At 27.6% G+C, this 115,343-nt stretch carries 119 protein-coding genes, 1 riboswitch and 1 other annotated feature (1 of these 121 cut by a window edge); of the genes, 97 read left to right on the top strand and 22 right to left on the bottom strand.

Going from position 1 to position 115,343, the window contains the following annotated elements:
• Nucleotides 1-44 precede the first annotated feature (44 nt).
• The gene (locus JW646_RS19465) at nt 45-515 is read left to right on the top strand and encodes a DUF3916 domain-containing protein (protein ID WP_207706343.1); all 471 of its coding nucleotides are present in this window, start codon (nt 45-47) and stop codon (nt 513-515) included.
• Between the two features lie 50 nt (nt 516-565).
• On the opposite strand, the gene JW646_RS19460 is transcribed toward JW646_RS19465, so the two are convergent.
• Complete coding sequence (locus JW646_RS19460; protein WP_074916969.1) at nt 566-811, bottom strand: hypothetical protein; 246 nt, start codon at nt 809-811, stop codon at nt 566-568.
• A 215-nt stretch (nt 812-1,026) separates the two neighbouring features.
• Here JW646_RS19460 and JW646_RS19455 point away from each other — a divergent pair, with 215 nt between their 5' ends.
• The 6 genes from JW646_RS19455 (at nt 1,027) to JW646_RS19430 (ending at nt 8,091) form a co-directional block, all read left to right on the top strand.
• Nucleotides 1,027-2,145, top strand: a complete 1,119-nt coding sequence (locus tag JW646_RS19455) for an erythromycin esterase family protein (RefSeq protein WP_228416089.1) — start codon at nt 1,027-1,029, stop codon at nt 2,143-2,145.
• Between the two features lie 21 nt (nt 2,146-2,166).
• Nucleotides 2,167-2,628: a GNAT family N-acetyltransferase gene (locus JW646_RS19450; RefSeq protein WP_228416087.1), complete on the top strand. Its 462-nt coding sequence runs from the start codon at nt 2,167-2,169 to the stop codon at nt 2,626-2,628.
• Between the two features lie 33 nt (nt 2,629-2,661).
• Nucleotides 2,662-3,477 (top strand): nitroreductase family protein, encoded by an 816-nt coding sequence (locus JW646_RS19445; RefSeq protein WP_228416086.1) that lies wholly within the window; start codon nt 2,662-2,664, stop codon nt 3,475-3,477.
• Between the two features lie 134 nt (nt 3,478-3,611).
• A complete protein-coding gene (locus JW646_RS19440) occupies nt 3,612-4,562 on the top strand; it encodes a hypothetical protein (protein WP_228416085.1) in 951 nt (316 codons plus the stop codon).
• Nucleotides 4,563-4,909: 347 nt separating this feature from the next.
• On the top strand, nt 4,910-6,262 hold the full coding sequence (locus JW646_RS19435; RefSeq protein WP_074916958.1) for an APC family permease: 1,353 nt from the start codon (nt 4,910-4,912) through the stop codon (nt 6,260-6,262).
• A gap of 365 nt (nt 6,263-6,627) precedes the next feature.
• Nucleotides 6,628-6,721, top strand: a riboswitch (guanidine-I (ykkC/yxkD leader).
• 59 nt (nt 6,722-6,780) lie between these two features.
• On the top strand, nt 6,781-8,091 hold the full coding sequence (locus tag JW646_RS19430; protein ID WP_228416084.1) for an MATE family efflux transporter: 1,311 nt from the start codon (nt 6,781-6,783) through the stop codon (nt 8,089-8,091).
• 158 nt (nt 8,092-8,249) lie between these two features.
• Here JW646_RS19430 and JW646_RS19425 read toward each other — a convergent pair whose 3' ends face one another.
• The 3 genes from JW646_RS19425 to JW646_RS19415 form a co-directional block, all read right to left on the bottom strand.
• Nucleotides 8,250-9,515 carry a glycosyltransferase gene (locus tag JW646_RS19425; RefSeq protein ID WP_228416082.1) on the bottom strand — a complete coding sequence of 422 codons (1,266 nt, stop codon included), beginning with the start codon at nt 9,513-9,515 and terminating at the stop codon, nt 8,250-8,252.
• 10 nt (nt 9,516-9,525) lie between these two features.
• The gene (locus JW646_RS19420) at nt 9,526-10,134 is read right to left on the bottom strand and encodes a TetR/AcrR family transcriptional regulator (RefSeq protein WP_228416081.1); all 609 of its coding nucleotides are present in this window, start codon (nt 10,132-10,134) and stop codon (nt 9,526-9,528) included.
• Between the two features lie 290 nt (nt 10,135-10,424).
• Nucleotides 10,425-11,102, bottom strand: a complete 678-nt coding sequence (locus tag JW646_RS19415; RefSeq protein WP_148556876.1) for a manganese catalase family protein — start codon at nt 11,100-11,102, stop codon at nt 10,425-10,427.
• 189 nt (nt 11,103-11,291) lie between these two features.
• On the opposite strand from JW646_RS19415, the gene JW646_RS19410 reads away from it, so the two are divergent.
• The 3 genes from JW646_RS19410 to JW646_RS19400 all read left to right on the top strand — a co-directional run bounded on the left by JW646_RS19410 (nt 11,292) and on the right by JW646_RS19400 (nt 12,821).
• A complete protein-coding gene (locus JW646_RS19410) occupies nt 11,292-11,714 on the top strand; it encodes a VOC family protein (RefSeq protein ID WP_228416079.1) in 423 nt (140 codons plus the stop codon).
• 107 nt (nt 11,715-11,821) lie between these two features.
• Nucleotides 11,822-12,277: a MarR family winged helix-turn-helix transcriptional regulator gene (locus tag JW646_RS19405; RefSeq protein WP_148556874.1), complete on the top strand. Its 456-nt coding sequence runs from the start codon at nt 11,822-11,824 to the stop codon at nt 12,275-12,277.
• A 16-nt stretch (nt 12,278-12,293) separates the two neighbouring features.
• A complete protein-coding gene (locus JW646_RS19400; protein ID WP_228416077.1) occupies nt 12,294-12,821 on the top strand; it encodes a GNAT family N-acetyltransferase in 528 nt (175 codons plus the stop codon).
• 195 nt (nt 12,822-13,016) lie between these two features.
• Here JW646_RS19400 and JW646_RS19395 read toward each other — a convergent pair whose 3' ends face one another.
• Nucleotides 13,017-15,650: a calcium-translocating P-type ATPase, PMCA-type gene (locus tag JW646_RS19395; protein ID WP_228416075.1), complete on the bottom strand. Its 2,634-nt coding sequence runs from the start codon at nt 15,648-15,650 to the stop codon at nt 13,017-13,019.
• 105 nt (nt 15,651-15,755) lie between these two features.
• On the opposite strand from JW646_RS19395, the gene JW646_RS19390 reads away from it, so the two are divergent.
• The 9 genes from JW646_RS19390 (at nt 15,756) to JW646_RS19350 (ending at nt 25,253) form a co-directional block, all read left to right on the top strand.
• A complete protein-coding gene (locus tag JW646_RS19390; RefSeq protein WP_148556871.1) occupies nt 15,756-16,307 on the top strand; it encodes a DUF7010 family protein in 552 nt (183 codons plus the stop codon).
• A 113-nt stretch (nt 16,308-16,420) separates the two neighbouring features.
• Nucleotides 16,421-16,714, top strand: coding sequence for a hypothetical protein (locus JW646_RS19385; protein ID WP_228416074.1), 294 nt, complete (start codon nt 16,421-16,423; stop codon nt 16,712-16,714).
• 102 nt (nt 16,715-16,816) lie between these two features.
• Nucleotides 16,817-17,182, top strand: a complete 366-nt coding sequence (locus tag JW646_RS19380; protein WP_228416072.1) for a hypothetical protein — start codon at nt 16,817-16,819, stop codon at nt 17,180-17,182.
• A gap of 268 nt (nt 17,183-17,450) precedes the next feature.
• Nucleotides 17,451-20,471, top strand: coding sequence for an AAA family ATPase (locus tag JW646_RS19375; RefSeq protein ID WP_228416070.1), 3,021 nt, complete (start codon nt 17,451-17,453; stop codon nt 20,469-20,471).
• A gap of 195 nt (nt 20,472-20,666) precedes the next feature.
• Nucleotides 20,667-21,641, top strand: coding sequence for a glutamate formimidoyltransferase (gene ftcD / locus JW646_RS19370; protein ID WP_228416068.1), 975 nt, complete (start codon nt 20,667-20,669; stop codon nt 21,639-21,641).
• A 34-nt stretch (nt 21,642-21,675) separates the two neighbouring features.
• On the top strand, nt 21,676-22,599 hold the full coding sequence (locus JW646_RS19365) for a sulfite exporter TauE/SafE family protein (RefSeq protein ID WP_228416066.1): 924 nt from the start codon (nt 21,676-21,678) through the stop codon (nt 22,597-22,599).
• Nucleotides 22,600-22,632: 33 nt separating this feature from the next.
• Nucleotides 22,633-23,271, top strand: coding sequence for a cyclodeaminase/cyclohydrolase family protein (locus JW646_RS19360; protein ID WP_206923433.1), 639 nt, complete (start codon nt 22,633-22,635; stop codon nt 23,269-23,271).
• Nucleotides 23,272-23,420: 149 nt separating this feature from the next.
• Nucleotides 23,421-24,626, top strand: coding sequence for an MFS transporter (locus tag JW646_RS19355; protein WP_228416064.1), 1,206 nt, complete (start codon nt 23,421-23,423; stop codon nt 24,624-24,626).
• Nucleotides 24,627-24,662: 36 nt separating this feature from the next.
• A complete protein-coding gene (locus JW646_RS19350; protein WP_228416062.1) occupies nt 24,663-25,253 on the top strand; it encodes a DedA family protein in 591 nt (196 codons plus the stop codon).
• Nucleotides 25,254-25,406: 153 nt separating this feature from the next.
• Here JW646_RS19350 and JW646_RS19345 read toward each other — a convergent pair whose 3' ends face one another.
• Both JW646_RS19345 and JW646_RS19340 read right to left on the bottom strand, forming a co-directional pair.
• Complete coding sequence (locus tag JW646_RS19345; protein ID WP_228416061.1) at nt 25,407-26,411, bottom strand: permease; 1,005 nt, start codon at nt 26,409-26,411, stop codon at nt 25,407-25,409.
• A gap of 119 nt (nt 26,412-26,530) precedes the next feature.
• On the bottom strand, nt 26,531-26,803 hold the full coding sequence (locus JW646_RS19340; protein ID WP_228107620.1) for an ArsR/SmtB family transcription factor: 273 nt from the start codon (nt 26,801-26,803) through the stop codon (nt 26,531-26,533).
• A gap of 195 nt (nt 26,804-26,998) precedes the next feature.
• Here JW646_RS19340 and JW646_RS19335 point away from each other — a divergent pair, with 195 nt between their 5' ends.
• From JW646_RS19335 to JW646_RS19265, 17 genes are all read left to right on the top strand, one after another.
• A complete protein-coding gene (locus JW646_RS19335; RefSeq protein WP_228416059.1) occupies nt 26,999-27,391 on the top strand; it encodes an ArsR/SmtB family transcription factor in 393 nt (130 codons plus the stop codon).
• Entirely contained in the window at nt 27,388-28,131 is a 744-nt protein-coding gene (locus tag JW646_RS19330; RefSeq protein ID WP_074916895.1) for a metallophosphoesterase family protein, read from the top strand. The genes JW646_RS19335 and JW646_RS19330 overlap by 4 nt, the downstream gene beginning before the upstream one ends.
• 45 nt (nt 28,132-28,176) lie before the next feature.
• Nucleotides 28,177-28,935: an arsenite methyltransferase gene (arsM, locus tag JW646_RS19325; protein WP_228416058.1), complete on the top strand. Its 759-nt coding sequence runs from the start codon at nt 28,177-28,179 to the stop codon at nt 28,933-28,935.
• Nucleotides 28,936-29,048: 113 nt separating this feature from the next.
• Nucleotides 29,049-30,110 carry an ACR3 family arsenite efflux transporter gene (gene arsB / locus JW646_RS19320; RefSeq protein ID WP_228416057.1) on the top strand — a complete coding sequence of 354 codons (1,062 nt, stop codon included), beginning with the start codon at nt 29,049-29,051 and terminating at the stop codon, nt 30,108-30,110.
• Nucleotides 30,111-30,366: 256 nt separating this feature from the next.
• Nucleotides 30,367-30,534 (top strand): hypothetical protein, encoded by a 168-nt coding sequence (locus JW646_RS19315; protein WP_175487650.1) that lies wholly within the window; start codon nt 30,367-30,369, stop codon nt 30,532-30,534.
• A gap of 210 nt (nt 30,535-30,744) precedes the next feature.
• Nucleotides 30,745-31,236, top strand: coding sequence for a hypothetical protein (locus tag JW646_RS19310; RefSeq protein WP_148556858.1), 492 nt, complete (start codon nt 30,745-30,747; stop codon nt 31,234-31,236).
• 225 nt (nt 31,237-31,461) lie between these two features.
• Nucleotides 31,462-31,593, top strand: coding sequence for a hypothetical protein (locus JW646_RS20195; RefSeq protein ID WP_255701458.1), 132 nt, complete (start codon nt 31,462-31,464; stop codon nt 31,591-31,593).
• Between the two features lie 95 nt (nt 31,594-31,688).
• Nucleotides 31,689-31,991 (top strand): hypothetical protein, encoded by a 303-nt coding sequence (locus JW646_RS19305; RefSeq protein WP_228416056.1) that lies wholly within the window; start codon nt 31,689-31,691, stop codon nt 31,989-31,991.
• Between the two features lie 110 nt (nt 31,992-32,101).
• Nucleotides 32,102-32,245: a hypothetical protein gene (locus JW646_RS19300; RefSeq protein ID WP_175487645.1), complete on the top strand. Its 144-nt coding sequence runs from the start codon at nt 32,102-32,104 to the stop codon at nt 32,243-32,245.
• Between the two features lie 117 nt (nt 32,246-32,362).
• Complete coding sequence (locus JW646_RS19295; protein WP_228416055.1) at nt 32,363-32,908, top strand: hypothetical protein; 546 nt, start codon at nt 32,363-32,365, stop codon at nt 32,906-32,908.
• A gap of 195 nt (nt 32,909-33,103) precedes the next feature.
• Entirely contained in the window at nt 33,104-33,226 is a 123-nt protein-coding gene (locus tag JW646_RS20190) for a hypothetical protein (RefSeq protein ID WP_255701457.1), read from the top strand.
• A 38-nt stretch (nt 33,227-33,264) separates the two neighbouring features.
• On the top strand, nt 33,265-33,810 hold the full coding sequence (locus JW646_RS19290; protein ID WP_228107632.1) for a hypothetical protein: 546 nt from the start codon (nt 33,265-33,267) through the stop codon (nt 33,808-33,810).
• 278 nt (nt 33,811-34,088) lie between these two features.
• Nucleotides 34,089-34,367, top strand: coding sequence for a hypothetical protein (locus JW646_RS19285; RefSeq protein WP_228416054.1), 279 nt, complete (start codon nt 34,089-34,091; stop codon nt 34,365-34,367).
• A gap of 46 nt (nt 34,368-34,413) precedes the next feature.
• Complete coding sequence (locus JW646_RS19280; protein WP_228416052.1) at nt 34,414-34,932, top strand: hypothetical protein; 519 nt, start codon at nt 34,414-34,416, stop codon at nt 34,930-34,932.
• A gap of 104 nt (nt 34,933-35,036) precedes the next feature.
• Complete coding sequence (locus JW646_RS19275; protein ID WP_228416051.1) at nt 35,037-35,570, top strand: hypothetical protein; 534 nt, start codon at nt 35,037-35,039, stop codon at nt 35,568-35,570.
• 172 nt (nt 35,571-35,742) lie between these two features.
• Nucleotides 35,743-36,318, top strand: coding sequence for a hypothetical protein (locus JW646_RS19270; protein WP_228416049.1), 576 nt, complete (start codon nt 35,743-35,745; stop codon nt 36,316-36,318).
• A gap of 35 nt (nt 36,319-36,353) precedes the next feature.
• Nucleotides 36,354-36,884, top strand: a complete 531-nt coding sequence (locus JW646_RS19265; protein WP_228416047.1) for an OB-fold putative lipoprotein — start codon at nt 36,354-36,356, stop codon at nt 36,882-36,884.
• 268 nt (nt 36,885-37,152) lie between these two features.
• On the opposite strand, the gene JW646_RS20310 is transcribed toward JW646_RS19265, so the two are convergent.
• Both JW646_RS20310 and JW646_RS19255 read right to left on the bottom strand, forming a co-directional pair.
• On the bottom strand, nt 37,153-37,236 hold the full coding sequence (locus tag JW646_RS20310; protein ID WP_334302578.1) for a YvrJ family protein: 84 nt from the start codon (nt 37,234-37,236) through the stop codon (nt 37,153-37,155).
• A 492-nt stretch (nt 37,237-37,728) separates the two neighbouring features.
• Nucleotides 37,729-37,878: a hypothetical protein gene (locus JW646_RS19255; protein ID WP_228416045.1), complete on the bottom strand. Its 150-nt coding sequence runs from the start codon at nt 37,876-37,878 to the stop codon at nt 37,729-37,731.
• Between the two features lie 246 nt (nt 37,879-38,124).
• Between JW646_RS19255 and JW646_RS19250 the strand changes: the two genes are divergently transcribed.
• The 6 genes from JW646_RS19250 (at nt 38,125) to JW646_RS19225 (ending at nt 44,096) form a co-directional block, all read left to right on the top strand.
• Nucleotides 38,125-39,195, top strand: a complete 1,071-nt coding sequence (locus JW646_RS19250) for an endonuclease/exonuclease/phosphatase family protein (protein ID WP_228416044.1) — start codon at nt 38,125-38,127, stop codon at nt 39,193-39,195.
• Nucleotides 39,196-39,293: 98 nt separating this feature from the next.
• Nucleotides 39,294-39,581, top strand: coding sequence for a hypothetical protein (locus tag JW646_RS19245; RefSeq protein ID WP_074916844.1), 288 nt, complete (start codon nt 39,294-39,296; stop codon nt 39,579-39,581).
• Nucleotides 39,582-39,917: 336 nt separating this feature from the next.
• Nucleotides 39,918-40,553 carry a hypothetical protein gene (locus JW646_RS19240; RefSeq protein WP_228416043.1) on the top strand — a complete coding sequence of 212 codons (636 nt, stop codon included), beginning with the start codon at nt 39,918-39,920 and terminating at the stop codon, nt 40,551-40,553.
• A 248-nt stretch (nt 40,554-40,801) separates the two neighbouring features.
• A complete protein-coding gene (locus JW646_RS19235; RefSeq protein ID WP_228416041.1) occupies nt 40,802-41,440 on the top strand; it encodes a zinc-ribbon domain-containing protein in 639 nt (212 codons plus the stop codon).
• Between the two features lie 88 nt (nt 41,441-41,528).
• Nucleotides 41,529-42,983, top strand: coding sequence for a TcaA NTF2-like domain-containing protein (locus tag JW646_RS19230; RefSeq protein WP_228416039.1), 1,455 nt, complete (start codon nt 41,529-41,531; stop codon nt 42,981-42,983).
• 219 nt (nt 42,984-43,202) lie between these two features.
• Entirely contained in the window at nt 43,203-44,096 is an 894-nt protein-coding gene (locus JW646_RS19225; RefSeq protein WP_074916836.1) for a sulfite exporter TauE/SafE family protein, read from the top strand.
• Between the two features lie 57 nt (nt 44,097-44,153).
• On the opposite strand, the gene JW646_RS19220 is transcribed toward JW646_RS19225, so the two are convergent.
• A complete protein-coding gene (locus JW646_RS19220) occupies nt 44,154-44,558 on the bottom strand; it encodes a staygreen family protein (protein WP_255701570.1) in 405 nt (134 codons plus the stop codon).
• A gap of 11 nt (nt 44,559-44,569) precedes the next feature.
• On the opposite strand from JW646_RS19220, the gene JW646_RS19215 reads away from it, so the two are divergent.
• From JW646_RS19215 to JW646_RS19185, 7 genes are all read left to right on the top strand, one after another.
• Nucleotides 44,570-44,710: a hypothetical protein gene (locus JW646_RS19215; RefSeq protein ID WP_228417409.1), complete on the top strand. Its 141-nt coding sequence runs from the start codon at nt 44,570-44,572 to the stop codon at nt 44,708-44,710.
• 98 nt (nt 44,711-44,808) lie between these two features.
• Nucleotides 44,809-45,819, top strand: coding sequence for an asparaginase (locus JW646_RS19210; RefSeq protein WP_228416037.1), 1,011 nt, complete (start codon nt 44,809-44,811; stop codon nt 45,817-45,819).
• A 188-nt stretch (nt 45,820-46,007) separates the two neighbouring features.
• The gene (locus JW646_RS19205) at nt 46,008-46,724 is read left to right on the top strand and encodes a hypothetical protein (protein WP_228416036.1); all 717 of its coding nucleotides are present in this window, start codon (nt 46,008-46,010) and stop codon (nt 46,722-46,724) included.
• A gap of 261 nt (nt 46,725-46,985) precedes the next feature.
• Nucleotides 46,986-47,609: a hypothetical protein gene (locus tag JW646_RS19200; protein WP_206923460.1), complete on the top strand. Its 624-nt coding sequence runs from the start codon at nt 46,986-46,988 to the stop codon at nt 47,607-47,609.
• Between the two features lie 22 nt (nt 47,610-47,631).
• Nucleotides 47,632-48,207 carry a hypothetical protein gene (locus JW646_RS19195; RefSeq protein ID WP_228416035.1) on the top strand — a complete coding sequence of 192 codons (576 nt, stop codon included), beginning with the start codon at nt 47,632-47,634 and terminating at the stop codon, nt 48,205-48,207.
• A 174-nt stretch (nt 48,208-48,381) separates the two neighbouring features.
• Nucleotides 48,382-48,747, top strand: coding sequence for a BlaI/MecI/CopY family transcriptional regulator (locus tag JW646_RS19190; protein WP_228107653.1), 366 nt, complete (start codon nt 48,382-48,384; stop codon nt 48,745-48,747).
• 64 nt (nt 48,748-48,811) lie between these two features.
• Nucleotides 48,812-51,082: a M56 family metallopeptidase gene (locus tag JW646_RS19185; protein ID WP_228416034.1), complete on the top strand. Its 2,271-nt coding sequence runs from the start codon at nt 48,812-48,814 to the stop codon at nt 51,080-51,082.
• A 59-nt stretch (nt 51,083-51,141) separates the two neighbouring features.
• On the opposite strand, the gene JW646_RS19180 is transcribed toward JW646_RS19185, so the two are convergent.
• On the bottom strand, nt 51,142-51,492 hold the full coding sequence (locus tag JW646_RS19180) for a DUF1622 domain-containing protein (RefSeq protein WP_331478045.1): 351 nt from the start codon (nt 51,490-51,492) through the stop codon (nt 51,142-51,144).
• A gap of 152 nt (nt 51,493-51,644) precedes the next feature.
• A complete protein-coding gene (locus tag JW646_RS19175) occupies nt 51,645-52,550 on the bottom strand; it encodes a LysR family transcriptional regulator (RefSeq protein WP_228416032.1) in 906 nt (301 codons plus the stop codon).
• A 247-nt stretch (nt 52,551-52,797) separates the two neighbouring features.
• On the opposite strand from JW646_RS19175, the gene cooS reads away from it, so the two are divergent.
• The 3 genes from cooS to JW646_RS19165 are packed head-to-tail and all read left to right on the top strand — an operon-like array spanning nt 52,798 to nt 55,511.
• The gene (cooS, locus tag JW646_RS19170) at nt 52,798-54,711 is read left to right on the top strand and encodes an anaerobic carbon-monoxide dehydrogenase catalytic subunit (protein WP_228416031.1); all 1,914 of its coding nucleotides are present in this window, start codon (nt 52,798-52,800) and stop codon (nt 54,709-54,711) included.
• Nucleotides 54,712-54,740: 29 nt separating this feature from the next.
• Entirely contained in the window at nt 54,741-54,902 is a 162-nt protein-coding gene (locus tag JW646_RS20400) for a nucleotide-binding protein (RefSeq protein ID WP_331478044.1), read from the top strand.
• Between the two features lie 21 nt (nt 54,903-54,923).
• A complete protein-coding gene (locus JW646_RS19165; RefSeq protein WP_331478043.1) occupies nt 54,924-55,511 on the top strand; it encodes a hypothetical protein in 588 nt (195 codons plus the stop codon).
• A gap of 144 nt (nt 55,512-55,655) precedes the next feature.
• Here JW646_RS19165 and JW646_RS19160 read toward each other — a convergent pair whose 3' ends face one another.
• Entirely contained in the window at nt 55,656-57,254 is a 1,599-nt protein-coding gene (locus tag JW646_RS19160) for a peptide chain release factor 3 (RefSeq protein WP_228416030.1), read from the bottom strand.
• Nucleotides 57,255-57,339: 85 nt separating this feature from the next.
• Here JW646_RS19160 and JW646_RS20185 point away from each other — a divergent pair, with 85 nt between their 5' ends.
• The 30 genes from JW646_RS20185 (at nt 57,340) to ilvA (ending at nt 89,768) form a co-directional block, all read left to right on the top strand.
• Nucleotides 57,340-57,471 carry a hypothetical protein gene (locus JW646_RS20185; RefSeq protein WP_255701455.1) on the top strand — a complete coding sequence of 44 codons (132 nt, stop codon included), beginning with the start codon at nt 57,340-57,342 and terminating at the stop codon, nt 57,469-57,471.
• A 160-nt stretch (nt 57,472-57,631) separates the two neighbouring features.
• Entirely contained in the window at nt 57,632-58,234 is a 603-nt protein-coding gene (locus JW646_RS19155) for a hypothetical protein (RefSeq protein ID WP_074916806.1), read from the top strand.
• A 94-nt stretch (nt 58,235-58,328) separates the two neighbouring features.
• Complete coding sequence (locus tag JW646_RS19150) at nt 58,329-59,111, top strand: nucleotidyltransferase domain-containing protein (protein ID WP_228416029.1); 783 nt, start codon at nt 58,329-58,331, stop codon at nt 59,109-59,111.
• A 259-nt stretch (nt 59,112-59,370) separates the two neighbouring features.
• Nucleotides 59,371-60,285 carry an alpha/beta hydrolase fold domain-containing protein gene (locus JW646_RS19145; RefSeq protein WP_206923469.1) on the top strand — a complete coding sequence of 305 codons (915 nt, stop codon included), beginning with the start codon at nt 59,371-59,373 and terminating at the stop codon, nt 60,283-60,285.
• 170 nt (nt 60,286-60,455) lie between these two features.
• A complete protein-coding gene (locus JW646_RS19140; RefSeq protein ID WP_148556822.1) occupies nt 60,456-62,756 on the top strand; it encodes a PAS domain-containing sensor histidine kinase in 2,301 nt (766 codons plus the stop codon).
• Between the two features lie 404 nt (nt 62,757-63,160).
• Nucleotides 63,161-65,119, top strand: a complete 1,959-nt coding sequence (locus tag JW646_RS19135; protein ID WP_148556821.1) for a sensor histidine kinase — start codon at nt 63,161-63,163, stop codon at nt 65,117-65,119.
• 80 nt (nt 65,120-65,199) lie between these two features.
• Nucleotides 65,200-66,420, top strand: a complete 1,221-nt coding sequence (locus JW646_RS19130; RefSeq protein WP_148556820.1) for a phosphoenolpyruvate hydrolase family protein — start codon at nt 65,200-65,202, stop codon at nt 66,418-66,420.
• Between the two features lie 87 nt (nt 66,421-66,507).
• Nucleotides 66,508-67,032: a Tm-1-like ATP-binding domain-containing protein gene (locus tag JW646_RS19125; protein ID WP_148556819.1), complete on the top strand. Its 525-nt coding sequence runs from the start codon at nt 66,508-66,510 to the stop codon at nt 67,030-67,032.
• A 113-nt stretch (nt 67,033-67,145) separates the two neighbouring features.
• Nucleotides 67,146-67,910 carry a phosphoenolpyruvate hydrolase family protein gene (locus JW646_RS19120; RefSeq protein ID WP_334302566.1) on the top strand — a complete coding sequence of 255 codons (765 nt, stop codon included), beginning with the start codon at nt 67,146-67,148 and terminating at the stop codon, nt 67,908-67,910.
• A 178-nt stretch (nt 67,911-68,088) separates the two neighbouring features.
• A complete protein-coding gene (locus JW646_RS19115) occupies nt 68,089-68,685 on the top strand; it encodes a HutD family protein (RefSeq protein ID WP_148556818.1) in 597 nt (198 codons plus the stop codon).
• 51 nt (nt 68,686-68,736) lie between these two features.
• Nucleotides 68,737-69,252 carry a nitroreductase family protein gene (locus tag JW646_RS19110; RefSeq protein WP_228416028.1) on the top strand — a complete coding sequence of 172 codons (516 nt, stop codon included), beginning with the start codon at nt 68,737-68,739 and terminating at the stop codon, nt 69,250-69,252.
• A gap of 37 nt (nt 69,253-69,289) precedes the next feature.
• Nucleotides 69,290-70,267, top strand: coding sequence for a GIY-YIG nuclease family protein (locus tag JW646_RS19105; protein WP_148556816.1), 978 nt, complete (start codon nt 69,290-69,292; stop codon nt 70,265-70,267).
• Between the two features lie 219 nt (nt 70,268-70,486).
• Nucleotides 70,487-71,257: a class I SAM-dependent methyltransferase gene (locus tag JW646_RS19100; protein WP_148556815.1), complete on the top strand. Its 771-nt coding sequence runs from the start codon at nt 70,487-70,489 to the stop codon at nt 71,255-71,257.
• An 8-nt stretch (nt 71,258-71,265) separates the two neighbouring features.
• The gene (nikB, locus tag JW646_RS19095) at nt 71,266-72,216 is read left to right on the top strand and encodes a nickel ABC transporter permease (RefSeq protein ID WP_331478042.1); all 951 of its coding nucleotides are present in this window, start codon (nt 71,266-71,268) and stop codon (nt 72,214-72,216) included.
• Between the two features lie 4 nt (nt 72,217-72,220).
• The gene (nikC, locus tag JW646_RS19090) at nt 72,221-73,105 is read left to right on the top strand and encodes a nickel transporter permease (RefSeq protein WP_228416027.1); all 885 of its coding nucleotides are present in this window, start codon (nt 72,221-72,223) and stop codon (nt 73,103-73,105) included.
• Between the two features lie 18 nt (nt 73,106-73,123).
• Nucleotides 73,124-74,677: an ABC transporter substrate-binding protein gene (locus JW646_RS19085; protein ID WP_228416026.1), complete on the top strand. Its 1,554-nt coding sequence runs from the start codon at nt 73,124-73,126 to the stop codon at nt 74,675-74,677.
• Nucleotides 74,678-74,690: 13 nt separating this feature from the next.
• On the top strand, nt 74,691-75,659 hold the full coding sequence (locus JW646_RS19080) for an ABC transporter ATP-binding protein (protein ID WP_228416025.1): 969 nt from the start codon (nt 74,691-74,693) through the stop codon (nt 75,657-75,659).
• Entirely contained in the window at nt 75,659-76,594 is a 936-nt protein-coding gene (locus JW646_RS19075) for an ABC transporter ATP-binding protein (protein ID WP_331478041.1), read from the top strand. Before JW646_RS19080 ends, JW646_RS19075 begins: the two co-directional genes overlap by 1 nt.
• A 167-nt stretch (nt 76,595-76,761) precedes the next feature.
• On the top strand, nt 76,762-77,571 hold the full coding sequence (locus tag JW646_RS19070) for a nitroreductase family protein (RefSeq protein ID WP_228416024.1): 810 nt from the start codon (nt 76,762-76,764) through the stop codon (nt 77,569-77,571).
• Between the two features lie 336 nt (nt 77,572-77,907).
• Entirely contained in the window at nt 77,908-79,104 is a 1,197-nt protein-coding gene (gene dltD, locus JW646_RS19065) for a D-alanyl-lipoteichoic acid biosynthesis protein DltD (RefSeq protein WP_228416023.1), read from the top strand.
• A complete protein-coding gene (locus JW646_RS19060) occupies nt 79,070-79,210 on the top strand; it encodes a hypothetical protein (protein WP_175487639.1) in 141 nt (46 codons plus the stop codon). Before dltD ends, JW646_RS19060 begins: the two co-directional genes overlap by 35 nt.
• A 17-nt stretch (nt 79,211-79,227) precedes the next feature.
• The gene (gene dltA / locus JW646_RS19055) at nt 79,228-80,742 is read left to right on the top strand and encodes a D-alanine--poly(phosphoribitol) ligase subunit DltA (protein WP_228416022.1); all 1,515 of its coding nucleotides are present in this window, start codon (nt 79,228-79,230) and stop codon (nt 80,740-80,742) included.
• Complete coding sequence (dltB, locus tag JW646_RS19050; protein WP_074916780.1) at nt 80,742-81,890, top strand: D-alanyl-lipoteichoic acid biosynthesis protein DltB; 1,149 nt, start codon at nt 80,742-80,744, stop codon at nt 81,888-81,890. The genes dltA and dltB overlap by 1 nt, the downstream gene beginning before the upstream one ends.
• Before the next feature lie 18 nt (nt 81,891-81,908).
• Entirely contained in the window at nt 81,909-82,139 is a 231-nt protein-coding gene (dltC, locus tag JW646_RS19045; protein WP_074916778.1) for a D-alanine--poly(phosphoribitol) ligase subunit DltC, read from the top strand.
• A gap of 190 nt (nt 82,140-82,329) precedes the next feature.
• Nucleotides 82,330-84,429 (top strand): class 1b ribonucleoside-diphosphate reductase subunit alpha, encoded by a 2,100-nt coding sequence (gene nrdE, locus JW646_RS19040; protein WP_228416021.1) that lies wholly within the window; start codon nt 82,330-82,332, stop codon nt 84,427-84,429.
• A 12-nt stretch (nt 84,430-84,441) separates the two neighbouring features.
• Nucleotides 84,442-85,413, top strand: a complete 972-nt coding sequence (gene nrdF, locus JW646_RS19035) for a class 1b ribonucleoside-diphosphate reductase subunit beta (protein ID WP_228416020.1) — start codon at nt 84,442-84,444, stop codon at nt 85,411-85,413.
• 325 nt (nt 85,414-85,738) lie between these two features.
• Complete coding sequence (locus JW646_RS19030; protein ID WP_148556804.1) at nt 85,739-86,113, top strand: hypothetical protein; 375 nt, start codon at nt 85,739-85,741, stop codon at nt 86,111-86,113.
• A 262-nt stretch (nt 86,114-86,375) separates the two neighbouring features.
• Nucleotides 86,376-87,698 carry a putative DNA modification/repair radical SAM protein gene (locus JW646_RS19025; RefSeq protein WP_148556803.1) on the top strand — a complete coding sequence of 441 codons (1,323 nt, stop codon included), beginning with the start codon at nt 86,376-86,378 and terminating at the stop codon, nt 87,696-87,698.
• A 9-nt stretch (nt 87,699-87,707) separates the two neighbouring features.
• Nucleotides 87,708-88,454, top strand: a complete 747-nt coding sequence (locus tag JW646_RS19020) for a TIGR03915 family putative DNA repair protein (RefSeq protein ID WP_074916769.1) — start codon at nt 87,708-87,710, stop codon at nt 88,452-88,454.
• A gap of 111 nt (nt 88,455-88,565) precedes the next feature.
• Nucleotides 88,566-89,768 (top strand): threonine ammonia-lyase, encoded by a 1,203-nt coding sequence (gene ilvA, locus JW646_RS19015; RefSeq protein WP_074916767.1) that lies wholly within the window; start codon nt 88,566-88,568, stop codon nt 89,766-89,768.
• A 70-nt stretch (nt 89,769-89,838) separates the two neighbouring features.
• Here ilvA and JW646_RS19010 read toward each other — a convergent pair whose 3' ends face one another.
• Nucleotides 89,839-90,720 (bottom strand): CPBP family intramembrane glutamic endopeptidase, encoded by an 882-nt coding sequence (locus JW646_RS19010; RefSeq protein WP_148556802.1) that lies wholly within the window; start codon nt 90,718-90,720, stop codon nt 89,839-89,841.
• A 260-nt stretch (nt 90,721-90,980) separates the two neighbouring features.
• Here JW646_RS19010 and JW646_RS19005 point away from each other — a divergent pair, with 260 nt between their 5' ends.
• A complete protein-coding gene (locus JW646_RS19005) occupies nt 90,981-91,520 on the top strand; it encodes a hypothetical protein (RefSeq protein WP_074916762.1) in 540 nt (179 codons plus the stop codon).
• Between the two features lie 31 nt (nt 91,521-91,551).
• Here JW646_RS19005 and JW646_RS19000 read toward each other — a convergent pair whose 3' ends face one another.
• The 3 genes from JW646_RS19000 to JW646_RS18990 all read right to left on the bottom strand — a co-directional run bounded on the left by JW646_RS19000 (nt 91,552) and on the right by JW646_RS18990 (nt 94,289).
• Nucleotides 91,552-92,646, bottom strand: a complete 1,095-nt coding sequence (locus tag JW646_RS19000) for an acyltransferase family protein (RefSeq protein ID WP_228416019.1) — start codon at nt 92,644-92,646, stop codon at nt 91,552-91,554.
• Nucleotides 92,647-92,791: 145 nt separating this feature from the next.
• Nucleotides 92,792-93,313, bottom strand: a complete 522-nt coding sequence (locus JW646_RS18995; RefSeq protein WP_228416018.1) for a hypothetical protein — start codon at nt 93,311-93,313, stop codon at nt 92,792-92,794.
• Nucleotides 93,314-93,374: 61 nt separating this feature from the next.
• Nucleotides 93,375-94,289, bottom strand: coding sequence for a patatin-like phospholipase family protein (locus JW646_RS18990; protein WP_228416017.1), 915 nt, complete (start codon nt 94,287-94,289; stop codon nt 93,375-93,377).
• Nucleotides 94,290-94,850: 561 nt separating this feature from the next.
• Here JW646_RS18990 and JW646_RS18985 point away from each other — a divergent pair.
• Nucleotides 94,851-95,024, top strand: a complete 174-nt coding sequence (locus JW646_RS18985; protein WP_228107690.1) for a hypothetical protein — start codon at nt 94,851-94,853, stop codon at nt 95,022-95,024.
• A 138-nt stretch (nt 95,025-95,162) separates the two neighbouring features.
• Here the strand turns inward: JW646_RS18985 and JW646_RS18980 are convergent, their stop codons facing one another.
• From JW646_RS18980 to JW646_RS18970, 3 genes are all read right to left on the bottom strand, one after another.
• Complete coding sequence (locus JW646_RS18980) at nt 95,163-96,122, bottom strand: DNA-processing protein DprA (RefSeq protein WP_228416016.1); 960 nt, start codon at nt 96,120-96,122, stop codon at nt 95,163-95,165.
• A gap of 68 nt (nt 96,123-96,190) precedes the next feature.
• On the bottom strand, nt 96,191-96,793 hold the full coding sequence (locus tag JW646_RS18975) for a GNAT family N-acetyltransferase (protein WP_228416015.1): 603 nt from the start codon (nt 96,791-96,793) through the stop codon (nt 96,191-96,193).
• A gap of 130 nt (nt 96,794-96,923) precedes the next feature.
• Nucleotides 96,924-97,421 carry a spore coat protein gene (locus tag JW646_RS18970; protein WP_074916750.1) on the bottom strand — a complete coding sequence of 166 codons (498 nt, stop codon included), beginning with the start codon at nt 97,419-97,421 and terminating at the stop codon, nt 96,924-96,926.
• Nucleotides 97,422-97,999: 578 nt separating this feature from the next.
• Between JW646_RS18970 and JW646_RS18965 the strand changes: the two genes are divergently transcribed.
• The 9 genes from JW646_RS18965 (at nt 98,000) to JW646_RS18925 (ending at nt 108,309) form a co-directional block, all read left to right on the top strand.
• Nucleotides 98,000-99,013, top strand: a complete 1,014-nt coding sequence (locus JW646_RS18965; protein WP_074916748.1) for a GH25 family lysozyme — start codon at nt 98,000-98,002, stop codon at nt 99,011-99,013.
• A 305-nt stretch (nt 99,014-99,318) separates the two neighbouring features.
• Nucleotides 99,319-101,715 (top strand): sensor histidine kinase, encoded by a 2,397-nt coding sequence (locus JW646_RS18960; RefSeq protein ID WP_228416014.1) that lies wholly within the window; start codon nt 99,319-99,321, stop codon nt 101,713-101,715.
• Nucleotides 101,716-101,766: 51 nt separating this feature from the next.
• Nucleotides 101,767-102,069, top strand: coding sequence for a hypothetical protein (locus JW646_RS18955; RefSeq protein WP_074916744.1), 303 nt, complete (start codon nt 101,767-101,769; stop codon nt 102,067-102,069).
• A gap of 191 nt (nt 102,070-102,260) precedes the next feature.
• On the top strand, nt 102,261-103,616 hold the full coding sequence (locus JW646_RS18950) for an MATE family efflux transporter (RefSeq protein ID WP_074916742.1): 1,356 nt from the start codon (nt 102,261-102,263) through the stop codon (nt 103,614-103,616).
• 46 nt (nt 103,617-103,662) lie between these two features.
• On the top strand, nt 103,663-103,872 hold the full coding sequence (locus JW646_RS18945) for a zinc ribbon domain-containing protein (protein WP_018590861.1): 210 nt from the start codon (nt 103,663-103,665) through the stop codon (nt 103,870-103,872).
• Between the two features lie 26 nt (nt 103,873-103,898).
• Complete coding sequence (locus JW646_RS18940; RefSeq protein WP_148556791.1) at nt 103,899-104,105, top strand: small, acid-soluble spore protein, alpha/beta type; 207 nt, start codon at nt 103,899-103,901, stop codon at nt 104,103-104,105.
• A 114-nt stretch (nt 104,106-104,219) separates the two neighbouring features.
• On the top strand, nt 104,220-105,056 hold the full coding sequence (locus JW646_RS18935; protein WP_206923495.1) for a sulfurtransferase: 837 nt from the start codon (nt 104,220-104,222) through the stop codon (nt 105,054-105,056).
• 65 nt (nt 105,057-105,121) lie between these two features.
• Entirely contained in the window at nt 105,122-106,696 is a 1,575-nt protein-coding gene (locus tag JW646_RS18930) for a nitrite/sulfite reductase (RefSeq protein WP_228416013.1), read from the top strand.
• Between the two features lie 122 nt (nt 106,697-106,818).
• Nucleotides 106,819-108,309, top strand: coding sequence for a phytoene desaturase family protein (locus JW646_RS18925; protein ID WP_228416012.1), 1,491 nt, complete (start codon nt 106,819-106,821; stop codon nt 108,307-108,309).
• Between the two features lie 31 nt (nt 108,310-108,340).
• Here JW646_RS18925 and JW646_RS18920 read toward each other — a convergent pair whose 3' ends face one another.
• Both JW646_RS18920 and JW646_RS18915 read right to left on the bottom strand, forming a co-directional pair.
• Nucleotides 108,341-108,985 carry an undecaprenyl diphosphate synthase family protein gene (locus tag JW646_RS18920; protein ID WP_074916731.1) on the bottom strand — a complete coding sequence of 215 codons (645 nt, stop codon included), beginning with the start codon at nt 108,983-108,985 and terminating at the stop codon, nt 108,341-108,343.
• Between the two features lie 278 nt (nt 108,986-109,263).
• Nucleotides 109,264-109,698, bottom strand: a complete 435-nt coding sequence (locus tag JW646_RS18915; RefSeq protein WP_148556786.1) for a DUF2383 domain-containing protein — start codon at nt 109,696-109,698, stop codon at nt 109,264-109,266.
• Between the two features lie 169 nt (nt 109,699-109,867).
• On the opposite strand from JW646_RS18915, the gene JW646_RS18910 reads away from it, so the two are divergent.
• From JW646_RS18910 to JW646_RS18895, 4 genes are all read left to right on the top strand, one after another.
• Complete coding sequence (locus JW646_RS18910) at nt 109,868-113,032, top strand: DEAD/DEAH box helicase (RefSeq protein WP_228416011.1); 3,165 nt, start codon at nt 109,868-109,870, stop codon at nt 113,030-113,032.
• A 47-nt stretch (nt 113,033-113,079) separates the two neighbouring features.
• The gene (gene truA / locus JW646_RS18905; protein ID WP_228416010.1) at nt 113,080-113,817 is read left to right on the top strand and encodes a tRNA pseudouridine(38-40) synthase TruA; all 738 of its coding nucleotides are present in this window, start codon (nt 113,080-113,082) and stop codon (nt 113,815-113,817) included.
• Between the two features lie 18 nt (nt 113,818-113,835).
• A complete protein-coding gene (locus JW646_RS18900; RefSeq protein ID WP_148556783.1) occupies nt 113,836-114,264 on the top strand; it encodes a GNAT family N-acetyltransferase in 429 nt (142 codons plus the stop codon).
• A 51-nt stretch (nt 114,265-114,315) separates the two neighbouring features.
• Nucleotides 114,316-114,644 (top strand) — a binding site (T-box leader).
• Nucleotides 114,645-114,708: 64 nt separating this feature from the next.
• A protein-coding gene (locus tag JW646_RS18895) for an argininosuccinate synthase (RefSeq protein ID WP_228416009.1) crosses the window boundary here: on the top strand, nt 114,709-115,343 show its 5' portion. The gene runs 559 nt beyond the window's last position; only the first 635 of its 1,194 coding nucleotides appear in the window; the start codon lies at nt 114,709-114,711; the stop codon falls past the right edge of the window.

Here is a 115,343-nt window from a genome sequence, read left to right as displayed (position 1 = left end):
CATATAAAAAAAAGATAAGGGGGAAAAGTCGGAAATTTAAGGTTATGGAAAAAAAATTAAAAGAATTAACCTCAGAATTTCCAAAAATCGATTTAGATTATGGTTACTGGCATTTACATATACCAACATCCCAAAGATTTATTGATTCTTATAAAACACCTGCGTCTTTAAGAAGAAAGTTTATTCAGTTAATTATAGATCGAGTTGAATTTTTGATTAATAATAAACTACAATCAGATGTTTCTGTAAGAATTGTGGCTTGCATAAATCTTCCTAGCCTATGGGATTCGCAGATTATAGTATTCTTTGGAGATGAGTACTATAAGAATTTCTTTAATAGAAATACAGAATATCAAAAATGGATAACACTTTCAAAGGAGAGAAACATTTGTAAAGAATGGAATTTAAATTTTCCAAGTTCAATGAAAGTAAAAGGATATAAAGAAGAAATCTATGAAGAAGATTTATGCTATGAAGGAGAGTTGTGGTTTATTGGTGAAATAGATGTAAAATAAGCCTATATCTTAATGAAGATATAGGCTTATTTTTGTGATAAATCATTAATTTACTTAATCTTAATTTTCTGGTCAATAAGAAAATATATAATCATTGCTGGAAAAACAATAAATGATATGTATTTGCTAGGGATTATATTAAATAATAGTAATAATCCAAGGGTTACAATAAAAATACCACTACCTAAATCTACAAATAAATTTATTTTTTCAGTTTTTCCTTTATAGTATTCTACTGATGTAAAAATAATAATTATTATTCCTAAAACTATGGATATCATACCAGGTGATTTCATAAATATTATATTCCTCCATTCTCACTAAAATTCTTTTAATTTCATTATTCCCTATTGTAGAAATTTTTCTTACAAATTATTAGGAATTATGAGTCATAAAAAAATTATACTACTTTCTTTATTATAGAAGTGTTAAAAATTCTTAGCATAATAAAATTTTTGTTTTTTCACTGTGCTACAATTAGAATAAGTCATATAAAAGTATGGGGGAGTATATGAAGAAATTTATAAAAATACTAATGATCGTACTACTTGTGATAATAGTAATATTAACAATTGTTTTTTATAAAGATATAAGAATTAATCATTATATAAAATCAAATAACTCATTTGATTTAATAAATACAAATAATTATGAGGTATTTCTTTCTGGTGAAACTCACACCATGGCCAAAAGTGATAAATTTAAAAAAGAATTTTTTACATACTTAAATAAAAAAGCTGGAATTAATAACATAATGGAAGAGGCAGGTTTTTGTAATGTACTTTTATTAAATGAATATATACAAAGTGGCAATGAAGATTATTTAAAATCTTTTATGAATCAACTAAAAGGTACAATGGCCTATACTAAAGAAAAATATGAATTTTATAAATGGTTATATAAATACAACTTAGAATTAGATGAAGACTCTAAAATAAATATCTATGGTGTTGATGTGGAACATGACTTATTGGCTGCTGTAAAAGGTATAAAAACTTTAATAGATAAGAATAAACCTGTGCCCAAATCTCTTCAAAGGGCAATTTACCTTCTAAAAGAAGAAAATAGAAAGTCTGCTAAATATTTAAAAATTGCCTATGAAGAAGATAAAAAATCATGTGAAGAATATTTTGGGGATAAATTTATATATTTTGAAAATGGAATAAACAACTTGTATCAACTTGGTGGAGGAAAAGATATGCGTGATAAGGTAATGATGAAAAACTTTGCATTTTTATATTCACTAAAAAAAGGAGAAAAATTCTTTGGACAATTTGGAAGTGAACATATATATCAAGATTACATGAATAGTGATTTTCTTACTATGGAAGAGATAAGGTTTGGAACATTACTAAATAGTAAATCCTCTCCAGTAAAAAATAAAGTTTATTCCTTGTTATGTGTTTATAAAAATAAAGAAGGCAATTCTCCATCAAAGAATTTTTTCAATTATTCTTATTTTAATAATATTAAATCTGATAAATTTATTGAACTTTCAGGGGAAAAAAGTCCTTTTTATAATAAAGAATATTTATTTAATGGAAGTAAGGAAAATAAGGTTACTTGTGATTATATACAAGGATTGATGATACTTAGAAATTCTAAAAAAACACAAGTATATGGAAACTAAAATGTTTTTGGGGAGGAATATATGAATATTAATTTTAAAGAGATAGATAAATCAAATTACAATATTTGTATAAATCTAAAGGTAGGAGACCACCAAAAGGACTATGTTGCAAGTAATGCAATATCTTTGGTACAAGCTTTTTATGAAGAAGAGTTATATCCTATTGGTATTTATAATGATGAGGAAATGGTAGGATTTATATTATATGATTATGACAAAGAGCTGGAGGGATGGTCATTTTCTAGATTTATGATAGATATTAATCACCAAAACAAAGGTTATGGATCAAAAGCTCTTGAAAAGTTTTTAGAGTTTTTTCATAAAAAATACGAAGAGGAAAATTTATATACAAGTGTGGAAATAGACAACGAAGTAGCCATGAAGCTTTATGAGAAATACGGCTTTAATAAAAAAGATTCCTTTGAATATAAAATTGGAAATACTGTTTATAAGGAATTTAGAATGTTGAAGGAATGGTGGTAGTTTATTTTACATGATGACTAAAGGAGGATTAATTTGAATAATACTTTTAATAAATCAATTACAGAAATAATAAAAGATAGACATTCAGTAAGAACTTACAAAGATGTAGAATTATCAAAGTACATTATAGAAAAAATAGAGACTTACTTAAAAGAAATTAATAATAGTGAAGGAATATTTGGTGGGAAAATAAGAGTTAATTTAATTGAAAAAGATGACAATGATAAAGAGACGAAATTAGGAACATACGGAGTTATAAAAGGTGCAAACTATTACTTGACAGCAGCTTATGACAAAAGAGAAATGGGACTTTATGATTTGGGATACTTATTTGAACAAGTTGTATTATACTGTACTTCTCTAAATTTGGGAACTGTGTGGCTAGGAGGAACTTTTAATAAGGGCAAATTTGCAAAAGCCATAGATTTGAAAAGCAATGAAGCTCTACCAATAGTATCTCCAGTAGGTATTGAAGCTGAAAAGAAAACTTTTATTGCAAAAGTATTTGGTACTAATACGAATAAAAGAAAAGCTTTTAATGAAATATTTTTTAAAAATAATTTTGATAGGCCGCTTACTTATGAAGAAGCAGGGGATTTTGGTGAAGTTTTGGAAAATGTAAGATTAGCTCCATCTGCTGTAAACAAACAGCCTTGGAGGATAGTAAAGGAAAATGATAATTTTCATATATACAATGAAGGTAAAATAGAAATGAGCAAAATTGATATGGGTATTGCTCTATGTCATTTTCACTTAAGTGCTAAAGAAAAAGGGCTTAAAGGTGAGTTTAAAGTGCTTAATGAGAAAGAGAGTGATAAATTTAAGTACTTAATATCTTGGATAGGATAAATTTAATAAGAGTAAAAAATAATTTTGAAGTTATTAAGGGGGATTAACAGGAATGAAAAATAGTAAATTTATTTCAATCTCAAAAGTAACATATTTTCAAATGAATTTTTAAGCATGTTAGGGGGAGAGACGAAATGATAAGAAATAAAAGTAAAAATCCTATTGAAAGATATATAAAACAAAAGAAGAATTATGGATGGGAAGTAAAAAGTGAAGATAGTGAATACTTAATATTTGAAAAAAAAGAATCAAATGGAAAGTATTTTCAAACCTTTATGAAAGACGAATTATCTTTTAGCTCTATATTTGTTATAATATATGTATTTTTTATTCAAAATATCCATTATGAGTACAACGTAGACTTTTACTATACAATAACAAGTTACTGGAAAATTTTTATGTTATGTTATGCTAATTTTTTTATTATAATATTTTTAATAATATGCATTGGAGAAATAAAATATTTATTTAAACATAGAGTTAGTATGCAAGGTGGTAAAAGTGAGTATATAATACCAATAAATATAGTTAAAAGAAAAATGAAGTATGAAAAAGTAGGATCAATTACATTATCATTACTATTTATTATAGGGGTAAGTACCACAATAGGTGCCAATGTTTTATTAAAAGACAAGGAACCAAATGTTAACATAAATTTGAAATTAACAGAGTTAAATAATAAAATTAAAGGTGAAATTGATGATTCTATAGATGTAAGAAAAACAATATTTGCAGAAGATGTTTATTTTAAGCAGATTGTTTATCATCCTATTGAGAAAAAATACTATACTGATCGACTAGTAAAAGGGCGTTTTGAGATAGAGTATTTTTTCAGTGACAATAAGTGGGTTTTAAATAAAAGTTTTGAAAGTATTTATAATGACTTAAGTGATTACAGCTTATATAAAGAAGACAATAATTCAGTAGAACTTAAAAATTGGGGTGCAAAGAAATTATTTATAGGCGAAAACAAGGAACGTATTATTTTGTATGAAGATAAAGTATTAGCCATAGATGGAGATTTTGGGTATACAAAGGAAAACATAGATAAAATATTAAAAACTTGTAGTGAATTGAAAAAATAAAGATGGCTAGGTAGTATATCATTTCAACAAAATACAAGAAAATACAAGAAAATAATCTGAAATCTAAAAAAAGTATAAATTAAATAAAAGCTACTTCAAGCAGGAAAATAGTGGTAATAACTTAAACTATTAAAGTTATTACTACTATTTTTTTGATTATTATGTCTAAAATAAAAATTGACTATTATAAAAGGCATTAATATAAAATAGTTAGAAAATTCTGAGTAATATAAAAAGTATTGCGAAAACGTTTTTTTGTACTACAATTATCAAGGAATGTATTTTTTTGTTGTGGCAAATAAGGTGTGATTCTAATTATTGTTTGTATTAAAAAGGGAGGAAGAGTTATGGAACAAAATTTACAAAAAAATCTAGGACTATCAGCAGCACTATCAACAGTTATTGGAATGGTTATAGGTGGAGGGGTATTTTTTAAACCTCAAGCAGTATATACTTTGACAGGAGGAGAACCAGGACTGGGAATTTTAGCATGGATATTAGCCGGTGTACTTACAATAGCTGGTGGATTAACTGCAGCTGAAATATCAGCAGCTATACCTAAAACAGGTGGAATGATGATATACATAGAAGAAATTTATGGTGAAAAATTAGGATTTTTAACTGGGTGGATGCAAAGTTTACTGTTTTTCCCAGCAATGATAGCAGCTATATCTGTAATGTTTGGTCAGCAAGTTGCTTATCTATTTGCTAACCCTTCACTTAGTTTACCTTTCTCAATAGGTGTAATAATATTTTTAGCATTTATGAATAATTTAGGTTCAAAAACTAGTGGTATAATACAAACAGTATCTACAGTTTGTAAACTAATACCTTTAGTTATATTAATAGTATTAGGTTTTGTCAAAGGAAATCCATCTACAGCATCAATAATGAGTCCAATGGTAGGAGAGGGATTATCTCCAATGAGTATATTGGGTCAACTTATGATAGCTGTATTATTTGCTTATGATGGATGGATAAACGTAGGGGCTATAGCAGGCGAAATGAAAAACCCAGGCAAAGATTTACCAAGAGCTATTGTTGGTGGTTTATCAGTTGTTATGTCAGTATACGTTATAATAAATATATCATATCTATGTGTATTACCAGCAAGTACATTAGCATCATATGACGCTCCAGCATCTGCAGTAGCAGAGATTATTCTAGGGGCAACAGGTGGAAAATTAATCACATGTGGTATATTAATATCATTATTTGGATGCGTTAATGGATATATTTTAACTGGTTCAAGACCTTTATATACTTTAGGTATGAAAGAATTAGTACCAGGTAGCAAATTTATAAAGAAACTTAATAAACAAGATACTCCAGCATATTCAATAGCTGTTATCTCAGTAATTTCAATTGTATACTCAATATCAGGTCAATTTAATTTACTTACAGATTTAGCTATGTTTTCTGTGTGGGCGTTCTATATATTAACTTTTTATGGAGTGATAAAACTTAGAAAAGACAACCCTAGTTTACATAGACCTTACAAAGTACCAATGTACCCTTTAATACCACTTGTTGCAATGTGTGGAGGATTGTTTGTAATTATAAATCAATTATTCTTTGCAGGTTCATTTAGTAGAGCACTGGCAATTGGTAGTATTGTAGTAACTTTACTAGGTTTACCTATATATAATTATTTTGATAAATTAAGAGTAAAAGATTTCGGAACTGAAAAAATAGGATAGATATTATAGATGTAAATGAATAATAGGATAGACCCATAAATGTAAACGGTTACAAATAAAAGGATAGTTATGATAACTTAAATTTAAAAGGTTATTATACTATCCTTTTTATTATTAGACAGAAGTTATTTAAACAGATTATCTTAAGTTATCTTAAGATGTATTAATAAAGTAGTAATGAGAATATATTTTATAGTAAAATTATGGAATGAGAGAAACTTGAAGAAATTATATTAAATGAAAAGGCATAGAGGTGAAGTAACGAAAGAAATAAAAATTTGGAAGATGATTTTGGTTAACATATAAAAAATATAATTGATTTAATATTAATATTGTGATAGAATTCCACTATAATTGAATTATATATTTTAGTTTTCTAGGGTTCCGCAGTTTATGCTGGCTGGTCCGAGAGAAAACCCACAGTTACTGTGTACACGGAAGGATAAAAGCCTGGGAGATATTTTTAATAATATCCCTATGGCTTTTTTTTATTGCTATTTTTAAGGAGGTATAATTTAATGGAAAAATTAAAAGTTAAATTTATGAAGTATGTTAGTTTAAATGTTATGGGAATGATAGGTATTTCATGTTATATCCTTGCAGACACATTGTTTGTTTCAAAGGCTCTTGGGACTGTAGGGCTAGCGTCATTGAATTTTTCAATACCTGTTTTTAGTATTATTCAGGGTATTGGACTAATGATAGGTATTGGTGGTGCAACGGATTATTCAATTAATGAACAACAAAAGATCAGCAATAATACATCATTTACACAGTCGTTATATTTGGGTGGTATAATGTCTATTGTATTTGTATTGTTAGGGGGTTTCTTTGCAAAAGATTTAAGTACATTGTTAGGTGCAGATGAAGCAACACTTTCACTTACAAAGACTTATTTGACTACTATAATGTTATTTGCACCATTTTTTATTTGTAACAATATTTTGCTGGCTTTTATTCGTAATGACAATAATCCTAAGTTATCAATGATAGCCATGCTTACTAGTAGTTTGGCAAATATAATTTTAGATTATGTTTTTATGTTTCCTTTTTCAATGGGGATTTTTGGAGCAGCACTTGCAACATCACTTTCACCAATAATAAGTTTATGTATATTATCCATACACTTTACTCAGAAAAATCAAAACATCCATTTTGTAAAAAGTAAAATATTATTTTCAAAGATCTATCATATTATGACATTAGGACTTTCATCACTTATTGGAGAGCTGACGTCAGCAATATCTTTAATAACATTTAATCTAATTATACTAAGAATTGATGGAAACACAGGTGTAGCAGCATATGGTATAGTAGCAAATGTGGCACTTATTGCTACATCCATATTCACAGGAATATCTCAGGGGATTCAGCCTCTGTCTAGCGAGTATTATGGTAGAGGAGATATGACATTGGTAAATCGTATTTTGCGATATTCTATGACAACTACTATAATATTTGCAGTTTTAATTTATACAATTGTTTGTATTTTTACAAATGAAATAGTTGCTATTTTTAATAGTGAACAAAATATGAAACTTATGATGATAGCTTCACAAGGAATGAAAATATACTTTTTAGGTTATTTATTTGCTGGAATTAATATAGTGTCTTCTGCATTTTTTAGTTCCATATCAAAGGCAAAACAAGGTATGATTATATCTATTTTAAGAAGTGCTTTAATCCTTATACCTGCTGTTTTACTTTTAAGTATTTTCTTTAAAATGGATGGTATTTGGTATTCGTTTGTAATAACTGAATTAGCGGTATTTATTTTAAACAACATATTCTTACAGGATTTTAAATTAAGAACATCAAAGTCTATGTAACTGGTAATAAAAGAGTTAAAAAAGATACAATAAAAAATTAAGTAATTCTTATATTAGGAATAATATGTTAAATTAAGTAGATAACTGTATCTTATATCAAAATATCTAGATATATAAGATACAGTTATTTATATTATAGATTTAATCATATTAGTTATTTACTCTTTATAATTTAAGTACACATTTTCTATATACATAATTAAGTTTTTATTTCCATTTTCACTATTTAGCTTTTTCATTATCTCAGTAGCATTATTTATATTTTTTTCTTTATCCATTTCCTTAAAAGAAGTTATTAAATCCTCTACAGTAAGACTCTTTTCATATAAAGGTTTTAGAGCATATCCTAATTTGTACAATCTATTTGCCCAAAATGGTTGGTCTACAGAAAAAGGCATTATTAACTGGGGTTTTCCTGATTTTAATGCACTAGCCATCGTTCCAACTCCACCATGATGCATTATTCCTTTTGATAGTGGAAATAGTAGATTATGTGGCGCAGATGGTACTGCCAATATATGTTCTTCATTTTCAAAATTCATTCCGCTAACTCCAGTTAAAACTATAGCTCTATTATTACTTTCCCTTAAAGCTTTAATTAAGGTTTCTTTAAATTTACCAGGATTTTTTAGAGGCATACTACTAAATGATACTACTATTGGCTTACTACCTTTTGATATAAATTCATATATTTCTTTATTAAGTTTTTCTTCTTTATTTTCTAAAAAAACAAATCCAGGCAAATGTACTCTATTATCCCAGGTTTTTACATCTGCAAATAAATATTTACTTATAGGATAAACAATTGGTATTGGCCTATTATTAATACTATAAGCATATATTCCACTTTTACGAGGAGGCATATTTAGTATATTTTCTCTAAAGTCATTTATTTCTTTTAGATTTGAAGCATCTGCATATTTTATTGGAATGTAGGTTAATTTATTTATAAATTTACCTAAACTACCTTGTGAGTACACTGCCAAATTAGGAAATTCTTCTATAGGATAGATAAAAGGCACGGGAGAAATACATATACAAGGTATATCTAACTTTAGTGCTATGTCTTGTGCACCAAAAGACTTAGGGTGATAGATTATTATATCTGCATTTTTAGCACAGTTATAAAACTGTTCCATGGTTTTTCTATATGCTGGGTTTACTTTTTCTTTTGCATATTTCATAGCGTGTATTATATGTTTGGTACCATTGTTGAATACCTCTTGACCTTCCTTTGTTTGTAATAGTGCCATTAAATCTAAGTCTGCTTTGGCAAACTCTATATTATTATCTTCTATAAATGACTTAAAATTCTCTCCTGTACATATCACTACTTGGTGGTTATATTTTAAAGCTTCCACCCCAAGGGCTACATAAGGCTGAACATCACCACGACTACCTAGGGTAAATATTGCAATTCTCATATTCTTCTCCTTACTTATATACAGCTTCTTTAAGTAAAGAAGTCCATACTTTGTATTTCTTCATTATTTCATTAATATCTATATCTTCATTCATTTTTAATTTATTTTGAATATATCCATCTAACATTAGAGATAACATTTCTATAACCTTGTGTATATCTTCTTCATTTTTAAATTTACTTTTATCTATATTATCTAGATACTCATAAATATTAAAATTATCATAAGAAATAACTTTATTACTTACTATATCAATTATTCTATTATCATTTGACCAATAAGCAACTACAATAAAATTAAATATATGAGGATACTTTGTTAAAAGTTTATATTTTTGATCAATTACACATTCTAAAACTTCAAAAAAGTCTCTAGTTTTTCTACATAGATCCATATCAATACTTGATGATATTATTTTTTGAGAATACTCAAATAAAAACTCAAAATAACTTAACTTATTTTTAAAATAGTAAAAAAGCAATCCCTTTGATATTCCTGCTTTCCTTGCTATTAAATCTGTTGATGATTTTTGAAATCCATAAATACTAAAAATTTCAAGACCAGAGTTTATAATAGCAAGTCGTTTTTCTTCATCTAATTTATTAAATATTTCAGTCATATTTATCCTTTCTATTATTGACCAATTTGGTTAATAATTTAGATTATAATCTATTGACTATTTTTTTCAAGACTATCTACGTAATGAATAGAAATCTTTTACATTAGTTAGCAATACTAATACAATGGGAGCAAAAAGTAGGAGTTATATCAACACTATATTAAAACATAGCCCCAAATTAAAATAGCAACTATTTTGGGCGATGCCAAAGTAGTTGCTATCATTAATTTTTATATGGAATATGTAGAAGTTCTACTTGATTATATAAAATATATTCTTCTACTGATTTTTTATTTTTTTATTGGATCTTCAAATGATGGTGGAGTAATATTCATTTTGCTATCGTGGCTAGGTCCTGGTGTAGATAAATCAAAGTAAATTTTTGAATCTTCAGTTACACCAAAACTCTTATTAGAACCAGTATCTTTAACTTTGTTAAGAGCATCTCTAAATAATGCATTGTGGGCTTCTTCTCTATTTAGTAAGAAATCTATTGTTTCTCTTACATATTTATCTTCTATTTGTCTATAAAGATACTCATAAACAACTTTAGCTCTTTGTTCTGATGCTATATTTGATAGTAAATCAGCAACTAAGTCACCTGTTACAGTTACGTAATCAGCTGTCCATGGTGCTCCTGATGAATTTATTAATACTGGAGATAATCCTGTTAATACATGAGTTTCAACCTCACCTGATTCAACTGCTTTATAGTCAACATCATGACCGTTTAGTAAGTTTATAGTTTGTGCCACCATTTCCATATGGCTAAGTTCTTCTGATGCGATATCTAAAAACAAATCTTTGATTTCTGGATCTTTTATTCTAAAACTTTGAGCCATATACTGCATGGCAGCTTTTAATTCACCATTACCTCCACCTAATTGTTCTTGCATTAGAACTGCATATTGAGGATTGGGTTTTTCCACTTTTACTTCTTGTAATAATGCTTTATCGTGTTTAAACAAAATAATTTACCTCCTTTTTTATGTCTATGTTTATATTTTCCTATATCATATTTTGTATTCTTTTAATTAATGAAAAGATTCAATTAATGTTAAAATAGTAATTTAATGTTAAAAATAATTACTGTGATATAATATATAATTAGATAATAATTTATTAATTGTATATAGCCTAAGAAGGGAGATTAGAAAATGATCCAATCAATAGTACATATTGCTTTAGTTGTAAAGGATTATGATGAAGCAATAGAATTTTACACTAAAAAGCTGCATTTTACGTTAATAGAAGATACATACCAACCAGACCAAGATAAAAGATGGGTAGTAGTATCTCCACCTGGTTCAAATGGAACAACAATTTTACTTGCAAGAGCATCAAAAGAAGAACAAGAGCCTTTTATAGGAAATCAAGCAGGTGGGAGAGTTTTTCTTTTCTTAGGAACTGATGATTTTTGGCGCGATTATAATGAAATGATAAAGTTACGAATAGAGTTTGTTAGAGAGCCTAAAGAACAGGATTATGGAACTGTTGCAGTATTTAAAGATTTGTATGGTAACTTATGGGATTTAGTTCAGTTTAAAGAAAATCATCCAATGTTTAAAAGAGTAAAATAATGAATTTTAAAATACATGTGTTAATAAATTTACGAAGGATATAGTTGAAAGTTCAACTATATCCTTGTATAATATAACTAGTTGAACTTTCAACTAGTTTAAGGAGGATGAGCAAAATAGAAAAATTAACTAATGACATACTAAGAAAAATAGGTAGCTTATCTAGAGCAATACACTCTATAAGTGATATAAAATACAAAGAGCTAAAATTACAAAAAGGGCAGTTTACATTCTTGACTAGGATATGTGAGAATCCTGGTATTAACTTTGTAGATCTATCAAATATGTTAAAGGTAGACAAAACTACTACAACAAAAGCAGTTCAAAAATTAATTGAAGCTGGGTATGTAGACAAGAGACAGGACGAAACAGATAAAAGAGGATATAAACTATTTCCTACTGAAAAGTCACTTAAAGTATATAATCTGATAATTGAAGAAGAAAACAAAAATATAGAAGTATGTTTAGAGGGATTTACAAAAGAAGAGAAAATAGTAATAAATAAATTAGTAACAAGAATGAGCAAAAATATAGAAGAAGATTGGAAAAATAAAAAAAGATAAGAGGGAGAATTTAAAAATGATAAGAAAAGCTAGTTTAAATGATATAAATAATATAATGGATATAATAAAATCAACGGTAGAAGAAATGAAAACTTACAATAATACTCAGTGGGATGAAAATTATCCTCAAGCTATAGATTTTACAGAAGATGTAGAAAGTGGAGATTTATATGTGCAAGATGAAGATAATCAAATAAAAGGATTCATCTGTCTTAACTATATAGAACCAATAGAATATGAAGATTTAAGTTGGCAATCCAAAGATAAAGCCATGGTAATACACAGAATGGCAGTTAATGCTAATTACAGACAGCAGGGGGTAGCTACCAAGTTAATGAATTTTGCAGAGGAATTAGCCCTAGAAAATAATGTTGTATATCTAAAAACAGATACTTATTCAATAAATACAAAAATGAATTCTTTGTTTAAAAAATGCGGATTTAATCTTGTAGGTGAAATGAGTTTTTTAGGCAAAGAAAAATCATTTTATTGCTATGATAAATTATTAATAGATAGAACTGGAAAGTTTAAATCGGAATTTTAGGAGGAGAGAATGAATTTAGATGAATTAAGTTACTTATTCCAATGTGGATATATTCTACCATACCAGATAAAATGTTAATGGTGATAGCAACTATTTTGGAAGATGCCAAAATAGTTGCTATTATTAATTTTTATATATAAAATGTAGAAGTTTTATTTAATTAAAAATATATTCTTCTACTAATTTTCTGTTTTTTTAGCTTCTTTTTCTGTGAAGTAGTTTTACCATGTCCATAATTACTGTGGAGATTATAGCCAAAATAAAACATATACTCAGTTCCCTTATACCAAATGCTATAGGCATATCAAAAATATCTCTTAAGAAAGGTAATAAAGTTAAACTATACAATAGAGTACACACTATTATGGCATAAATTACGTACATATTAGAGAAAAACCCAATTTGTAATGTGGAATATTCATCAGATCTAGCTGGTAGAGTTTGGAATATTCTACAAAGTGTTATAGTTGTAAATGCCATTGCTGTACCTAGAGAAGGTGATGACATTCTTCCAATAAGTTGTGCTATTATAACTAGTATTCCAATTAAAATACCTCTAAATGTAATGATTTGTATTGTGCCACCTGCCAATATACTTTCATTAGGATCTCTTGGAGCTTTGGACATAACATTTTTTTCTGGTTTTTCAAAGCCTAAAGCTATAGCTGGAAGAGAATCTGTTATTAGATTTATAAATAATAGTTGTAAAGTAGTAAATGGATTTGGCCAATTGGCAAATACAGCAAATAGTATGGATATTATACCTGCAAGATTTCCTGCCAACAAATAGGTTATAGATTTTTTTATATTTGTGTAAACAGTTCTTCCAACTTCAATAGCATTTACTATAGTTGCAAAGTTGTCGTCAACTAAGATCATGGCAGAAGCATCTTTTGCTACATCTGTACCACTTCCCATACCTATACCTATATTAGCTTGTTTTAGTGCTGGTGCATCATTAACACCATCACCTGTCATTGCTGTTATTTTTCCTTTATTTTGCCATGCTTTTATAATTCTTATTTTATTTTCTGGAGATACCCTTGCATACACTGGTATGTGTTCTAGTTTTTCAGACAGCTCTTCATCACTTAAATTGTCTAATTCCTTGCCTGTGAGAGCCAGATCATCATCATCCATTATACCAATGTTTTTTGCAATAGCTCTTGCAGTTGTTTTGTGGTCTCCAGTTATCATTATAGTTTTTATTCCAGCAGATTTTGCATCTTTAACTGCATCAAAGACTTCTTCTCTAGGAGGGTCAATCATTGCTATTAGCCCAACTAAAGTCATGTCAACCTCATCTTCCAATGCAGGTACAAAGTTTTCGTCTGGGACATCCTTGAAAGCAAAGGCTAAAACCCTAAGTGCATCATTAGAAAATTCTTCGTTTACTTTTTTGTATTGTTCCAAAATATCATCACTTATAGGTTCTTTTTCACCATCTACTAAAGCATATTTACATCTACTAAATACAACATCTGGGGCACCTTTTGTAAACATATAAGCATTATGATGAATACTATTTACTGTTGACATTAGTTTTCTATCACTATCAAAAGGTATTTCATTAAGTCTGTCATATTTTTCTCTTAGTTCTTTATAATCTAATTTTTGTTTATTTGCAAATTTAATTAGTGCAACTTCTGTTGGGTCTCCTATTTCTTTTCCTTCTTCGTTTATATTTGAGTCGTTACATATGGCAGATGCAACGGTCAAAGCTTTAGAATGATAAGAGTAATTTATATTTTTAGGGTCCATATCATCTTCAGAAGTTTCATGCATATAAAAATCAACTACAGTCATTTTGTTTTGTGTAAGAGTACCTGTCTTGTCTGTACAAATTATACTTGTTGAACCTAAAGTTTCTACTGCAGGTAATTTTCTAATAATAGCTTGTTTCTTAGCCATATTATTGGTACCAAGGGAAAGTACTATGGTAACTATGGAAGACAATGCTTCTGGTATGGCAGCAACAGCTACTGCAATAGCAAACATAAAAGAATCTATAATTATTTTGCTAGGCAAGGTATTTGTAGAAATGTAGTTTCTTATAATTTGTATAGCAAATATGCCTATTGCTATTATAACTATAGCTACTCCAAGTTTTTTGCCAAATTCATCGAGTTTTTGTTGAAGTGGTGTTTGCTTACTTTCTGCACTTTCTAGTAGACCAGCTACTTTACCCATTTCAGTGTTCATTCCAGTTTTAGTTACTACAAAACTACCCCTACCATAAACAACTAAAGAACCACTAAAAACCATATTTCTCTGGTCGCCTATTCCAACTTCTTCTTCTATATTTTCATTATGTTTTAATACAGGTTCACTTTCTCCTGTTAACATTCCTTCTACTATCTTTAAAGTTTGAGCTTCAATAAGTCTACCATCTGCTGGAATATAATCCCCAGCTTCTAATATAACTATATCTCCTGGAACTAACTCTCTAGACTCAATACTTTGTTTTTGGCCATTTCTCAAAACCTTAGCCTTTGGCGCAGATAGTTTTTTTAGACTTTCTAAGGAACCCTCAGCTTTTTTTGTTTGAGTCACTCCTAGAATTGAATTTAATATAACAACTATAAAAATTATTATGGATTCAACAGCTTCACCTAGGACTATCTGTACTACTGCGGCAAGTAAAAGTATTAATACTAATGGATCTTTGAAACTTTCTAAAAATAACATCCATGTGGGAGTTTTATTAGCCTCTTTCAGTTCATTGTACCCATATGTTTCTAATCTTTTTTGTACAACATCATTTTTTAATCCTTTTATGTCAGATTGAAGGTTACTAATGGATTCAATATATGATTGTCTATAATACATTTTTGTCTCCTTTTAATAATTTTTTCTAAACTTATTATTTACAATTGAGTATTTAATATTATTAAAATAAATGATATAATTAAACCAAAATTTTAGGAGGGGAAAATGAATTTAGAGGAATTAAGATTAGACTGTGCAATAAAGCAAAAGAGAGGGCTTCATATTATTATGTCCACAGTTATTATATGGGGAGCAATTTTACTTGTACATATGTCATCAATGAATATATTTACTAAAAATTTATTTACATTTATTTGTACTGCACCATTATTACCAATTTCATATGCTATTTCAAAAGTAATTAAAGTGGATTTTCAAAATAAAGATAATCCTTTAACTAGTTTAGGTGTATTATTTTCAGTAAATCAAATAGTATACTTACTTATTCCTATGTGGATTTATCCTACCATACCAGACAAAATGTTAATGGTTATAGCAATAATTGCTGGAGCCCATCTTATGCCTTTTGGTTGGTTGTACAAATCAAAAACATACCTTGTGTTATCTGTTATCATACCAATAGCAGCATTGATTGTAGGTCTTAACTTTACACCAGTTATACTTGCTACTATGATGATATTGTTTGAAATAATTTTTTGCATATGTTTAAATTTTGAAAATAAAAATCTGAAGATAAAGGATAATTTAGTTGTTTAATAGGTAACTAGAATAGCGTAAAATATGGCGAAATGAACAATAGTTATATAATGGTATTATTAATATAATATTATTAGATAAATTTATGTGAAAATTAGAAGGATGTGAATTAAATGAAATCTTGTCCTAAATGTAATAATAAAATAAGCTTATCATCTATAGTTAAATCTACAACAACAAGAAGTGGTTTTATAAGATGCAATGAATGTAAATCTAAATTTAGAATGAAATATCATTGGTTTATTTCCATAACTGTTTTAGTTATTATGATACTCATTCTAACTAACTTAAATATGCATTATGTAATGTCTCGTCCTTATGTTTTTTTCAGAGGACTATTAGTGGCTATAGTCACTATTGTAGTTTATATAGCATTAATACTCTTTACACCTTGGCAAGAAAAATAAGTGACAAAAGTTATAAGTTCACAAATTTTATATGATGGGAAACAAACTTTGTGATGATATTATAAGTAAGAATAATTACGTAAAAATTTGAGGTGAAATAATATGCAAAAATATACGAAGGAAGAATTAAAAGAAGCAATAAATGTTGTAACTTCATCTATAAAAAACTGTGAGAAGATGCATCCAAAATTTGAAGAAGGCACATCACAACATACACTTCTTAAAAATAGGATAAAAGCATTATATATATCAAAATCATTAATAGAAGAAGAAAATATTAAAGAGAAATATACAAAGGAAGAGCTGGAAAAAGCCATAGCTCCAGTTTCGTCAATTATAAGCAAGTGTGAAAAAGCAAAGACAAAAGCAGTGGAAGGTACAGGAAATCATACTAGACTGACAAAAATTATAAAAGCTATGTATATTTCAAAATATTTAATTACAAATGAGATAAGTAAAAGAGATTAATATTTATATAAAGTAGTTCATATGAGCTACTTTTTTTGTGCAGTAATATAATGTTTAATAATAACAAACTTAAAAAATTTGATATTGATTATAATAAAAGATTAAAATAAAATGAAAAAGTTGAAAACAAGCAAAATTTGAGGAAGTAGGAGGTTATTTATATGTTTTTGTTGAAGATATAGTTATAATTTTATATTATAATTTAATTAAGAAGAATTATACTAATCAAAATTAGCAGGCATTTCTTGAAATAAGAAGAGGTGATTAGATGAACTGTATTTATGTCAAGTTATTTGACAATAGTAGTACAACTTTTAATGAAGAGATAATATCTTTTCCATATAACAAAGTCCAAGCTTTATTTTATTACTTAGTAGTAAATAAGACAACAACTAGAGATGAATTATGCTCACTTTTGTGGTCAGATATGGAAGAAAATAGTGCAAAGAAAAATTTAAGAAATGCTTTATATAAATTAAAAGAATGTTTTATGAAAGAAGATATTCTTTATCTTGCCAATAATTCAACAATTTCATTAAACTCTAATATAAAGATTGAAACTGATGTTGATAAATTTATCGACAATAAATTTGAAATAGATGCTTATACAGGAGAATTTTTAAAAGGGTATAGTGTAAAAAATGCAGATAATTTTGAAAGATGGATATATAATACACGTGAATACCTGAAAGGAATTTATCTAAAAAGACTTAATGAAAGAATTAAATTGGAAATAAGCAAAAAAAACTATGGGCAAATTGAGAAATACTGTAAGCTAATAATAAAAAATGATGAATTTAACGAAGAAGCCTACAAAAACTTAATGATTTGCTATAAGGATCAAGGAAAGTATGTTAGTGCTATAAAAGTTTATGATGATATTTCAGATATATTAAATAAAGAATTGTCAATCACTCCAGACATTGAAATAGAAAAGGTTTTCAGGGAAGTACTAAATGATATAAATAAAAGACATAATACAGACAAAACCAATTCATTTTTTTATGGAAGAGGGAAAGAAATTAAACTTATAGAAAGTACTTACAAAGACTTTGTTGAAAATAAAGAGTCAAAATCTATATTGATTCAAGGTGAAATGGGTATAGGAAAAACTAGATTAAAAGATAAGTTTATTCAATCAATATCAAAGGAAGATATTTATATCTCAGAAGTAAACTGTTACCAATTTGAAGACGAGTACTCACTAAAACCTTGGAAAAAATGTATAATAGATTTAGTAAATATAGCAAAAGAAGATAATGCTGAATTCCCCATACTTTTACAGAGTATCTTAAGCAAATTTATACCAGAAATAGACGAAGAATCATTTGAAAATTTCAAACTGGAAACGGCCATAAACTTGTTAAAACAAGATGTGTTCACAGACTCAATAGGAGACATACTTAAAAGAATAGGAAACAATAAAAAAATACTCATTGTCTTTGAAGATATACAATGGATGGATTCAGTTAGTATAACATTGTTATCAAGTTTAATTTGCAATTTAAATAAAGATAATATAATATTTTTACTTACTTGTAGAAATGAATTTAATTCTAATATTGATAAATTACTTATCTCCACAAGTAAATATAATAAAATTGAGAAAATAGAACTTAATAGATTTAGCAACCAAGACGTAAAAAGCTTTATTAACAAAGCTATTCCAAATAATAATATTTCAACTGAAATGATAAATAAAATATATTTAGAAACAGAAGGGAATACATTTTTTCTTACAGAGTATTTAAGTATTATCAATTCACCAAAAGGAATAAATATAATGACCTCAAAAATGCAAGATGTTTTGAAAAGTAGATTTGTGGATATGTCCAATAATGAAAAGAAGATAGTCGAGATTGTTTCATTATTTGACGATGTTGCACCGATATCTATAATAAGCCAATTAACACAAATTGATGAATTTGAAATTATAGATATAATAGAAGATCTGGAGAAAAAGTGTATTTTAGAAGAAACATCCAAAGGAAGTAAGGTTTATCTTAAATTTACACACAGAAAATTAAGAGAATTTATACATAGGGGTTTATCTCAAATCAGAAAGAATATACTACACAACAAGGTGGGTAAAATTATTGAAAAAAGTATAAATAATGATTCGGAAAACATTAACTTATACTTTAAACTAATTTATCATTATAAAAATGCTAATAACAATATAGATTGTTTAAAATATAAGGTAAAAAGTTTAAATGTTACTTTAAACTTTATTCATGAGCGTTTTCCAAGAATTTATCATAATGATGAATTTTATAATAAATTATATTATGATGAAAATATAACAACAAAAAAACTAGATGAAATAGAGCAAGAGTTAATTGAATTAAAAGCAGTAGAAGGAGATAGTTATAATACTCAAGAGTTAGAAATATATATACTTCACATAAAAGGGAGATACCTAATAAGAAAAGGTCAATACTTTGAAGGTTTAAAATGCATAGAAGATATGATAGACATGTCCATGGAAATTAATCTTAATGATTATATTATTGAAGGATATAAGCAGATGATATGTTATTGTATTCAAACAAACAATACTAAAGAAATGATTAAGTATGTAAATTACGGTTTTAAATTTATTGAAGATTACAAAATTAATAGTGAAAAAGTGGCATTTTTAAGATTTAAGGCATTATATAAGATAATGGTTGGAGAATATGAAACTGGAGAAAATTTAATGATGGAATGTATAGAATCATTAAGAAAGAATAAAAAAATACTTAATCAATATATTTTATACATAGCGGCTTGTTACAATGATATAGGCAATATAAAAATGAATTTACAAAACTTTGAAGAAGCATTAGAGTATTATAAAAAGTCTATTGAAATTTGTGAAGAAAAAAATATATGGATTAGTATATCCTTATTTCAAACAAATGCAGGTGTTGCGGCTTACTATTTAGGCGATCACAATATGGCTAGATACTATCTAAAAAAAGCATTAAATATTTATAAGAAAATTGCTTATAATTCTGGAGAATCTATTGCGCAATCTTATATGTCACTAATTTCATTTAAAGAAGAAAAATTTAAAGAATCCTTAAAATACTTAAAAAGCGCAGATACAAAATCAAATGTATTAAAAAATCCTAAAGAAATAGGAACAGTTTTACTTGTAAAGAGTAAAATTAAAGATAACATGGAAAGTAATAATAAAATAGCTGACGTATTTAAAGATTATCTTAATGAAGATTTAGAGCAATATGTTAATAAAGGATTAAAATACTTGAAAGAATCAAAAGAAGAGTATAAGTTTAGTAGTTAATAATTTATAGTGAAAAAGGAGTATATGAAAATGATAAAAAATCATTTTCATATACTCCTTTTTATCGTCTATAAAACCTTATTATGTAACAAATAAATTTGTACATGACTTTTTATTATTGACGCTTTAATGACGGCAGGTAAATACAATTGTGGTATAAAGAAAAATAAAAATTTTTAAGGGGGATTTACAACAATGAGTAAAAAATATGTTTTAGCTGTTCCAAATTTTAGTGAAGGTAAAAATAAAGAGTTAATAGACAAGGTAGTAAATGCTGTAGATAGCGTAGATACAGTTAAAATTGTAGGTGTAGAACCAGAAGAAAATTTTAATAGAACAGTACTTACATTTATATGTGAACCACAGTTTTGTAAAAAGGCAATGATTGAAATGGCAGGAGCCGTATATGAAGATGTAAACATGGAAGTGCATAAAGGAGATCATCCACGTATAGGAGCATTAGATACTGCGCCAGTATTTCCACTTCAAAATATGACTATGGAAGAAACAAAGGTTTTAGCAGAAGAAATAGGAAAAGGGCTGTTTGAAACTTACAATGTACCAGTTTATTTCTCAGGAGCTAATGCTAGAACTGAATACAAAAAATCTAATACAAACATAAGAAAAGGTCAATATGAAGGATTAAAAGCTATATTAGAAGATGAAAATCATCCTGATTATGAAATAAGAAAGCCAGATCTTTCAATAGATGGAAAGCTTGATTCAAAGATGGGTGCAGTTACTGTAACTGCTGATGAGGAAGGCTTGGTTGCTTATAATGTATATGTGGAGTCAGAAGATGAAGCAATAGCAAAAGAAATAGCTAAACTAGTAAAAAGTCCTGATCATGGATTTACTTCTATAAAAAGTGTAGGATTCAAAGACGAGGGACATGCAGGTACAGCAGTTTCAATGAACGTGTTTGATTGTACAAATACACCACTAGCAATGCTTAGGGACTATGTAGACAAAGAAGCTCAAAAAAGAGGAACTAAAGTAATTGGAACAGGGCTTGTTGGACCAGTTAAACTTCAATATTTAGTAGACTCTGCTAGTAAATATGGTTATAAATTTGATGGAAACTATGGTGGACTTATAGATTGTCTTGAAGCAAACATGGGCTTAGAAGGATTTAAAGTAAGTTCAATTATAGAATCTCATTTAGGATAATATGCATGATGTATATGTGTAAAAGGAGAAAAATATGAATGCTATACAAATTATTTTATGTGCATTAGTAATTTTAACATTATACTTTCTCTATATATTTGGAAAGGATTATTTAAAAGCTAAAAGAGAAGATAGGCTTGAAAAAGAAGGGAAATTTGGGGCATTTGCATTAGTTGGCTTGGTAGTAAACTTTTTCGATAGTTTGGGAGTGGGAAGCTTTGCATTATCAACATCTACCTTTAAAATTGGGAAAATGATGAATGATAAGCTTATTCCAGGAACACTAAATGTAGCTACAACTACATCAGTGGTAACTGAAGCATTAATTTTTATGACAATAGTAAAAGTAGATATATTAACATTAGTTTTAATGATAGCATCCTCTATGTTAGGAGCATATTTTGGTGCTGGTATTGTTTCTAAATTGCCAGAAAAGAAAATTCAGCTTGCAATGGGAACTGCTTTAGTAGCTGTGGCACTTTTAATGCTATGTGGATTCTTAGAAGTATTTCCAATGGAGGGAAAACTTATAGGTCTTACTGGTATTAAATTAGCAATTGGATGTGGTGTATGTTTTGTACTGGGTATCACTAACTGTGTAGGTATAGGAATGTATGCTCCAATAATGGCATTATCCTTTGCTTTAGGATTATCTCCACTAGTTGCTTTTCCACTAATGATGGGTTCAACTGCATTTTTACAACCTATCTGTTCAGTTAAATTCATAAAAGAGGGAGTATACCATAGAAAAGCTTCTTTAGCATTTAGTATATTTGGAGTTATAGGAGTTTTAATAGCTGCTTATATTGTAAAATCATTACCTATTGATATTCTTAAGAGAGTGGTTTTCGTAGTAGTTCTATATACATCAGCTACTATGTTCAGATCAGCATTAAAGAAGAATAAATCTACTCAAGAAAATAAGGTACAAAGTAATAAAATAATTGAAAGCAATTAGATTTAAAATTTATATTATTTAGGAGAATATATAATGTTACAAGATTTAACTGTAAAAGATTTTATAGATGAATTGGGGTCCAACTCTCCTGCACCAGGTGGTGGGAGTGTGTCTGCACTTTCTGCATCTATAGCTAGTACATTAGTAACCATGGTACTCAACCTTACAATAGGAAAGAAAGAATACATGGAATACGAAGACTTTATAAAAGATGAAATTGTAAAATCATTAAACCATGGAGAAAATTACAAAAAGGAATTTTTAGATCTTATGGAAAAAGATACTTCTGCTTTTTTATCATTGATGGATGCATTCAAAATGCCTAAAAATACAGAAGAAGAAATTCAAATAAGAAAAGAAAAAATACAAAGAGGAAATAATGAAGCATTAGAAATTCCCTTTGAAGTTTCTCAGAAAGCTTATAAATTATATAATTATATAGATATAGCAGCAGAATATGGAAATAAAAATGCATTGTCAGATACAGGAGTGGCAGCACTACTTGTAGAAGCTGCTGTAGAAGGAGCATTACTAAATGTAAAAATTAATATTTTAGGATTAAAGGATGAAGATAGGAAAAAAGAGTTAACTGAAAAATGTGAAATAATATTAGAAAAGAGTAAAAAAAGGAAAGAGCGTATTATTAATAGTATTGAATCCCAATTAAAATAAAAAACAATATTAACCTACCTCAATTTTGTGAGGTAGGTTAATATTGTTTTTTATCGTAAATAAGAAATAAAGTAGTATAAAAAATAATTGTGTTGAAGCAACGTATAAACTAAACTTAATAGTGAGATTAAAATTAAGTGGGTGATAAGATGAATAACCTATTAAGTACCTACAAAGGCTTACCAAGAGAAATCTACATATTATTTTTAGGGAAAATAGTTAATGCAATGGGGGCATTTGTTCAACCTTTAATGTCTTTAATACTAACGCAAAAACTGGGAATGAGTGCAGGAGAAGCTGGTGAACTTGTTACTTTTATGGCAGTATGTCAAGTGCCATGTATTATAATGGGAGGAAAATTAACAGATACCATAGGAAGAAAAAAAGTAATAACCATATTTCAGACAATGGGCATTATAATGCTAATAATTTGTGGAATAATTCCACTATCAATCACAACAGCTAAATTTATGATACTGTCTTCTTGTTTTTATTCTATCTCAATGCCTGCCTATGATGCCCTAAATGCAGATTTAACAAATGAAAGTAATAGAAAGAGTTCTTATTCATTACTATATATGGGTGTGAACATAGGATTTTCCATAGGATCCATGATTGGAGGTTTTTTGTACAACAATTATTTGCCTTTGATTTTTATAGGTGATGCTGCCACAACTGTTATTGCACTTTTATTAATTATATTTTATATAAAAGAACCAAATAAACAAAAGGAAGTTGTGTTAGACTTTGAAGAAGAAGATTTACAAAGATCAACATTAAGTGTTATTCTAAAAAGACCCATACTTTTTTTATTTCCATTAATGATGTTGTTATTTCAATTTGCGTATAGTCAATGGGTATTTACACTACCTATTCAGCTAGGGGAATTGTTTAATGAAGGTGGAGCTAGACTTTATGGTTTTTTAGGTGGATTCAATGGTATTATAGTAATTACTTTTACACCTATATTAACTTATTTTACTAAAAAATACAGAACTTTGAATATTATGAGTGCAGGTGGAATGTTATATGGATTGAGTTTTATTATATATGCCTTTGCATATTATAAAATATCTTTTTTTGTTGCCACATTAGCATTAACTATTGGTGAAGTTCTTATAGTAACAAATGCCCAAGCCTTTATTGCAAATAATACGCCGTCATCTCATAGAGGAAGGATAAGTTCGATTTTCCCCATGATATCAGGTGCAGGGTATGCTATTGGTCCTATGATAATGGGGGATGTAATAGATGCCTGTGGTATATTTGTGGCTTGGATGATAATTACGGCTATTTGTGCAAGTGGTGCAGTGGGAATGATTTTGCTAAAGAATCTTAAGAATGTAAATGATTAGATAAATTTGATGATATGAATTATAGGAGGATGAGGTTTGGATTTTAGTATAGTAGCAGAAAATTTAATAGAAGATTATGGAATGATAAGTATATTTTTAGTAGTTTTACTTGAATATGCAAATTTTCCACTGCCTAGTGAGGTGGTGTTACCATTTATAGGCATAATGGCATCTAGCGGAAATATGAATTTTGCCCTAGCTCTTGTGATTTCAGTTTTTGGGGGAATAGTTGGTAGTATTACAAACTATTTGTTAGGATTGTATTTTGGTAAACCTATACTTAAATATATGTCAAAGAAATATCCTAGAACACAACCTTCAATTAAGGCGTCCATGTGGTGGATGAACAAATATGGAAAAATGTCTGTTATGCTGGCAAGAATGGTACCTGTAGCAAGGACCATAATATCCATTCCTGCAGGTATAAATAAGATGAACATAAATATTTTTATACTGTATTCTACTATAGGTATAAGTTTGTGGAACACCATACTAATATCTTTAGGTTATGTACTTGGAGATAATCTTACTTTAATAACTAAGATAGTTAAAGATTACTCACTGGTAGTTGGACTATTGGTAGTTATTGTTATGATAATATTTTATATTAAAAAAGAAAAAATGTAAATCAGTAGTGCAATACCTTTGATTTAGTTATACATATAAAGAAAAAGAAAGACCTCTTAATATTTTATGAATATTGAGAGGTCTTTTATTTATTGATACAAATTTTAAATTGTTAAATGAATTTAAATTCATTGAGAAATTACTTATACATTACTACATTAATAAAAAGCTAAAACTGTTAAATATGTAGCCAGTTATAACTATGCCAACAGTAACTATTCCAACAAAAATAACTAATAATTTTGGCTTTACCACTTTACTTAACATTATTATTGATGGAAGAGATAAAGCGGTAACGCTCATCATAAATGCTAAAATAGTACCAATAGGAACACCAGCCATAAACAATGCCTCAGCAATAGGAATAGTACCAAAAATATCTGCATACATGGGAATACCAACTACTGCAGCAATAAGTACAGAAAAAGGATTCTCGTGACCTAATATGGAAAGAATTACATCTTGTGGTATCCAGTTATGAATTAAAGCACCTATTCCAACACCTATAAATACATACCTATAAACATTTTTTACTATAATTTTAGTATCATCTAAAGCATAGTTTAATCTTTGCTTTTGGTTAAAGTCCTCTGATTCGTCATACAAATCTCTTGTTTTTTCATTGTAAGTTCTTATTTCACTTTCCATATTAAGTTTACTTATTATAGTACCACCGACTATAGCTATTAGAAGGCCTAAAACTACATAAACAATAGATATTTTCATACCAAAGAATGATGCAAGTAATAGTAGAGAAGCTATGTCTACCATAGGTGATGATATTAAGAATGAGAATGTAACGCCTAAAGGTAATCCTGCATTACTAAAACCAATAAAAATAGGAATACTTGAACAAGAACAAAATGGAGTTACAGTACCTAAAAGGGCTGAAATTGTTGCACCAGAAATGCCCTTAAATTTTGTCAATATTCTTTTTGTTTTTTCTGGTGGAAAGTAACTTTGTATGTATGATATAAAAAATATAAGTACAGTTAAAAGTATAAATATTTTTATAGTATCATAAATAAAAAATTGAATACTGCCACCTATTCTAGATGAAACATCTAGTTTTAAAATGTTTTCCACAAATATGGTGATTAAATTAGATAACCACTTCATACCTAGGATTTGTTCTGTAAAAAAATTAAAAGCGTTCATAAAACCTCCTGTTGATACATCAAAAAAAATTGATGTTAAAATGATAAATAAAAGTATATCCAATTGTTATTGAATATACTTATATTTATTATATCAAAAAAAATTGATTTGAGAACCCTTTATAAAAATAATTTTTGAATTACTTCATAAGTTAAAACTCTTGATATACTATCTTTATTAACAGAATAATAATTCCATTTTCCCATGGAAGTTTTACTTATAAGATTTACGGAAAGTAGCATTTTTAAGTGATATGAAAGTTTTGACTGGGATATATCAAACATATCTACTAGCTTGCAAACACACACACTTTCCTCAGAGTATAGTTTTTTTAATATTTGTAATCTGATAGGATCAGATAATGCTTTAAAGATTAATTCTAAATTTTCCATAATAATACCTCCATTATTAATTATTATATCAAATTATTTGAAACTAATAAAAATATTTATTATTAATATGGACAAAATATAGTTATTAAATCAAAAAAAATTGATTTATTTTAGGAAAATCAGTTTACAAATCTTTACTTATAACATATCATATGAGTATAAATGAATATGATTATATATAAATGAGGTGACAAAGTGGAATTAATACAAATGTTAAAAGCTCTGGGTGATGATACCAGGCTGAGAATAATTAATATTCTAAGTCATGGTGACTTATGTGTTTGTGAAATAGAAGTAGTTTTAGGAATTTCCCAATCAAATGCGTCTAGGCATTTGAACAAATTGATGAATGCCAAGTTAGTTACTTATTATAAAGAAGCAAAATATGTTTATTACAAAATAAATGAAGAAACAATTAATAAGCACAACTTCCTAAAAGAGATTATTGAAAAAGAATTATGCAATATAGACAATTTAAATAATGACTATGAAAATCTTAAAAAATTTAAAAATGATGGAATGTGCTGTGAATCCATAGAGAAATATAAAAATAATAAGACAACACAAGATAAGGAGAATAGTCAATGAAAATAGGAGTTATATCAGATATACACAGTAATATTTACGCCCTGGATGCAGTATTAGAAGACATAGAAAAAAGAAATGTTGATTTGATTGTGTGTACAGGAGATTTAGTAGGTTATGCCACTAGACCAAACGAAGTTATAAATACCATAAGAAAAAATAAAGTTTTAACAATAATGGGTAACTATGATGACGCCATAGGAAATTATAGACTTGTTTGTGGATGTGATTACCCAGATCCTAAAGACGCACAAAAGGCCAGTGCATCTATGAGTTTTACTTTACAAGAAACTAGTGATGAAAACAAAGCTTATTTGAGAAACTTACCAAAGGAATTAGTGCTTACTTTTAACAACAAGACTATAAGATTTGTTCATGGCAGCACTAGGCTAATTAATGAATATTTAAAAGAAAACTCCAAAGAAGCAGAGGAAGTAATGGGTGAAGTAAAAGAAGATATTTTAGTTTGTGGTCACACTCATATTCCTTATTTTAAGCAATATGGATCAAAACTACTAATAAACGCAGGAAGTGTGGGAAAGCCTAAAACTAATAAACCTGATGCCAATTATGTAATAATAGATATTCAAAATGATGATGAAATAAATAAAACACCTTCTACAATTAATGTTGAAATAGTAGAAGTAAGTTATGATTATGAAACAATAGCTAAAGAAATTGAAGAAAATGAAATATTACCAAATAGCTTTGCAGATCTTTTAAGAAAAGGCAGTGGAAAATAAAGTTCTTATTTAATTATGAAATTTAATACAGGAGGTATATATAAAATGAATGATTTTAATAAAGGTGATATTAGAAATACTGTAAGAGACAGCTATAAAAAAATAGTAACTAAAGAGTCAAAACTTGGATGTTGCGGAGAAGACATTTCAAAGAGTATTGGATATTCAGAGGAAGAGTTAGATGTTGTTCCAGAAAATTCTAATCTAGGCCTTGGTTGTGGAAATCCTCACCTTATAGCAAATATAAAAGAAGGGGAAACTGTACTAGACTTAGGTAGTGGAGCAGGATTTGATTGTTTTCTTTCATCAAAAAAGGTAGGGAAAAATGGATATGTTATTGGTGTTGACATGACACCAGAAATGTTAACACAAGCAAGAAAAAATGCAATAGATAATAATTATGCTAATGTGGATTTTAGACTGGGTGAAATAGAAAATTTACCTGTTGCTGACAACACTGTAGATATAATTATATCAAACTGTGTAATAAATTTATCTCCAAATAAACAAAGAGTATACGATGAAGCTTATCGTGTATTAAAATCTGGTGGAAGGGTGTCTATATCAGATATAGTGCTTATGAAAGAGCTAACTTGTGAAATGAAACAAGATGAAAAGCTGTATTGTGGCTGAGTTACAGGTGCTTCTTCAGTTGAAGAATTGGAAAATTATTTAGAAAAATCAGGATTTAAAAATATAAACATAGATGTAAAACCTGTGTCTAAAGAATATGAAGCTAAGTGGGGACATAACTTAAAGGTAGGGGAGTATATTATGTCAGCCTCTGTTAGAGCTACCAAGTAAATTATAATATTATATATTAACTAAGGATAAAGGAACTTACTTTGTTCTTAGTATAATTTTAAAATAACATATTCATATATTTGAATATGATTATGCAAATAAGGAGGAAAATTATGAGTAATAAAAATGTTAATGAAAACTATAAAGAAGGAGGACTTGGCTTATTTGAAAAATACCTAACAATTTGGGTAGCACTATGTATAGTAGTAGGAGTTCTAATTGGTGTATATTTACCACAAATTCCACAAACTTTAGATAAGTTTACTTATGCCCAAGTATCCATACCTGTAGCAATATTAATTTGGTTGATGATTTATCCTATGATGTTAAAAATAGATTTTTCGGCCATAAAAGATGCAGCAAAACAAAAGAAAGGCTTAATTGTAACTTGTGGAACTAACTGGTTAATAAAACCTTTTACCATGTATGCAATAGCTTATTTCTTTTTAATAATAGTTTTTAAAAATATAATTCCAGCTGATTTGGCTAAGGAATATTTGGCAGGAGCAGTACTACTTGGTGCAGCCCCTTGCACAGCAATGGTATTTGTGTGGAGCCATTTAACAAAAGGAAATCCTGCATATACGTTAGTTCAAGTAGCCGCTAATGATCTTATTTTATTAATAGCTTTTGCTCCAATTGTGGCATTTTTACTAGGTGTAACTAATGTAGCTGTTCCAATGGATACATTATTACTATCAGTTGTATTATTTGTAATAATACCATTTGTAGCAGGATATTTTTCTAGAACTATGATAATAAAGAAAAAAGGACTAGATTATTTTGAAAATGTATTTTTAGCCAAGTTTAATGGGATAACAGTAGTGGGATTATTGCTAACATTAGTGATATTATTTGCTTTCCAAGGACAAAAAATAATAGATAACCCAGTTCACATAGGATTAATTGCCATACCACTTACTATACAAACATTCTTTATATTCTTCTTAGCATATGGATGGTGTAAGGTATGGAAGTTACCGCATAATGTGGCAGCTCCAGCTGGTATGATTGGTGCTAGTAATTTCTTTGAATTGGCAGTTGCAGTGGCTATTAGTTTATTTGGACTTAACTCAGGAGCAGCACTGGCTACAGTTGTAGGTGTGTTAGTGGAAGTTCCTGTAATGCTTTGTCTTGTATGGATAGCTAATAAAACTAGAAAGCATTTTTCTTAATAAAAATTCATGGAAATTATGAAAAGGTGAGTATCTAATTAAGGATACCCACCTTTCTTTATGTATTACTCATATGATGATTAAAACAAACCTTGGAGAAATAGTTAATTTATACTAAAAAAATATTATAAATCCTGTTTTAATTACAATAAGAAATCTTAAGATAAGTTTATTTATATTTAATGTATAATAAAAGTGAGAAAATAATCTAAAATTTGGTAGTTTAAAAGCTGGGATATATATCTGGAGGTATTCTATGAAAAAATTTTTTTTCAATAGCTATAACTTTTTACTTTTAATTACAGGAGTTGTTTTTATTACAACTGTATTTCTTAATAATCCCCAAATTCAAGGAATTATAAATGTAAGTGCTTTAATAATTTTGCTTATTTATGCACTAGTATTAATGAAAGTTTATAAATAACTTATACTATATCTGGCCTTTAAATTACTAAAGAGGAGAAGTTTATGATAGAAAATAAGATTATCAAAATGGTATAAAATTTTCATAATATATATAGAATAATAATTTGAATATTTAGATTAACTATCATGTTGAAATTGCAAGATTAAAGGTTTATTATATAAGTAAAGGTTTATTATATAAGTAAAGGTTTGGTAAAGGAGTAAAAATATGGTAATTGGCTTAATGGGTTTATTTTTATTTGTAGTTTTTATAGCAACATTAGTTCAGACAAAAGGCTTAAATAGAAAGGATAACGTTAAAGAAAGATTAGCTTATGAAAATTCAATAAAAGATGAATTGGGGAAAATAGGGGAAGTAAAATTTGTGGATTTTATAGATAATGGATATTTAGCAATAATAGATGATTATATGAAATACAGTTTTTGTGATTACGAAAATAAAATTTATATAAAAGATATATTAAAAACAGAGATTGATTATGATTTACAAGGAATAGAAGAGATGAAAGCAAAAGATGAAAAAAGGTTTTCTTCATTTGGGCATACTCGCAATACTCCAGTTAAGTTAAGAGAAATAAAATTTGTCTTATATTTGAAAAAAATGGACAAAATAGTATTAACACTAAATCCACAGTATGTAAATCCTTACAAGATTAAAAAAGTGCAGTCAATGTTAGATAACATGAATGCAGCAAGTTAGAGTTTAATTGGCACACTCCCATTGCTATATATGGGGGTGTGCCAATTTTGTGTTTTAATTTTATTATTTCAAATAGATAACTATTATAAATAGAGGGAAAATTATGGATAAAATAATTAGGTGTAGCAAAAAAGAAATAGGAATGTCTCTAGATGAATATAAAAGGATAGTAAATAAATTAGAAGGTATGGTGCTATAAGGTGTTGAGTAAATCTTATAAATCATATGACTAAGAAATTGGATTGGGTAAATAAAAAGATAGAAGATTTTGTTTATTCATCTTGTAGAAATGTTGGAATGAATAGACATTGGTCTTATTGGACAACTAAGTTTGTAACTTTTTTCATAGCTATATAAATCAAAAAATTTAAGGTACAGCAATCTCCTATGTACATTGATTATTGTTAATAAACATAGGGGATTATTATATAAGAACATATAGGAGGAGATTGATGTCATTAATTATATTTTCAATATTTGGTATATTTCTGTTTGGTTCAAGTATTGAGAAATCAAAAAATAAAATGGAGTATTATCATAATATACTTTGGACAATTGGGTTTGTATTTTTGACTTTTTGCAATATAACTGATTATAGAGGTATTATTGGAAAGATTATTTTAATAGTTTTACTTATTCTTTTAATAATTACTAATATTTGTTCTAATTTAATAAAAAAGAAAATAAGTTGGGGGGATTTAATATTAAACTTATTCTTAATTATGTTATTGGTTTTCTTGATAATTGATAAATAGAAGTAAACTCATCATCTACTGACTCACATGGTAAAGTAAAAACTATAAAAGAATATGGAAAACAAACATCAAATAAGGTTTACTCTTATGACAAAAACGGGAATCAAACTATGGAAAAAGATAGTGTGACAAAGGTAACTGTAGAAAATACTTATGATGTAGACAACAGACTTTCTACTTCCATAACAAATAAAGAAAAAGAAGTCTTCAGTTTACCTTGTAGTCAGTTGTTGGAAGTTTATAAAAAGAACTGACTAGTTTTGAAAAGAATGATAAGTTTAAATTTTGTAGTTACCAAGGAAAATGTTATGGGTACTACAAGATACAGTACGGATGAATATAATTATTCTATTTATATTATGGAGGAGTATATGAAAAAAAGAAAGATTATTAGAGGAGCAGCTCTTGCTACACTTTCTATATTAATGTTTTTTGCATATAAATATTTTACGGAGTATAGCAAATATAAAGAAATAAATATTAAAAATATAGGAATTATAAAAGTTCCTAAAGATTGGTACTGCGACACAACAAAAGGTGGATTACTATATTTTACTGATAAAGCCATTGAAGAAGATGATTGCAAGATTTACCTAATTCAATATGAAGTTGCTTCAGATGATATAAATACTAAAGAAGATGTTGATAATGGATACTATTTAGAAAATCATGATTTAGGAAATTGGTTAAGGGTAAAAGATATCTTTATACCTCCTTATCCTGATAATGAATCATATATTTTTTCCAATAGTAGTTATTATGAACATTGTACATTAAAATTTAATGGTAAAAGTATTAATTCTTACCTTATAAATTTTGATAGTGGATCTTATAATACTACATTTTTAGTTTTAGACAAATCAATTAATAAAGAAGTTGTAGAGAAAATAGCTAAGTCATATGATATGACAAATTAACTGTATATTTTATTAGAGAAAGAGAGCTTATAATAGTTAAAATTATTATTTAAATAGTACTGGTCTTAAGTGATTTTGAGCGTGTTTTAAGAAATTATATCTATAAAAAGACTTAGACAAAATAGAACTTCACCAGTGGCTTATGATTATGTCCACTTTGGGTGATAAGAAGTATAGGGGATAGTAATTTCTTTAGTGGGAATTTCAGGTTCTTTTAAAATAGCAATACTTATGATTGTTAGTAGACCACAAATAACATTTACAGGATGTGATAGAGTACGTGCTGTAGCTTTGAATAAAAAATGCGGCTGCCCTTAAGAAACTAATAAGAATTGCTCAAAGGAGATAGATTTTTAATGAGGAAAATATACTACATAGATTACGCTCTATTGTTACTAATATTAATATTATCCATATTCATATTTAGAAAGCTATATATAAATTTTTCTTTTTATAAGATATTAATTTATATTATAGAATTACTAATGTTAATTTATATTAATAGAAAATTTAAGATTGTAACTGAATATAAACCTAGTCAAAAAGGTCCTTTAAAAGAAACTTTAGCAGGTTTGTATTTAATTATAGTTAAAATAATACTAATATTCATTTTAGTAGGGACGAGTATTACTAATATAGTAGAATTTACTTTAATCGAAATCTTTTTATTTCCTGGATATGGAGTGTATGTTTTATTTTACTCCTATTTATATGGGAATAAAATAGTTACAGTATCGGATGGAATAATTAATTTGGATGATGTTGAAAAAATTCATTTTAATAGTGGCTTACTTATTCAAACGTTAGATTTGGAATTAAAAGATAGTAGCAAAAAACAAATAGGAATGTCTCTAGATGAATATAAAAGGATAGTAAATAAATTAGAAGATATGGTGCTATAAGGTGTTGAGTAAATCTTATAAATCATACGACTAATAAATTGGATTGGTTAAATAAAAAGGTAGAAGATTTTGTTTATTCATCTTGTAGAAATATTGAAATGAATAGATATTGGTCTTATTGGACGACTAAGTTTGTAACATCTTTCATAGCAATATAAATAAAAGGTTTAAAGGTAAGCGTCAAAGATTTTTAAATTTAGAAAAGTTGTTAATGTTCGTTAGATTATTAGAAAGTTTTCGATCAAATATTACAACTAGATTATACAAGGGGGATATTTATGGAGTGGGTTTTATCAATGAGTATAACGCAAATAATTGTAGGAGCAGTACTGATTTTCATATATAAAATATCAAAAAACAACAATTCAATAAACATGATAAAAATTATAGGGTATATAAACATATTTTTAGGTGGAATAACTTTAATAATTCAAAAACTTAATGATAAGTTAAGTATTGTAACAATGCTAATATTTTCTATTAGTATAATAATTACATTTATTTGTATAAGCGTAATATTGCTAAAAACGATAAATGATTGGTATAAAAAAAAATAAAAAAATATTATTTGTAGTTATCATATCTATTTTTATATTAATTCCTATGTCTAAGAAAATAATAACTCAAATCAATTTGGAATATAAAAAAACTCACAATAATATTAAAGTAGGACAGGAATTTTTAATATATAAAAAAGATAACTCTCAAGGGAATAAGAGAGTATACATGACAATTAGCAAAATTGTAAAAGATGAGCCTGATATTGTCATATATTTTGATTTAAGATATGAAGGAGACAAAGAAATACCTTTAGTAGGAGATAAGTTAAGTTTGAGTGATTTATGTGCTTTTAATACTACTTTATCTTCTAATATTACGAAAGATAGAGAAGATGATGAATTTAATATTGAAGAAGATATTGACTCAGACATGGTTTATACTGAGTATACAAAAAAGTTAGATAAAGTTATAAAACCAGGTACTAAAATTAAGAACCTAACACAATTCATATTAGGAATATATAAAGATGACGATGATATTCCAATTAAAGATACTGATATTGTAATAGAAAGTGGCATAAAGACAAACCAGAAAATTCAAAGGTATGTATTATTAGAATAAACAAATTTATTTTATCTTAAATAGTTATTAAATTCAAAATTTTTTTAGACAAGATGTTTACCAAAGTTGAATTATATAAGATAAAAGGGAGGTTATATTCTAAAATGAAGAAACTATTATATATTGATAAAATACTATCATATATATTATGTATCATAGTCATTGTGTATATAAAAAATTTATATATAAATACTTCTATAATGGCATGCATTAAATACTTAATATATATCTTAATAATATTAGTGATTAGTAAAAGAATTAAAATAATGCTAAAATATAAGCCTTTAAAATTACCTAAAAGAGTATGGGTAGGTGTAATATACTTAATTATTTTAAAAAATATATTAATCTTAATAATGATATTTAACAGTTTTAATAAATTTATATATGACATTATTGATATCTATTTATTATTATCAATAATAATTTTATTGTTAAGTATACTAACCTATTCTTATATAAGTGAAAATTTAATTATAAGTATGTGGAATGGAAAGTTTAAGATAAGTAGCATAGAATCCTATTATGTGGATAAAGGTTATTTTGGACAAAAATTATGTATTAAACTTTATGATAGAAGTCAGAAAAATATTAGTATTTCTACAGAGGAATATAATAGATTTAAAAATGAGTTTTAAAACGATATTCAATAATGATACTGATATTATAAACCTAAAAATACTTGGGAATTTTTTAATAGAGGTGGAAATAAGGCAAGGCAAAACTTTGTAGTTACCAAAGAAAAAGTTATGGATACTACAACATATAACAAAGATGGATTTAAGCATTATACTTTAAAGGGGAGATATTATGAAGAAAAAAAGAATTATTATTTCTATAGTAATAATAATTGTATCTGCAATTTCAATTCTTTTATATCAATATATTAATAAATACAAAGACTATAAAGAAATAAAGTTAAAAAATGTGGGGGCTATAAAAGTTCCAAAAGAGTGGAAATGTTTTAAAACAGAAAAAGGATTATTATATTTTGCTGATAAGCCTATAAAAGAAAAAGGAAGTAATGTTTATTTGATTCAGTATGAATTAATTTCAAATGATGCTTTATATGAAAATGAGGAAGATTTTGATGAAAATGAAGGGGATGATAAGGGGTATTATTTTGAAAATTATGACTTAGGAAATGATATAAGTGTAAAAAACGTATTTATACCTCCTTTCAAATATCCTGAAACAGAATCCTGTACATTTTCTAATAGCGCAACTTATAGTACTTGCACCTTTGAATTAAATGGTAAGATTATTAATAATTACCTTATTTGTTTTGAGGGAGACGATTATAATTCTACATTCTTAGTTGCAAATAAATCAGTAGACAAAGAAACTATGGAAAAAATATCTAAATCATTTGATATGACAAAATGATCAGTAGATACTTGCTTAGGCAATGGGGGATGAGAATGAAAAAATTAATTAGATGTTCAAAACTTTATTACACCAATGACTCGAAAGTAGAGTCTATAGCATTTTGGGTTTTATGGTCAGTAGGTATAATTTCCACATTTAAAAGTGGATACTATATGGATATTTTAAGATATAGTACTTGCACATTTGTAATAGCATTAGCATTATGGGCTTATCTTATTAAAGGTAAAAAAGCAAAAATTGAAATAGAAGAGAGCAAATTGTTAAATGACTATAATGAAAATGAAGAGAGAGCTGATAAAAAATATTGTGATAAATACATAAAGTTAATAGGCACAGTATCACATATTGAATTTGATGAGTATAAAGACATATTTATAGAAATGGCAAGTGATGACAAATATTGTGTAGGAGCATCAGCAATACTTGCTAATAAAAAATGTATTAAATATGTAGAAAGCATACATGTAGGGGATAAAATGATTTTTTATGGGAATTTTCTAAGAGATGATAGTAGATTATGTTTAGATGTGAAATATTTAAAATTAGAGAATGGGGGAGCTTAAAAATGTGGCTTTTTATAGCCTGTATATTATGTTCTATAATTATTACTTATTTGGGAAATTATTTAGCATCCTTTATATTATCAAAGCTGAACAATACAAGTAAATTTAAAAGCGTGTTAGTAAATATCATTGTTTCAGGAACATTGCTATATATTGCATTTAGAATAATATTGTTTTATACAGAATAAAAAGGTGCGTATCTAATTAAAAAGATACACACCTTTTCTTTACTTATTGGTCATATTAGTAATATAGTGAGATAGATCGCTTAATCTGTCAGAGTTTGAAGTTTACCTTCAATTCTAACTAACAAATAGAGAAAAATTGCTATGGGAAAACCAAGGTTAGCCATGAGAGATTGTTAATCAGCATTTAAATCACCTGACTAGACTCTAGAAAAGCTATTACCTAAAGTATTTTTAAAAGTCATTAAAAGTTTCTTTTCATTTATTCTGAGAAAATCCCTACCCAATTAAGGGCAAACACCAAGTGATGAAATTTTCTAATAATAACTCCTCTTTGTTAATCTGTGGAAGAGAAGGTGTGGGAAAAACTCATTTGGGTATAACAGCCATGTTAAAGCTTATAAGAATATTACGTCAGATATGTGGAGGTGTAAGTATATATACCATTGCACAAAACTTTGCGTATACGTGAAAGAAACAGAAATATAGCCAAGGAGTTTAATGGAGTAAATTGAGAAAGTCATAAGAAATGTTATATTTTCTTATGACTTTCTTATGCTCAGTTGAGAAATTTAGTTCAAAATAAATAAATAAAGTGGTGTGCAGTAGATTTTGATACATAACTTTATTTAACAAGATATTTAAATTGTTATGATTATCTAGAATGGTATTTCATCGTCATCATCTGCGTCTTTACATGCATCACTATAAAAATCACCATAAACTTTATCTTCAGACATACCAAAATTATCACTATTTACTCTATAAGTTTGGTCTCCATTTTTTAATTCAGGCTTTTCTTTTGACATTTTATCCCTCTCCTTTTTAATTATTTATTAATTATAATAAATATATACAACAGTATATTAGGAACAACCTCTTTTATAACTAATAAAATTAACTAATAAAGGAAATTATACACTCCAAGTAAAAGGGATTTTATATATTCTAATGGAATTTGCTGATATAATATTAATATTAGTGCTTATAAAATATGACAAAACAATAAAGAGGGGGCGAAGAACATAAAAACCTTAAATAAAGTACTTATTGGTGTGGGTGGTGTATTAGTAGCACTTGCAGTTTTTGTAGTAGGTTATATAGTTTATATGCAAATTAACTACTATAGAATAGAAGACGATCAGTCACTGGAAATCACCAACAATAAAAAAGAAACCTTAAAAAAAGGTGAAGATTACTCAGCGGTTACATACAACATTGGCTTTGGAGCTTATGACCAGGATTATTCCTTCTTTATGGATACTGGAGAAATGGAAGATGGGACTGCCCTTGTGGGAGAACATTCAAGAGCAGTAAGCAAAGAAAATGCTCTAAAAAATACTAATGGATCCATAGAAACAGTAAAAAAACTTTCACCTGATTTTGCATTGCTACAAGAAGTAGATGTGAATGCGACTCGTAGTTATAATATAAATCAAAAGGAAAGTTTCAAGGAAAAACTTCCAAATTACTCAAGCATATTTGCACTGAATTTTCATGCACCATATATGTTATATCCTTTAAATGAACCCCATGGAAGTGTGGAGGCAGGAGTGCTTACCATGTCAAAATACAAGGCCACATCAGCAACAAGAAAAAGCTATCCAGTAGATGAAAGCTTTTTTACTAAATTCTTCGACTTGGATCGTTGTTTTACAATATCACGTTATCCAGTGGAAAATAATAAGGAACTAGTTCTTATAAATAATCACATGTCTGCTTATGATAAAGGTGGTACTATAAGAGTACGCCAGTTAAAATTGCTTAACAAAATCATGGAAGAAGAATATAAAAAAGGAAATTATGTAATTGTTGGTGGAGATTTTAATCACGCTTTAGGAGGAACTGTAGATGCATTTGAAAGTAAGCAGAAAATTCCTGAGTGGGTATTTGAGCTAAATGACAAGGATATTGTGAAAGGAATGAGTGTTGTAAAAGCTTTAAACAATACAGAAGTTCCAACTTGTAGAAGCTGTGATATCCCCTATAAAAAAGGTGTTAACTATACTTCAGTTTTAGATGGGTTTATTGTATCGGACAATGTTGAAGCTAGAGCAGAAAATATAGATGAAGACTTTATATATAGTGATCACAATCCTGTTAAATTAACATTTAAACTAAAATAGAAATAATACTTGCAATACAAGGATTGCTGATATATTATATAATTCAGCTATAGTTGGCAATGACTACATAATACAAACAGCGAGGACGTGAACATTTTATGGATAAGAAACTATTAAGTAAAGTCATAGAAAGAAAAAGAAAATCACTATCAACATTTATAATAGAACAAATGGGCATAGCAGGATTTATTGGAGGGTTTGTAGGTCTTCTGGTAGGTGAGCTATATACAATTGTATCAGATAATTTAGTTTGGCAAATAGCAAATGTATTTTTATATGCATTTATAGGGATGGTTATTGGTTATTTTACTAGCAAAAGAAAAAAAGAAGATTTGCAAGTTGAATTAATGATACTTGAAAATTTTTATAAAAATCAAAGTAATTAATAAATAATTTTAGTATATTACAAATAATTTATAGTACGTTATAAAAACAACCACACCTTAGAATACCATGTATTGAAAACTCTAAGGTGTGGTTGTTTTTATGCAATATTTATAACAAAAACGCTAACATAGCCTGGACTAAACAAAATAGAAATACAGATGACTTCCTGGGAAAAAACAGTCAATATGCATCAAATGAAAATTGAAAAAGCAAACTTTATTAGAATACAAAGTAGAAAGTAGTAATACTTATAAATACTACCAAAACAATTTAAACAAAATGATATAATGATTGTTGGATAACAAAATTTGGCAAAATGGTAAATAGGGGGTATTATGAAATCAATTCTAAAAAAAAGTATCTTATGTATTTTAATGTTAGGTTTAGTAGGATGTAACTCAAATAGTTCAAGTGTTAATTTATCAGACTTAAAAACACCAGAAGAAGTGAACAAAGCATACGAAGAAAATAAAAATAAATTAGAAAATGAAGAAAAACTTCAGAATTTAAATATAAAATCTTTTGATAAAGTGGCCAAATATGCTAACAAATCAAAGGAAATAACTTCTCATCTAGAACAAACAGAAGATAAGTTGAAAACTATTGATAAACTAGTAGCCTTAGATGATTTAAATGCAAATACGTCAAAGGATATTAAGCAAGAAGCAATGAACTATTTAATTGATCAGTACAAAAACGAAAAGTTGACAGATGACTTGGAAGATAATTACTACTTGGCATCATACATAGCTTGCAAATTAGATTCTGACAATGGTGACATATATGATGTGGCTAAGGTTATGAAAGAGTACATAAAAGATACAACAATGTTATTAAATAATGAGTATGACCAAAACAACAAAGGAAGTTTGCTAAAGTCATTAAATGACAATAAGAAAAAATTAGATGAGAATATGAATGTAACAACAAAAATTTATATGGACAGTAAGGAAAAAAAGAAAAGTAATTAATGTATAAGTAAAATATCCAGCTTAAATTATTAGGCTGGATATTTGTTTGCTAAAATAAAACTATTTACGATAAAAAATATTATTTTTATTAAAAAAATACATTCAAAATACAAATTCCGACAAATTTAGAAAATAATATATGATATTATACTCTTCGGGTTAATAAAGTTGTACGGTTTTACATAGATAATTAATATAAAAATTTACAGCTTTATTTTTAAGTAATTTATTAAGAAAGGATGATGCATATGGAATCAACAGATTCAACCATGGTTTTTTGTACTCAGTGCGGTAAAGAAAATCAAGCAACAAGTTCGTTTTGTAACAATTGTGGAAAGCCTCTAAAAAGGGTAGAACTTAGCAAAAATAATTCAGAGGGAGGAAACTCTGGAGGCAGTTATAATAGGACTGATTATAGCGAAGAAGAAATGAACATATTTATTTCAAAAAATCAAATGTTCTATTTAGGAAAATTTGAGCAAATTAAAATGACTGGAGACAAAAAAACTTGGAACTGGTCAGCATTTTTGGCAGGTACTTATTGGCTGTTATATAGAAAAATGTACGTGCAAGGTTTATTATATTTTTTAGCAAGTTTACTATTATCATTTATTCCTATTATAGGATGGATATTAGATATATGCATTTGGATAGGTTTAGGTACTTTTGCCAATTCACTATACTTAGATCATGTAAATAAAAAATTCCAAGAAATTAATTGTGCAGATAGTAGTTATAGACAATCATTAATAAGCAAAAATGGTGGTACAAATATGGTGCTTCCACTAGTATTATTCTTAATACCAGCAATTTTAGCAGTTATATTAATATTCTTATCTGTAGTTATGTTTGGCTCAATGTTTGGGGCAATGTCTTATTACTATTAAAATTATATTATAAGGACATTGGATTTAAGGTTCAATGTCTTTTTTAGTTTATGTTTAAAAAATTAAAATATTTGAGAGGGCGGAAATTATGAGGTGCAATAAATGCAACACAGAAGTAAGTAACAATGAAAAATACTGCTATAAATGTGGTAATAAAATAGAAAATACAAATAGTATAAATTTACAAAAGGAAAATGGCAATCATAGTAACACAAATTCTAACAATACATACAAAAATGTTGAAGATACAACATTTGGCCATATAGGCACAGAAGTAACAAAAAACTCTAAAAAAGCAAAATCATTTCTTAAAAAAAATGGGGAAAAAGTTGTAAACAAAGTTATAAATCTAAACAAACTACAAAAAATTCTAATACTTTCAATTTCAGTACTATTTATTGCAGGGGTAACAGTTGTTTCAATACCACAAACTCAAGAAAAAGTAATTAATCAATTTGAGGAAGCAATAATAAATGACAATCCATCTAAACTAAAAAAAATAATGATTTCCAGTGACAAAAGATTAAATATATCACAAGACAGCTTAGGACTAATAATACAATACTACAAAGAAAATCCATCAAATTTAAATAATGATATTCAATACTTAAGAGAAATGTATCCAGTGGAAGGCAGTACAGATAACAATAGTCCATTTAATATAGTAAGTAAGAAGGTATTGTTTAAAGAAAAGTACTATATAGGTGTAAATCCTAGATATATACAATTAGAATCCACATATAAAGACGCAAAAATTGATTTATATAGTGGGAAAGATTTAATAGAGGAAGATCTAAAAGGTGGAGAAATAGGGCCATTTTTACCAGGAAAATATAAATTAGTTATATCATGTGACAATGAATTTGCAAAGACAAAAGCATCTAAAGAAATAGATCTTTTCTATGGAGAACTAACAAACTACATAGACATGGAAGGAACTATTAACAACAATAAAATAAATAGTGATGAAGCAGAGGCTATCATCTACGTAAACGACAAAAGTACAGGTAAAACAGCAAGAGAAATTAAAACAATATCAGGATTAAATGATGGTGATACTGTATATGGTATTTTAAAATATAAAGGAAAGAGCATAAAAAGTAATATGGTAGAAATTATTGGAAGTTCAGATATATACTTAACCTATGAATATACTAAGCCACCATCATCAGACGAAGTGAAAGACTCTGTATCCACATTGATTTATGATTATTTATACTACTTTGCAGATGCAGTAAATTACAATGATTTTTCATATATAGAAGACTATCTTAGTGTAGGTAGTGATTTATATAATGAGCAAAAAGGTAATGTACCTAAGTTCTATGAAAAAGGTGTAAGTGAAAGATATGTTAATCATGAGATAATTAATTTTGATTATAATGAGGATGAAGGAAAAGGTAGTATAACTGTAAAAGAAGTATATGAAATAACAAAAGATGATGAGCAAAAGGAAAAAGTATTTAAAAATAAATACGAATTTATATTTAATGACATAGATAAAACTTATAAGTTAACTAAATTAGAAACGATTGAAAAATAAGATATATTTAGTTAATTATTCCACAAAGTTTTGAGTTGGTAGTTTACCTAAAATTGTATATTTTTCTAAATTGTGTTAAAAATTAGAATTTTATGATGATTAAAATAAATATAAAATTAATGAAAAATATATATAAAAAAATATTAATACTATTGGAAAACATTTTCGAAGGTGATATAATTTGTTCGCGACAATAAAAGAAAGAAGGGCAAAACAATTATGTTAAAAGCAATTTTAGGGGCAATAGCAGTAATTTCAGCAGGGTTTTCAACAGTCTATGTAAATGACTTTAGAAAAAACAGAGATTCAGCTAATAATGGTATTTTTAAGAAAAGTTTAATCATAGGATTCGTAACAGATTTCCTAGATGCAATTGGGGTAGGATCATTTGCAACAACAACAGCAATTTTAAAATTTGACAAGAAGGTTAACGTACCTGATAAATTATTACCAGGAACATTAAACGTAGCTCATGCACTACCAATGGTAGCACAAGCACTTATGTCATTAACAGTAATAGAAATTGATATATTTACATTAGTATGTATGATAGTTGCAGCAGTAACAGGTTCTTGGATAGGAGCAGGTATAATTTCTAAGTTACCAGAAAAGAAAGTTCAGTTAACTATGGGAATAGCTTTACTTGGTACAGCAGGATTACTAATAGCAAAACAGTTAGGAGTAATGCCAGCAGGTGGAGATGCTATGGGACTTGAAGGAACTAAGTTAATAATAGGTGTTGTAGGTAACTTTGTACTTGGAGCATTAATGACTGCAGGTATAGGATTATATGCACCATGTATGGCAATGGTTGCACTTCTTGGAATGAATCCAAAGGCAGCATTTCCAATAATGATGGGATCATGTGCATTTGTTGGACCAATAGCTTGTACTAAGTTTGTTAAAGAAGGAGCTTACGTAAGAGAAGTATCTATGGGTATAACTATAGGTGGTATAGTAGGTTCAATACTTGCATTAAAATTTGTTACTAATCTTCCAGTATACTGGTTAAACTGGTTAGTAGTTGCAGTTGTACTTTACACAGCAGTTACTATGTTTAAATCAGCAGTTAAAAAAGATGATGAAAATAAACTTGAAAATCAAGCAAGTTAAATAGATGAAAATCCACTAACTAAAATTTAATTTTAGTTAGTGGATTTTTTATTTTAACTATAAGATGTAGTCTCTTATATAACCATAGTTTTCATAGTTATCAAAAATGGCAATTTCAGAATCAAATTTCACGTAAATAGGTGTATCAAGTAAAAAATCATTCTCATTTAACAATTCTTTATCTCCATAAAAAATAGCTTGAAGAGCAAAAGGTAGATGATATTTAAAAGCGCCGTATTTCATTGATGCAGCAAAATAATCAGAATCACCAACATAAGCATAAAAAATCAATATATAAGAGTTATAACCGTATCTTTTATATTTTCCCAGAAGTTCATCTCTCATTTCTTCATTTATGGCAGAATAATTGTACTCAGGGCCAATATCTAAAAAAAGCATTCCTGTAGTATCTGAATGAGTAAGGGTGTATTTTCTCCCTTCAATTGGGCCCAAGGGTGTCATAGGTGGTATGAATGTGGTTTCCAGTTTATTTGGGTCAAATTCCATATAATCACCAACTTTCAAAAATTAATATTACTTTATCATATAAGGAAAATAAGACAAAGGTTACAGGTATTATATTTCTTCTTCAAGTATACAATCCAAAAGCTTAACCTTAAAATAAGAAAAAATATATAATATAAGTATAAATATTAAATATTTTTAGATAAATACACAGTTGCTTGGTTAAATAAAAAAGGGGGAGTATAAAATGTCAGAAGTTCTTTTGGAAGTAAGTAGAGGACCATTGGTGGAAAACATCCATAGAGGTGACTTGGCAGTAGTAGGAAAAGATGGGAAACTTAAGTACTACAAAGGGGATCCTTGCAAAGTTGCATATTTACGTTCATCGCTAAAACCAGTTCAAGCTATAAATGTGTTTTTAAGTGGTGCCAATGAAAAATACAATTTTGAAGATGAAGAAATAGCACTTATGTGTGCATCCCACTATGGACAAGACATACACAAAAAAGTGATAGACAAAATACTTGAGAAAATAGGACTAACACAAGAAAACCTTCTTTGTAGAGGAGGATATTCTTTGAATGAAGATTACAAAACATTTCAAATAGCTAATCATATTCACTTAATTCCAGCCAACTCTGATTGTTCAGGAAAGCACAGTGGAATGCTTGCATCTTGCTTAGCAAAAGGATACGACATAGAAAATTATAATTCAATAAATCACCCCATACAAAAAGATATAAAAAAACTTGTAGCTGATTTTTGTGAAATAGATGAAGATAAAATTTTAATAGGAGTAGATGGATGCGGCGTTCCTGTTCACGCCATGCCTCTTTACAATGCTGCCCTAGCTTTTGCCAAATTTACTAATACTGATGATTTTCAAATAGATGTGAAAAATGCTTGTGATAGAATTTTTAGGTCCATGAACAATGCACCAGAGATGATTGCTGGTACAGATGGATTTTGCACAGAATTAATAAAAAACACCAATGGAAAGCTTATAGGAAAGCTGGGCGCTGATGGTGTTTACTGTGTGGCGGTAAAGGGTGCAGATATGGGTATTGCCATAAAAATAGAAGATGGAAATTACACAAGGGCCGTGGCTCCTGTTGTTATGAGATGTTTGGAAGATCTTGGTGTGCTAACTTTGGAAGAAATTAAGGCTTTGGAAAGATTTAGAGGAGAAGATTTGAAAAATAGTCTGGGAAATACTATAGGTCAGGTGAAACCAGTTTTTCATTTGGATAAAGTGTAAAATTGCATGGGTATAGTCTGTGAAAGTAAATAAGTAAGATTTGTTTTGAAAACCAAGGGTGTATCAAAAAAGATACACCCTTGGTTTTTCCATAAAATAGGATTTCCATAAAGTTGGAATTATATAAATCTTTAGTATATAATTGGTATATATTTCTAAATTAAATAATCATATTGGGGGAAAAGAAAGTGAAAAAATTTAATAACAAAAAACTAATCATTTCTTATATAGGACTAATATTAATGTTTATCCTAATGGGAAATAGCAATAATAACCCTTCACCATATATGGAAAGGATATTTAAGCCAATAACTTTTGGCAACAGCACATTTTATTACTATGTAATTATAGTTATGGTTGTAATTTACTATTGTTTGAAAAGTATAAATAGTGAAAAAGAAAATTATTTTATAAATTCACCACTTTTTAGATTTATTGTAACAATAATACTAATGAATGTTTTTATTGGCTTAGGAGGGTACGGCGCTAAAATTTATAAAAGCTTTTCTCATAATTTAAACTCAATTTATATGAATAGGGATGAAACTTATGTTGAATTTGAATATGAAAAAAATAAACTAAGTCTTAATGGGAAAATATCAATACTTAATTGTAGTAATGAAGTTCAAGAATTTGGTATAAAAATTAAATCACCATCCTTAGTAAAAAAATTCATAAATAAAGATTATATTGTTTTGAAAAATAAGGTAAAAATCTATCCTAAGGAAAAAAGAAACCTACATATAAATGAAGACTTTGATTATAAACTTAAAAAAGGAGAAGATCTAGGCTATAGCAGTGAGGCCTTTGAATATATTATTTTTAATAATGACAATGAGGTTGTTTTTAAAGGTAGTATAAGTGACTATAGTATGGACGACTATAGTGTGGATGATATGGATTAATAATTTATCCAGTATTATTGATTGTTAATATAAAAATGAAGAAGTTATTAAAAAGACTATTTTGATATATGTTCTTTGCACATATACCAGAATAGTTTTTTCTTTTTGAAAAATTTTATTTAGCCAATGTTTAAAGTATATAGAAAAATGAACAACTAACGTATATATAGTAATAGGTAGTGAATAGTTTTATTCAAAACATCAAGCTAAAAAATTCAAATATTAAATTTAAAACTATTTTAGAAAGGTACTATTATAAAAATGAAAAAAATACTTAAGAATGTGTTGTTATGTATCTTATGTGTAAGTATAGGAATATTTATAGGAACTTACAGCAAAAGGTTAATTAAAAATAAGTTTAGTAAAGCAAACTCATCATCACAAAGTGTAGTAGCCCATTTTGTGCAAGCAACTTATAACAAGGACAAAAGCACAATGATAAAATGCCTAAGTCCAGATCTGAATAACGTGGACAAGTTGAAGAAATTTAAAGAAAAGGGAAGCAAAACAGCATCAGATATACTGGCTATATATGAACATCATCTTTACTACAAAAAAAATCCACCAAAAGAGCTTTCAGAAGATGATATGGATGCCCATAATTCATCTATGAAAAAAATAGAGAAAGGCGACCTTGTTGAAGCTTACGTAGATTTTACTCTAAACAATATGGACACTAAAGGAAAAGACATAAAAGAAGAATCCATAAGTGTAAAACCCTTAGTTGATGAGAAATATTATGAAGGAAAAAATCCAGACAAAGACTATTTAGATATGAAATTTTCCATAACTCTTAACAATAATGGTGACATATCAAAAGAAGACAAAAAAATAGTAATTCAAAGCAAAGAAGAAAAGTATTATATAGTTGATATGGACATTTAGTAATTTAAAGTGGGGGTAAGATGTGAAAGATAGAAGAAGATTAGAACAAAACAATAAATCAAATAAGGCGGGTCAAAGAAGAAGACGAAGACCTAAAAACATGAAAAGCAAGAAAAAAGTAAAAGAGAAGAAAAACATTATAGAAGCTCTAGGCAACAAAATAAAAAACAAAAACATACCATGGATCTTAGTAATAATAAGTCTGTCTATAGGCCTGGAAATAGGGATTTTTACTGATTTTAGCATAAAAAATTTAATTGAAGATATAAGTAAGTATAAAATATCCATCGTAAAAGAAGATGATCAGTCACAAGTACAAGAAACTATTAAAGAAACAAAGTCAGACAAAATTAATAAAGCAAAGAAATCAATCGTAAATTCCTGTGGAAAGGAGTTTAAAGACGTGATGTACAAGGGAGATGGTGATCACCCAACTAAAATAAAGGGAAAGTACTATATTTTTAAGATGGTTAAAATAAGCAATATGATGTTTTACGTTGATAAAAATACATATGAAGTTTTTGAGTACTCTGTTGATGGGTACTTTGGGAAGTATAGAAAAGAAAGGCATACTCCTTTTGAGAATGAAAATAAATAGACTATGTTATTATTTCAAAAGAATCAGATTTATCTGGTTCTTTTTTTATGCAAAGTTTATGAAGAATTAATAATTAAGAAAAATTACTGAGTAAAGAATCATTGACTTTATTGGATTACAGTTGTAAGATTTAATTAAAGATTACGAATGTAAGTTTTAAAAGGAGGTTAATCAATGAAACAAAATATTTCTGAATCAGAATTAGAAGTAATGAAAATATTATGGCAAAAACAAGAAGCAACCAGTGGTGAAATAATAGAAGAACTAAAAGACAAAAGTGATTGGAAACCAAAAACAATTCAAACACTTATTACAAGATTAGTATCAAAGGAAGTTGTACAAGTAGACAAAAGCAATAAAAAATCATATATCTATAGCACAACAGTTAGTGAAGATGAGTACAAAGATGATGCAAGTAAGTCATTTTTAGAAAAACTTTATAGTGGATCAATAAATAAAATGGTACTTAGCTTTGTAAAAAGTAAGAAATTATCAAAATCAGAAATAGAAGAGTTAAAAGACATGTTAAAAGACGAGTAAAAATTAAATGGTACTGATAAGTAAATTAAAATATTAAGAGGGGAAATAAAAGAGGAAGTGAATTATGGAAAATATTTGGGGATATATAGTTGGGGCTACTATATTTGGAAGTGCCACAGGTCTTATAATACTACTAATAAAAACCTTACTAAAAAATAAAATTAACAAAAGATATGCATACCTACTTTGGATTATATTAGTAATAAAACTAATAATTCCATTTGGACCAGAAAGCAATATAAGTTTGTTTAATAGCATACCAATAAATTCTAATATGGAAAACATACTGAGCAGTAATAGAGGTCAACTAGAAAATAATGATACTAAATTAGATGATGTAAATAGTAATTCAAATGCGTCGCAAACTAATGACTACATAGAGGCAGACAATAAGACTAATGAAGTAAATAGTACAAACTCAACTTCTCAAGATAATTACAGTAGTAATGAGGATTATGAAAATGTTGGACAAAATAGTCAAGTAATTAATAATACTGCCTCAAGACCAATAGTAGGTACAAATAAAGATAAACTTTCAACAATATTGTCATATGTGTGGTTATTTGGATTAATATTTGCAATAGTTGGTCACATGGCAATTTATATTTATTTTATAAAAGACTTAAAAAAATCTTCTATATTAAAATATGAAAGACTTGAAAAAATTTTAAAAAACTGTAAATCACAATTAAATATAAATAAAAATATTCAAGTAATAGTACATGATAAAATAAACTCACCATCCCTTGTGGGAATGTTTAAAGTCAACATTATTTTACCAAGACACTTAATAAATTTAAGTGAAGAAGAGTTAACTCACATATTTTTACATGAATTATGCCATTACAAAAATAAAGATAATTACATAGATAATTTACTTGGAGTGTTACAATGTGTACATTGGTTCAATCCACTTATTCACTACTATTTCAAAAAAATGAGAAATGACATGGAAATAGCCTGTGACGAAAGGGTACTAAGTGTTTTGAATGAAGATGAACATAATAAATACGGTATTACAATGCTTAACGTTTTAGAAAAAATTAATTTTAATTCTAAAGTGAGAGTAGGATTAAATATGGCTAATGATAAGAAAACTATGAGAGAAAGAGTAGAACTAATAAAAAATAGTAAGAATTTCTCTAATAAAAAAAAGATATTTACAGTAACAGGTATAATTTGTTTACTTGTAATGGGTGGCGTATTACTTACAAATGCAAAAATTATAAAAGTGGATGATGACTTAGATAAGGCCATATCAAATGTAATTTTAGAAAAATATGGATCAGAATATGAAAAAAAACATTCAGGAATATATTCAGGGGATGGAGAATTATCTGTAGAAGCTCATAAAATTTTAGGTAAATCTACTAAAAACAATAAAATAGAAATTTACTTAATAGCAACTTATGGAGATTATGAATTCCAAAATAATATATTTAATTTGGTAAAAGCTAGCTTAGAAATACCTTTAAAGATAACATTTACAACTGACTCTACAGAAGGAAGCAAATTAAAAGATAATAATAAATATTACTATGTAGATATGAAAATGGCAAGTGATGGAAGTTATTTGGAAAAATCCATAAAAGATATGTTTCCAAGAAAAGAAGCAAATAAAGCTTTGGATATTTTAAATGATACAAAGGAATCAGAAAAGTTATTAGAAGAAATAAACCAAGATGCAACCAAGTATGTTGAAGGTTTAGGCAGAAAATCGAAGGTAACTTATCATTATGTTCAAAAAGAAAATATAGATGAATCTGCATTGGATATAAAAGAAGTAGGCACATATCCTGATTATATTGGAACTAGAGAAGTTATAGAAAATAAAAAAAGATATATTTATAAAACCGATTATAGTAAAACAACTAAAATGTTAAATTTCACTAAAAAAAATGAAAATGGTCAGATACTAGAAGAAATTTCATACGAAATAAACAATAACAAAATGGAAAAAATAGACAGTGATAAATATATTTCTTACAGAGAATTCTCAGGAAACACTTTTATATATATAGATGAAGCTAAGACTACATTTACAGCAGAGGAAATAAAAATAGTAAACAATGAAGCTAAAATTTATGGAAGTGTAAAGAACGAAAGTGATAAAGATTTACACCTATCTATGAAAAATATAACCATAGGAGAAAATACAAAAAATGTAGATTTTGAAGTTACTATAGGTAGAGGAGAGAGTCAAAATAATATTTTGACTATTAAAGGAATATCAAAAATTAGTGATTTATATAATAAGCACACAGGAACCATATTAATAAAAAATATGAATAATACAGATGATGTAAAAAAAATAGATTTTTTAAATAAGTTTTAAATGAATTTTAAAATATAAACACAAGTCGCAAAAACTTCAATAATAAGTAATCCATCAACTTAATTGTTAGGTGGATTACTATTTTTATTTTCAGATTTAATTTCTTTATTTAAAAAATAAGATATTATAGTCCTGATTATAACTAAAGCAGCCAGAGTTAGTATATGATCAATAGTTGGATCCAGTATTGACTCAATAATATCTGCACCAATTAATATCTCAAGAGCAAATAATATATATGTGCCTAAAAAATTTTTCAGCATAGTAACTTTTTCAACAGCTACTTTTCTATCTTTAGTAGTTATTTCAGACATTACAAAGCTAATAAACTGTATAATAACGCCATAAATTATTACTATTACAGATAACCAATATAGAATAGTAACAAGTAAGTGCAATATATTTTTCAATTCCAAATTAATCAGTCCTTATAAATTGTTAGTTATTTATAGTATGAACTTATAAAATAACAATATTCAAGCCACTAAAACTAATGCTAATATAATAATTTTAAACAGAGACTAACTATAGGTACAACGTGCTCTATAAGTCAGAAACCTTTTTATAATATATGTAATATTTTGGAGTTATTAGATGGCACTTGTTCTAGTATAAATTTTTTAAATAATTGTATATTTTTATTATACTTAGGATTTTTCTTAGTAATCATATAAATATCCCAAGTAAATGATTTATCTTTGAAAGGAATATAATTAATCTTACATGATTTAGTATGAGCAAAATTAATACTTATACCAATGCCTTCATTCCTTTTAGCCAAATCATGAATTAGTATCATTTCATCTGTTTGAGTATATATAATTGGATCAAATTTGTTTTCTAAACATTTTATTATGTAGTTATGATGAATTTTAGATTTGTTACTATTTAGAATGGTTTTTTCATTTTTTAAATCTTTAAAGTCAATTTCTTTTTTATTGCATAGATGATGTTTTTTGTTAACAAGAGCATAAAGTTTTTCTGATTTTACGAAATTATAATCAAATTTATTATTATTAAAATAATGAATAGCAAAACCTAAATCAATTTCACCATTTAAGACTGCTTCTTCACAATCAAAGTCAGTATATTCTTTTAGGCTAAGCATTATATTAGGATAAAGATTGTTAAACTCCTCCATAATATTGCTTGGTAAAGCATTGAGAACTCCATAAGAAAGTCCAATTTTCAAGTAATCATTATCTTCTATTGCCATTTGTTTTATACCTTCAGTTAAAATATCGAACTGATAAACTATAGTTGTTGCTTTATTTTTTAAGTAATATCCATACTTTGTAAGCTCATTACCTGTAGTATTTCTATAAAAAAGTTCAACATTAATTTCTTTTTCTAAATTACTTATAGCTTTGCTTAATCCTTGCTGAGATATGTAGAGATTTTTAGCTGCTTTAGAAAAACTGCCATCCTTACAGATTTGTAAAAAGTATTTTAATGTTTTTATATCCATTTGGTTCAACCCCTTAATTTAATCAATTAAAATATTATTTGAAATGATTTCAATAAAAGTATAACATTGTTAAAAGCTTGGAACAATTTAAAAAAAGTCAAGGAACTAAAAGTTGTATAATATACAACTAAGCTGTGTTATTCAACAGACTGCTATTTTGCTACAATTCTAAGTGTAAGTTAAGGAAGTTAAACATCATAAATTAATATTATCATAAGTTAATAGAATTGTATAAAGGAGTGGGGAAATGGATAAAAAATTAATGACTATTGACTTAAGTAGCCGTGTATTACTAGATAAAGCTGAAAAAGATGGGGTAGAAACAATATATGACAGAAAATTATCAATGAAAGCACAATGTGGATTTGGTCTTCAAGGAGTTTGCTGTAGAAACTGTGCAATGGGTCCATGTCGAATAAGTGCAAAAACACCAAGGGGATTATGTGGAGCAGATGAACATACAATAGTAGGTAGAAACTTCGCAAGAATGTGTGCAGGAGGAACTGCAGCTCACTCTGACCATGCTAGGGATATAGCTCATACAATGGCACTAACTAGCAAAGATGGAAATTATAGAATAAGAGAAGAAGAAAAACTAATAGCACTAGCTAATGAATGGGGAGTAGAAACAGAAAATAGAGATATATATGATATAGCTCATGAAGTTGCAAATGTAGCATTGATGGAGTTTGGAAAACCATTTGGAGTATCAATATTTTTAAAAAATGCACCAGAGAAAAGACAAAAAATATGGAGAGATTTAGGTATAGAACCAAGAGCCATAGATAGAGAGATAGCTACTGTAATGCATTCAACTCATGTGGGATGTGCAGCAGATATAGATAGTTTAATAAATTTATCATTAAGAACATCAATGGCGGATGGATGGCAAGGTTCAATGATAGGAACCAGATTTAGTGATATATTATTTGGAACTCCAATGCCAGTTGAGACAGAAGCAAATTTAGGCGTACTTGAAGAAAACCAAGTAAATATAATACTTCATGGTCATGAACCTTCACTATCAGAAATGATAGTTTTAGCATCACAAGATTCAGAGTTATTAGCATTAGCAAAAGAAATGGGAGCAGAAGGCATAAACGTATCAGGTATGTGCTGCACAGGTAATGAAATAACAATGAGACATGGTATAAAAGTTGCAGGAGACTTCCATCAACAAGAACTTGCAGTAATAACTGGGGCAGTAGAAGCTATGATAGTTGATGTTCAATGTATATTCCCAGCTCTTGCAAAGGTTGCTGATTGCTATCATACAAAATTCATAACAACATCTCAAAAAGCAAAAATAACAGGTTCAACATTTATGGAATTTAAAGAAGAAAATGCATATGAAGATGCATTAAAAATAGTAAAAGAAGCAGTACTTAACTACAAAAATAGAAATAGAGAAAATGTACTTATACCAGACTTTAAATCAAAAGCGACAGTTGGTTATAGTGTAGATGCAATAATAAATCAATTAGATAAAGTAGTCAATACTCAAATAGATGAAACAGGAACAGTAAAACCATTAGTGGATTGCTTAAAATCAGGAGTTATAAGAGGTATAGTTGGAGTTGTAGGATGTAGTAATGCCAGAGTACCTTCAAATAATTCTCATATAACTGTAATGAAAGAATTAATCAAAAATGATATCTTAGTAGCTTCCACAGGATGTGCAGCTCAAGCAGCAGCTAAAAATGGACTTATGGATAAAGAAGAAGGAAAGAAAATGGCAGGTAAAGGACTTGCAACAGTATGCAAATTAGTTGATATACCACCAGTACTTCATATGGGTTCATGTGTTGACTGTTGTCGTATATTAGATGTAGCTTCAGCATTAGCTAATTATACAGGCTTAGATATATGTGATTTGCCAATAGCAGGATCAGCACCAGAATGGATGTCAGAAAAAGCTGTTGCCATAGGTACTTATATTGTATCAAGTGGTATAGATACATATTTAGGAATAATGCCACCTGTAGGCGGTTCATCAAAAGCTGTTGAAATACTTTGTGGTGGATTAAAAGAACAAGTAGGAGCATCATTTACAGTTAATGAAAATCCAAAAGAATTAGTTAAAATAATTATCAATGATATAGAAGAGAAACGTAAACATTTTGAAGAAGTATATGAAGCAAAATTAAATCAAAATGTGTAAATATAATTACAAAGGATGAATAATATTAAATGAAAATAGCAATAACAGGCAAAGGTGGCGTAGGAAAAACTACATTCTCTTCCATATTATCTAGAATGTTTGCAGAAGATGGGTATAGAGTAGTAGCTGTAGATGCAGATCCTGATGCTAATTTAGCATCAGCTTTAGGATTTACAAAAGAGGTTTATTAATCAATAGTACCTATAGCAGATATGAAAGATGTTATATCAGATAGGACATCATCTCAAAGTGGTACATTTAATAAAATGTTTAAATTAAACCCTAAAGTAGATGATATTCCACAAAAATATTGCAAAGAACATAATGGTGTAAGATTGCTTACTTTAGGTAGTGTGGATTATGGTGGTTCAGGGTGCGTATGTCCAGAGCATGTACTACTTAAAAGGTTATGTTCTCACTTGATACTTCAAAACAAAGATGTAGTTATAATGGATATGGAAGCAGGAATAGAACATTTAGGAAGGGGTACAGCTCAAGGAGTTGATGCTTTCGTAGTTGTAGTAGAACCAGGGGAGAGAAGTATTCAGACATATCGAAAAGTTAAGCAACTTGGAGGAGACATAGGAGTAAGAAAAGTATTTGTTGTTGGAAATAAGATAAGAAATAATGAAGATGAAGAGTTTATAAAATCCAACTTAGAAGATGGAGATTTATTAGGATTTATTAACTATAATCAAGAGGTAATAAACTCTGATAGGAATAATAAATCGCCATATGATGAGAGTGTATATACTAGGAAACAAGTTAACTTAATAAAAAAGAAGTTATTAAGTTTATAAAAATTAGCCATATTCTTTTTAAGTATATATTAAAAAGGCCATAAGAGTTTACTGAACAGATGTATCTGTTTACAAACTTTTATGGCTATTTTTACAATGGACCCTCTTATGAAAGTCCTTGTCTATATAAGCAAAGCAAATTTTCTATAAAGAAGTTTCTCTTAAAACTAAACCTTCATTTCTATCCATAAGAGTTCTAACAGACCATTCATTTGCGAACAACACTACTGGATTTCTATTTTTATCTTCCACTAATAGTGTATCCATTGGCATTGTAAGTTTACCAAATTTAGAAAGGTCATTTTCAATCCAACGTACATGACTGTAAGGTAGTCCGTACATTAATATATCAACACCATATTCTTGTTTTAGACGATATTCTAAAACTTCAAACTGAAGCACACCAACAACTCCTACAATAAGTTCTTCCATACCACCGTTAGGCTGTTTATAAACTTGTATAGCACCTTCTTCAGCTAATTGCGTAAGACCTTTTACGAATTGCTTTCTTTTAAGAGCATTTTTTGTAGATATTTTCATAAAGTGCTCAGGAGCAAACTGTGGTATACCAGAGTACTCTAAATTTGATTGTTTTTCACTTAGTGTATCACCAATATTAAATATTCCTGGGTCATGTATACCTATAATGTCACCTGGATAAGCAGAGTCTATTATAACACGGTCTTGTGCCACAAACTGTTGAGGCTGAGAAAGCTTAACTTTTTTACCTCTTTGTACATGATTTACTGTCATACCTTTTTCAAATTTACCAGAGCAAATTCTAAGGAAGGCAATTCTGTCTCTATGATTTTTATCCATATTGGCTTGAATTTTAAATATAAATCCTGAGAAATTCTCAGAGTTAGGATCAATTTCACCTAAATTACTGCTACGAGGACTTGGTGGAGCTGTTATATCTAGGAAAGATTCTAAGAAAGGCTCCACACCAAAGTTAGTAAGGGCACTTCCGAAGAATACTGGCGTTAATTCACCTTTTAATATTCCATCTAAATCAAAATTATCTCCAGCAATATCTAAAAGTTCAATATCCTCTAATAGTTTTTCGTGAAGATCACTACCAAGTAAAGTATTAAACTTTTCATCAGATGGATCTCCAGTTATACAATTAGCAATAGATTGTCCATGGTTACCATCATTAAATACTTCAACTTGGTTTTTGTGACGGTTAAACACACCTTTAAATTCTTTACCAGAACCAATTGGCCAGTTTACTGGACAAGAGCGAATTCCTAGAACATTTTCAATATCTTCAAGTAGTTCAAATGGGTCTTTTCCTTGACGGTCCATTTTATTTATAAAAGTGAAAATTGGAATTCCTCTCATTTTACAAACTTGGAATAATTTCTTTGTTTGATCCTCAACACCTTTAGCCGAGTCAATAACCATTACTGCAGAGTCTGCAGCCATAAGAGTTCTATAAGTGTCTTCACTGAAATCTTGATGTCCTGGAGTATCAAGAATATTTATACAAAAGTTATCATATTCAAATTGAAGAACACTTGATGCAACAGATATACCTCTTTGTTTTTCTATTTCCATCCAGTCAGACACTGCATGTTTTTGAGATCTTCTTGATTTAACCGATCCTGCTTCACGAATGGCTCCACCATATAATAGAAACTTTTCAGTTAATGTAGTTTTTCCTGCATCGGGATGGGAAATGATTGCAAAGGTTCTTCTTCTTTTAACCTCATTAATCAAGCTTATATTTTGTTGTGTCATATTTTATCATCCTTTATTTTAATTTTATGATTATACAAATATAAAAATATATTTAGTTGTAGTTTTAAGATGAACATAACTATATATGTACAAAAAAACTACAATACTAATTGATATTATAACTTTAATTAAAAACTGTCAATATATAATAGATAACAAAATAAAAGGAGATAGTTTATCATCCATGGAAGGGGAAGAATTTGAACATGTCGCATGAAAAAAGTAGAAGGTGTAAAAATGTCAAATATTTATTAAACTAGTATTATTTTAATTGTAAGGATTTCATATCCAAATTTTGTATTTTATAAAAAATCTGCTATTATATAATTACATAAATTTGTAAAAAGTGTACTTTAAATTATGAGGGAGTGTATGACATGAAAAAGTTAATGTTAGCGTTAATAGTAGTATTAAGTATAAGCACAGGTTGCTCACAAAGTAATGTAAAAACGCAGGAAACGCCAAAAGAAGAAAAAACAGTCTACTGCAGTGAATGTGCAGCTGAGTCAAAGGAAGAAAGTAAATACTGTAAGGATTGTGGAAAAGAAACAAAATGGCTAAGCCAAAAACCAGAAATCAAAACAGAAGAAAAAGACACTGAAAGTGACAATAAAAAAACAGAGACAACAGATACATCAAATAAAAAAGAAGAAAGTGAATATGACAAAGGCTACAAACAGGGATATAAAGATGGTTATTATAAAGCTCAAATAAACGACAATGAATGGAACGGATCTATAAAAAACGATTATGACAGAGGATATGCTAAAGGTTTTGACAACGGTTGGACACAATGTGTAGCAGATGGAAAAGCATATGAAAGCAAAGATAATCAAGAAGAAAATAAACCTCTTCCAAAACCAGACATTTATTATATAGAAAAAGGCATATGTCCATCTTGTGGAAAAAGTAACTTAAATATAAAAAATGACAACGAAGGATATTGTAAAGATTGTGGATTTGACTGGAACTACAATTAAAGTAAAAAAATATGCAAAAAACAAACAAGAAGAAGGATGTATCAAAAAAGATACATCCTTGTTTTTTAATAATTGAATAAAGGGGATGTAAATATTGAACAAAGTAAAGGTAGAAGATTTATTTAAAGATATTTCTAAGTGGAACCAAGTGGAAGCTATTGCTCTTGGAGGTTCTAGGGCAGGTGGAAAATATGATGATAATTCAGACTATGATGTTTATGTATATGTAAAGGAAAATATTCCTAAAGACATTAGAATGAATGTATTATCCAAATACTGTTGTAAAATAGAAATAGAAAATCATTACTGGGAAGTTGAAGATAACTGTACTTTAAATTCAAATACTGATATAGATATTATTTATCGTAATATAGAATATTTTGATGTGACTATAAGTAATGTAGTGGGGAAAAATATAGCTAATAATGGGTATACCACTTGTTTATGGCATAACCTAATTAGTTGTAAAGTTTTATACGACAAAAATGGCAAATTAAACGAATTAAAAAGAAAATATAATATAACCTATCCTGATAAATTAAGAGATAATATAATAAGCAAAAATAGAAAACTTCTAAATGGAGTAATTCCATCCTATGATATGCAAATTAAAAAAGCTATAAAACGTAATGATAAAGTTAGCATAAATCATAGAATTACTGAGTTTTTAGTAAGTTACTTTGATATAATATTTGCTATAAATAAGTTAAGCCACCCTGGGGAAAAAAGACTAATACAACAATGTATAGATTTATGTGAAATACTACCAATTGATTTTGAAGAAAATATAAATGAACTTTTTGAAAATATGTTTAATGAAGATTGTAATCTTATAGTAGAAAGAATAATTAAAAATCTAGATAAAATAATAGAATAATAAATAGAGGGTTTTGCAAATGAAAATCGAAATTAATAGTAAGAGAGATAATTGATTGATAACTATAAACATACATAGAAAACAGGCCATGAAGGTATAGAAATAGCCCCACGCTATAATAACTTTTATGGCTTTTTTACTTGAGGAGAAATACACACTTAAGGTTTATTTAAGATAAATATAGTTTAATGTACTTAAGTAATATTTAAAGGCCACAATTAACTTTTAGTAAAAAAGATAGAAGTAGAGGAGGAGTAAAATGAATCAAGAACTAATCCCAGTATATGAAGAAATGGAAGAACAGATAAAGAAAATATCTAACAATAAAGAAAAGAAGTCTGAACCAATATGTATAAGTGGAAGGCCCATATATCTACCTCTCAATGGACATAAAATAGAAGTTACATATTACAAAGCAAAGAAAAAAAACGCACCTATTATATTTGGAGTTTATGGTGGTGAATTTACTAGGGACAACTATTACTATGACGATTTGTTTTGGCATATGATCCACAATGAGTTTGAGTGTAATGTAGTTTCTATATCATATAAGAATTTTAGAAAAAGCAAGTTCCCATGTGCCATAAATGATGTTTATGATGTGATTTGCTATTTTATGAAAAATGCATCACAAATTGATTTTGACACAAATAAGGTAATAATATTTGGAAGTAGCATTGGTGCCAATTTTGCCACATCAGCAGCTCTTCTTGATAGAGCTAACAATACTAATTATATAAAAACACAAATATTAAATTACCCTTGTTTAGATTTAACTACAACTACAAATAAAGGTATATATGGTAATTTTATAACTCCTGATAAATATGTAAATGACGTGGCTGAGCTAAAAAATCCTTTTGTATCGCCTATTTATGCCTCTAAAGAAGAATTAAAAGGTATGCCAAAGACAATAATGATCTGTGGAGAAGAAGATAATTTTAGCTGTGAAGGTGAAAAATATGCAAGAATGCTACAAAGCAGTGGAACGGAAGTATACTACCAAAATTACAGTGAAATGGAACCTGGCTTTGTGGAACTTTATTTCTTGCTAAAATATATGCCACTTAAATCCCAGTCTTTATCTAGTAAGATGAAGGAAAACTTTATAAGTGGAAAGTTATATAAATCTGTTATGTCAGCAATTCAATTTATAAAAGAACATGTTATTTAGTTATGTAAACAAAAAGCTCTCATTTGGGGGCTTTTTTTGTATTTATAGACTTAAAAAATTAATATAATTCTAACAAATTTATATTTTTTGAAGGAAAATGCATATAAAAAGCAAATTAATTGTATAAAAGAGAAAATACATAGGACGAAGAAATTATTTGGAGGTAATATATGATTTTAAATGCAAAAAAAAATGAAAAATTCATTATAAATTTTATAAAACATGCAGTAATTTTAATAATACTTTTAATGATTTTAGGAATACATGACTCAACATTTAATATTGATATGCATAATAAAAATATACATGATTTAGTATCAATATTATCTTTGTTAATATATTTAGGAGCAATTGTATCCTCCCTATATTATTATATGTTAAAGAAAAATAATGATATAATTTTCTATATAACTTACTTTATTATTGCATTTTTTTTACATCTTTCAAATCAAACAATGTGGGTAAATATTCAAGATGAACATTTATTGATAAATTTATTTATCATAAATAAAATACTTATAATAATGACTATTATACCAAACACAAAATTTAAAAATAAAATTTTAAATAAAAAGGGTATTTTCACTTTTTGTATGGTATTGTTATGCTTAATATTATCCTACATAGAATTATCACTATTTAGTAGCAAAACTTTAATTACAAATCATTATATACAAATTCTATTTTTTTGTGGAGATATAATTTATATTTATGCTTCATTTAAATACTTTGAAAAATTTAAAAAAACAAATGACTGTATATATATTTTATGGACAGTATTTTTGTTAAGCAGATGTTTGAAAAATTTTTATACACTAACATTTTACAATGATAATATGGAAAATTACAAATATGCAGTTTTATCCTTATTAATTATGTATATTGGGTTGACTGTATATAGTATAGGAATACTAATTATAAGTAATATGGAAACAAATAGTAAATTAAAAGATATGCAAGATTTAGACGTTTTTTATAATATATTAGACAATGAATTTATGAATATAGAAATGTATTTTTTTAATAAAAGTTGGAAAATAATTTATGCAAATAAAGTAGCAAGAAAGAAATATAATTTTAATGAAAATAATATGGAATCATTAAAATATCTAGAAGAAAAGTTAAAAAAAGGATTTGAAAAGCTTGATAAAAAATACAAATCTATTATAACAGAAGGACTAATAAATAATAAAAGTTGGAAAGGTGTAATACCTAAAGATAATAAGGATGAGGTTTTGTTAGATATAAGAACACAAGTAAGTAAAGACCATGGAATAATCTACGTTGTTCAAATTAACTATAATAAAGAAATAATAAAATTAAAAAAAGAAGTAGAAGAAAAAAATAGAATTTTTGATGTAATAACTGAAAAAAGTGGAGATATAATAATAATCGTAGATAAAGATGAAAGAATCAGGTACGCAAATAAAGAAGTTTATAAATTATTAGGATATGAAGAAAATGAAATAATTAATTTTGACATAAAAGATATAATAATTGATTATTATAACTATAACTATAATCGTGAAGAGAACAAAATATTTGGAGAATTACACTTAATATGCAAGGATAAAACTATTATAGATGTGGAGACATTAGGAACACGAATCAATGATGAAGGTTGGATATTTGTATCTAGAAATACTACATATAGAAAAGAGTTAGAACTACTAAAAAATGAAAATGAAAAGATTAAAGTTCATCAGCAATTAAAAAATGATTTCTTCGCTAACTTATCTCATGAGTTAAAAACGCCTTTAAATATTTTCTATTCTATTATACAACTATTAGACTTGAACTTAGACAAAAAAGAAAATGAGTTTAAATTAGTATATGAAAAATATAACACAGGGTTGAAAATTAATTTTTATAGAATGCTTAGAATGATTACAAACTTAATTGATTTAACTAAGTTTGATTCAGATTTTAAAGAAATAAATTTCAATAATTATGACATAGTAAAATTATGTGAAGATGTTACCATGTCTGTTATAACATATGCTCAACAAAAAAATATTCAAATTATATTTGATACAGATGAAGAAGAACATATAATTAGATGTGACGCAGAACATATGGAAAGAATAATGTTAAACCTTCTTTCTAATGCTATTAAATATACTCCAAGTGGCGGAGAAATATTTGTGAATTTAAGTTTTGATGATAACTATGTAAATATATCAGTAAAAGATAATGGAATTGGTATTCCTAAAGAAAAGCTAGAAAGTATTTTTGAAAAATTTGTTAGAGTAGATAAAACAATAAAAAGAGAAAATGAAGGAAGTGGTATAGGTCTTAGCATAGTAAAATCACTAGTTGATTTACTAGGAGGAAAAATAAGTATAGAAAGTAGTGAGGATATAGGTAGTGAGTTTACAATAGAGATACCTAATATGAAACTAGAAGAAGGCCTAACAGATTATGATGTAGACAAAGAGAGAATAACTTTAGAGTTATCAGATATTTGTTAGATCAAAAGAACTTATATATAAGAAAACTTAAAAAACGTATAAAAAAGCCTAAGCAAAAGCTTAGGCTTTTTAAGTTTATTGTAAGTAAATTTAGGATTTGTCTTTTTTTATTTGAAATTTGAGTGAAAATTCTTTATTATAGATATTAGGAAAGTCAAAACTTGACAATCTGTGTCGTGTTTAAGGTAAAAATAACATAAAATATTTATATATAATAATAATTGTCGAAGAGGTAAATTGAATTTTTTGTCAAATTATTATTATAAATATATTTAATGTGTAGGGAAACAATAAATAATAAATTAAGGGGAAATTTTATTATCATTTGTTCTATTTATATAAATCTACATATTAAACAATTTGCATATGCATGATAATTTAACTAATAGGAGCATAAAATTAAGATGAAAAAAATAAATAGGCTGCTAATAATATCATTAATAATATTGCTAAGTTCAGTTACCAATATTTATGGAGAAATAAAAGATAATAAGGGCGTACACAATATTCTTTTAATAAATTCCTATGATATAGATAATAAATGGGAAAATAGCATAAAAGATGGGTTCAAAGAATCCACAAAAGATAACCCTAACATTAATATAAAAACTGAGTATTTAGATATTAGGAATAATAATAATGAGAAATATTTAAGGGATTTTGAGAAATTATTAAATACAAAATATAAAGATAGTAATTTTGATATGGTGGTTACAGTAGACGACGAAGCATTCAATCTGGCTAGGAAAGGTTTGCTTCATAAAGATAGTATCTTTTACAAAAAAATAATTGTTACTACTGGTGTTAGTGAAATAATAAATCTTTCACCTGAAGAGAAAAAATATATAACAGGTTTTATGGACGGTAGATCAAAAATAGAACTAATTAAAATAATTACACGTCTTCAGCCAAAAATAAAAAAAATAAATGTTTTAATTGATGATACCAGCTATTGTAAAGATATAAAAGATAAATTATTGAGAAATAGATATTTATTAGATAATCATATAAATTTAAATTTTATTGAAGTTAAATATAAAGACGAAATACTTGGTAAAATTAAAAATATGGATGAAAATAATGAAGCATTATTAATATGTGGAGTATTTAAAGATAAAAGTACTTACTATTATGCTAATTCTGAGGAATTAATTAGAAAAATAAAAGAAATAAAACATATGCCAATATATACAAGTAGAGAAGACTATATAGGTAAAGGTGTTATAGGTGGTTATATTGATATAGGAAGTGAATATGGCCAATCTCTTGGGAAAATGGTTTTGAAAATATATAAAGAAGAAGGCATATCTTCAGTACCATTTATAAATAGGGTAGGGGCAAATTATATGGTTGATTATGAACAAATATATAAATACAATATAAACCCATCTGACCTTCCTGAAGAGACTGTTGTAGTTAATAGAAAGCCCCATGAATTGTTAATTACAAAAAATGAAAGAATGCAAATGCTTTTAATTATACTATTTTTACTTATTACCATGGCATATATAATTACCATGATGTTTAAACATAGAAAAAATAATATTAAAAATAAAAAATTATATGATATTGCTAAGGAAAGAGAGCAATTAAAAACTGATTTTATAGTAAATATGAGTCATGAACTAAGAACGCCTTTAAATATAATAAGTAGCGCATCCACTTTACTAGAAATGAAAGTAAATAGAAATGAAGAAGTAAAAAAAGAATATATACTAGATAAAGTTGAGAGAATCAACCAAAACAGTAACAGACTAAGAAGACTTATAAACAATTTAATAGATATTACAAAATTTGACTCAGGTTTTTATGAATGTAGATGTAAAAACGAAAATATAGTTTATGTGGTGGAAGATATAGTATTTGCTACAGTTGATTATGCAAATGAGAAAGATATAGAAATATTATTTGATACAGATGCAGAAGAAATAATAACTTCTATAGACAAAGAAAAAATAGAAAGGGTTATATTGAACCTGCTTTCCAATGCCATAAAATACACTAATAAAAATGGTAGAATAGAAGTTCATATAAAACATGACAATAAATTCGTCTATATTAGTATAAAAGATAATGGTATAGGAATACCAAAAGAAAAAGTAGATCAAATATTCCATAGATTTTATCAAGTAGATTCTATTTTATCTAGAAAAAGCGAAGGTAGTGGAATTGGACTTTGCATAGTAGATGAAATAATTAAATTACACAATGGTAAAGTTGAAATTGATAGTGAAGAAAACAAAGGAACTACTTTTGAAATAACCTTAAATCTTTCTAATGATGATCGTATAGACGGCGATATAGATAATAAAACTGACAGAAATATTAACGATGTAGTAAAAATTGAAATGGCAAATATATAATTATAAAGCTACTAAATTTGTATATGATATACTTATTTAGTAGCTTTATTTAATGTAAAAGGGGTATAAGGGGAAAACATATGAAGAGAAAAGAAATACTGGAAAAACTTATGTTACAAATAAATAAAGGAAACCATATTGTTGGTGTGACAACAGGATCTGGTATGACTGCGAAGTACTCAGAAAATGCTGGTGCAGACTTCCTTTTGGCTCTTAGTTCAGCCAAATTTCGGCAAATGGGAAGAGGAGTATTAGCAAGTTTTTTACCCTATTGTAATAGTAATGATTTGGTCATGGAATTTGGATCAAAAGAAATAATACCCCTAGTAAAAAATATACCTGTTATATTTGGAGTAAATGCTACTGACCCTACTAAAAATATGGATGCTTACTTAAATAAAATAATTGAAATTGGTTTTTCTGGTGTGAACAATTATCCCTCAATTGGACTTGTTGATGGTAAATTTAGAGAAGCTCTTGAAGAGTCAGGATGCAGTTATTTATTGGAAGTGGATTTAATTAAAAAAGCACACCATAAAGGTTTGTTTACTATAGCATTTGTATTTGATGAAACACAAGCTAAACAAATGATTGAAGCAGGAGCTGATGCTATATGTGTACATCTTGGATTTACAGAAGAAGGTTTATTAGGAGATGAAAAAAAATTTTCACTGGAATATGTAAAGACAAAAATGGGAAAAATATTTAATAAGTGTAATGAGATAAATCCTTATATAATTAAGTTAATTTATGGTGGTCCTATTAAAACTCCATTAGATATTAAATACATGTACAGTAATGAAAATTTAATGGGATATATTGGTGGTTCACCTTTTGACAGAATACCATTAGAAAAAGCGATTACAAAAACAGTAAAAAGTTTTAAAGTATCTTCTAATGTGGATGAAGATGACCTAATAAGTAAAAAACTAGATAAAATCAAAGGGAATTGTAATTATGTTGAATATATAAAAGAATATGTTGATAAAAATTATATGAATGACATATCTTTTTCAGATTTAGCTAAATCAGTGCACGTATCTAGAAGTTATTTGAGTAGTTTATTTAAAAGAGAAGTAGGTTGTAGTTTTACAGAATATTTAGTAAACTTTAGGATAAACAAAGCAGCTGACATACTAAATAAAAAAGATATACCCTTATCAACAGTAGCTGCGTTGGTAGGTTACAATGATTATTCTCAGTTTAGTAAAATGTTTAAAAAGTATAAAGGATACTCCCCAATAAAACATAAACACAAAAAGTTAGAACATAAAGACATTTACTTAGAAAATGAAAAATAATAGTATAGATATAAGGTTAATTTTGGTAGTAAAAATAACAAAATTTATACTAATTTGACAAAATGAATCAAAAGGGGAGAATTATGGATGAAAACCGTTGCAATAGCAGGTCCCTTTGATACAAAGGGTACGGAATATCTATATGCCAAAGAGCTAATTGAAAGTTTAGAACTAAATGCTTATACAATACATACAGGCGTATCTAAATCAACTTTCAAACCTGATATTTCCAACGAAGAAGTAGTAAAAGCAGCAGGAAGAAGCATGAAAGTTCTTGCTCAAGAAAAAAACTTAGAATTGACAACAGAAGTTTTATCAAAGGGAATGGAAAATTTAATACCGAAACTTTACGAGGAAGGGAAATTTAATGGAATTATTTTTTTTGCAGGTTCTAGAGAAACTTCATTAATAACACCTGCGATGAAGGCATTACCTATTGATGTGCCAAAGCTTGTGATATCAAAAGATTCATCTGAAGACATACCACAATACGTGGGCAAAAGTGACATTGCCATGATGCCAACCATTGTGGATGTAGATCAATCCAATTATACTTCTACAAAAATAGCAGTTTTTACAATTGCTGGAATGCTTAAATTTGAGAATAATTAATAATTTAATATATAGAAATTAGAAAACTAACTGGAGGAAAATTCAATGAATAAGATGACAAGAAAAGAAGTTATTAACAAATTTAATGAAGATGTAATCAAGGGAAAATACTAGTGGGAGTTGGAGCTGGAACAGGCACTACAGCTAAAAGTATTGAAGCCGGGGGCGCAGACATGCTTATCATCTATAACTCAAGTAGATATAGAATGGCAGGGCGTGGACAACTGGCAGGATTAATATCCTATGGAGATGCAAACCAAATCGTTTTAGATATGGGAGCAGAAATACTACCAGTTGTACAAAACACGCCTGTTCTAGCTGGTGTATGTGGCACAGATCCATTTAGACTAATGGACATGTTTTTAAATCAATTAAAAGAGCAAGGATTTAGTGGAGTTCATAACTTCCCAACAGTAGGATTAATAGATGGTGTTTTTAGACAAAGCTTAGAAGAAACAGGAATGGGCTACGACTTAGAAGTTGACATGATAAATAAAGCCCATAATCTAGACATGCTTACAACTCCTTTTGTATTTGATCCGCAGCAAGCAAAAAAAATGGCAGAGGCAGGAGCAGACATATTGATTGCACATATGGGATTAAATACAAAAGGAACAATAGGGGTAAAAACAACTCTTACTTTACAAGAGTGCGTTGAAAAAATAGAAACTATAATTAAAGCAGGAAAAGAAGTTAATCCAGATATAATGTTTCTTTGTTGTGGGGGACCTATATTAGAACTAGAAGACGTTAGTTACATAATAGAAAAAGTAAAAAGCATAGATGGTTTCTTACTAACTTCTCATCTAGATAAAGTTCAAACAACAAAAGCCATTAAGGATGAAGTAGCATCATTTAAAGCTATAAGAAAAAAATAAAATTTTAGAACCTTACTCATTTATACTGAAATATAAAATTATATTTCAGTATTTTATTTTATCAAAATGTCATTATCATAATGTTAGTACAAAGTTTATGTAATTATATTTTAGAGAAAACTTATGTATAATTAGGTTATGGGGCATTAATTCAATATTTATATGAAGGGAGAATATTATGAGTCATATTAAAGTTGTAAAAAAAGAGGAACTTTCAACAAGCAAGTGGTCAGGGGGAAGAACCACTGAACTTTATATTTATCCAGAAAATGAACTTTATGAAAATAGAAATTTTAAATTTAGAATCAGCTCAGCAAAAGTTGATTTAGAAGAGTCTACTTTTACCAAACTACCAAATATAAAAAGAAAAATTATGATATTAGATGGAAAACTTAAATTAGTACATGAAAATCACCATGAAATTACTCTTGAAAAGTTTGACCAAGACACTTTTTATGCACATTGGAATACTAAAAGCTATGGAAAAGTAACAGATTTTAACTTAATGTTAAATGAAAATACTGATGGTATAATAGAGCATATAAACTTGAAAGATCATATAAATTTTCAACAGAATAATAAAGATAAATATGAAAATTTTACAGAAGTTTTCTATATTGTAAAAGGTAAAATATATATAAGTGTAGATGATGAAAGTAAATTATTAAAAAGTGGTGATGTAGCTATAATAAAAAATAGTGACAAACTAAATATTAAGCTAGAAAATAATGACACATTTAATTCACATATAATAAGAACAAAAGTATACTATTAAAACTTACTACATAGTAAAAGTAAAAACTTATTTAGTTGAGGAGGTAAATTTATGTTGGAAATATTAAAAAATAGAAGAAGTATAAGAAAGTTCACCCAAGAAAAAATTTCAAAAGAAGATTTAAGTAAAATACTAAAGGCTGGCCTATTTGCACCTTCATCTAAGGGGAAAAATCCAGTAGAGATGATAGTTATGGAAGATAAAAAAACAATATTACAGCTGGAAACTTGCAAAGAACATGGTACTTTACCACTAAAAACCGCACCACTTGTTATTGCAATTATAGCTGATAGTGAGTTAAGCGATGTTTGGGTAGAAGACGCTTCCATAGTTTCCATTCTAATTCAATTAGAAGTGGAAAAATTAGGATTAGGATCTACTTGGATTCAAATGAGAAAAAGAGAATCCATAGAAAAGGACTCTGAAGAAGCTGTAAGAGAAGTTCTTAATATTCCACAGAAATACGGAGTTTTATCCCTTGTAGCTATTGGACATAAAGACGAAGAAAAAAATCCTTATGATGATAGTCACTTGAATTTTGATAAAGTTCACTATGATAAATTTTAACTAAAAATATAAACTAAATATCAAAAGGAAAAGACTTATGAATTTAAAAGACAAAATAAATAAAATACCTGAAAGTCCTGGCATTTACATAATGAAAGATGATTATAACAACGTAATATATGTGGGAAAGTCAATAAATTTAAAAAGTCGTGTAAAAAGCTATTTTAGAGAGAATCTTAATAGATCTAGAAAAATCGAGAGAATGGTAAAATCTATAAAGGATATAGACTATATTACTACAGATACAGAACTAGATGCGCTTTTGCTAGAATGTGACTATATCCATAATATAAGACCTATGTACAACACTTTAATGAACAATTATGAACAATATAAATATATAAAGTTAAATGTTAATAGTCTTAATTTAATCAATATTGTAGATGAGCAAGATGACCATAGCACTTATTTTGGACCATTTTCCATGAATAAAAGACTTTTTACACTAAGGGATTTTTTACTAGATTACTTTAAACTTCCAACTTGCAATACAAAAACAAAATGCATTAGATATAATATTGAAAAATGTATGGGACCTTGTAGAGTAAACACTAAAGAAAAATATGAAGAGATTTACAGAGTTTTAAAAAATACTTTTGAAGGAAAAGATGATCTTATAAAAGAATTAGAAAATGAAATGGTAAACCAATCATCTTTACTAAACTTTGAAAAAGCCATGGAAATAAAAAGTAACATGGAATTACTTAAAAGTATAAGTAAAAAGCAAAACACCTTTAATTTGTTTAAAAATAACTGTAAATTTGTACTTTGGATGAAAATGAATGAAAATAATTATAAATTATACTTTATTAATAATGTAAAAGTGGTGTATTCACAAATTATTAATGTAGAAGACTTTGACGAGAAAATGAAAATGGAAGTAAAAAATAAAATAGAAGAGTTTAAACTAAATAAAAACAATAAGGTTTTATATGACAAATCTTATATCGATTATATTAATATAATTTATTCTTATATTTATAAAAATGAAAAAATTGATTATATACAACTATAAAAAAAATAATTGTTATTGACATATAATGTAAAAAAAACTACTATTATGTTAGATATAAAATTAAATAACATTTGTCATGAAAAATTCTATTGAAATAGAATAAAACCCAAACTCCATTGCCATGAAGGTATATATTTGTATACCTATGTGGCAATGGAGTTTTTGTTTTGAAAAATTAGGGGAAAAACAGTAGGAACTAAAGAATAGGAGGTAAATAATATGTTAAATGAAAAATCTAATGTGGATGAAATTATAAGTGGTTTGCAAAAGTATTGGAATTATAGGGCACCATCATATTCCAAAAGCAACATAGAAGAGTTAAACAACTTTAAAAGAGATGCTTGGTTAAAGATATTATTAAATAATGCACCTAAAAAAGAAAAGTTAAAAGTTCTTGATGTGGGTGCAGGACCTGGTTTTTTCTCTATTTTAATGTCCTTAGCTGGTCATGAAGTTACTGCAGTGGATGTTAGTCATAAAATGATAGAAAATGCAAAACAAAATGCTAAACAATATGATGTTAATATAAATTTTGTACAAGTTGACGGTATACACTTACCCTTTGAAGAAAAAACTTTTGATTTCATAATATCTAGGAATGTTCTTTGGAACTTAGAATATCCTAAAGAGGCTCTAAAAGAGTGGAAAAGATTATTAAGTGATGATGGCCATGTTGTATATTTTGATGCTAACCAATATTTACATTTATTTGATGAGAAGCAAAAAAAATTGGTAGAAGAAGATATAAGAAAAATGGAAATTTTATTTAATGATAAATACGAAGTTACACCTGAAATTGAGCATTTAGAGAATATAGCCCAAAAACTAGTTTTATCAAATAAAAAAAGACCGGCTTGGGATGTAAAAGCACTTAAAGAATGCGGATACAACCTTATTAGAGTAGAAGAAGACATGGGAAGATACGTGTGGGATGAAAAACAAAAAGTTGAACAAAAATCAAGACCACTATTTATGGTGGTAGCAAAATAAATTTGGGGGTGGTATATATTAGAAAATATATTGTCAGAAGACTTCTTCAACTTATACCCATATTAATAGGAATTACCTTATTATCCTTTGCTTTAATGCAAACTTCAAAAACTGATGCTGTAGATTTATTATATCAAGATGCAGGTAATGTTGCCTCAGAAGAAGTTAAGAAAGAAATTAGAAAAGATCTTGGCTTAGATAAGCCATTTCTAGTTCAATATATAACTTGGTTAGGTAATGTACTTAAAGGTGATATGGGAGTATCTTATGTAATAAAGAAACCTGTATTTACAGAATTTATGAAAAGGTTGCCAAATACAATAGCACTTACAATAAGCTCTATTTTAGTAACACTTATTATATCAGTTCCTTTAGGAATATTATCAGCAGTAAAACAAAATAAATTAACAGATTATATAATAAGGTTTTTAAGCTTTATTGGAAACTCACTTCCAGGCTTTTTTCTTTCATTAATATTAATTTATATCTTTTCCTTAAAATTAAATTTACTTCCAGTAATGGGAAACAATGGCTTGCAAAGTTTAATATTACCAACACTAACACTATCAATAGCCATGTCATCAAAATATACAAGGCAAATTAGAGCGACAGTATTAGAAGAATTAAACAAGGACTATGTACTAGGTTTAAGGTCTAGGGGAATAAAAGAAAATCGTATACTATATGTTAATATTTTAAAAGTTGCATTATTAACCGTAGTAACTTTACTTGGATTATCCATAGGTTCACTTTTAGGAGGAACTGCCATAGTTGAGTCCATCTTTATGTGGGATGGTGTTGGAAAACTAGCAGTAGATGCAATTAAAATGATGGATTATCCAATTATACAAGCATATGTCATATGGATGGCAGTAATTTTTGTAGTAATAAATCTTATAACAGATATACTATACAATTACTTAGATCCAAGAATTAGAATAGGTAAGGATGTATGGTGATTCCATGGAAAAATCAATAGGTAAGCAAAATATAAAAAGTAGTAATTTAATTAATAATATTTTAGACAATCTAAAGAAAAATAAAAGAAAGATAAAACTATATGTTTTAGTGGTAATAGTAGCTGTATTATTTTTAATTGCATTATTTGGACAATATATTGTCCCACATGATCCTTATGGTCAAGATTTATCAAATGCCTTAAGTCCTCCAAGTAAGGAGTTTATATTTGGTACAGATAGATATGGTAGATGCTTATTTTCTAGAGTTGTGGTTGGAGCAAAAACAACTATGTTTTCAGCAATAGGACTGGTAGCAATTATAGCTACCTTTGGAACAATAGTTGGATCTATTTGTGGTTATGTTGGTGGAAAAATTGATGAAGTTATTATGAGAATTTCAGACATTTTCTTAGCCTTTCCAGGAATGGTATTTGCCATAGCAGTGGCAGGTGTCCTTGGAGGAGGAATTGTTAATGCAGTTATTTCACTTGCACTTATATCTTGGCCAAAGTTTTCACGTCTTGCTAGAGGTCATGTTTTAACCATAAAAAACAGCACATATATTCAAGCAGCAAAATTAAGTGGATGTTCCCATATGAAAATAATATTTAAACATATTTTACCAAATATATTGGGACCAATAATAGTAACTGCCACTTTGGATATTGGTGTTATGATGATGGAACTTGCTGGACTGTCATTTTTAGGTCTTGGTGCCATGCCACCTACTGCTGAATGGGGATCTATGATGAGTAATGGTAGAAGTATGATCCAATCATCTCCTTGGGTAATATTTGCTCCAGGATTTGCAATATTTATTACAGTAATTATTTTTAATTTACTAGGTGATACAGTAAGAGATTATTTAGATGTAAGCAATAATAAATAATATACAGGGGGAAGAAAGATGAAGATTAACAAAAAAATTATTAGCCTAGTTTTGGCAGGAGTACTAAGTGCAGGATTTTTAGTTGGCTGTAGCTCCAAATCTAATGAAGGTGGGGGGAGTAAGTCAAGTAAGACATTTACATATGGAACAACTGCTTACAATTCATCAGAAGCAGGAATAAATCCTCATAAAGGATATTCTGGATGGCCAGCAATAAGATATGGTGTGACAGAAACATTATTCAAATTTAACGAAAATATGGAACTTGAACCATGGCTTGCAACTGATTATAAAATAGTAGATGATTACACTGTGAAAATAAACTTAAGAGATGATGTTAAATTTTCAAATGGAAATAAAATGACAGGAGATTCTGTAAAAGCATGCTTTGAAAGTTTAATAAAAATTAATGATAGAGCACCAGGAGATTTGGCAATAAAGTCTATAAAAGCAGATGGCCAAAGTATAATAATTAAATCAAAAAACAAAGTAACTACTTTGCTAAATTACTTATCAGACCCATATGGAGGAATAATTGATGTGTCTGACTGGGATGAAAAGGGAGATACATGTATAGGAACAGGTCCATTTATAGCTAAATCTGTATCAGGAGAAGAAATAGACTTGGATAAAAATGAAAACTACTGGGGTGGTAAGCCTAAAGTTGATAAAGTAGTTGTTAAAAGTTTTACTGACGGTGATACAATGACAATGGCTCTACAAAATGGAGAAATAGATGCAACTCAAGGACTACCTTATGCAAGTTTAGATTTATTCAAAAAAAATGATGATTACAAAATAAGCTCTGAAAACACTTCAAGAGTTTATCAAATAGCATATAACTATGAAAATAAAGATTTACAAAATAAAAAAGTAAGACAAGCTATTGCAAAATCTATAAATAAAGAAGATTTTACTAAAACATTATTAAGTGGTAATGGTACACCAGCAGTAGGTGCATTTCCTTCAAACTTTTCATTTGGTAATGAAGCAGTAAAAGGAGATGACTTTGATCTAGAAGGAGCGAAAAAATTATTAAAAGAAGCTGGTTACAAAGATAGTGACAATGATGGATATGTAGACAAAGATGGTAAAAACTTAACTATTCGTTGGCTAACTTATCCTTCTCGTATGGAATTACCACTACTTGCAGAATCTGCTCAGTCTACTTTAAAAGAAATAGGTATAAAAGTTGATGTTAACTCTACTGAAAACCATAAGGATTACATTGAAAAAGGTGAGTACGACGTTTATGCAAGTGCTTTTGTTACAGCGCCAACGGGTGATCCTCAATATTATATAACTACTCACCTACTAGATGATTCTGCTTATAATAGTGGACATTACCATAGTGACAAAGTGGAAAAATTGACAAAAGAGCTTAGAAATGAATTTGACACTAAAAAAAGACGTGATTTGGCAATAAAAATACAACAAGAAGTTTTAAATGATTGTGCATATACTTATGCCTCTCACTTAAAAATGTCTTTAGTAATGAAAAAAAATATAAAAGGATTTGAGGCTCATCCATCAGATTACTATGAAATAACTTCTAATTTGGATATTGAGTAAAAGAGGGATGTTTATGAAAACAATTCTTGAAACTAAGAATTTATGTGTAAGCTATGGAAATACAAAAATACTAGATCATATAAATATAAGTATTAATAAAGGAGAAATTCTTGGGATTGTAGGAGAATCTGGAAGTGGAAAAAGTACTTTATTAAAATCTTTAGTAAATTTATTGCCACCAAATGGAAAAATTGAAAAAGGAAGTATTTATTATAAAAATATGGACTTAGTAAATTTATCAAAAGAAGAATTACGTCAAATAAGAGGAAAAGAAATATCCATGGTATTTCAAAATAGTGGGGCATCTTTATGTCCAATTAGAACCATTGAAAAGCAGTTTATAGAAACTGCAAAGGCCCATGACAATATAAGCAAAGAAGAGATAAGAAAAAACATCCATGAAATATTTGCTAAGATTCATTTGAAAGATGTAAACAGAATATTAAAAAGCTATCCCTTTGAGTTATCAGGAGGTATGAATCAAAGGGTAGGCATTGCTCTTGCTATGTTAAGTAAACCATCCATAATTTTAGCAGATGAGCCTACAAGTGCTCTTGATGTAACTGCTCAGGCACAAGTTGTGAAGGCTTTAATGACACTTAGAGATGAATTTAATACAAGTATAATTATAATTACTCATAATATGGGGGTAGTGTCTCATATGGTAGATAAAGTTGCCGTAATGTATGGTGGAAGTATTATAGAATATGGAAGTAAAAAAGATGTCATACATAGACCGCTTCACCCTTATACACAAATGCTAATTAAATCCACACCAAATATGAAAAAAGGTGAATTATGTGGTATACCTGGCAAATCACCTATCTTTGGAGAAAATAAAAAAGCATGTGCTTTTGCTAATAGATGTAATAAAAGTATAAGTAAATGTTTAAAAGAAGCACCTTCATCAGTTAATTATGAGAATTCTATAGTAAGTTGCCATTTATATAAAGAAGTAGCTCAGAAGGAGATTATAATATAGTGAATGTATTAAAGGTTGAAAAATTAAAAAAAATATTTATAAAAGACAAAAACCAATTTGTAGCTGTGAATAATATTGACTTAGAAATTAAAAAAGGACAATGTGTAGGTTTAGTTGGAGAGTCGGGATGTGGGAAAAGTACTGTAGCAAAAATTATAACTAATCTTGAAAAAAGTACTGAAGGAAATATATTTATAAATAATTTAAATCTTAAAGAATTTAATTCAAGAAATAAAAAAGAATTGTATAAAGAAATTCAAATGATTTTCCAAGATCCTATGGATTCTTTTAATCCTAGAATAAAACTTGGAAACTCCATTGGTGAGATAAAGATAAATCTTGGATATGACAAAAGGGAAGTTAAAAAAGAAGTAATTGATCTACTTGAACAAGTGGGCTTAAGGGAAGACTATTACCACAGATATCCAAAAGAAGTAAGTGGAGGAGAATGTCAAAGAGCAGCCATTGCTAGGGCGTTATTAATAAAACCAAAACTTTTAGTCTGTGATGAGGCAACAAGCGCTTTAGACGTATCTATTCAAGGTCAGATTATAAATCTTTTAACATATTTACAGAAAAAAACAAATATAAGTTTTTTATTTATATCACACGATTTAGCTTTAGTACAAAACTTCTGTGACAAAATATATGTAATGTATGAAGGAGAAATAGTAGAAAAAGGAAGTAGAGACCAAATTATTAATAATCCTAAGCACCCTTATACGAAGCTATTATTATCTTCTAATTTTACTATTTTAGAAGATAATAAATATAATATGGAAGAATTTTATGAAATGAATATGGAAACTGAAAAAACCTCCAATGGGTGCAAGTTTTATGAAAGATGTCCATTTAGATTAGAATTGTGCAAAGAAAGCACTCCAAGACTAAAAAATTTGCAAGAAGAACATTTTGCAACATGTCATATAGTGTAATACAACATTAATATTAATTTATTTCTACAATATAAGGGTGTATCAAAAAAGATACATCCTTATATTCTTATTTATACAATCTCAAATTATTATATAAAAAATAATTTGAGGTGGTATATGCTGGGTATATATGTAACAAATAATAATTTAAGATGGGGGAATATATTATGGATTACAAAAAGCTTATATTAAATAGAAAATCAGTAAGAGACTTTAAAGACACTAGTATAGATGCAAAATATTTTGAGGAGATAAAAGATTATATAGATAGTTCTAAAAAATTACTTCCTGAAGTACAAGTTGAAATGAAAATGTATGACTTTAAAGATTGTTATGAAAAGATAAATGAGTTGGCAGGATATAACGGATTTTTAATCCAAGCACCAAACTATATTTTAATACTTTCAGATGTAAAAGAAGGTTATATAGAAAATAGTGGATATATTGGAGAAAGAGTAGTATTAAAAGCTAGAGATCTGGGAATAGATTCTTGTTGGATTACTTTTAAAGATAGTAAATCAATAAAAGAAAGATTAAATATTTTAAGTGATAAAGAAGTTACAGCTATAATTGCTTTAGGATATGAAGATAATAGCAACAATAAAAACAAAAGGACTTCAGACAGATTAGGTGTGGAAGAAATCGTATTTATGGATGAATGGGGAAATAATGCAAGTGTTACTGAATTAGAAGAAAGATACTTACTTGATGCATTCTCCTGGGCTAGAATGGCACCATCAAGTCTTAATAGACAACCATGGAGATTTATTATTGACGGTGGTAAAGTTATATTAGCAGTTAAGACAGAGGATTTTAGTAACGATTATGAAGGCAGTATAGATACAGGAATAGCAATGCTTTATTTTAGCTTAATTATAGATACAACAATGTTTGATTTAAAGTGGCAGGTTGGAAGTTTAGATAAGGATTATAAAATTCCAGCTGATTATAAAATTGTAGGATATTGTTCTATATAGTTTATAAAAACATTAAATAAAAATAGTGAAAAAAAGAGTGGATATATATGAAAATATTCGCTCTTTTTTTTTAGCAAATTATGTTACAAAAGTAAATAATTCGACCTTGTTGTAAACAAAATTGTGACTTGTGGAAAATAAGGTGAATTAAGGTTATTGCAGTGATTAGAAAAAAGTTTTGTTTATATTATTACGAAAATGTAATATGTCAATAAGCCTCATTTTATTGACAATATATTTACTCATAGTTTATATTAAGATTTGGAATAAGGTATAAAAATGGGGATGAAGTGCAATTGTTTTAGCAATTTTTTAGAGGAGATTAAAGATTAAATTATGAAGAAATTAGGTTATTTTATTATACCATTAGTGATTGGTGGTATATTTTTATGTGGATTAAATAAATTCCTGGACAAGGAAATAGATTCAATGCTTAAAGAAAAAGATTTAATGCCTATAGTAAATGACGCATTAAGTGACGTAAAAGATAAAGGAACTATTGCTAACAATCATTTTATAGAAAAAAAGAATATTATGATGTTAGGTTCATCAGAATTAAGCCATTCAACAAAGCAACATCCAACTTACTATTTTAACACCAACAGAAGTAAAAATGGTGTGGTGCCAATAGGAAGAGCCTATACTCAAAGTTTACAGGATGCTGCATCATTAGGAAGTTTCAACCCAGAAGCAAAAGACAAGAAAGTTGTTTTGTTAATTTCTATGCAGTGGTTTATGGACAAAAAAGGAGTTACACCTCATCATTACCAAACTAGATTTTCACCGACTCAATTTTATGAGTTTTTAAGTAATGCAAAAGTTTCACAAAAAAACAAAGACATATTTGCTAATAGATCAAGTAAATTACTAGCAGATGCAGATGAATACAAATCTGAAGCTGTTTATGCTAAATTATATACTTCTGATTCCTTTGTATCAAATATAGAAAAAGTACTTTTAAAACCTTATTTTGAAATTAGAAAGTTTGCAGTAAAACTTAAAGAAAAAGGTACTTTATACAAACAATTAGTAGTTTTATCATCACAAAAGGATAAAAAGCCAGAACCTAAACAACCTATAGATTGGAAAATGGAAAAAGAAAAAGCCATTGAAGATGCTAAAAAAAGAGTTGGAGACAACGATCTATGTATAGATAAAATCTACTATAAAAAGAACTTTGGTGAAAACTTAAATAAAGTAAAAAACAAATATAAGGATGTAAATCTTCTTGAATCAAAAGAATTCTATGATTATCAGCTTACTTTAGATGTTTGTAGAGATTTAGGAATAAAACCTGTAGTTATAATGCTACCAGCTATGGACAAGTTTTATAATGTTACTGGTATTTCTAAGACGGAAAGACATGCGTTTTATGACAAAGTTGAAAATATTACAAAATCAAAAGGCTTTAAAGTTATGGACCTTAGAGATAAAGAAAATGAAAAGTATTACTTACGAGATGTAATGCATCTTGGAACGAAAGGTTGGGTGGATGTTTGTGAAAAATTATATAAAGAATTTGACCAAGAATAAGTACCTAATGATGAGTGCTACATTTACAGTGATAATAGTTGCAGCAATATTAGTATTCACATTTACTTCATTTAAAGACTTACCATTTATATATAATGAGTTCTAATAAAAGGGAGATTTCACATGAAAATTATAGAAGGAATAAAAAAATATTCAACTACAGATAGAATTGCATTAATATGCAATGATGAAAAACTTACGTACAATGATTTAGAAAAGTATTCAGAAGCCATTGCTTTATACTTAAAAGATATATACAAGGAAGAAGATACACCTATAGTTATATATGGAAACAAAGAAAATATGATAATGCCATGTATGATAGGTGCTTTAAAATCTGGTAGAGCTTATGTACCACTAGATATAAGCTTACCAATGGACAGGGTATTTGACATTACAAAAGAAGTTTCGCCTAAGGTATTATTTAACTTTAGTGATGAAACTGACTTTGGGGATTTAAATGTAATAAACGAAGATAAACTAAATGAAATAATAAAAAAATATGAAAACAAAACTTTAGGAAAAGAAAACTGGGTAAAAGGCAACGAAAATGCCTATATCTTATTTACTTCAGGAAGTACAGGAAAGCCTAAGGGTGTGCAAATAAGTTCAAACAACTTAGATAGTTTTGTAAACTGGATAAGCCCATATTTAAAAATTGATGGAAGCGAAAAAGTAATAATGAATCAAGCAGCATATTCTTTTGATTTATCAGTAACTTCCATATATCCAGCATTAGTACATGGAGCAACTTTATTTTCTTTATCAAAGAAAGTATTAGCTGATTATAAAGAATTATTCAGCCAATTAAAAAGATCAAATATGGCTGTATGGGTTTCTACACCATCTTTTGCAGGTGTTTGTACAACAGAAAAAGATTTTGATAGTAACATGTTAGAAAAGCTTGAATCAATGATATTTATAGGAGAAACTCTTCCGAAAAGCTTAGCTAAGGAGTTACTAGATAGATTCCCAAATACAAGAGTTATAAATGGATATGGACCAACAGAAGCTACAGTTGGTGTTAGTGTAAATGATATGTCTTATGAGTTAATAAATGATGAGAAAAGTCTTCCTGTTGGATATCCTATGTCAAACTGTAAAATAAAAATAGTAGATGACAATGGAAATGAAGTTAAAGAAGGAGAAAAAGGCGAAATTATCATAATAGGACCTTCTGTTTCAAAAGGATATTTTAACAACGAAGAAAAAACAAATGAATCATTTTTCTACGATGAAATAGATAATGTTAAACATAGAGCCTATAAAACAGGTGACAAAGGATATATGTTAAATGGAAATATATACTACTGTGGTAGAGTAGATTTTCAAATAAAATTAAATGGATTTAGAATAGAAATTGAAGATATTGAAAGTAATTTAAGAAAAGTTGAAAATGTAAATAATGCAATAGTTATACCTGTGTACAAAGAAGAAAAAATTGCTTATTTAAAAGGAATTGTTCAGTTAAAAATAGATAATGAACTAAGTAATATGAAAAAAGGTATAGCAATAAAGAAAGAGCTAAATAAATATATTCCTTCATATATGGTACCAAGAACTATAAAAATTATAGAAGACTTTCCAACAAATACAAATGGAAAAATAGATAGAAAGAAACTTATGGAGGAAAATTAATGACTTTTTCACAATATGGAGATTATTTTTATCTTTATATACTACTATTAACTGTAATACCTGCAATAGTTTTAGGACTTAGAGAAAAAAATATAAAATATTATGGTATGATAGCAACAGTTTTCATGATAATATTAATTGTAGGTGTAAATGTTAGACTTTCATATTTAATAGGATTTATAATATGGGAAGTAATAGTAGTTAAAGGATATGAATATGTAAGAAAGAAAACAGATAGCAAACTTATATATAGATTATTTTTATTTTCTTCAATGCTTCCAATAATAGTAAATAAAATTTCACCATTAACATCTTTAGGAGTTATAGGATTTATAGGAATATCTTATTTGAACTTTAGAACGATACAAATGGTCATAGAAATTTACGATGGAGCAATAAAGGAAGTTAATATTTGTACCATGCTTTATTTTGTATTATTTTTCCCTACACTAAGTTCTGGTCCTATAGATAGATCTAGAAGATTTGAACAAGAGTTAGAGAAAAAAATACCAAGAGAAGAATATATAAACGAATATTTAATCCCAGGAATTAAAAAAATATTTATGGGAATTGGATATAAATTTGTAATAGCATTTTTAATAAACATACTTTGGATGGGTAACATATCATCGGAGTTAACTTTTGCAAATGCTATAAACTACATGTATGCATACAGCTTATACTTATTCTTTGACTTTGGAGGATATAGTTTATTTGCAGTAGGGACTAGTTATATTTTTGGAATACACGCACCAGACAACTTCAATAAACCATTTATCAGTAAAGACATGAAAGAATTTTGGACAAGATGGCATATAAGTTTATCAAGATGGTTTGGTGATTATATATTTTCTAGATTTACTATTGGGTTTATTAGAAGTAAAAAATTCAAAAAAAGAGCTACAGCTTCTCATGTATCTCAGATGATTACAATGGGTGTTATGGGGGTTTGGCATGGACTTACATGGTATTATATCCTATACGGTTTATACCAAGGTCTAGTGCTTGTAGGTACTGATATATATCAGAAAAAATCAAAGTTTTATAAAAAACACAAGAAAGAAAAATGGTTTGAGATTGTACAAATAGTTATAACATTCCATATAGCATGTTTTGGATTGTTAATATTCTCAGGACATTTCGCTTAAATATTAGGAGGATAGATTATGCAAGAAACAGTTATAAGTATATTTGAAGACGTATTAGAATGTGATGAAATAAGAGATGATTTAGATATGAATTTATTTGAAGCAGAACTTTTAGATTCATTAGCTATAATAGAAGTTTTAGTTGAGATAGAAGATAGACTTGGTATAGCGCTTCAACCAACAGACTTAGAAAGAAGTGACATGGCAACAGTAAACAATTTAGTTAAATTCTTAGAAAACAGAAAATAGCATTACTTAAAGGTGTATCAATAAATTTGATACACCTTTTTTTTATACCATTTATTTTTAATAAAAAAGTTTAAAGTAATAATAAATTGTGTATATACTATATGTGGTATCGAAAATGATATTAATAACTATATATAGTGTGTTTTACTAGAAAAATACATATAATTAAGCTTATAAAAGGAAGGTAGAGATGAACTGGATAGAACTTAATAACCAAGTCATAATAAAAGACGAAGAAGGAAAATACCAATTAGGCAAAGACAAAGAAGCTTTAGAAAGTTATTTAAATGAATATGTAAATAAAAGATTAAAAAAATTCAAAAGCATAGAGGAAAGATTAAATTATTTAATAGAAAATGATTATTACAGCAAAGAAGTAATAAATAAGTACAGTATGGACTTTATAGAAAAAATTTACACTCATATAAAAAATAGTGATTTCAAATTTCAATCTTATATGAGTGCCAATAAATTTTATCAAAACTACGCTCTAAAAAGTGACGATAACAAAACAATATTAGAAACATACAATGACAAGGTTTTAATAGTATCACTAGCTCTAGGTGATGGAGATGAAGAATTAACTTTAAATTTAGCAGATAAATTAATAAAACAAGAGTTTCAACCAGCTACTCCAACATTTTTAAATGCAGGAAGAGCAAGAGCAGGGGAGATGGTATCTTGTTTTTTACTTTCAGTGGAAGATAGCACAGAGGGAATTTCTTATGCCATATCTTCTGCCAACCATTTATCTAAAATAGGTGGAGGAGTAGCTCTAAATTTAAGTAGACTAAGAGCAAGTGGAGATCCTATAAAAGGAATTGAGGGAGCAGCAGGAGGCCCTGTGGGAGTGGCAAAAATGCTTGAACAATCATTTAGTTACTTTAATCAAATGGGAGCTAGACAAGGAGCAGGAGCAGTTTATTTAAGTGTATTCCATCCAGACTTTGAATTATTAATGGACACGAAAAAAATAAATGCAGACGAAAAAATAAGATTAACAACATTATCATTAGGTGCCATAATTCACAATAAATTTATGGAATTAGCACAAAAAAATGAGAAAGCTTACGCCTTTTATCCATACAGTGTATACAAAAAGTATAAAATTCACTTAGATGAGATGAAAATGGATGAATGGTATGACAAGCTAGCAAATGATAAGGATATAAGAAAAAAGGAAATTAATCCTAGACAGATGCTTACTAAAATAGCCCAGATGCAACAAGAAAGTGGATATCCTTATGTTGTTTTTATAGACACAGCAAATAAAGAACATACTCTAAAAGATTTAGGACTTATAAAAATGTCAAACTTATGTTGTGAAATATTCCAATATCAAACACCGTCAAACATAAAAGGTTATGCAGAAGATAATATATGGGGACAAGATATAAGTTGTAACTTAGGCTCATTAAATATAGCAAATGTTATGGACAATAAAGAGATAGAAAAAACAGTAGAAACAGCCATAAAAGTCCTAACTTTTGTTTCAGATAAAACTAATATAAAAGAAGTTCCAACAGTGAAAAATGGGAATGATAAGTCACACTCCATAGGTCTTGGAGCAATGAACTTACATGGATATTTGGTTAGAGAAAATATACTTTATACCTCGAAAGAAGCTGTGGACTTTTGTAATGTATTTTTTGCCATGATAAGATTTTATGCCATAAAAGCATCTATGAATATAGCAATAAAAAGAAAAGAAACTTTTGTTGGATTTGAAAAATCAGAATATGCAAAGGGTAAAGATAGTGAAGTTTTATCAAAATACTACAATGAAAGTTATTTACCAAAGACTGATAAAATAAAAGAATTGTTTGAAGGTATTTATGTTCCAACTAGAAAAGACTGGTCAAAATTATTAGATGAAGTAAAAGAAAATGGTATATATAATGCTTATTTAACAGCCATAGCACCAACACAAAGCATTAGCTACGTTCAAAATGCCACTAGCAGTATAATGCCAATAACAGATCCAGTGGAAGTTAGAACTTATGGAGATTCAACAACAATTTATCCTATGCCATTTTTAACTAATGAAAATATGCTTTACTATCAATCAGCTTATAGAATGGACATGAGGAAGGTTATAGACATAGTAGCAGCAGCCCAAAGTCATGTGGACCAAGGAATATCTACCACATTATTTGTAACAGATGATAAAACAACTAGAGATATAGCAAGGTATTATATTTATGCTTACAAAAAAGGTTTAAAAAGTTTATATTACACAAGAACAAAAATGACAAGAGACGATAATGAATGTCTAATGTGTTCTGTATAGGGAGAGATAATTATGACATTTACTTTAAATAAAATACACAAAGCAGTAAACTGGAACAAAGAAGATGACAATTTTACACAAGCCTTTTGGGAACAAAACGTAAAACAGTTTTGGCTTCCAGAAGAAATTTCTGTATCAAAAGATTTAAAAGTTTGGAATGAACTAAGTGAAGAAGAAAGAGACTTATATAAAAAGGTTTTAGCAGGTTTAACACTACTTGATACAAAGCAGGGAAACAACGGAATACCTTCCATGATGAGTTTAACAGATAATCTTCAAAGAAAGGCTGTACTTTCATTTATGGGAACTATGGAAGAAATCCATGCAAAGAGTTATTCATCAATATTTACAACACTACTATCAAATAGAGAAATAGATGAATTGTTTGAGTGGATAGAAGAAGAAAAAACTCTACAAAGAAAAGCAGAGTTAATTTTAGAGCAATATGAAAATACAAATGATGAAAAAAGTTTATATTTATCCATGGTAACAAGTGTATTTTTAGAAAGTTTTCTATTTTATTCAGGATTTTTCTATCCATTATTTTTAGCAGGACAAGGAAAAATGGTATCAAGTGGAGAGATAATATCACTTATTTTAAGGGATGAATCACTACATGGAAAATATATAGGACTTCTTGCAAAAGAAAAATTTGAAAGCTTTAATGAAGAAGAACAAATAGAATTAAAAAATAAAATGTATGAAATTTTCAACAGCCTTATGGAGAATGAAATAAAATATACGAAGCTTATTTACAAAGACAGTAACTTGGAGGAAGAGGTTATAAACTTCTTACAATATAACGCGAACAGAGCACTTGAAAATTTAGGATTTGAAGACTACTACCAAATAAAACCTGTAAATCCAATAGTTTTAAATGGCCTTAGTACAGAAACTAAAACACATGATTTCTTCTCTACAAAAGGAAATGGATATCAAAAGGGCATATACGAAGAACTAAAAGACGAAGATTTTATAATATAATAATAAAAAAGTTCCTTATAGAATTTATTTTACAAGGGACCTTTTTATTAGCTATTAATTAAAAATTATATATTTTTAATTCTTATTAAAAATATATGGTAAATTATGTTATAATTCTATAGTAACAACTTGATAAATATTGAATTTATATGTATAAAAATAGAAATATGAATAAAGGGGAAAATTATCTATGAAATAAAATAAAACAATATTAAAACAGGCCAAAGAATGATAATAAATATACTTATCTTTCTATTGAAAATAAATTAATCAGATTATTAACCTAAAATGGGAACTTATTGAAGTTAAAGGGGGTAATATTTGAATGAAGATGCAAAATAAATATAAAATCATGTTAATAGTATTAATTTTCATTACTATTAACTTGTATTTAATATTCAAACCAGCATTCATTTTTTCTGACGAAAATATTTCAAACAAAATAAGTAGTAATTATTTAGAAAAACAAGGCTCCTTAAGTGATTATCAGATAAATTCATCAAAAATATTTAATACTAACAAAGGAACTTTTGTAGAAACACGTTATAATGTTAAGCCCAAAGCACTGGTATACAATGAGTGGAACGCAGGTAACGGGGTAGAAGGTTATAATGGGTGGTTAATTAATAAGTCCACATGTATTCGTTACCAAAAAATAGGATTTATGTATATAACTATTGAAAGCTTTACAGAGTTGTAAATCTTATTAATTTATTTCAATTTCAATAAACAAATTAATAAGATTTATAATTTACATATATTAAGAATAAAAAAGCAATTACTTTAGAAAATTATATTTAAAGTAATTGCTTTTTTATGTAATTATCACATATTACTATTGAAAAAATAATAAAAGAATTCTATAATAATAGATAATGAACGTATGTTCTTAGAGCGTGGAATATATATTTGATAAAAGTTATTTATTAATCTAGAGTTTATATTTTTAAGGAGGTGAGGTTTTGGATTTACAAAGAAAGCTTGAAATATTGTCGTCAGCAGCAAAATACGATGTGTCTTGTTCATCAAGTGGGAGTAACAGAAAAAATAAAAAGGGTGGTATAGGAAATGCTTCTGTAAGTGGTATTTGTCATTCATTTACACCAGATGGAAGATGCGTATCTCTACTTAAAATTTTAATGAGCAATGTGTGTATTTACGACTGCAGTTACTGTATAAGTAGAACTTCCAACGATTTTCCAAGAGCCACATTTACACCAGACGAAATATGTGATATAACTATAAATTTTTATAAAAGAAATTATATTGAAGGCTTATTTCTAAGCTCAGCCATAGTAAAAAGTGCCGACTTCACCATGGAGAAATTGTACGAAACAGTTTATAAACTTAGAAATGAACATAATTTCAATGGATACATACACTTAAAGGCCATACCTGGAGCAGACCAAAATCTAATAGATAAAGCAGGACTTCTAGTTGATAGAATGAGTGTAAATATAGAACTTCCATCATCAGAAAGTCTAAAAATATTAGCACCAGATAAAGATAAAAATAAAATCTTATTACCAATGAAAAATATTAGCAATAAAATTATTCAAAATAAAAATGAAATAAAAAGATTTAAAAATGCCCCAAGTTTTGTGCCTGGAGGTCAAAGTACACAACTAATAGTGGGGGCATCACCAGAAAGTGATTTGAAAATACTAACTTTAAGTGAAAGTTTATACGAAAAAATGAACTTAAAAAGAGTTTATTATTCCGCATTTGTACCAGTAACAAATGACAAAAGATTACCAGAAATTAAAAATCCACCAACACTAAGAGAGCATAGACTTTATCAAGCTGACTGGCTTCTTAGATTTTATGGATTTAACGCCAAGGAATTGTTAAGTGAAGAAAATCCAAATTTTGATATAAACTTTGATCCTAAAACTAATTGGGCTTTGAAAAATATTCATATATTTCCTCTAGAAATAAATAAAGCACCTAGAGAAATGCTCCTTAGAATTCCAGGTATAGGTGAAAAATCTGTTCAAAGAATAATAGCTATACGCAAAGTTTCAAATATTACCTTTGAAGATTTAAAAAAAATAGGTGTAGTTCTAAAAAGAGCACAGTATTTCTTAACTTGTAATGGAAAATATTATGGAGATGTATCCTTTGATGAACCACTTATAAGAGATAAATTAGCTCCTAAAGAAGACTTAAATATATTAGAAAGCAAAGGAGAACAACTAAACTTCTTTAATATGCCTGGATTTTCTTATTCGCCGGCAATATTAAAAGTAGACGATATTTTTTCTTCGGTAATAGGAGAATTATAGGAGGAATCTATGAGAGTATTTTTACATGAATCAACTTTTGAAGGCTTGCTATCTGCCGTTTATGATGCTTATTATTCAAGCATGAAGCCAGAGGCTATTTACAGTAAAATAATATATGAAGAAAATTTAATCGACGAAGTTATTACAATAAAAAGTGATTCTATTAAATTTGAAAAAGTTTATAATGCTATAATAAATAAAATATCAAAAGATGCATTAAATAAAATATATTATGTGTTTTTATCTGAAACAAAGGAAAGTTCTAATTTGATTTATAATTACTTGAAAATGGGATTTAAATTAGGAAAAGATGTGGAATTACATGTAAACAATGATATAGTTTTAAATATGGACAAAATAAGTAATAAGGTATCATATGAACGTCACAGACTGACAGGTTTTGTTAGATTTAAAGAAATAAATAATATATTATATGCTTGTATAAACCCTGACTACAACATACTTCCCATACTTGGGGATCACTTTAAAAAAAGACTTTCAAATGAAAATTTTATAATTCATGACGTAAAAAGAGATACTGCTCTTATTTATGATAAAGAAGATTATTACTTAACTAATTTATCAAAAGACCAAAAAAATATTTTAATAAATAGTGATGATAAAGGTGAGTATGAAAACTTGTGGAAGCAATATTTTAAATCTGTAAATATAGAAGAACGTAAAAATCCTAGACTTCAAAAGAGAATGATGCCAACTAGATATTGGAATAATATTGTTGAAGTTAATAATAAGTAATTAATAGATTTTCTGACAAGTATATAAAATTAAAAATAGTGCAAAAATAAACATGTATGATTAGAATTATCATATTTTACTAATTACTTATACAGCTGGGAGTGAATCATAATGACAAAGGTAACCTTACAAGATATACAAAAAGCACAAGAAACAATAAAAGATATAGTAAAAAAGACAGATATACTTGAAAGTACTAAGCTTAGTACAATGACTGGAGCAAATGTTTATTACAAATGCGAAAATCTTCAAAAGACGGGCTCTTTTAAAGTGAGAGGAGCCTCTAATAAAATAGCAAATCTTACAGAAGAGGAAAAATCTAAAGGTGTTATAGCATCAAGTGCAGGAAATCATGCCCAAGGTGTTGCGCTAAGTGCAAAAATGAACGACATAGAAGCAACTATAGTAATGCCTTCAACAGCACCCCTTGCTAAGGTAACAGCAACAAAATCTTATGGTGCAAATGTGGTACTAGAAGGAATTGTTTATGATGATGCCTATGCAAAAGCAGTAGAACTACAAAAAGAAAGTGGTGCAACATTCCTTCATCCATTTAATGACGAATATGTTATAGCAGGACAAGGAACAATAGCCTTAGAAATTTTTGAACAAATGAACAATAAAGTGGACACTATACTTTGCCCAGTAGGCGGAGGAGGGATAATTTCTGGGGTGGCAGTGGCAGCAAAAGCCATAAACCCTAATGTTAAAATAATTGGTGTACAAACAGCAAATATTCCATCTATGTACGAATCAATAAAAGAAGGTAAGGTAACAACCGCATTTAAAGCAACTTCTGTGGCAGATGGTATATCAGTTAAGACTGTAGGAGATAAAACCTTTGATATAGCAAAAGAATTAGTAGATGAAGTGGTTCTTGTGGATGAAGGGGAAATAGCAGAAGGCCTTTTATTCTTAATGGAAAACCAAAAAGTTGTGGCAGAAGGATCAGGGGCAGTTACAACAGCAGCAATACTAAGTGGAAAATACAAACCAAAAGCAGATGAGAATGTTGTTTGTATAATTTCAGGTGGTAATATAGACGTTAATACTTTAAATAGAATAATTGCAATAGGTCTAAATAAAAGTGGTAGACGTTTTTCATTTAACACAGATATACAAGACAAACCAGGAGGACTTTCTGAGCTTACTAGAATATTAAGTGGATTAGATGCAAACATTATAGCAGCAAATCTATCTTCAATAAATGAAATTGGTAGGTTAAATGCTCATATGATTTTAGAAACTTTTGACCATGAGCATATAGAAAAAATCAAAAAAGCCATAAGTGAAGGTGGTTTTGAAATTAAATAATAAATAAATTACAATAAAATATAAAGAAATTAAAAGCGACTAAATAATAGTATTTAGTCGCTTTATAGATTTAATCTTCAAACCAAGATTTCTGAGAAAGTAGTATAATAATTATTGTAACCAAGATAAACGTTGCTACAATTCCTGCTTCAGGACCAAAGTTTCCACCTGTTATAGTTTTATTCCCAACAGAATGGAGTTGGAAGATACTAGGTAGCTTCAAATCATTACCACTCACTTGAAAACCGTAAATACTTCCTTGAGCCCAGTTCCAAGCACTATGCCAACCAATAGCTCCCCATAAATCGTTTGACTTTATTACGTAAATTGCTAGTAATATACCAGCTAAAGCAATATTTATAGCTGCAATTATTGTAACTTCTCCAGAAGTGAAGTGTAGTACTGAAAAAAACAAAGATGTAACAATAATTGCTAGAACTTTGTTATACTTAGCGCCTATACTAGTTAGCATCCATCCTCTTGAAAATATTTCTTCAGTTCCACTTTGAACAATCCAAGCAAAGATTACAAGAATAACTGGTCCTATAGCTGGGACACCTCGCAAAAGAGATGTATCAGGATTTTCAGCAATATTTCCTGTAACTAAAAGAACGACAGTTACAATTGTAAATGATAAAAATCCAAGTAAAAAACCCAAAATAAACTTAATAAAAAATTTGTTTTTTCTAAAACCAATACTAGTTAATGATCTTCCTTCAATTGCCTTAATTACCCCAAAAACTAAAATAGCAATAGGGAAAAAACCAAGGGTGTGTGTAAAGATCATATTCCAAAAGCTGTCACTAGTTAATGATGGGGGCATTAAAGAAATTAATACAAAACCAATAGCAGAGCCTACAAAAATTATTAATAGGCCTAAAACCAGAACTATAAAAATATTTAGTAATCTTTTTCCTTGTGTTGCTTCTTCTATAATACTGAGTTTTTTCATAAGAAAATTTCCTTTCAATAAATTTATATTTACTGATTTATTATAGAGTAGTTATTTAAGTATTACAATATAATCAAATCTTACAATATATTAATAATGTATTTTAATAGTTTTCACAAAAAATAAATATTATAATAGGTGCCTATAGCTTTTATAAAAAGATAAGATGATATATAGTCAAATACCGTTGTTTATGGTATATTATAATTCGTTGTTTAAATTGAGTTGAAATATATGTAATTGTTAAGGAAAGGAATACCATGGAAATACTTAGATTTAAAAAAGACGAATTTAATATGAAAAATTTCATACGTTACTATAATGAAAATATAGAGGAATTACTTTTTAATTATCCTCATTATATATCAAGGGTTTGTTTAGTAGATAGAGATTATATGGACGTAATTATATTTGATGAGGATTACGAAAATATAAATGAGGAAAAAGATTATGAAGAGTTATTATATAATGGAGAGTATGCACTTCATTTTGTTGTTGGAAAAACTTATGAAGGAGCAGAAAAAATAGAACTTATTAATGGTGAAAAATACGTATTAAATCACTATATGGATGATATTTATGAAGATGAGAACACTGTAAAGGATATAGGCGATTTAAGTTTGAATGTGGATAATTTAGTTGGGTTATTATTTGATTTAGAGGAAAAAGAAGTAGTGGTTCATCCAGTAGATTTTGAACATGGAGGAGAAATTTCTCAACCTAGAATAAGAAACGTTGATTATTGTGGAGACTTGGAAGAAAAATTAGTAAAAATTTTAGATGAATTCTTAAACCAATAATTTAAAGGACAGCTATATAGCTGTCCTTTGTTTATTTCATGCCTAAAACAAAGTTAAAAATCTTAACTCTGTATAAAATTTCATAAACAATAAATGTTAAAACTGCTGAAAGAATTATTATTAGTCCTATGGATAAAGCAGTTGATTTAACTGTAGGGACAATTAAAATTGCAAGAACTAATAAAATAGGTTGATGAATAATATAAATTGGAAAAGTACGCTTATTCAAAAACCTTAAAAGTTTATTATTTTTATTTAAATGAACACTACTAAAACCTGTAACTGTACAAATTGCAGATATTAAAACAGCGTTTTTTAAAATACTATCAATAATCCACACTGTTATATTACTATCTTCTGGTCTAAGAAATAATGTATAAGCTACACCACAAATTCCAAAAAAAGCAAGAGCAGTTAAATACTGAAAGCGATGACTTATTAATTTTTCCAAAATTGTATCATCTTCATAAACAATATAGCCTAGCAAGAAAACTAATAAATATCCTACTATGCTTTTTCCCATTATACTTGGAAACAAGTCGCTACACATTCCAAGGATCAATAAAAATAGAAAACTAAATTTATTTACAAAAGCCTTTTTTAAGAAATGAACTATCTTTATTCCTTTTTCCTTTTTAAAAACTAATGATAAAATAATTCCACCCAATATGGAAACAACAAATAAATATAGTATAAACCATAAGTGAGCAGGGGTAAAACCTCCATCATAGCCTGTAAAATCAGTTACGTGTGAAAAAAAGAAACCTAAGTGACCAAAATAATTCAAGTTTACTTCACCACGCCAAATTCTTGCCAAATAAGTTTGTGGAGGTACTAAAAATATAAGCCCAAATATAAGTGGTACAAGAAGCTTTTTAATTCTTTCTACTATATATTCCTTCATACTTCTACGTTCAAAGGAAAAATATGTGGAAGCTCCTGCAAGGAAAAATAGCATAGGCATATACCATGTAAATAGTAATAAAATTATTATGTTTGCAAAAAAGTTTTTTTCTTGCGAAATAATATAAAAATCCCCAAATTTACAAAATATAACGCAAGTATGATAAACAAAAAGCATTAGTATGCTTATGTTTCTAATCCAGTCTATTTCATATCTTCTCATCCAGTCCTCCAAATTTATAATAAGTTACAATACATTCTTCATATTTATTTTACTTTACCATAAATTTAGTCACATGTATTTATAAATTAATAAAAATAAATTAGAAAATATTAAAGCTGAAAGATAATTCTTCCAGCCATTTTATTTATCCAATTTTAACAATATTTAAACTTGCAGGGCATTCTTCATTGGAAAAACTAGCAATAGTTTTGCTATTAGAAAAGCTATTATTTTTTAATTGAAGAATAGTATTTTCACAAATATAAACTATATCATCACCAATAATAAACATACAATTTTTATTATTAGGATCTACAACCCCAAAGATTCTTTGGATGTTCTTTTGTAAAATATTATTTACATATAGACTTATACTTTGTTCAATAGGATCTCTCTTACCTTCTATATTAACTGGAATCTTATATATTATATGATATACACCAGATTTATTAACTTTTATAGTTGTAGGACTAACAAGAAGAATATCTTCATTGAATATTTCAGTCATATTAAATGGAAAATACTCATCTACACCTACATTTACTAATTCTGTTTGTAGAAAAGTAGCATAAGAGCTTTCCTTATTACTACGCTCTTTTAATATATTGCAGAGGTTTTTTAATAAGTGATTATAGTTTTTATTATAGTCATTAAATTCTTCTTTCATTGACGTTACACCCCCTCGTATATTTTATGATGAGCTTTCAAAAAGAGTTACAAAATAAGATTTATAAACGATAATATTTAAGATAAGTATTAAAATCCCAATTTTTCAAGAAGGATTTAGCTGAAGAGTATCCAGATTTATATAAAGCTTTGATTTGTTCATTAGATATATCAAAATTTGTAGTATCAATACCTAATGTTGGAATATTCACAATTCTAATTGCATCACAATCTTTAAAATATATTTCCTCACTTGTTGCAAGACTTGTTTCTATTACATCTATTGAATAGGGAATAAATCCATTTTGATTATTACTAGGTTTTTCAACATCATTATACAAATTCAAACCAAATGTAGGCCATCTTGGCTTGCGTTTTACATCGAAAATCCAAATAGGGAAGTTACTCAAAAGTCCGCCATCAACAATATAACAAGGAGTTTTTCCACTATATAAAATTACTGGCTCAAAGAAAAATGGTATACTAAGGCTCATTCTAACAGCTTTTGCTATTTCAAAATCAAGTGGATTTATATTGTATTCAACTAAGTCATCAGGCAAGGTAATTAATTTATGGCGTGTAACATCTGTTGCAATAACTTTTAATTTGCTTTCACCATTTACATAAATATCTCTAAAATATTTTTTACCTTTCTTTTCGAATTTTTCTGTTAAAAAATTTTCTACATAATTTCCTGCATGTAGGCCCTTGGAAACAAATAGAGAAGCGATAGGTCCAAATAAGGGAATAGATTGTAAATTATTTTTATCTGCAAACTTATTATAATCTAAGTAAAACATAATAGTTCTTATTTCACTGGCACTATAACCAACAGCTACCAAGGAAGCAACAATTGCTCCAACAGATGTACCAGCAGTTCTTTTCCATACATAACCTTCTTCTTCAAAAAAACAAAGAGCACCCACAAGGGCTATTCCTTTAACACCTCCACCTTTACACACTAAATCTGCATACATTTTTATTCACCACCAATATTAAATTAGTACCTATAGAATTTGGTACAATACATAATATGTAGATTAGTATAAAGATGATAAATATTATAATGAAAGTATTAAAAATTCTTGGAGAAGCTTTGTATTAATTTTTATGAATAGTATATAATAATTCCTAGTAGGATATAGTATTACTTACATTTAAAATAAAATAATCTGTAATACATATTTATTACTGTTAAATTTAACAACTTTCTGTATACTTTAGTTAATTGGTTAACAAAATAAAAAAGGAATTATTTATCAGAAACAGAATATTATATATAAACCTAGTTATTTTAACTATTGAACAGATATTAAAATGTGTGAAATCCCCCACATTCTAATACAATTATAATCATTTAGCACCTTATGCACCTATGCATTTGGTGCTTTTTTCTATATTTTTTTAACAAGGAAATTTATTAAAAAAGGACATGTATAGGTGTTTTTTAAGTTATTTTTTATGAAAATTTGAATAAATAGTAATATATAATTATTTTTCCTTGTTATTATATAAACTTTAGAAAAGAAGGTGAAAATTTGAGCAAAAATCAAAGCATAAAAGTAACAATAAGTTTTAAAGAAAATTATAGAGATTTAACTTTATACAATTATCTTTTGGAAGATATAAAGAATCAATATGGAATAAGCTCCTATGTGAAAAATCTAATAGAAAGGGATATGGAAATAAGAAAAACAAAAACAGGCTCATAATTTATGAGCCTGTTTTAGAAATATAATAATACAAGGAGAAATAATTTAAAAATAGTAAATATTGTATGAAGTACCATTAATAAATTACTTACTAGTAATTGTAGTCTAATTTTTAACAATTCACAATAAGATTAATTGTTAAAAATTTAAAAAAATCTGTTCTTTTAATGTTTTAGTACCCTGAATCCTAGTATCTAACTGATTTAGTTCATATATAAATATATTTTCTATTTTGTTTATATTATAACTATTATCAATTATTATTGTATTTTTATCTTCTAGCAATTTCATATTCCCACTTCTACATCTACAATTCATACTATTATGCTTATAGCAACAAATTATTTTACTTTGATTTTTTGCAAAATTTACAGTATGCATAGTTCCACTATTGGTGTCACATTCTACAACTATTACACCTAAAGAGAGAGCACTTTGTAAACGATCTCTTTCCACAAAATAGTTTTTGTAAGGTTTTTCCAGAGGAAAATACTCACTCATAATACACCCATCATTATCAAGTATCTCTTCACATAAACGCTTATGATCAGATGGATAAATATTTGATATTCCACTAGGTAGAACTGCTATTGTTTTATTGTTGTTTTTTACCGTAGAAATATGTGCATTATAGTCTATGCCATGAGCCAAACCACTGACAATTATATAATTTTTATTTGAAAATACTTTAGCAATATCTCTAGTGATTTTTTCGCTTTCTAATGTGGGACGTCGAGTTCCTATTATTGCTACAGATTTATTTTCAATAATACAAGACTTATTTCCTTTATAAAATATAATTACAGGATTATTTTCGATAACTTTAAGTTTTATAGGAAAATCTTTGTCCAAAATGGTCATTATTTTTATATTATTTTTTTCACAATAATTAATAATATTTAAACTTTTATTTTTTGCCCATATTACATCTTGTATGTTTAAATTTAATTTATAATTTGGAAGGTTTTCAACAATAAAATTGAAAATTTCAAAAGAATCAACAGATGATGGCAAAGGGTTAAGTATTAATTTATTAATTGTCTTTTTACCAATTTTATTTATATTAAGTAAAGTTAAAATTAATTCTGTTTTTGACATAATAACACTCCTATTAAATTAGTTTTTCAAATTAACATAATTTTTAATAGGAAATAATTTCATTTATATTAAGTTCTATTATTAACTATTGTTGATATTGCACTTAATATCCCTGCTAAAATATCATTAGATACATCATTTATCTTTATAAATGGTTTAGGAGGTTCTTTATGTCTACCTAAACTTTTTCCCATAATTATAATATCATGCCATTTACCAAGTTTGTAACCACAATTTGGATATAATCCTAGTTTTTTAAAACCAAAGAATTCATGAAATTTAATACTACTATCATTTGGACTAGTTATTATACAATAAACATTTTTTATATTTTGGTGAGCTAAAATTTGCAAAATACAAGTATATAATCCTCTCCCAACACCTATATGAGTATATCTCTTGTCAACATAAATAGAAATATTCACATTCCAATCATAAGCATCTTCCACTGTATCTCTATGAGCATAAGCATACCCTATAACTTGATTATTTATTTCACAAACTATATAAGGATAGTTTTGTCTCGTTTTTTCAATTCTACTGCGGATTTCATCAATGGTAGGTACTGCATACTCAAATGTTATTGATGTGCTAATTACATAAGGTGCGTAAATTTTTAAAATTGCTTTTGCATCATTTTTCTCGGCAAATCTTATAACAAATTCATTCATATATACACCTTCTTATATATTATTTAATAAAAGTGTAGTGAATTATAATAGAATAAGCAATAAGAATAGAAGAAAATAAAAAAATCTCGTAATAAAAATAGTTTTATTACGAGATTTTATAGATATTTGTCTAATTATACATATTATGTTGATTCATATAATTATAAATTTGTTCTCCGTGTTCTTGTTCTTCTTTTTGAATATGATTTAAAACTTGTCTAATATTTTTATCTTTAAATTCAAAGATAGCAGTATTATATGTAGCAGAAACATATTTTTCAGTAGACAAAGTGTCTTGACATAACATTTTGTCATTTTCATCATATGAACTGCTAGATACATTATTTCCTATATTAGGCATTGAAAGTGTACTATTTTGCTGCATTTGTTGATTTTGTTGATTTTGATTGCTTTGACCACCAGAATTAACATTTGGTACTGTACCACTTAATATTTGATTAATAGAATCTAAGTGTTGTTGCTCTTTTTTAGCCAAAGAAGAAAATAATTGTTTTAGTTCTTGGCACTTAGCTCTGTTTGAATAATCATTATACTTTGAAACACATAAAGTTTCATGACTTTTCTCATCTTCTAGTAAAAGTCTTTCTTTTGTAGTTAAATTTACCATAATACCACCTCCACTTTTAGTTTGTATAATTAAGAAAAATTTATTCTACTTATATCATAATAATTACTTTCATAATAAAATTTATTATTTTATAGTATAAAATAATTACATAAGGATATAATTAAAGATGTAAAACCTTTATTTTTTATTCTTGATTTTATTTATATTCTCGGTTTCTAATTAAGATATTGCATAAAAAGACTAAGTAATAATATTACTTAGTCTTTTTTCGTTGTAGCAAATGCTAAATATTCTTGTAGTAATAATATCTATCTAAAATAATATAAAAAATATGTCGTTTATAGTAACAAAAACTTATTATTCTTAATAATATAGACTATAAGTGATTACAAAAATCAAAACTAAATTATAAAACTCTTCTTATTCTATAAAATAATAAGAGTACAAAATATAATTAATTGGATAATAAGATAATCACTTATTAAAGCTAGTACTTTCAAAATTACAATTCTATACAACCTAAGATAATAATTCATATAATAAACAGGCCATTAAACAAGAAAAGAATCTACTAAAAAGTAGATTCTTTTCCATATATATAATAAGGAAGTGATTAAATGGCAACTATTAAAGGTATTGATGTATCAAAACATAATGGAAATATTAATTGGAAGAAAGTAAAAGACGATGGTATAAAATTTGTTATTATTAGAGCAGGATATGGATCATCTACTGTAGACGAAAAATTTGAAGAATATATTAAAGGCGCTATTAAAGAAAATATTGATGTAGGAATATATTGGTTTAGCTACGCCATAAGTGAGGAGAAAGCTAAACTTGAGGCTGTTAAGTGTATGGAAGTAATTAACCCTTATAAGGATAAAATAACTTACCCTGTTTTTTATGATTTTGAGTATGATAGTGTAAATTATGCAAAAAAACAAGGAGTAAAAATAAATAAAACTAAGGCTACAGAATTCGCTTATGCCTTTTTGAAGGAAATTGAAAAAGGAGGATACATTCCTGGCCTTTATACAAACATAGATTTTTCCAACAATTATTTCTTTAAAAGCCTACAAAGAGATTATGATTTATGGATAGCTCAATATGCTTCAAGATGTTCCTATAGTGAGCCCCATGTAATGTGGCAATATAGTGAAAGTGGAAGAGTATCTGGAATCGATGGAGATGTGGATCTAGACTATTGCTATAAAAAATATTCAAGCAAAAGTGATAAAAATAATAATTCAAACAAAGATAAAAACAACCATATAAACATAAATAAAGATAAGGATAAAGAGGATAGTATATCTAAAATTTTAATTAAGTCATTACAAAATGCTTTAAATGAATCCTATAATTGTAATTTAGCTGAAGATGGAATATTTGGGCCTAAGACAAAAGCAGCTGTAGAAAAACATCCATTAAGCATAAAAAATAAAAGCAAAAAATTAGAACATACAAAATGGTTACAAAAAGCATTAAAAGAATTCGGTTATGATATTGCAATAGATGGATACTTTGGAAAGGACACACAGAAAGCCGTAGAAAAATATCAAAAAAAGAAAAATCTTACTGTTGATGGAATAGCAGGAATTAAAACACATGAATCTATAATATCCTACATTTAGTTTAAAGTACCAGGGTGTCTGGTACTTTTTTAACGTGCTATTTTAAAAAATAAAGTTCCTACACCTTAATATAAAAGTGTTTGATTATAACTAGTTCATTTTTATAAAATTCGTGATAATACACATTATAATGTCATTTTACATTTTATAACAATAAAATATAAAATGGTATTATATATCTAAAAATAGTATTATTTAACTTACAAAATACTTTGAATTCAAACAGATTCTGTTATAAAATATTTATATACAAATGAAAAAAGAAAAAAATTGTTCTTTTTATGGGTGAAGAAAAGGGGAAAGATATGATTAAAATTTTAAATTCTTTATGTTATGCAATTATAGCAATGAACGAAGACAAGCAGATTCTATTTGTAAATAAGTTTCTTTTAGACTTACTCGGTGTTAATGAAGGGGATGTAATTGGTAAAAATGTTTTTGAAATAATTTCTATTAGCAGTCAACCTATTGATGATCTTATTGATACTGTTTCACAAAATAATAGGTTTCATTTTTGCGTAAAAACAAGAAAGAATCATCTTCAATCATTGTGGGGTAAAATTGTTGAAGATGATTTTAATGGAGAAAATGCTTATTTTATAATAGGTAAAAATCAATCTGAAAAACAATATAATAAAAAAGATCTAGAAGACTTATTAGATGTTATACAAACAGAATGTTGTATTAAAAACATCAAAGGAGAGTATATATATGTGAATCAACAATTTGCTAATAATTTAGGTTGTAAAAAAAGTGAAGTTATAGGAAAAACAAATCGAGATTTTTTCTGCAAAGAAGATTGGGCTTATATGGAAAAAAAAGAAAAAATGGTAATAGATAAGAAAAAAGTAATTAATAATGAAAATGTATATCTTAATACAAATGAAAAAAAATGGTATAGCAATACCTTAGGCCCTATATTTGATGAAGATAATAATGTAAAATATATTGCAAGTTGCAAACTAGATATAACTCTTACAAAATTTCTAAATGATACACTACAAATTGCTCTTAATCAAATAACTCAAATTAGTAGTGACATAAGTATATTTGATATGGATAAAGAATATAGGTCATTAATTCAATATACTATAGAAAAATTAATGAATTTCTCAAAATCTGATGGTATTTCAGTAATATATTTTGATAAAAAAACTTCTAAGTTAAAAGTAATAGCTCAAAGCGGAGAAGTAATTGAATCATTTAAAGACGAAGATTGTGGAAGAGAGTTATATGAGCTTATATATAAATATGGTGAAGGAATGATACACTTAGATAAACTAAGAGATAATAATGATTTAGACTTGATAAATGAAAATTATATACCAGGTAAATTCTCAGCAATAGGTATTTATAATATGACTCTTGATAAAGATTATTCTGGTTTCATTATGTTAACATACAAAAAGGGACATGAAGATAGATGTATTCCCATAAATTATTTTAAAACCATATGCTCCTATATCTCAACAAACATAAATAACTGGAAAAAATGCAAAGATATTAAGGATGAGAGATCAAAAGTTGAAAAAATAAATAATTCTTTAATGCAATTTATAGACGTATCAGAAGATATGATTGCAACATGGAATTTAGATGGTAGTCCTATTTATAACAATTATCAAATTCTCAATATTTTAGGCTACGATACTATAAAAAATATGGATTTTTTTGACTTATTGCATCCTGATGATAGAGAACAAGTATATAATTTAATGTTTAATGAAGATCATGACTTTGGTTCTGTAACAAGTAGATTTAGATGTGGCAACAATACATATAAATGGATTGATTGGAGTTTTAAAATTTTAAAAGAAGAAAATATGTTTTTTTCAACAGGTAGAGATGTGAGTGAAAGAATCGCCAACGAAAAAAGAAAGTTATTACTTCAAAAGGCTAAGTGTATAGAGGAGATAAAGGATGAATTTTTATCAAATATAACTCACGAGTTTAGAACACCAATAAATATTATTATGTCAACTATTCAACTAATTAGTACAAGCTTAGAAAATAACACTTATAAACTAGGTAATTTGCATGAACATATAAAATACCTAAAAAGAAATTCAAATAGGCTACTTAGATTAGTTAATAATTTAATAGATATTACATATATAAAAAATGGGTATCACGAATTAAATCTACAAAACTACAATATAGTTGAATTAGTGGAAAATGTTTGTAATGCAGTGGTTGCAAATGAAGAAAATGATGATATCAATATTATTTTTGATACAGACTGTGAAGAAATAAATATGGCCTGTGATGCAGATGAAATTGAAAGAATTCTTTTAAACCTTTTATCTAATGCAATAAAATATAGTTTTACTAATGATCCAATTATAGTTAGTATAAAGTCAAATATGAGTAATGTTAAAATATCTGTAAAGGATCATGGTATTGGCATTCCAAAAGATTATTTAGACAGAGTCTTTGATAAGCTAACTAGAGTAGACAATAATTTGACAAGACATAATGAAGGAAGTGGAATAGGCCTTGCCATAGTTAAATCCTTAGTCAATTTACATGAGGGAGAGATAGAAGTTGAAAGTGAGCTAGGAAAAGGATCTAATTTTATAATTACGTTGCCAATTAGTTTAGTCACTGAAGAAAGTATAAACGTGAGAAAAATATCCGATTGCAAAAATAAAATTGAAAAGTGTGCTATGGAATTTTCAGATATTTATGAGTATAATTGCTGATAATTATAATTATATGTTAAAATAAAGAAAATGCTTTTAAGGAGAGACAACATGGAAGAAATGAATATACTTATAACAAATGAAGCAAAAAGAGAACTGGATAAACTTTTAGCTAATAGTAATAAAACTTGCATAAGAATTCTTACTAAATGTATAACAATGACAAGTGATGCAAAAGTTGATTTAGAACTTGATAACCCAAGTGATGATGATAACTTATATGAAGTGGATGGATATAAAATAATTATAAATAAAGTACTTGATTCCCAAATGAATTATATTACAATTTCATTTGGTGGTCTTTTAAGTCGTGGACGTTTCTGTGTTGATGCAGATTTCAATTTTTATTATTAATTTGAAAAGTATAAAAGTTTAAGGTTAACATCTTAGATTTTTATACTTTTTTATTTACAAAATTTTAATCCTATCTAATTAATAATGTCTTCAGATTATAAATTCACAAAGTCTTTACTTAGTAAGCTATAATATTAATATAGTTTTAAATAAGACAAAATTAAAAACAAATTACTAACAGGAGAGTGTTTATGGATTCCAAAGATATACAATTTGAAAAAATGACTAAAACACCCATACCAAAATTAGTTTCTTCTTTAGCAGTACCTACTATTATTAGTATGCTAATAACATCCCTCTATAATATGGCGGATACATATTTTGTTTCTCAGCTGGGAACAAGTGCTTCGGCAGCTACAGGTATTGTATTTTCTTTAATGGCAATTATACAAGCGGTTGCTTTTGCCATAGGCATAGGCTCTGGAAGTACAATTTCTAGAAAACTTGGTCAACAAAACAATGAATATGCTGATGTTTTAGGTTCTTCTGGTTTTATTACTTCCTTAATATTTGGATTTGCTTTATTAATATTTGGGAATATATTTATAGAACCACTGATGATTTTATTAGGGTCAACAGAAACAATTCTTCCATATGCTGTAAGTTATGCAAAATACATACTATTTGCAGCTCCTTTTATGACAGCCTCTTTTGCTTTGAACAATATGTTAAGAGCTGAAGGAAAAGCTAATTTTGCAATGGTAGGTATAGGAATTGGAGGTATTATAAATATAGTTTTAGATCCAATATTTATATTTTACTTTAATTTGGGTATTAGTGGTGCTGCCATAGCTACAGCAACAAGTCAATTTCTAGGTTTTATTATATTATTTTCATATTACTTAAAAGGAAAAACAATAGTTAAGTTTTCCATAAAGAAAGTATCAAAAGAAATAAATACATACTTAGTTATATTTAAAAATGGAATGCCTAGTTTTTTTAGGCAAGGCTTAGCAAGTATTGCCACTGTTGCTCTAAATTTTAATGCAGCTAATTATGGTGATTCAGCTGTTGCTGCCATGTCAATTGTTGGAAGAGTATTTATGCTAATATTTTGTGTTGTAGTAGGTTATGGTCAAGGTTACCAACCTGTGGTGGGATATAATTATGGTTCTAAAAATTTTACTAGAGTTAAAGAATCTTTTTTATTTACTTTAAAGATAGGAACAACAATAATGACAGTATTAGCTTTTATTGGATATATATTATCTCCACAAATAATGTCATGGTTTATTTCAGATTCGTCTGTTATTGAAATAGGAACAAGAGCTTTAAGATATCAATGCTTAGTAATGCCTCTTATGACCTTAGGAGTTATTTCAAATATGACATTTCAAGCAGTGGGTAAATCTTTACATGCTACTTTTTTAACCTCTTGTCGTCAAGGAATATTCTTTCTTCCACTGATTATAATTTTACCTAAAATATTCTATTTAAAAGGAGTAGAAATTACTCAACCAATTTCAGATATACTTACTTTTATTATAAGTATTCCTTTTATATATAAATTTTTTAAAAACTTAAATATAAATACTGATGTACAATAATATGGTATAATATTTTTACTTATATGTATAATATTGGAGGTAAATTATGGACAAAAAACAATATGTGTGCCCAAAATGTGGAAATCAAACTTTTGAATCTGATCAGTTTCAGGCTACAGGAGGAAATTTTGCAAAAATATTTGATGTACAAAACAAAAAGTTTGTAACTATAAGTTGTAAAAAGTGTGGATTTACAGAACTTTACAAAGGAACATCTTCTGATGGTTGGAATATATTAGACTTTTTAATGGGATAATATAATAAAAACTCTAGGAGGTTTTTATGTCAAAACCAGTTGATCCAAATGCTAAATTAGCACTTAATCAAATGAAAATGGAGATTTCTAAAGAATTATTAAATGATTCTAATATAAAAAATGATTCTAACCCAATTGATAGCATAGGCTTAAGTGGTCGAGTAGGAGGCCAAATGAGTAAGAAGCTAGTTGAAATGGGCGAAAGAGAATTATTAAAAAGATATAATAAATAAAAAAAGACTGCTTTGAAGCAGTCTTTTTCCTTATATTGTAATAAAATATTATATTGTAGTATAATAATTAATAGTTAAAAATTATAAATGAAATATATTATAGGAGAGAGTAAAATGTCAAATGTGATAAGTGCAAAATGGTTAAAGGAAAATTTAGAAAATGACAAATTAGTTATAGTAGATTGTAGATTTTCACTAATGGACAAAGAATATGGGAAAAGAAGTTATGACCAGTCTCATATTAAAAATGCTGTGAGAGTAGATATTGAAACTGAATTATCTGCACCTGTAAAAGAACACGGTGGAAGACACCCACTTCCAAGTGTAGAAGAGCTAAAAGCAACTTTTGAAGACAAAGGAATAAATAATGATTCAATAGTAGTAGCTTATGATGAAGGTGACTTAGCGGGACCTGCAAGACTTTGGTGGATACTAAAATACTTAGGACATGATGAAGTCTATGTATTAAATGGTGGAATAAAAGCATTTGAAGAAATTGGTGGGGAAGTAACTAGTGAATATACTTCAGTAAAAAAAGGGAAATTTGATATAAATGTAAATGAAAACATGAGAGTTAATATGGAGTATGTAAAAGAAAGACTACATAAAGACAATATTGTTATAGTAGATTGTAGAGAAAATGGAAGATACAATGGTGAATTTGAGCCAGTAGATAAAAAAGCTGGTCATATTCCAAGTGCTCATAATTATTTTTGGATGAATATTTTAAACAATCAAGATGATGAGTTAACTATGAAAAGTAGGGAAGAATTAAAAGAACTTTTCAGTAAACTAAACAATTACGATGAGGTAATAATTTACTGCGGATCTGGTATAACTGCAAGCCCTGTTAGTTTAGCTCTTAGTGAAGCTGATATTGATCATAAATTATATTCAGGAAGTTTTAGCGACTGGGTAAGCTACGAAGAAAATAAAGTAGATACCATATAAAATAAATAGATTTATCACTTTTGTAAACAATATAATAGAAATATATTTTTACAGAGGTGATAACTATGCATAATCTAGAAAAAACTAAAGAGATATTTCTCAGTGAGATACCTAATTTTAAAAAGCAATGTTTAAAACTTTTAAGTGGCGATCTTACTAAGATGGATTATAAAGGAATTTCAGGTGGATATGGTGTTTATGCTCAAAGAGATCAAAAATCCTTTATGATAAGACTTAGATTTTCAAGTGGAATTGTAACTATATCTCAACTACATAAGGTATATGAATTTGCAAAACAATATAATCTTGATGGTATACACTTTACAACTAGACAAGCAGTTCAACTACATGACTTAGATGTAGATGGAATTTGCAACATCATGGAAGAAGCCATAAAAAACAATATATTTACTCGCGGTGGTGGAGGAAACTTTCCAAGAAACGTTGGATTATCACCACTTTCAGGAGTGGACCCAGAGGAAGCTTTTGATGTTGCGCCTTATGCAGTAGCAACAGACAATCACTTTATGAGTAAAATCACTACTTATCATTTACCAAGAAAACTTAAAGTTTCTTATTCATCTTGCCCAATGGACGCTGCACATACTACAGTACAAGATTTAGGATTTTTAGCTGTAATAAAAGATAATAAACCATACTTCAAAGTTTTTGTTGGTGGAGGTCTTGGTAAAAATCCAAATGTTGGTCTAGAATTAGATGAACTAATTGAACCAAAAGATGTATTGTATTATGTTGAAGGTTTAACTAAACTATTTATGGATGAAGGAGATTATTCCAACAAGCATAAAGCAAGAGTTAGATATATGGTTTATAAACTTGGAGAAGAAGAATTTATAAAAAAATTCAAAGATTATGTATCTAAAGAAAAAGAAAACAACAACCTTAAGATTCAATTAGAAGATATAGAATATCCTACTGATGGTGGAGTAGAAACAAATGTTAAAGACTGTAGATTATTCCCACAAAAACAAAAGGGATACTATAGTGTCTATATTCATCCAATTGGAGGGCAATTAAAACTTGATGATTTAAATAAATTATTAAATATTTTAGATATTTGTAAATATGCATCAATTAGGCTTGCTATGACAGAAGGTATATTTATTATAAATCTTGACGCAAAAGAAGCAGAGAATTTACTACAAATTAGTAAAGCATTTAGTGGATGCACTAGTATAGAAAAAAGCATTTCATGTATTGGTGTTCCAAGATGTCAAATGGGTATTCAAAACAGCCAAAAGATGTTACATGAAATTATTGACTACTTTAAAGAAAATTCTAAGGGAGATAACACTATACTTAATGCTATGCCAAGAATATATATATCAGGTTGTATGAACTCTTGTGGTGTACATCAAATAGGTGCAATAGGACTTACTGGTAAAAAGAAAAAAGTTGATGGTCAAATGTGTGATGCCTTTGAATTATTTGTAGATGGTGATTTTGAATATAAAAAGACAAGGCTAGGTAAATCATTAGGGGATTTTAAAGCAAATGAAATTCCAAAAATGTTATTTGAAATTGGAGAAAAAGTAGCAAATAGTGAAATGGACTTTTACACATACTACGCAGCAAATGAAAAGGAAATAGAAAAAATAACTTCTAAATACAATATTTAATCTGAAAAACTGGTACATAACTTGTATCAGTTTTTTTTTCGATTTTCTAAATTTAATTAAGTATAAAGTGCATAATATAAATATAATTTTAAAATATAATATTATGATGTGAGAGGATGAAAATGAATAAACATACAATAATTATAGGAGGGGGAATAGGAGGATTATGCAGTGGAATAAGACTTTTACATAAAGGTCATAAGGTAACTTTGTTGGAAAAAAATAAAAAAATTGGTGGTAAAGTAAATATACTGGAAAGTAATAATTTTAAATTTGATATGACTGCATCTATTATAATGACGCCTAAAATTTATACAGATTTATTTAAAGATGTAGGAAAAAATTATGAAGACTACTTTAAAATATATAAATTAGATCCTATTTATAAAGTATATTATGATGATAAAACAAGTTGTAATTTTTATAGTGATACTAATAAAATGATTGATCAATTAGAAAGTTTACAAAAGGGATTATCCACTAATTTTTACAATTTTTTAGCAAAATCTTATGAAAAATACTTTATTAGCAAAGACAAGATACTTAATCAGCCCATGATAAATCTAAAAGAAATTATTAATTTTTCATTTATAAAAAATATGTGCAAAATTAACCCTATGTTATCAACCAATAATTATCTTAATAAGTTAATATATAACGAAAAGTTGAAAAACTATTTAATATTTACATCCATGTACATAGGTGTAAATCCTTATACAAATTCAAATATTTATACCTTAATACCGACCATATCTCACTTATATGGTATTTGGTATATAGAAGGAGGATTATATTCATACATAAAGGCTTTAGAAAAGCTGTTTATAGAACTTGGAGGACAAATAAAAACAAACTGCGAAGTTAAAAGCATAGTAATAGAAAAGAATGAAGTTAAAGGCGTAAAAATAAAAGATAAAATATTAAGTTGTGATTTAATAGTTTGTAATGCAGATTATCCCTATACAATTAAAAATTTAATAAATGATGAGTTTTTAGATAACAAATACTCGAAAAAAAATTTAAATAGTATTGATTACTCTTGTTCTGTTTTTGTATTATATTTAGGATTAGATAAAATTTATCATAATTTAAATGTTCATAATATTTATATAAGTAAGGATTTTAAAAACAGTATAGAAGGGCCTTTTAAGGGATATATCCCTAGTGACCCTTCATTATATATCTATTATCCTGGTGCAGTTGATGAGTCTTTTAAAGTTAATAATCACTCTTCTATGAATATTATGATTCGTGTGCCTAATTTATCATTTAGTAATATTAATTACCATAATAATCAAATTGAAACATTAAAGAAATATATTATTAATAATCTAAAAAACATTAAAGGATTAGAAAATATAGAAAATCATATTATTTATGAAAACTATTTAACTCCTCTAGATCTTCATGGTAAATACAATTTATATTATGGTAATGCATTTGGCATAAGCCACAAAATAAGTCAAAGTGCATATTTTAGACCTCACCTTAAATCAAAAAAAGTAAGAGGCTTATACTTTATAGGTTCTTCAACACATCCTGGTAACGGTACATCGGTAGTTATAGATGGCAGTAAAGTATTATGTAAAATTATTGAAAACAATAAAAAATAAGTGTTTTGCTTTTTTGCAAAACACTTATTTTTTATCCGCCAAGAGTAATATCTTGTTTATCATACCATTTTAAAGCATCATAAAAATCCTGTTCTTTAAAATCTGGCCACATATTGTCTACAACGTAAAAATCTGCATATACACATTGTATTGGTAAAAATCCACTAAGTCTTCGTCTTCCACCCCATCGAATAATCAAATCAATACGAGAAATTTCTCTAGATTTAAGATTATTCTCTACGTGTTTTCCAATAGGACAGAAATCTTTCTTATAGTTTAAATCCCAACTCCAACCATAGTGAATTAAGAAGTTTACTTTTATTCCGCCTTTTCCAAATTTTTTTCTTTCTTTTGTAAATGGTAAAAGCTGTGAAGGAAAAGTATCGCTAAAAGTATCTCCTACAACTAAAATTTCGCAGTCTTCTTTTGTTAAAAGCATAACCGATTCAACACAAGCTTTTATAAAAGCTTCTTTTTGAATAGTAGGTCGCTTTGTATTGTCCACTGTATAGCCATAGAAAGTAACTTCTTTAATATTTTCTCTTTGGCATAATTTAAAAAGTTGTAAACCTGGATTAACTCCATGATCATATCCTTTTTCTTTTGATAAATTATTACTAACAGCCCAGCGTCTATTACCATCTGGGATAATTCCTATATGTGTTGGTACTCTCATAAGGCCTCCATATGTATTTAAGTTATTTATTTATTCTTCCCCAAATAATAATAACTTAAACTTCAGACAGAAAAATCCCCATAAAGATGGGGATTTTTATCTGTATATATGTTTTAATGATTCTCCATGAGTCACCACACCGTTTATTATATAAAACGGAGAAAATATGTTCAAATATTAACTTATCTTTCCGATCAATTAAATAAATTAATATTTAGTGTTCCTATACTTATATATTATTGTAGATTGATAAAAATTACCACATATTTCATAAATATTTATAAAAACTTACGAAGGTCTTTTGAAAAGTTTTCTTCTATTTCAACTAAGTCATAGCACAAGCCTTTAATACCTTCCATTGCGCTACTATATTCGTTTAAATACCTACAAATAGACTTTATACCCATATTACATCCTTCAGTCATTAAATCTGCAATTACCTTGTCATGTTCTCCTTTAATAAGCTTCACATTAATTTTTACCCATGACATGGCTTTCGCCAAAGGACTGGGGTCTTTTTCTTCATCCTTAAATTTTTTCAATTCTTCTTGTATTTTTTCTTCTAATTTTTCATGGTCTTTTAGATATTTTTCCAATAGGGATTTTAGTTTTTTATTTTCAGTTTTATTTATCACTCTATTTATTCCATCAATACCCATCTTAGCTCCTGCATCACATTCTTTTAATAGATTTATAGTATCTTCATTTGGCATAAAATCACTCCTTATAAAATTATATTTTTATTATGCCTATAAAATTTTTTTATAATCATAAACTATTGATATTTCAATGATTTATCTAGATTCTTTTTACTTGTGTCATTGAAGTAGATCTATAACCGTAATATAATAAAGTTTATAATACTTAGAAACAGGTGAAAAAATGGACTTTAAAATAGTAAATGATATATTGATTGATAATACTGACAAACTAAGGTTGAGTAGAGGACAAGAGTATTATAAAGATGGATATGTACAAGAAATTAAATATAATAATCAAAATAAAATCTTAAATATTGATGGAAAAGTAGCTTCCGCTAACTATAACATCTTATATTATCCAGAAATTACTATAGACTTAAAAAATAAAGAAATAGTAAATACAATTTGTACTTGCGAAGACTATAGAAAAAGAAGTTCAAGTAACAATAATGTTATATGCAAACATATTGTAGCTTCATCTTTATATGTAATTAATTTATTAAAATCAGATGTAATTAGCAATTTAAAACAAACAACTATTGTATTAAAAAATGATAATAAAATAAAAAGAAATAAAAATTTTATTAATAAGGAATTATTAGATTACTTTAAAAGTAATGAAAGAGAAAAAGTTAAATTGGATGTTAGAGTAGAGTATGTTGGGGACAATAGTGTATCTTGTGACTTTAAGATAGGTATAGATAAGATGTACGTTATGAAGGATTTAAAGGAATTTGCTTACTCTAGACTTGAATCAAAGGATTTAATATTTGGCATAGATTTCCTATACAATCCAGTAAATAATTATTTTGAATATGAAGATGAAAAGATAGTTCAAATTATTGAAGAGTATGGAATGGATTTGTCATATAACTCACCACAGAAAAATTTCAAATATTTAACGGTTAAGGGTTCCAATATTAGAAGACTATTCGAAGCTCTTTCTTATAGAACATTTGATTTTAAATTTAGAAATATGTATTACAGCCCAAGTGTTATTAAAAGTAATATTCCAGTAGATATAAGTTTTGAATTAAATAACAATGAAGCCATACTAAAATGTGAAGATAAGCTTCCTTTTCCCCTATCATTAAAAGGTGATGTGGTATTTTACAAAGGAAATATATACTTGTTAAATAGTGAAAATGGTATATATTATAAAAAACTTTACTCTGTATTAAATGAGTTTAAAGAAGTAAGCTTCCCACTTGAAAATGTAAGTCAAGTATTAAGTGACATGATACCTAAAATAGAAAAAATCTGTGATAAAGTAATTGTAGATGAAAAAATAAAAGACAATATTTCTAAAGACTTAAAAATAAAATACTTCTTTGATTTGGAAAATAGCAATGTAACTTGCAAAATAGTTTTCTCCTATGATGAAGACAATAATAAATTTATTATAAGGGACTTTGAAAAAGAGAATGAAGGAGTTTATAGATTATATTCAAACTTTTTTGAAAAAGAGAATGATAAATATATATTTAAAGGAAACGATAATCAACTATATGACTTTTTAAACAGAGATATTAATAGTCTTAAAAATATTGGTGAGGTATATTATTCTGATAAACTTAAAGAAAGAAAAATTCACAATTCTTCAGCTTTTAGAGTTGGTCTTGGTGAAGAAATTAATCATTACCTAGATTTTAATTTTGAAATTGAGGGAGTAGATCCAAAAGAATATAAAAATATTATAAAAGCATTTAAAAATCAAAAAAAATTTTACAAATTAGGTGATGGAGACTTTATAAACTTAGAAGATAGTGAAACTAAAGAAATGTTTAAATTGATGGAGAGTTTAGGTTTTACTGATAATATAAAAAACATGAAAATACACTCAAGTAAAGCAATGTTTATTAATCATCTCCTTACGGAGAAAAAGCTACCATATATTTCTGGAATGGAAAATACAAATAATATTATTGAGAAATTTAGAAGTATTCAAAAACAAGAAATCAATATTCCAAAAGACCTTCATGCAACCCTACGGGATTACCAGGTTGATTCTCTTAACTGGTTTGAAACTTTAGATTATCTAGGTTTTGGTGGAATTTTAGCTGATGAAATGGGGCTAGGTAAAACAATACAAACAATTGCATTTTTACTAAATAAAAAAGATAAAAAAACTTTAATAGTTACTCCTACATCATTAATACACAACTGGAAAAGTGAATTTAAAAAATTTGCACCTTCTTTATCAGTGGGAATTAGTCATGGTTTGAAAAAAGACAGATTAGGCATAATTAAAAACATAAATGATTTTAATGTTATATTAACAACTTACGGTTCCCTTAGAAATGATATAGAAGAGTACGAAAAGCTTGAATTTGATTATTGTATTATAGACGAAGCTCAAAATATAAAAAATCCTTTAGCTTCTTCTACTGATGCTGTAAAAGCCATAAAAGCAAGTAATAAATTTGCTTTAACTGGTACACCTATAGAAAATAACTTGATGGAACTTTGGTCTATATTTGATTTTATTATGCCTGGGTATTTATATAGTTTAACTAAATTTAATGCCATATTTATAAAAGATGTGAGTCAAGTAGAAAATCTAAAAAGAATGATAAAACCATTTATACTTCGTAGAACAAAAGAACAAGTTATTAAAGAGCTTCCGCCTAAAATAGAAAAAGAGTTTTATGTGGAAATGGGCAAAACACAAAGAAATACCTACGGTATTTATGTGGAAGAAATAAAAAGAAAATTAGAAGAAAAAAAAGATGTAAAAAATAAAATCACCATATTTTCTTACCTTACAAAACTTAGACAACTATGCTTAGATCCAAGCATAATTGTGGAAGGATACAAGGGTAAAAGTGCAAAAACTGATACTTGTTTAGAAATAATAAAAGATTATATTGAAAAAGACAACAAAATTTTAGTTTTCTCTCAATTTACATCTGTTTTAAAAAACATAGGCAAAAAACTAAATAAAAATAAAATCAACTTTTATTATTTGGATGGAAGTACTCCTGCTAAGAATAGAATAACTTTAGTAGATAGCTTTAATAATAATGAAGAAATAAAAGTATTTTTAATATCACTTAAAGCTGGAGGAACCGGTTTAAATTTAACCTCTGCCAATACTGTAATTCACTTTGATCCATGGTGGAATCCATCTGTGCAAAATCAAGCAAGTGATAGGGCTCATAGAATCGGTCAAAAACAAGTAGTAGAAGTTATAAAATTAATTTCCAAAGGAACAATAGAAGAAAAAATAATGGAATTACAACAAAAAAAATCAGAATTAATTCATGATATGCTTGATGGAAACCTAAACAATACTAATATACTAAGTAGTTTGTCAGAAGAAGAATTAATTGATTTAATAAAATAAATTAAGTATAATGAAATAACAAATCTTATTCAAAAGGAAAAATAATAATGAGAAATATAAAAATGATAGTACAATACGATGGAAGTAACTTTAAAGGATTCCAAAGATTAAAAGACAATGACAATACTGTACAAGGGAAAATAGAAGATGTTCTTTGTAAACTTACAAATGAAAATGTTGAAATAACAGGTTCTGGAAGAACAGATATGGGTGTTCATGCCATGGGTCAAGTTGTAAACTTTAAAACTGACTGCAATGATTCAGTTGAAAAAATACAAAAATATTTATATAAGTATTTACCTGAATCTATAGTTATAAAAAGTATTGAAGAGGTTGAAGATAGATTTCACTCTAGATACAATGCCAAATCTAAAGTTTATTTATACAAAATAGATAACAATAAGTTCCACAATCCATTTTTCAGAAAATACTCAGCTCATATAAATAAAAATTTAAATCTAGATCTTATGAAAGAAGCTAGCAATTATTTAATTGGAGAACATGATTTTTCCAGCTTCGCTTCTTCAAAATCAAAAAAGAAAAGTCATGTTAGAATAATTGAATCTATTGACATAGTAGAAAAAGATAACATGATTGAAATATATGTTAAAGGTGATGGATTCTTATATAACATGGTAAGAATAATTGTTGGAACTTTAATAGATGCAGGACTTGGCAAACTAAATCCTATGGATATAAAAGAAATTTTAGAAGCTAAAGATAGAAAAGTAGCTCCAGAAACAGCACCAGCAAAAGGTCTATATTTATTTAAAGTTCAATATTAATTCTATGGGGGAATGTATTTGAATAATTTAATTATAAAAAATGGAAGTGAAAAAGATTCTGATTATATAATTGAAAAACTAGTAGAATATAATTTATCAAAAGTGCCACAAACACAAGAAATAGCTTATGTATGGCTAAATAAAATAATAGAAAATGATAATAAAGAAATAGTTGGGGGAATTCTTGCCAAAATGTATTGCTGGAATGTAATTTACATTGATGCACTTTGGATTGATGAAAACTACAGAGGTTGTGATCTTGGAGAAAAATTACTATTTGCAATAGAAAAAATAGCTAAAGAAGAAAAATGTAATTTAATTCATTTAGATACTTTTGACTTTCAAGCTAAGGATTTTTATATAAAAAATGGCTATGAAATATTTGGTGTTTTAGATGAATGTCCTAAAAACCACAAAAGATACTTTTTAAAAAAATCTTTAGAATAGTTGACAATGATTAGAAATTCAACTATCATTTAAACATATTAATTGAATATACAAAATTCAGTGAAAAAGAGAAGTAACTTAAAGACCATGTTTACAGAGAATTGGGAATGGTGGAAGCCTAATAATATACTTTAAGTGAATAGAGCTTTGGAGAAGATTATCTGAAATAACAGTAGGATAATAGGTAGCCTTGCCTTAAAAGGAAGAGTGAATAAAATTCTAATTGTCTCATTTGAACGTAGCGCCCACACAGTGGCTTAAGCCTAGCGAGTTTTTGAGCAACGGATTTATCTGAAGTGATAACGAAGATAGATCGTTGTCGATATGAACACAGTGAATTTTATTAATTAGAGTGGTAACGCGGTAAATTCGTCTCTTGGTTAAATCCAAGGGACTTTTTTTATTGTAAAAATCAATAATTGGAAGAATAAGGGGGAAATAACTATGAAAGAAAAAGTAGTGCTAGCATATTCAGGTGGATTAGATACATCTATAATAATACCATGGCTTAAAGAAAACTATGATATTGATGTAATTGCTGTTTGTGCCAACGTAGGCCAAGATGATAACATGGATGAAATACACAATAAGGCTATTTTAAGCGGTGCCATAAAAGCTTATTGTGAAGATTTAAAAGAAGAGTTTATAACTACAACAATTTATGCTGCCATAAAAGCGGAGACAAAGTATGAAGGAAGATATTTACTTGGCACAGCTTTGGCAAGACCAATAATAGCTAAAAAATTAGTAGAGATAGCTCATAAAGAAGGTGCTAAGTATATTTGTCATGGATGTACAGGAAAAGGTAATGACCAAGTTCGTTTTGAAGGTACCATAGCAGCCCTAGACCCATCAATAAAAGTTATAGCACCTTGGAGAATATGGGATATAAAATCTAGAGAAGATGCCATAGATTATGCACAGTCACACAATATACAAGTAGTAGCTACAAAAGAAAAAATTTATTCTGTTGATGATAACTTATTTCATGTATCAACTGAAGGCGGAGATATAGAATGCTTACAAAATGAACATAAAGAAGATATTTATAAGAAAACTCAATCACCAGAAACTGCTTG

Origin of the sequence: Terrisporobacter hibernicus (genome assembly GCF_020809405.1) — a bacterium.
Lineage (GTDB): Bacteria > Bacillota > Clostridia > Peptostreptococcales > Peptostreptococcaceae > Terrisporobacter > Terrisporobacter petrolearius.
This window is presented reverse-complemented; position numbering and strand designations above follow the sequence as displayed.

What these genes read in the sequence shown, in the direction of transcription:
- dltC (WP_074916778.1), top strand. Translation starts at nt 81,909, where the DNA reads ATGCAAGAAACAGTTATAAGTATATTTGAAGACGTATTAGAATGTGAT.
- JW646_RS19225 (WP_074916836.1), top strand. Translation starts at nt 43,203, where the DNA reads ATGTTAAAAGCAATTTTAGGGGCAATAGCAGTAATTTCAGCAGGGTTT.
- JW646_RS19360 (WP_206923433.1), top strand. Translation starts at nt 22,633, where the DNA reads ATGTTACAAGATTTAACTGTAAAAGATTTTATAGATGAATTGGGGTCC.
- JW646_RS19395 (WP_228416075.1), bottom strand. Translation starts at nt 15,650, where the DNA reads ATGTATTATAGACAATCATATATTGAATCCATTAGTAACCTTCAATCT.
- JW646_RS19185 (WP_228416034.1), top strand. Translation starts at nt 48,812, where the DNA reads ATGGAAAATATTTGGGGATATATAGTTGGGGCTACTATATTTGGAAGT.
- JW646_RS18975 (WP_228416015.1), bottom strand. Translation starts at nt 96,793, where the DNA reads ATGAATGAATTTGTTATAAGATTTGCCGAGAAAAATGATGCAAAAGCA.
- JW646_RS20195 (WP_255701458.1), top strand. Translation starts at nt 31,462, where the DNA reads ATGACTAAGAAATTGGATTGGGTAAATAAAAAGATAGAAGATTTTGTT.
- JW646_RS18950 (WP_074916742.1), top strand. Translation starts at nt 102,261, where the DNA reads ATGGATTCCAAAGATATACAATTTGAAAAAATGACTAAAACACCCATA.
- JW646_RS19435 (WP_074916958.1), top strand. Translation starts at nt 4,910, where the DNA reads ATGGAACAAAATTTACAAAAAAATCTAGGACTATCAGCAGCACTATCA.
- JW646_RS19175 (WP_228416032.1), bottom strand. Translation starts at nt 52,550, where the DNA reads ATGGATATAAAAACATTAAAATACTTTTTACAAATCTGTAAGGATGGC.
- JW646_RS19340 (WP_228107620.1), bottom strand. Translation starts at nt 26,803, where the DNA reads ATGGAAAATTTAGAATTAATCTTTAAAGCATTATCTGATCCTATCAGA.
- cooS (WP_228416031.1), top strand. Translation starts at nt 52,798, where the DNA reads ATGGATAAAAAATTAATGACTATTGACTTAAGTAGCCGTGTATTACTA.
- JW646_RS19310 (WP_148556858.1), top strand. Translation starts at nt 30,745, where the DNA reads ATGGTAATTGGCTTAATGGGTTTATTTTTATTTGTAGTTTTTATAGCA.
- JW646_RS19080 (WP_228416025.1), top strand. Translation starts at nt 74,691, where the DNA reads ATGAAAACAATTCTTGAAACTAAGAATTTATGTGTAAGCTATGGAAAT.
- JW646_RS19355 (WP_228416064.1), top strand. Translation starts at nt 23,421, where the DNA reads ATGAATAACCTATTAAGTACCTACAAAGGCTTACCAAGAGAAATCTAC.
- nrdF (WP_228416020.1), top strand. Translation starts at nt 84,442, where the DNA reads ATGACATTTACTTTAAATAAAATACACAAAGCAGTAAACTGGAACAAA.
- JW646_RS20400 (WP_331478044.1), top strand. Translation starts at nt 54,741, where the DNA reads ATGAAAATAGCAATAACAGGCAAAGGTGGCGTAGGAAAAACTACATTC.
- JW646_RS19235 (WP_228416041.1), top strand. Translation starts at nt 40,802, where the DNA reads ATGGAATCAACAGATTCAACCATGGTTTTTTGTACTCAGTGCGGTAAA.
- JW646_RS18930 (WP_228416013.1), top strand. Translation starts at nt 105,122, where the DNA reads ATGCATAATCTAGAAAAAACTAAAGAGATATTTCTCAGTGAGATACCT.
- JW646_RS19070 (WP_228416024.1), top strand. Translation starts at nt 76,762, where the DNA reads ATGGATTACAAAAAGCTTATATTAAATAGAAAATCAGTAAGAGACTTT.
- JW646_RS19130 (WP_148556820.1), top strand. Translation starts at nt 65,200, where the DNA reads ATGAAGAGAAAAGAAATACTGGAAAAACTTATGTTACAAATAAATAAA.
- dltD (WP_228416023.1), top strand. Translation starts at nt 77,908, where the DNA reads ATGAAGAAATTAGGTTATTTTATTATACCATTAGTGATTGGTGGTATA.
- JW646_RS18990 (WP_228416017.1), bottom strand. Translation starts at nt 94,289, where the DNA reads ATGTATGCAGATTTAGTGTGTAAAGGTGGAGGTGTTAAAGGAATAGCC.
- JW646_RS20310 (WP_334302578.1), bottom strand. Translation starts at nt 37,236, where the DNA reads ATGGCTAACCTTGGTTTTCCCATAGCAATTTTTCTCTATTTGTTAGTT.
- JW646_RS19400 (WP_228416077.1), top strand. Translation starts at nt 12,294, where the DNA reads ATGATAAGAAAAGCTAGTTTAAATGATATAAATAATATAATGGATATA.
- JW646_RS18965 (WP_074916748.1), top strand. Translation starts at nt 98,000, where the DNA reads ATGGCAACTATTAAAGGTATTGATGTATCAAAACATAATGGAAATATT.
- JW646_RS18915 (WP_148556786.1), bottom strand. Translation starts at nt 109,698, where the DNA reads ATGCCAAATGAAGATACTATAAATCTATTAAAAGAATGTGATGCAGGA.
- JW646_RS19300 (WP_175487645.1), top strand. Translation starts at nt 32,102, where the DNA reads ATGGAAAAAGATAGTGTGACAAAGGTAACTGTAGAAAATACTTATGAT.
- JW646_RS19440 (WP_228416085.1), top strand. Translation starts at nt 3,612, where the DNA reads ATGATAAGAAATAAAAGTAAAAATCCTATTGAAAGATATATAAAACAA.
- JW646_RS19140 (WP_148556822.1), top strand. Translation starts at nt 60,456, where the DNA reads ATGATTTTAAATGCAAAAAAAAATGAAAAATTCATTATAAATTTTATA.
- JW646_RS19160 (WP_228416030.1), bottom strand. Translation starts at nt 57,254, where the DNA reads ATGACACAACAAAATATAAGCTTGATTAATGAGGTTAAAAGAAGAAGA.
- JW646_RS19405 (WP_148556874.1), top strand. Translation starts at nt 11,822, where the DNA reads ATGAGCAAAATAGAAAAATTAACTAATGACATACTAAGAAAAATAGGT.
- JW646_RS18960 (WP_228416014.1), top strand. Translation starts at nt 99,319, where the DNA reads ATGATTAAAATTTTAAATTCTTTATGTTATGCAATTATAGCAATGAAC.
- JW646_RS18995 (WP_228416018.1), bottom strand. Translation starts at nt 93,313, where the DNA reads ATGAAAGAAGAATTTAATGACTATAATAAAAACTATAATCACTTATTA.
- JW646_RS19380 (WP_228416072.1), top strand. Translation starts at nt 16,817, where the DNA reads ATGCAAAAATATACGAAGGAAGAATTAAAAGAAGCAATAAATGTTGTA.
- truA (WP_228416010.1), top strand. Translation starts at nt 113,080, where the DNA reads ATGAGAAATATAAAAATGATAGTACAATACGATGGAAGTAACTTTAAA.
- arsB (WP_228416057.1), top strand. Translation starts at nt 29,049, where the DNA reads ATGAGTAATAAAAATGTTAATGAAAACTATAAAGAAGGAGGACTTGGC.
- JW646_RS18940 (WP_148556791.1), top strand. Translation starts at nt 103,899, where the DNA reads ATGTCAAAACCAGTTGATCCAAATGCTAAATTAGCACTTAATCAAATG.
- JW646_RS19410 (WP_228416079.1), top strand. Translation starts at nt 11,292, where the DNA reads ATGATCCAATCAATAGTACATATTGCTTTAGTTGTAAAGGATTATGAT.
- JW646_RS19275 (WP_228416051.1), top strand. Translation starts at nt 35,037, where the DNA reads ATGAAGAAACTATTATATATTGATAAAATACTATCATATATATTATGT.
- JW646_RS19345 (WP_228416061.1), bottom strand. Translation starts at nt 26,411, where the DNA reads ATGAACGCTTTTAATTTTTTTACAGAACAAATCCTAGGTATGAAGTGG.
- JW646_RS19305 (WP_228416056.1), top strand. Translation starts at nt 31,689, where the DNA reads ATGTCATTAATTATATTTTCAATATTTGGTATATTTCTGTTTGGTTCA.
- JW646_RS18910 (WP_228416011.1), top strand. Translation starts at nt 109,868, where the DNA reads ATGGACTTTAAAATAGTAAATGATATATTGATTGATAATACTGACAAA.
- nrdE (WP_228416021.1), top strand. Translation starts at nt 82,330, where the DNA reads ATGAACTGGATAGAACTTAATAACCAAGTCATAATAAAAGACGAAGAA.
- JW646_RS18935 (WP_206923495.1), top strand. Translation starts at nt 104,220, where the DNA reads ATGTCAAATGTGATAAGTGCAAAATGGTTAAAGGAAAATTTAGAAAAT.
- JW646_RS19110 (WP_228416028.1), top strand. Translation starts at nt 68,737, where the DNA reads ATGTTGGAAATATTAAAAAATAGAAGAAGTATAAGAAAGTTCACCCAA.
- JW646_RS19210 (WP_228416037.1), top strand. Translation starts at nt 44,809, where the DNA reads ATGTCAGAAGTTCTTTTGGAAGTAAGTAGAGGACCATTGGTGGAAAAC.
- JW646_RS18980 (WP_228416016.1), bottom strand. Translation starts at nt 96,122, where the DNA reads ATGTCAAAAACAGAATTAATTTTAACTTTACTTAATATAAATAAAATT.
- JW646_RS19365 (WP_228416066.1), top strand. Translation starts at nt 21,676, where the DNA reads ATGAATGCTATACAAATTATTTTATGTGCATTAGTAATTTTAACATTA.
- JW646_RS19240 (WP_228416043.1), top strand. Translation starts at nt 39,918, where the DNA reads ATGAAATCAATTCTAAAAAAAAGTATCTTATGTATTTTAATGTTAGGT.
- JW646_RS19105 (WP_148556816.1), top strand. Translation starts at nt 69,290, where the DNA reads ATGAATTTAAAAGACAAAATAAATAAAATACCTGAAAGTCCTGGCATT.
- JW646_RS19125 (WP_148556819.1), top strand. Translation starts at nt 66,508, where the DNA reads ATGAAAACCGTTGCAATAGCAGGTCCCTTTGATACAAAGGGTACGGAA.
- JW646_RS19450 (WP_228416087.1), top strand. Translation starts at nt 2,167, where the DNA reads ATGAATATTAATTTTAAAGAGATAGATAAATCAAATTACAATATTTGT.
- JW646_RS19460 (WP_074916969.1), bottom strand. Translation starts at nt 811, where the DNA reads ATGAAATCACCTGGTATGATATCCATAGTTTTAGGAATAATAATTATT.
- JW646_RS19375 (WP_228416070.1), top strand. Translation starts at nt 17,451, where the DNA reads ATGAACTGTATTTATGTCAAGTTATTTGACAATAGTAGTACAACTTTT.
- dltA (WP_228416022.1), top strand. Translation starts at nt 79,228, where the DNA reads ATGAAAATTATAGAAGGAATAAAAAAATATTCAACTACAGATAGAATT.
- JW646_RS19010 (WP_148556802.1), bottom strand. Translation starts at nt 90,720, where the DNA reads ATGAAAAAACTCAGTATTATAGAAGAAGCAACACAAGGAAAAAGATTA.
- JW646_RS19100 (WP_148556815.1), top strand. Translation starts at nt 70,487, where the DNA reads ATGTTAAATGAAAAATCTAATGTGGATGAAATTATAAGTGGTTTGCAA.
- JW646_RS19005 (WP_074916762.1), top strand. Translation starts at nt 90,981, where the DNA reads ATGGAAATACTTAGATTTAAAAAAGACGAATTTAATATGAAAAATTTC.
- JW646_RS19115 (WP_148556818.1), top strand. Translation starts at nt 68,089, where the DNA reads ATGAGTCATATTAAAGTTGTAAAAAAAGAGGAACTTTCAACAAGCAAG.
- dltB (WP_074916780.1), top strand. Translation starts at nt 80,742, where the DNA reads ATGACTTTTTCACAATATGGAGATTATTTTTATCTTTATATACTACTA.
- ftcD (WP_228416068.1), top strand. Translation starts at nt 20,667, where the DNA reads ATGAGTAAAAAATATGTTTTAGCTGTTCCAAATTTTAGTGAAGGTAAA.
- JW646_RS19280 (WP_228416052.1), top strand. Translation starts at nt 34,414, where the DNA reads ATGTCTAAGAAAATAATAACTCAAATCAATTTGGAATATAAAAAAACT.
- JW646_RS19135 (WP_148556821.1), top strand. Translation starts at nt 63,161, where the DNA reads ATGAAAAAAATAAATAGGCTGCTAATAATATCATTAATAATATTGCTA.
- JW646_RS19265 (WP_228416047.1), top strand. Translation starts at nt 36,354, where the DNA reads ATGAAAAAATTAATTAGATGTTCAAAACTTTATTACACCAATGACTCG.
- JW646_RS19020 (WP_074916769.1), top strand. Translation starts at nt 87,708, where the DNA reads ATGAGAGTATTTTTACATGAATCAACTTTTGAAGGCTTGCTATCTGCC.
- JW646_RS19290 (WP_228107632.1), top strand. Translation starts at nt 33,265, where the DNA reads ATGAGGAAAATATACTACATAGATTACGCTCTATTGTTACTAATATTA.
- JW646_RS19200 (WP_206923460.1), top strand. Translation starts at nt 46,986, where the DNA reads ATGAAAAAAATACTTAAGAATGTGTTGTTATGTATCTTATGTGTAAGT.
- JW646_RS18945 (WP_018590861.1), top strand. Translation starts at nt 103,663, where the DNA reads ATGGACAAAAAACAATATGTGTGCCCAAAATGTGGAAATCAAACTTTT.
- JW646_RS19255 (WP_228416045.1), bottom strand. Translation starts at nt 37,878, where the DNA reads ATGTCAAAAGAAAAGCCTGAATTAAAAAATGGAGACCAAACTTATAGA.
- JW646_RS19295 (WP_228416055.1), top strand. Translation starts at nt 32,363, where the DNA reads ATGAAAAAAAGAAAGATTATTAGAGGAGCAGCTCTTGCTACACTTTCT.
- JW646_RS18920 (WP_074916731.1), bottom strand. Translation starts at nt 108,985, where the DNA reads ATGAGAGTACCAACACATATAGGAATTATCCCAGATGGTAATAGACGC.
- JW646_RS19215 (WP_228417409.1), top strand. Translation starts at nt 44,570, where the DNA reads ATGTGGTTTCCAGTTTATTTGGGTCAAATTCCATATAATCACCAACTT.
- JW646_RS19425 (WP_228416082.1), bottom strand. Translation starts at nt 9,515, where the DNA reads ATGAGAATTGCAATATTTACCCTAGGTAGTCGTGGTGATGTTCAGCCT.
- JW646_RS19145 (WP_206923469.1), top strand. Translation starts at nt 59,371, where the DNA reads ATGAATCAAGAACTAATCCCAGTATATGAAGAAATGGAAGAACAGATA.
- JW646_RS18925 (WP_228416012.1), top strand. Translation starts at nt 106,819, where the DNA reads ATGAATAAACATACAATAATTATAGGAGGGGGAATAGGAGGATTATGC.
- JW646_RS19000 (WP_228416019.1), bottom strand. Translation starts at nt 92,646, where the DNA reads ATGAGAAGATATGAAATAGACTGGATTAGAAACATAAGCATACTAATG.
- JW646_RS19030 (WP_148556804.1), top strand. Translation starts at nt 85,739, where the DNA reads ATGAAGATGCAAAATAAATATAAAATCATGTTAATAGTATTAATTTTC.
- nikC (WP_228416027.1), top strand. Translation starts at nt 72,221, where the DNA reads ATGGAAAAATCAATAGGTAAGCAAAATATAAAAAGTAGTAATTTAATT.
- JW646_RS19155 (WP_074916806.1), top strand. Translation starts at nt 57,632, where the DNA reads ATGAAAAAGTTAATGTTAGCGTTAATAGTAGTATTAAGTATAAGCACA.
- JW646_RS19315 (WP_175487650.1), top strand. Translation starts at nt 30,367, where the DNA reads ATGAAAAAATTTTTTTTCAATAGCTATAACTTTTTACTTTTAATTACA.
- JW646_RS19245 (WP_074916844.1), top strand. Translation starts at nt 39,294, where the DNA reads ATGGATAAGAAACTATTAAGTAAAGTCATAGAAAGAAAAAGAAAATCA.
- JW646_RS18955 (WP_074916744.1), top strand. Translation starts at nt 101,767, where the DNA reads ATGGAAGAAATGAATATACTTATAACAAATGAAGCAAAAAGAGAACTG.
- JW646_RS19455 (WP_228416089.1), top strand. Translation starts at nt 1,027, where the DNA reads ATGAAGAAATTTATAAAAATACTAATGATCGTACTACTTGTGATAATA.
- JW646_RS19330 (WP_074916895.1), top strand. Translation starts at nt 27,388, where the DNA reads ATGAAAATAGGAGTTATATCAGATATACACAGTAATATTTACGCCCTG.
- JW646_RS19220 (WP_255701570.1), bottom strand. Translation starts at nt 44,558, where the DNA reads ATGACACCCTTGGGCCCAATTGAAGGGAGAAAATACACCCTTACTCAT.
- JW646_RS19085 (WP_228416026.1), top strand. Translation starts at nt 73,124, where the DNA reads ATGAAGATTAACAAAAAAATTATTAGCCTAGTTTTGGCAGGAGTACTA.
- JW646_RS19270 (WP_228416049.1), top strand. Translation starts at nt 35,743, where the DNA reads ATGAAGAAAAAAAGAATTATTATTTCTATAGTAATAATAATTGTATCT.
- ilvA (WP_074916767.1), top strand. Translation starts at nt 88,566, where the DNA reads ATGACAAAGGTAACCTTACAAGATATACAAAAAGCACAAGAAACAATA.
- JW646_RS19285 (WP_228416054.1), top strand. Translation starts at nt 34,089, where the DNA reads ATGGAGTGGGTTTTATCAATGAGTATAACGCAAATAATTGTAGGAGCA.
- JW646_RS19385 (WP_228416074.1), top strand. Translation starts at nt 16,421, where the DNA reads ATGAAATCTTGTCCTAAATGTAATAATAAAATAAGCTTATCATCTATA.
- JW646_RS19190 (WP_228107653.1), top strand. Translation starts at nt 48,382, where the DNA reads ATGAAACAAAATATTTCTGAATCAGAATTAGAAGTAATGAAAATATTA.
- JW646_RS18970 (WP_074916750.1), bottom strand. Translation starts at nt 97,421, where the DNA reads ATGGTAAATTTAACTACAAAAGAAAGACTTTTACTAGAAGATGAGAAA.
- JW646_RS19430 (WP_228416084.1), top strand. Translation starts at nt 6,781, where the DNA reads ATGGAAAAATTAAAAGTTAAATTTATGAAGTATGTTAGTTTAAATGTT.
- JW646_RS19420 (WP_228416081.1), bottom strand. Translation starts at nt 10,134, where the DNA reads ATGACTGAAATATTTAATAAATTAGATGAAGAAAAACGACTTGCTATT.
- JW646_RS20185 (WP_255701455.1), top strand. Translation starts at nt 57,340, where the DNA reads ATGTACAAAAAAACTACAATACTAATTGATATTATAACTTTAATTAAA.
- JW646_RS19465 (WP_207706343.1), top strand. Translation starts at nt 45, where the DNA reads ATGGAAAAAAAATTAAAAGAATTAACCTCAGAATTTCCAAAAATCGAT.
- JW646_RS19165 (WP_331478043.1), top strand. Translation starts at nt 54,924, where the DNA reads ATGAAAGATGTTATATCAGATAGGACATCATCTCAAAGTGGTACATTT.
- JW646_RS19390 (WP_148556871.1), top strand. Translation starts at nt 15,756, where the DNA reads ATGAATTTAGAGGAATTAAGATTAGACTGTGCAATAAAGCAAAAGAGA.
- JW646_RS19230 (WP_228416039.1), top strand. Translation starts at nt 41,529, where the DNA reads ATGAGGTGCAATAAATGCAACACAGAAGTAAGTAACAATGAAAAATAC.